Source organism: Ruegeria sp. YTSA064 (assembly GCF_059610325.1).
In genome coordinates this window covers 110,241-225,583 of sequence record NZ_JBXWNK010000002.1, presented here as the reverse complement: position 1 = coordinate 225,583, position 115,343 = coordinate 110,241, and the positions used below count along the sequence as shown (strand labels likewise).

The following is a 115,343-nucleotide window of genomic DNA, read 5'->3' as shown; positions in this document are numbered from 1 at the left end:
CCCTATAAGGTCATCACAATCATGTCCGGTTGGACCGGGATGCCGCTGGGGACTTTCATTGCCACTTCGATTCTGGCACGCGCATTGCGGTTCTTCCTTGTTGCCGGACTGCTGTGGAAATTTGGTGAGCCAATCCGCGATTTCATCGAAAAGCGGTTGGGTCTGATGTTCACCTTGTTCATCGTGCTGCTGTTTGGTGGCTTCCTTATTGTGAAATACCTATGACCAAGAAAACGCTCATACTTATTGCAACCACAGGTTCGGCCGTCCTATTGCTAGGTGCTTGGGGATTTCAATACATCGGCGGGTTTGCACCGTGCAAAATGTGCATCTGGCAACGTTATCCGCACGGCATGGCGATCGTTCTTGGTGTGCTCGCATTCACATTTCCGGGCATTCGACCATTGCCCCTGTTGGGAGCCCTTGCGGCAGCCACAACCGCAGGGGTCGGATTCTATCATGCGGGTGTCGAACAAGGCTGGTGGGAAGGCCCATCAACATGCACTTCTGGTGATATTGGAGGCCTCAGCGCCGAAGAACTGATGAACCAGATCATGTCCGCCCCATTAGCGCGCTGTGATGAAATTCCATGGGAAATGTTCGGGATATCAATGGCCGGTTGGAATGGATTGTTCTCGGCGGGTCTGGTCCTGGTCTGGATCGCAGCTTGGCGCGTGCGTTAGGTGTTATTGCTGATCCAATTCGGCATCCCAGTATAGGAAATCAATCCAGCTATCATGCAGATGGTTAGGTGGAAACTTACGGCCAATATTTCTAAGGGCTTCAGCGTCCGGCTGACGCGGCGGTTTGCTCAGAGACATTCTGGCCTGCCGAAGCGACTTTGACCCCTTACGCAGATTGCATGGGCTGCAGGCTGCCACGACGTTCTGCCAACTGGTCACACCTCCGGCAGCGCGCGGGACGACGTGATCAAAGGTCAGTTCTCCGCGGCTTCCGCAGTACTGGCATTTGAATTCGTCCCTCAAAAATAAATTAAAGCGCGTGAAGGCCACGCGCTTTCTGGGTTTTACATAATCTTTCAGGACAACGACCGAAGGTATTCGAATTTCGGTGCTCGGGCTTCGGACGACCTCGTCGTACTCGGCCACAATATCCACCCTGTCCAACCAGGCCGCCTTGATCGCCTCTTGCCAGGGCCACAGGGATAACGGGTAATACGACAGCGGGCGATAATCGGCGTTCAGAACCAATGCCGGATGATGCCTTAGCGCACCGGGTTCCCTGACAAATTCGGTCCTGAAGTCTCCGTCCATAACAGAATCGCTCCTCGCTCTGTACTGCCCGTTTGTGACATCAGAGCGGGGAACACCCGCCCCGGCCTTAACTTAACTATATATCGTGTTAAAACTCTGACAAGTCCCGATTTTACACAACATCTCGAGTAATGCTTAGGCCGATTCCGTAACAGTTAGGTAACATTTATCCACAGGTTGCGCTGCCGTGGTCTGGGCGGTATGGCGGGGGCATGTCTTGGTTTATCCGCTTTAACAAACCTTATGATGTGTTGCCGCAGTTCACAGACCGCGCCAATGCGGATTCACCTCGCAACACGCTGTCGGATTTCATCGATCTGCCCGGCGTCTATCCTGCCGGGCGTTTGGATCGGGACAGCGAGGGTTTGATGCTGCTGACCGACAATGGGAAGTTGCAGGCACAGATATCCGATCCCAAGCACAAGATGGCCAAAACCTACTGGGTTCAAGTCGAGGGTATCCCGGATGGGGCCGTGCTGAAGGCACTGCGCGATGGGGTTGAGCTAAAGGACGGGCTGACACGCCCTGCCAAGGCCCGTCTGATTGACGAGCCCGAAGGCTTATGGCCGCGAAACCCGCCAATACGCGCCCGCCAGACCGTACCGGACAGTTGGGTCGAACTGACCATACGCGAGGGCCGCAATCGTCAGGTTCGCCGGATGACCGCAGCAGTCGGGCATCCAACCCTGCGCCTGATCCGTGCACGGATCGGCGACTGGTTTTTGGACGGCCTTGACCCCGGTCAGTGGGATAGCCTGCCGATGCCTTCAATAAGTGCAGCGCCAGCACGCAAACGCGACCGACGTCCGCGTCGATGACAAAAACTGCGTGATGTGATATACTTACGGCATGAAAGTCACACCAGACATTCCTGCCCCGTCGGCGATCCTTGAAGCCGCACTTTATGTCGACGATCTAGACGCGGCCGAGGATTTCTACGGTCAAATACTGGGCCTCGAAAAGATTCAGCGCGCAAACAACCGCCATGTCTTCTATCGGATCGGCGGGTCAGTCCTGTTGTTGTTCATTGCCGACGAGACCGAGAAACCACCGAGCAACCCGGAACTTCCGGTCCCACCACATGGCGCTCGCGGCTCCGGTCACGTATGTCTTGTCCTCACCCGCGACGAGATCGCAGTGATGCGCAAGCACCTGTTGGACTGGAACATCCCTATCGACGCCGAATTTGACTGGCCCAATGGGGCCATGTCGCTGTATGTACGAGACCCGGCGGGCAATTCGGTCGAGTTCTCAGAAGGTTGGTTGTGGGACTGACCGGCTAGCGCAGCGGCTGCTTTTCGCCCTCGATCACGCGGTAGATCTCGCTTGAGGTCACGCCGACCTCACCCAATTCAGCCTGAAACGCGGCCATATGCGGGGTCGCAAAGTGGGCTTCCAGCGCAGTCTGATCCTGCCATTCTTCGTAAACCCGAAACCGGGTCGCATGGCCCAGTACCTGGCTGAACTCATAGATCATGCATCCTGGCTCTTTCAGGGTTTCCGCGACCATTTTCTGCGCAGCAATCGAGGCTTTTTCAACGCCTTCTTCGGCAACTTCCACAATACCCGTCACGATCAGCATCAAATGCTCCTATGGTAGACGCCCAGAGATCAGAGGCTGAGCTTATCCCGCATGAATGCCAGTGCAACACTCAAGCCATCCGGAGCGATCCCGTGGCCGGTGCCTTTCATCACATGGGCGTAGACCTCTTTGAAACCAGCGGCCTGCAACGCCTCAGCCGCCTCAGGCAGCGATTGCGGCGGCACCACATCATCGGCATCGCCATGCACCAGCAGCACTGGCATCCGACTGACGGTTTCGTCCGGCAACAAGTCAGGTTCCAACAACCGACCCGAGAACGCGACAATTCCGGCCACAGGATCTTCACGGCGCGGGGCGACATACAGGCTCATCATCGTACCCTGGCTGAAACCGAACAGCACAACCTGTTCGGGCAGGACATCCTCGTCAACCATCAGCGCGTCGAGGAACGCGTTGAAATCCTCGACGGCCATTTCCATACCACGGCGGGCCTCTTCTTCGGACGAGCCATCAATCCACGGAATCGGAAACCATTGAAACCCATTGGGCATACCTGGGATCTGTTCCGGCGCGTCGGGTGACACGAACAGAGTATCCGGCAGATGTTCCCCCAGCGGATCGGCCAGCCCCAAAAGGTCAGCCCCATTGGCGCCATAACCATGAACGAACACAACGACCGAGCGTGTATCCCCCGAAACCGGCTCTTTTCGGAGCGCATTCAAAACTCGTGTCATCTGATCCCTTCTCTGTCTTTTGCGACCCGGTAATAGGCCCACAGCACCCGCGCCGCAACCGATCGCCAGGGCGACCATGCTTCAGCCATCTGACGTAACTCTTTGTCTTTTGGTCGTTCTGGCAGGTCGTAAAGAATTCGAGCCGCCTCCTGCAGTGCCAGATCACCCGGCGCAATCACATCGGCGCGACCCAGCGAAAACATCGCATAAATCTCGGCGGTCCAGACACCGATTCCCGGTACCTCGGTCAGAATTGCGACCACCTCGTCATCCGGGGCATCACGAAGTGCTTTGTAGTCGATCCGCGCTTCGGCCAAGGCTCGGGCATAACGGATTTTCTGACGACTGAGACCCACGGCCCGCAGATCTTCATCCGTGGCCCACATGATCTTGCGCGGGCCGGTCAGTTTTGCGTCCTGCAACCGCTTCCATATCGCATTTGCTGAGGCCACACTGACCTGTTGGCTGACAATGGCGCTGAGCAGTTGGGCAAACCCGTCAGGCTTGCGCCTGAGCGGCAGAGGGCCGGTTTGCTCCATCGCATAGGCCATACGGGGGCATGCCCCTGCCAGCCATTCGGCCCCTTCACTCACGCAGTCCGGGGTTTCGATGATGCGTCCGACGGACATGCGCTCTCCGATAAGTGATCCTCGTCCGCACGTTAGGCGGATGTGCCGCATATGCAAGCCGCTTGTGCCTAGTCTCAATCGTAGATAACCATTCGCCCATGACAATGATCGCTGCCACCCCCGACGACAGTCAGGCCAAACGAAACGTCGCCGTTCTGGTGGCGGCCCAGGCGATCTTGGGTGCGCAGATGCCGATCATGTTCATTGTCGGCGGATTGGCCGGGCAATCGCTGGCCAGCAACGCCTGCCTCGCGACGCTGCCGATTTCACTGATCGTTCTGGGTTCGATGCTGGCGGCCACGCCGATCTCGGCCATCATGCAACGCTGGGGACGCCGTGCAGGGTTCCTTGTAGGCTCCACAGCGGGTGCTGCCGGTGGCATTATCGGGGCTTACGGCCTCTATCTCGGCTCATTCCCTGTGTTCCTTGTCGGCAGCTTCCTGACCGGCATCTATATGAGCGCACATGGCTTCTATCGCTTTGCGGCAGCCGACACCGCTTCTGATGCGTTCCGCCCCAAGGCAATTTCTTACGTCATGGCCGGGGGGCTCGCGGCGGCCATCATTGGACCACAGATCGTAAAGCTGACCTCGCAAGCCTATGTGATCCCGTTTCTGGGCACTTATTTGGCTGTGATTGCAATCAACGTACTGGGTTCTGCCCTTTTCTTCTTTCTTGATATTCCCACTCCACCCAAGCCTACCGAGGATGAACCCAAGGGCCGCAAGCGGCTGGAGCTGCTAAAAACCCCGCGTATCGCAGTGGCGATCATCTGCGCGATGGTTTCTTACGCGCTTATGAACCTTGTGATGACATCTACACCTTTGGCCGTTGTCGGATGCGGATATACTGAAGGCGATGCGGCAGATATCGTAACCAGCCACGTACTGGCGATGTATATCCCCAGCTTTTTCACCGGCCACCTAATTACAAGATTTGGCGTTGAAAAGATCGTGGCCCTTGGTCTGGCCATCCTCGGCGGCGCGGGCCTTGTTGCTCTGCAGGGTGTAGATCTGGGTAACTTTTTCGTCGCCCTCATCCTACTGGGCATCGGCTGGAACTTTGGATTCATCGGCGCCACCAGCATGCTCGCCGACTCGCACGAAGTGCACGAGCGTGGGCGGATGCAGGGCCTAAATGACCTGATGGTCTTTGGCGGCGTCACCTTTGCGTCGTTGGCGTCGGGTGGGCTGATGAATTGCTCGGGCGGCTCAGCGGTCGAGGGCTGGACAGCCGTGAATTTAGCAATGATCCCGCTGCTGACACTGGCAGGAGGCGCGCTGTTGTGGCTGGTGCTAAGGCCGTCAGACCCTCAAACTGCCTGACTTACCAGCGCCCTGTCGCGGCTGTCTTCATCAAAGAGAACCGACGGCGAATTTCGCCTTGTGCCAAGGCACCCGCAGCCACACGTTCTGGCCGTGCCAAGGCCGCCTGCAGCACCCATTCTGTCTGCCACCCTGCAAAGAGTGCAGGCCGTGCTGCCGCCGATATTTCGCCACGTGCAGATCGCGCACGCGCCAACCGGTCCAACGCTTTCTGCGCCAAAGCCCGAACACCATCCTGTGTGCCGTCTAACAATGGGATACGACCTCGCGACTCGAGCTCAGGAATAGCACGCATCCAATTCGCAATCCCGGCCGCATAACCAAAATTTCGAAGAACAGTCTCATCCGACGCACCCAAAGCCTGCGCCGACACCACCATCAACGATCCTGCGCTGTGGTCGATATAGGAGTCAAAATGCTCCTCATCATCAAACGGATCGCGGTATATATCCCAACGCCTTACGGCGACATATTCATCCAATTGCGCCGCCAGATGCGGTGAGAGTATCCGCGACAACGGCGTGACAACTTCGTGCCGACGAACGGATGGACCTTCGGCAATTTCCTGCAAGGCATCGCGCCACCATTGCAGCCGCATCTCAGCGATCATGCTCTCCTGAGTCACCCACGGGGCGCGGGCCACTTCGACGTTCAGCGCATAGATCGGGAACAGGACAGCCCGTGCCTCGACCGGTGCGGCCATGGCCGCCATAAAGCGATCAGGATCGGCCCGATGCACCAGTTCTGCACAAGCCTTGATGTCGTCGTCGAACTCCACCTTATTCGGCTGCCGCGGACTGCGGGGCGCAATCGTTCACCAGTTTCCACTGGATCGCGTCCAATAGCGCCTCGAACGAGGCATCGATTATGTTCGCGCTGACACCGACAGTGGACCAGCGCCGTCCCTGCCCGTCTTCGCTATCGATGATCACGCGAGTCACCGCCTCGGTCCCACCTTGAGTGATGCGCACCTTGAAGTCGACCAGACGCATATCCGACAGTATCTGCGAATACTGTCCCAAATCCTTGGCCAAGGCCTTCGCCAACGCGTTCACCGGGCCGCGATCACTGCCGCTTTCATCCAGCGACTCACTGACCGACAGCTTCTTCTCGCCATCCACTTTCACAACAACAACCGCCTCTGACAGGCTAACCATCTTGTTGTATTTGTTCTTCCGGCGCTCAACGGTGACCTTATAGCGCTTGACCTCAAAGAACTCGGGCAATTGCCCCAACTCATCCCGCGCCAACAGCTCGAAACTGGCCTGCGCGGTGTCATAGGAATAGCCCTCGGCCTCGCGCAGTTTGATCCGCTCAAGGATGCGTCCCAATGCCGGATCACCCGCCTCAACGGCCAATCCCGCATCGGTCAGACGTTTGCGCAGGTTCGATTGACCAGCCTGATTCGACATCGGAATGATGCGCGCATTCCCGACGCTTGCAGGATCGATATGCTCATAGGTCGTTGGATCCTTGAGGATCGCGCTGGCATGCAGCCCGGCCTTATGGGCGAACGCCGACGCGCCGACATAGGCGCTCTGCTTGCTGGGCACGCGGTTCAGGATGTCATCCAACATCCGGCTGATCCGGGTCAGCCCAGCCAAAGCCTCGGGCTTCACGTTAACCTCATAGCGTGAAGCATAGGGTTCTTTCATCATCAGTGTCGGAATCAAAGCGGTCAGGTTGGCGTTACCGCAACGCTCTCCCAACCCGTTCAGAGTGCCCTGAATCTGCCGCGCACCCGCGTCGACGGCAGCCAGAGAACAGGCCACTGCGTTTTCGGTATCATTGTGGGTGTGAATGCCCAATCGGTCCCCCGGCAGACCGGCCGCAATCACCTCAGACACGATCCGCCCGACCTCGGCGGGCAACGCGCCGCCATTGGTATCGCACAAGACGACCCACCGTGCACCGGCGTCAAGCGCTGCACGACAGACCTCAACCGCATATTCCGGGTTGTCCTTATAGCCATCAAAGAAATGTTCGGCATCGAACAAGGCCTCACGCCCCTGCGCCACGATATGCGCGACCGAAGCCCTTACGTTCTCAGTGTTTTCCTCCAACGAGATGCCAAGCGCATGAGTCACATGGTAATCATGTGACTTTCCCACCAGACAAACGGCTGGCGTTCCGGCATTCATGACGGCCGCCAAAACGTCATCATTCTCTGCCGACCGACCAGAGCGTTTGGTCATCCCAAACGCGGTCATACAGGCCGAGGTCTTGGGAGCGCTCTCAAAAAACGCACTGTCGGTCGGGTTCGCCCCGGGCCAACCGCCTTCGATATAATCGAGACCCAATGCATCCAACGCCTGCGCGATCTGCACTTTCTCAGCGGTCGAGAACTGCACGCCCTGCGTCTGCTGCCCGTCGCGCAAGGTGGTGTCGTAGAGGTAGAGGCGGGTTTTGGTCATGTGTTTGGCTCTTTGGCTTTTTTCCGGCAATTGCGCAATTGATCAGAGAAGAAGACGCTTATCAGATGACTCACTCAAGCTTCAGCAATCAACTCGTCGTAGTGCTTTTGTAGCCCTTCGCGATGCTTTGCCATGCGCAGTAGTGTTTGCGCCCAATGATTCTCTCTGGCCTTCTCAGAATCCGATTCCGAAACTTTGCCGGTACTAGATCGGACAACATTTACTCGAGATAGGATGGGTAGAAGCTCCCACTCGTAACCATCGTTTGTATCTTTTACACTGAAACCAAAATTGGCGAGATCCTTGTCCCTCATCTGGTCTGCCCAACTGAAAAATAGACCACCCTTTTCTTTCTCGCCGCTCTTCATCCAAATCCTTGCCTGTGCTTTGAATTCAGAACGCAGCAGCATCCAATTTTTAATTTCTTCGGCAAAATAGGATTTGTCCACAGCACCTGCATCTGCCCAACTACCCATGTCATTGGACAAAAGTCCAACAACTTGCGCACTTGCGAGCAGCCTCGCAGCGTCTCCGTCCGCAGCCAGCCGGTGGAGTTCCGTAATAGCACCTGCCGTATTCAAATCATCCGCAAGCGCATCGATTACCGCAGGTGCCGCGGTGGCGGCGGGCTCGATGCCCGCTGTCAGCGCCCGCCACTTGCGCAACGTTACCTCGGCCTCACGCGCCTTCTTCTCGGTCCAGTCCATCGGCTTGCGATAATGGGTCTGAAGGAAGACAAACCGGATCACTTCACCAGGCACACCTTGCTCCAACAGATCATGCACAGTGAAGAAATTGCCCAGAGATTTGGACATTTTCTTGCCCTCGACCTGCAGCATCTCATTGTGCATCCAGACGCGCGCGAATTCTCCATGCGGATGTGCGCATTTGCTCTGAGCAATCTCATTTTCATGATGCGGGAACATCAGATCGTTGCCGCCGCCATGAATATCAAAGCTCTCGCCCAACAGCTCATAGCTCATAGCCGAGCATTCAATATGCCAACCCGGACGCCCCCGACCCCACGGGCTGTCCCAACCGGGCAACTCATCGGTCGACGGCTTCCATAGAACAAAGTCCATCGGGTTTTTCTTGTATGGAGCGACTTCAACCCGTGCACCGGCAATCATGTCATCGACCGAACGGCCAGACAGCCTGCCATAGTCTTCTTTCCAACTGTCGACCGCAAACAGGACATGACCCTCGGCAGCATAAGCATGCCCCTTGGAAATCAGGTTCTCGATCATCGTAATCATCTGCGCGATATACTGTGTCGCGCGCGGCATTTCCGTGGGCTCCATCGCCCCAAGCGCGCCCATATCATGCAGATACCAACCTATGGTCTCGTCCGAGCGTTCCTGAACCAATTGCTCCAGAGAGCCTTCGGCACCGGCCTGTTTTCGCGCCAAAGCGGTAGCGTTGATCTTGTCGTCCACATCGGTGAAATTGCGCACATAGGTCACGTGATCCGCACCATAAACGTGCCGCAGCAGACGATAGAGCACGTCGAACACCACCACGGGCCGCGCATTCCCAAGATGGGCGCGGTCATAAACCGTCGGACCACAGACATACATCCGCACATTGCCTGGATCGATCGGCACGAAATCCTCTTTCGTCCGTGTCCTCGTGTTGTGCAGTTTGATCGTCGTCATCGGGTCGTGCTCCTGAAACAGCATGTTCGTCACGCGTTGGCGCGGGCTTAGCAACTTGTCTCAGGGATGAAAACGAAAGAAACCGGCCCGCTTGATAAATCAGCAGGTAATGCAGCAAATAATGATGCAGGTTTTCTGGTTCATGCGCCGTGGGTAGCACGAGTACTGCGCTGAGCCAAGCCTTGAGTTTTGCCTGCGGTATCGGCACTCTGCCTCTCATGAGCCGTGAATACGTCAATTCCATTTGCGCTGAACTGCCAGGGGCCGAGCTTTCCGATCCCTGGGGAGGAGGTCACGACGCCTGGAAAGTGGGCGGCAAGATGTTCGCCTGCGTCGGCTCAGTCGGGGATGGCGTGTCAGTCAAGACACCTGACATTGAGACAGCCCAAATGCTGATCGATGCCGGAGTTGGGATCAAGGCACCATACTTCCATCGCAGTTGGGTTTGTCTGCCCTGGTCCACAGATTTTGAAGAAATGAGCCATCGCCTTGTATCATCCTACGACATCATACGCGCGTCGCTCCCCAAGAAAGTTCAAGCAACTTTAACCGATCGTTTCTGATTGGTGGTTTTGAAGAGCGCGAAGTGGTTTATTCAACCTACCTAAAGCGTTTGTTAAAAGCGGAATGTAGTGCGCAGGTTGAAGACGTTTGCGTCAAGATTCCCACCTGACTGAGGAACATTCTCAAAATCCTGTCTTAGCGCCTCGCCGCTGATCACGAAGCGATCACCCAGAGGATAAGCTACACCGATGCCGTATACTGCTGCCGTGTCGCTATCACCCGATGTGCTAGCCCGCGCTGCGCCGACGACGACGTATCCCAGTGCAGAGCCGAAATCGTAGCCACCGCGTAATTTCAAACGCGACATGCTGTCTAAACTGCCCTCCGACTGGCCAAGATCAAGGTTGAGCCAGTTGTATTCCAGTTCACCACCCAACACGAAATTTCCAAAATCGTAGTCGTATCCGATCACAGGGCCAAAACCGACATCGCTTCCGCCAGCATTGCCCGATCCGTCAACATCCGCATAGCCGAAACTGAAACCTGCATATGCTCCGGTCCAGTCTTCTGCCAATACCGGCCCGACACCTGCGAACAGCGCGATGACGAGTGCGGCAATCGTTGACTTCATCAAGCCCTCCAATAAACCAGAAGCGGTCCATAAAATAATGCGGAGATATCCGACAGAAGGACAATCCGCACCGACTTCCAATTCAAACCAACAGTTGTCTCAAAATTAACTAGGGATAGGTTAACAGATTTTTAGTGTAACGGAAAAAAAACATTTCTGTATATCAATTTAACCTGTTCCCATCGCCGGTGAAATTTTTGCGCGGAAATTCATTTGCAGGTCGCAAACAGAACAGATTGTGACGCTGAGCGTTGAAAATATGAACTCAGTTAGATTGGAACACAATGCACAACGAAGTTTGGAAAATACGTCTGGTCAGCCGCACCATCGGAGCGGATCGTGGACGTGCGGCACGAGGGCGACCAGCAGCGGTCTGAGTTCACTCAACCCAATACGCATTTCTTCGACCGGATTCCAAAATGAACGAACAAACCCGAAACTCATCCCGTAGCGGTGGCCGCGCTGCACGCCGTGCAGCCCGCGCCTCGGCCCTGCCAGAGCATTTGCGCCCTATTCGACCCGGCATGGAGGGTGGAACGCTGAAGGTTCTGACTCTGCACCAGATTGAGCGTATCCATGAGGCCGCATTGACTGCGCTGGAAACTATTGGACTTGCCGATGCGCCACAAAGCGGGATCGATTATCTGGTGGCCGCCGGTTGTTCCCTGGGCGACGATGGCCGCATCCGCTTCCCGCGTGCATTGGTCGAAGACACTATCGCCAAAGCAAATCGTTCGGTCACGCTGTACAGCCGGGATGGAAAGTCCGATCTGGAGCTGTCGGGAAACCGGGTTCACTATGGAACGGCCGGGGCGGCGGTCAGCATGGTCGATGTGCACGGGCAGGAATATCGCGATTCGACCCTTCAGGATCTCCACGATGCATCCCGCATCTGTGAACAGCTTGAAAACATTCACTTTGTTCAACGTCCTATGGTGTGCCGCGATATTGCGGACAACCTCGAGATGGACCTGAACACGGTCTACGCCACCACTTCCGGTACGTTCAAACACATCGGCACATCTTTCACTGAACCCAGCCATGTCGCACCCGCGATTGAAATGCTGCACATGATTGCAGGCGGAGAGGACAAGTGGCGCGAACGGCCTTTCATGTCCAACTCCAACTGTTTTGTTGTTCCACCGATGAAATTCGCCACCGAAAGCTGCGAGGTGATGGAGGAGTGCATCAAGGCTGGCATGCCGGTTCTGCTGCTGTCCGCCGGCATGGCCGGAGCCACAGCACCCTCGACAGTTGCCGGGGCGATAGCGCAAGCCACGGCTGAATGTCTGGCCGGTTTGGTTTATGTAAACGCCGTAAAGCCCGGTGCGCCTGCGATTTTTGGCACCTGGCCATTTGGGTTGGATCTGCGCACCGGTGCAATGTCTATTGGCTCTGGGGAACAAGCCCTGCTGACCGCTGGTTGCGCCCAGATGCACCATTTCTATGACCTGCCTGGCGGAGCCGCCGCCGGTGCCTCAGACGCGAAACTGCCTGATATGCAGGCCGGTTGGGAACAGATGTGCTCGAACGTCATGGCCGGACTTTCGGGCCTGAATATGGTTTATGAGGCCGCAGGCATGCACGCCTCATTGCTGGGCTTCTGCCATGAGAGCTTAATCCTAAGCGACGATCTGATCGGACAAGCGCAGCGCTGCGTACGTGGAATCGAAGTGTCGGATGAAACTCTGGCGCTGGATCAAATGGCCGAGGTTTGCATGGGCGGCCCGGGTCACTATCTAGGGACAGATGCGACCTTGGGCCGTATGCAGGCGGACTACGTCTATCCAACCTTTGGCGACCGTTCGTCTCCAAAAGAATGGGTTGAACTTGGAAAACCTGATCTGATCGAGAAAGCGGTGAAGCGGAAAGATGAGATTCTGGCGGTGCCATCCCCGGCCAGATTTGATCCTCTGCTGGATGCCGAACTCCGCGACAAGTTTAACATTCACTTGCCTGCGTAACCTACTGAAATATAGGCGGCCCGAATAAATCGGGCCGCCATTTTTCTAAGTGGATCAACCGTTGGAGGGCGGCAACAGTCCTGCCTGTTGGGCGATTGTGATCTCATCCTGATCAAGCGCGCCGTCGCCGTTTGCGTCCATCTGCGCGAAACCCTCGGCGTCAACCTCTGGCACAACGGCCTGAACCTCGTCGATTGTCAGCACGCCATCGCCGTTGGTGTCAGCTGCGTTCTGGGCCAACACCAATGTCGGCAGTCCAAGTGCCAGCGCCGATATTACGGCCAATTTCTGCGGTTTCATATTTGCCTCCTGAGTGTGTCTTCTTAAGTGTTTGTGTCCGGACAAGCGCCAAAAGAAAGCCACCCAAAGGGCAAGTCACCCGCTCCGATTGATTTTGCTCCATTCGGGCCAATCTCTGCGTGTTTGCCCGAGTCGCATCTGCGGAGGTTTGCCGGGCAAAATGGCCCACACAGGTTTCGGCAACTCTTGCCCGACCCGGGCGAGATAATCTGGCAATCCTCTGCTCAAAAACCGACTCGCACTTGAAAAAAGAAAGGGGGCCGAAGCCCCCTGTCAGTTTCGCCTTCCAGGCTCATTTCGTTGACCGCCCGGTGTTTTTTTGCCTGCGGCCTGGACTGCGCATGGGACGAGCGCACCCGCCCCGTGAGAGAGTGGGAGGGAGCAAATATTCCGCCCCACCCTGTTCCCGGCCAACACGGGCATGTCGGCCGAGTGGACCAAGGCATCGATGGTAAGTCTCAGCGCCTTGCTCCGTATTCGTCGGGGTCGGTACCTGTGGCATCTATCCGACCCCTGCACCCCGGGTTGCCGGGGCGCTAAACTCAGCTACACCCGCTTGTCGCGCCGCAAGTGTTGCATTTCATGCAGGTGCCGTTGCGCACCAGCGTGTAGTTTCCACATTCCCCGCAGGGATCACCCTCGTATCCTTGCATCTTTGCTTTGGTGCGGGCGTCCATTCCTGTCGCAACCGCCGTTTCAGCAGGAGCTTCGAATGTCGCTGCGGTCTCCGCCATACCGGTCACGTCGGCTTGACCACCGTTGAAGACCATCAGATCCTGTGGCAGACGCTTACGCAGATAGCCGGTCGAGCTGATTTGTTTCAACACTTCCAATGACTTGGTCGCCGCAGTTTCACTGATTTCTGAAACATTCGAAAGACCGTCTTCTTCGCCCCTACCCAAATCATCGAAGGTTGCGCCTTCTGGCTTCACATGGGCCAGATCGGTGCGGTCCAGATAGGACACGGCCAACTCGCGGAATATGTAATCCAGGATCGACGTTGCGTTCTTGATCGAGTCGTTGCCCTGAACCATCCCCGCCGGTTCGAACTTGGTGAAGGTGAAGGCGTCGACAAACTCCTCCAGCGGCACGCCGTATTGCAGACCGACTGACACGGCGATGGCAAAGTTGTTCATCATCGCTCGGAAGCCAGCACCTTCCTTGTGCATGTCGATGAAAATCTCACCCAGCTTGCCGTCTTCGAACTCACCGGTGCGCAGATAGACCTTGTGGCCGCCAACGATCGCCTTTTGGGTATAACCTTTGCGGCGATGCGGCAGTTTTTCGCGATGGCTGCGGATCATTTCCTTGACCACAACCTTCTCGATTACCTTCTCGGCCAGAACGACGGCTTTTTCCTGTGTCGAACCGCTTTCCAGCACTTCCGCCGCCTCATCGTCATCCTCGACCAGTGCCGCGGCTAGAGGTTGGGACAGTTTCGAGCCATCACGATAAAGCGCGTTGGCCTTCACACCCAGCGACCACGAAAGCTCATAAGCCTTTTGGCAATCCTCGATGGTCGCGTCATTCGGCATATTGATCGTCTTGCTGATTGCGCCCGAGATGAAACTTTGCGCTGCAGCCATCATTGTAATGTGGCTATCAACGCCAAGGAAACGCTTGCCTTTTTTGCCGCACGGGTTGGCGCAGTCGAAGATCGAATAGTGCTCTTCCTTCAGATGCGGTGCGCCTTCCAGCGTCATGGTTCCGCACACATGGTCGTTGGCCGCGTCGATATCTGCCTTGGTAAAGCCCAGATGACGCAGCAGGTCGAAGGTCGGGTCATTCAGCTTGGTCGCCGGGATGCCCAGAACGCCGGTGCAGAAATCCTCGCCCAGTGTCCACTGGTTGAAGACGAACCGGATATCAAAAGCACTTTCCAGCGCGGCGTCCACCTTGGCCAGTTCGTTGGGGCCAAAGCCGTGGCCGGTCAGCGAGGTGTGGTTGATCCCCGGCGCGTTGCCGATGGTGCCGTGACCAACCGCGTAACCCACGATTTCTTCGATCTGAGCCGAGGAATAACCCAGCTTTTCCAGCGCCGAAGGCACCGAGCGGTTGATGATCTTGAAGTAGCCACCACCGGCCAGCTTTTTGAACTTGACCAGCGCAAAATCGGGCTCGATTCCAGTCGTGTCGCAATCCATCACCAGACCGATTGTGCCGGTGGGAGCGATCACGGTGGCCTGCGCGTTGCGGTAGCCGTTCTTCTCACCAAGGCTCAACGCCTCATCCCAGGCCGACATGGCCAGATCGACCAGACGCTTGTCCGGGCAGTTGCCATGGTCCAGAGGCACTGGCTTCACCGCCAGCTTCTCATACCCCTCGGTCACGCCCTGCGACGCGCGGCGGTGATTGCGAATGACGCGCAGCATGTGGTCTGCGTTACGCTCATACCCTTTGAACGGTCCCAGCTCACCAGCGATCTCGGCCGAGGTCGCATAAGCCACACCGGTCATGATCGCAGTCAGCACGCCACAGATCGCCCGACCCTCATCCGAGTCATAGCTGTAGCCCATGTTCATCAGCAGGCCGCCGATATTGGCATAACCCAGACCCAGAGTGCGGAAGTCATAGGACAGCTGCGCGATTTCCTTCGACGGGAATTGCGCCATCGTCACCGAGATTTCCAGCGTCAGGGTCCACAGACGCGAGGCGTGCATATAGTCGGCTGCCTGGAATTCACCGTCCTTGAGGAAAGTCAGCAGGTTCATCGACGCCAGGTTGCAAGCCGTGTCATCGAGGAACATGTACTCCGAACACGGGTTCGAGCCGCGAATTTCACCATCTTCGGGGCAAGTGTGCCATTCGTTGACGGTATCGTGGAACTGGATGCCCGGATCGGCGCAGGCCCAAGCGGCGTGGCCGACCTTCTCCCACAGATCGCGCGCTTTGACGGTGCGGGCAACCTTGCCGTCGGTACGGTTTATCAGTTCCCAATCGGCGTCTTTCTCAACGGCAGTCAGAAACGCGTTGGTCACTCGGATCGAGTTGTTCGAGTTCTGGCCAGAAACCGAGCTGTAGGCTTCCGAATCCCAGTCCGTGTCATAGGTCGGGAATTCGATGCTGTCGTGGCCCTGCTTGGCGTAATCCAGCACGCGCTTGATATAAGTCTCGGGGATTGCAACCTTTTTCGCCTCGCGAACCGCTTTCTTCAGTCTGTCATTCCTATTGGGATCATACGCATCATCCTGCGCGCCGTCCCAGCTGCGGATGGCCTCGAAAATGCCATTCAGCATCTTCTCGTGCATCTTTGATCCGGCAACGATCGAGGCCACCTTCTGCTCTTCGATCACCTTCCATTCGATGAATTGCTCGATGTCCGGGTGATCTGCATCGACGATCACCATCTTTGCTGCCCGACGGGTTGTCCCGCCTGATTTGATCGCGCCAGCGGCGCGGTCGCCGATCTTGAGAAAGCCCATCAGGCCCGAGGATTTACCGCCACCCGACAACGCCTCGCCTTCTGCGCGCAGATGGCTGAAGTTGGTCCCGGTACCAGAGCCGTATTTGAACAGGCGCGCCTCACGCACCCACAGATCCATAATGCCACCCTCGTTCACCAGATCATCGTCCACTGACTGGATAAAGCACGCGTGCGGTTGCGGATGCTCATAGGCGGATTTCGATTTAGTCAGCTTGCCGGTTTTGTAATCAACATAATGGTGCCCCTGCGCCGGACCATCGATACCATAGGCCCAGTGCAGACCCGTGTTGAACCATTGCGGCGAGTTCGGTGCAGCACGCTGGGTCGCCAGCATATAGCGCATCTCGTCGAAATAGGCGCGCGCGTCTTCCTCGGTCGAAAAATAGCCGCCCTTCCAACCCCAATAGGCCCAAGCACCTGCAAGGCGATCGAACACCTGTTTTGAAGACGTCTCACCATCAAATTCAGCGCCGTCTGCGGGGACCGAACGCCACAGGAATTCAGGAACGTCCTTTTCCTTAACCTTCTTCAGCTTGGACGGAACACCTGCTTTGCGGAAGTACTTTTGCGCGATAACGTCGCTGGCGACCTGGCTCCACTTTGCGGGAACCTCGATTTCGTCCAGACGAAAAACGATAGTACCGTCGGGATTGCGAATCTCGGATGTTGCAGACACAAAATCCAGATCGGCATATGCATCCTGTCCAGGTTTGGTGAATTTTCTTTCAATTTTCATGTCCGCTGCCCCAGCTACGATCTGTCCAAATTTTAGTACCCGGCACAAAATCTTGATGTCGCGGTGTGCCGCCCGCCCTGCCGTAATATTGAGACGCAAGGGACCAAGCGCTGCCGATAACAGCGCAGAACCGTAAATACGGTTTCACGTCAAACTGGTTTGCATTCCGTCCCTCGTCCGATGCCTTTTCTGGTTATTGCTACCAGATTTAGTGGCTCGTCTTTCGGCCCATACAATCTGACGTATATTCCCATAGATGGTCAACGGGCTTTTTCAGTCATTTTTGGAATCTTTTAGCTTGACCTGATCTGACGAACCGGCGGTTTCTTGCCGGATCGCGATTCCTCCACAGGCCTGTCCCCGGATACCAATCAATCTGCGCTCGATGCGTCAGAGTGATTTCTCTTTTTTTCCGCCACAGTTAGAGGAAATTGATCAACCTGTCCGACATTAAGGACATATTCAGAGAATCATCGTCACCGCAACGTGGCGCGTGCCATAGTTTGTAAATCACGACATTTCTGGATGGGAAATCTATTCAACATGCGTTTGACTTCGTTGTTAACTATTATGGGCTTAATCGTGTCCTGCACAGCACAGGACGTTCCGCCTGCGTCTCGTAGCGCTCAATTCGATGGGTACCCGCAGAACCTGTTCAATTCCTTCAAGACAGACTGCGCTGGCCCTGGCGATAAATTCGTCAAATCCGGGACAAGCAGTTTTGAATGTCGCGAAATACTCTCGCCCGAGGCGACAGCCTATCTGATTCTCAATTTTGATGGATATTCTCAAAATCTGCCAAAGATCGTGACGCGGCTAAGTTCAGCAAAGAATCAAGCAGGCTACCGTGTGGATGCCGAATTGTTTTTTATCATTCCCCAAAAAAGCGGAAGCACACTTAAGATTCCAATCGAAAGCGATGAATTGGACAGGGATTTTTCCAGACTCTACACCGACTATGGCGGAACGCCGGTGTAAGAGTGGAAATGGTCGGGGCGGCAGGATTCGAACCTACGACCCCCTGTACCCAAAACAGGTGCGCTACCAGACTGCGCCACGCCCCGGACCGTGCGCCTTCCTAAACGCGCCGATCTGATTTGAAAAGCCCTAACAGGGCCAAATTGCAGGACCTTGCGAAAAAACTTGGTGGCGCATCTGTGTTCCTGGTCGAATACCATAGCGCGCGGCAAGTCCCGCATTGATTTCAAGCACGGCATAAACCGAATCGCCGCCTTCGATCGGGGTCAGATCGCCAGGGATCGCGCCCTCATGCACGCGGGTGACGGTTCCTGCTTTGTCGGTAAAGATCATGTCCAAAGGGATCAGCGTGTTCTTCATCCAAAACGCCACCCGCTGCGGTGGATCAAAGATGAACAGCATGCCAGAGCGGTTGGGCATACTCTCACGAAACATCAGCCCGCGTGATCGTTCCTGAGGGGTAACGGCCAACTCGATATCAAATCGAACCTGCGCAAGTTCATTTCGCAACTCGACACGGTCAGAACGGCATTCGGCTTGCGCGCCACCACTGATCAGAAATGTCAGGGCCGCTACGAATAATGCTGTTCTCATTCTTTAAGACCTAGGCGTTCAGCGCCGCTTCCCAGGCAAGAACCTGTGCCGCCATCCGTCCGCGCTTTCCGTCAATCACACGCATGGCCAAGGCTTCTCCCGGTTGCAGATCCGCAAGACCTGAACGGCGAAGAACCTCAATGTGCAAGAACACATCTTCGCTGCTTCCGAAGACATTGGCGAAGCCGAATCCCTTGCCTTTGTCGAACCATTTGACACGCGCTGCCTCTAATGGAGCATTGCCGATCACGGTCGGATCAAGCTCCGCAAAGTCGGCCAGCATCATTGTTTCTGCCCGCACGGGTGGATCAACGCTGATCACTTCGACCGCCTGAACACCGCGATCAGTTTTGTGCGTCATAATCTCGATACCAGCACCGTCGGCGACCGAGCTCTGACCAAAATTGCGCAACACATTGACATGCAACAGTATGTCCGGACCGCCATCGTCGGACACAACAAATCCGTATCCCTTTGCGGGATCGAACCATTTAACGTGTCCATGGACGCGATACATGCTGTTCAAATCTTCTGGCACTGTTTTCCCGTTACGATAATAGGCAAGCCGTTAAGGGTTTGTTGTTTATGATATTCACTCGCAAATTCAAGCTGAAAAAAACTATTAATAGCAATCAGTTGCATTTCACGGTACGCGAACATCACGGATTCAACCTCTGCACTTGCCAATCGGAATCGGCGTTACGCCTCTTCCATTGAAACCTGTCATGCAACCTGAAGGCTCCATCAGCCCAGAATTCCACTTCGACAGGTGAAACCCGATACCCTCCCCAGAATTCCGGGCGCGGCGGATTGGGTCCCAACTTTGCCGTCACCTTTGCCACCTCGGCCATCAAAGATGCCCGGCTCTCCAGAGGTTGCGACTGGCGAGAGGCCCAGGCACCCAGACGGCTCTTAAGCGAGCGCGAGGCATAATACGCGTCTGCCCCAGGCCCGTCTTCTTTGCTGACTATACCACGAACTCGAATTTGACGCCGCAAAGATTTCCAGTGCATCACAAATGCCGCTTTATGGGCACTGTCCAGTTCCTGTGCCTTGGCGCTGTTATAGTTCGTATAGAAGACAAATGCGTCTTTTTCGATTTCTTTCAGCAGAACCATTCTTGCATTAGGCAAACCTTCCGAATCCACGGTTGCCAATGCAATCGCGTTCGGATCGTTTGGTTCGGTCTTTTCCGCCTCAGCCAGCCACCGACCCGCGATTTCAAACGGATCAGTCCCGGCAAAGATGCCATTGTGCTCGTTCATTTCCATCCCCTGGAAATAATTAACCCGACCCTAAGGCGAGAACCCGCTGCGGGCAAGAGCGCATGGCCTTGCCGCAGGACAATCAATGGCATAAACCAACTCAACACAATGCGACGACAGGCGGAGAACCGAAGATGTCAAATCAGTTGATGGCCGGAAAACGCGGCCTCATCATGGGACTGGCCAATGACAAATCAATCGCATGGGGGATAGCCCGCGCCTTGTCCGACGCCGGGGCCGAACTGGCCTTTTCCTATCAGGGAGACGCGCTGAAAAAACGTGTCGACCCGCTGGCTGCGCAATTGGGCAGCGAAATCGTTCTGCCCTGCGATGTCAGCGACGAGGAATCGATTGATAACCTTTTCAACTCGCTTGAAGAGAAATGGGGAAGGCTTGACTTTGTTGTTCACGCCATTGGCTTTTCTGACAAGAACGAGCTTCGTGGGCGCTACGTCGACACATCGCGCGCTAACTTCAATCTGACGATGGACGTATCGGTCTACTCTTTTACAGCCGTTATGCAGCGCGCAGAGAAGATGATGGGCGAAGGCGGTAGCGCAGTCACCCTCACCTATTACGGCGCTGAACAGGTCATGCCCCATTATAATGTTATGGGTGTCGCCAAGGCTGCGCTTGAGGCATCGGTCAAGTATCTGGCTGAGGATCTGGGAAAAGACGGTATTCGCGTCAACTCGATCTCGGCGGGTCCAATCAAGACACTCGCAGCCAGCGGCATCGGCGATTTCCGCTATATCATGAAGTGGAACGAGTATAATTCTCCGCTGCGTCGCAACGTGACCATCGATGATGTCGGCAAATCAGCGCTGTACCTGCTGTCAGACCTCAGCAGCGGTGTGACCGGAGAGAATCTGCACGTGGATTCGGGATATCACATCGTCGGAATGAAGGCCGTCGACGCGCCGGATGTTGAAAAAGGATAAAAGACCATGAGCGCCAAGGACCGCCTGCCCCACGAAAAAGGCTTCCACATCAGCTGGGATCAGATTCATCGCGACTCGCGCGCCCTGGCTTGGCGTCTGGATGGGCAAGGCCCAGATGATGGCGCTTGGCGTGCCGTCGTAGCGATCACTCGAGGCGGAATGGCTCCTGCGATGATCGTCAGCCGTGAACTGGATATCCGCACGGTCGATACCGTCAGCGTGCGGTCGTATCACCACCAGTCACAGGGTGAGGCTGAGATTCTAAAAGCCCCCAATGCTGATTTGATGGGCGATGGGACGGGTATCCTGATCATAGATGATCTGGTCGACAGTGGAAAAACGCTTGAACTCGTGCGCGAAATGTATCCCAAGGCGCATTTCGCGACCGTATATGCCAAACCCAAGGGCCGACCCATGGTTGATACCTTTATTACCGAGGTCAGCCAAGACACCTGGATCTTCTTCCCATGGGATATGGCCTTGCAATATGTCGAGCCTTACCGGGGTACCGATTGATCAAGCGTTTTGCTTGAACACCAAAAACACGGACTTTCCATGAATATGACCCGTACCGCCGCCACCTTTGCCCCTCCGGTGATGGAGGCGCGGCGTTGGCTGGACGGGGTCGAGTTTCCTGAAGACCGTCCGCTGATCAATGTCAGTCAAGCGGCTCCGGTCGATCCACCGCCACTGGCCTTGCGGCAAGCTATGGCCGAATTCACAGTCGAACAGGACAGCGCACATCTCTATGGCCCAGTTCTGGGCAATGATGAATTACGGACCGAGCTGGCTGCACAGATCAGCGAACACTACGAAGCAAGAATTAAGGCTAATCAGGTCGCGATTACCTCGGGCTGCAATCAGGCTTTCTCGGCCGTGATCTCGGCGATTACGGATCAGGGTGATGAGGTCATTCTGCCAACCCCGTGGTATTTCAATCACAAAATGTGGCTGGATATGGCCGGTGTCAAAGCCATCGACTTGCCCACCAGTAACGATCTGTTGCCCGACCCCGAGATGGCGCGCGCACTGATCACCAAGAAAACGCGGGCCATTGCATTGGTCACGCCGAACAATCCCGGTGGTGTCGAATACCCATCAGACCTGGTACGCCGCTTCTATGAACTCGCGCAGGAAACAGGGATTCGTCTGTTGGTTGATGAAACCTATCGCGATTTCGACAGCCGATCTGGTGCGCCACATGAATTGTTCCAGCAGCCAGATTGGGACGATACCTTTGTGCATCTCTACTCGTTCTCGAAAGCCTATCGCCTGACTGGGCACCGAGTCGGCGCAATCGCTGCCGGTACACCGCTTTTGTCGGAGATTGAGAAGTTTTTAGACACCGTTGCGATCTGCCCCGGCCAGATCGGTCAATTCGCTGCGCTTTGGGGAATGCAGAACCTGTCTCATTGGGTTGCCGCTGAGCGTGATGAGATTCTAGACCGAAGGGCTGCAATTGCCGAAGGAATGCCTCGGCTAGAGGCAAAAGGCTGGCGTCTTCTGGGGCTGGGTGCTTACTTCGCCTATCTCGAACACCCCTATCAAATCGCATCGGACGATTTGGCCCGGCAGTTGGTGCCTGAGGCGGGCATTCTGCTGTTGCCCGGAACCATGTTCATGCCCGCGCATGACCCGACTGGGAAACAACAGGTCCGCATCGCGTTTGCCAATCTCGATCGCGCCGGAATCGCGCAATTGTTCGACCGTTTGCCGGCCCTGTCCTTCTAAGCTTGCCCCTCGACTGCACGCATCGTATTCAGGGCCGCAACTAGCAGGGCAGACACTCGCCGACCAAACCAAGAGGGCACCATGGCCGCAGGCATGAAAAACCTATCCAAAACCTTTGTCTGGATTCTCATGGGTCTTTTGATGCTGGGCCTTGCTGGCTTTGGCGCCACCAGCCTGACCGGAACCGTGCGTACTGTTGCGCAGGTCGGTGATGAGAGTGTTTCGGTCGACGAATACTTCCGCGAACTTCAGCGCGAAATCAGGGCGGTCGAGGCGCAAACCGGACAGCCAATGCAGATTTCGCAAGCGCACGATCTTGGATTGGACCAATTGGCCTTGGCGCGTCTGATTGCACTGGCCGCGCTGGACAATGAAGTCGGGCAGCTTGGCATTTCGATCGGCGACGAGAACCTGCAGAACGAGATCGTCCAGATACCCGCATTCCAGGGGGTGAACGGTACATTCGACCGCGAAGCCTATCGCTTTCAGCTCGAACAGGTCGGGATGACTGATTCCGAGTTCGAATCGGATTTGCGCAAGGAATCTGCCCGCACAATCGTGCAGGGTGCAGTCATGGGCGGGGTTGAGATGCCGCGTGCTCTGACCGAAGCAATGGCGAACTATGTACTGGCCCGCCGCAGCTTTACCGTGGCGACGCTGTCCGCAGACGCGTTGGAGACGCCCGTGGCAGAACCGACAGAAGATCAGATTCAGACATTCTATGACGAGAACACTGATCTGTTTACACTGCCCCGCACCAAGCAACTGACGTATGCCATTTTGTCACCAGAGATGCTGCTTGATACGATTGAGATCGACGAAGACTCGTTGCGCCGCCTCTACGACCAGCGCGCAGAACAGTATTTCCAGCCCGAGCGCCGTTTGGTCGAACGCCTGACCTATCCCAGCGAAGAAGCCGCAACCGAGGCCCTGGCTCAGCTGGAGGTTGGTGGAGCAGATTTTGAACAACTGGTCCGCGATCGGCAACTTGAGCTGGGCGATGTAGATCTGGGTGACGTCACCCGCGAGGACCTTGGCGATGCCGCTGATGCTGTATTCGCTGCCGAGATCGACGATGTCGTCGGCCCGCTCCCATCTGTTTTTGGTCCAGCCTTGTTCCGGATCAACGGATCACTGGCAGAAAACAATGTAAGCTTTGAAGATGCTGAGCCCGAGTTGCGTGATGAACTTGCCTCAGATCGCGCGCGCCGTCAGATCGAGGCGCAGGCCGAGGACATCAACGACTTGCTTGCTGGCGGCGCAACGCTGGAAGAATTGGTCGATGAGACTGAATTGGAACTGGGCCAGATCGACTGGACCCAGCAAAGCGATGATGGCGTTGCCGCCTATGACGGCTTCCGCGCCGCCGCTGAGGCCGTGCAAGAGGGTGATTTTCCCGAAGTCGCGTTCCTCGAAGACGGTTCAATCTTTGCTTTGCGCCTGAATGAAGTGCTTGAGCCCCGCCCCGAACCGCTTGAAAATGCCCGAGGGCGGGTTGCTGAGGCCTGGACACAAGCAGAGACCGCGAAGGCGCTACAAAATCAGGCAAACTCGGTGCTGACCCAATTGGCGACGGATGGAGATTTCACGGCGACTGGCCTGCCCTTCCGGGTCGAAAACGCCCTGACGCGCACTGCGTTCCTTGAGGATACTCCGGTAGATTTCATGACACAGGTCTTCGAGCTGGAACCGGGTGAATTACGCGTCATTCCCGGAAACGGCACTGCCCTGATCGTGCGCTTGGATGAAGAGCTGCCACCAGCCGAGACCGACGAACAGCGTCAGATGCAGGATGCTCTTGCAGCACAGTTTGACCAGGCACTGGCGCAGAACATCTTTGATATCTATGTGCGCAACGCCCAGACCCGCGCGCGCCCAGTACTGGATCAGCAAGCGCTGAACGCGGTACGGTCAAGCTATTAAAGAGACAGCACATGGCCCTGACCCCAGAATTCGAAACTTTCGCGCGCGCCTATGACGCGGGTGAAAATCAGGTCGTCTATACCCGGCTTGCCGCCGATCTGGATACGCCTGTGTCCTTAATGCTCAAGCTGACGGGCGCACAAAAAGACGCCTTCATGCTCGAATCGGTGACCGGTGGCGAGGTGCGCGGTCGTTACTCGATCATTGGCATGAAACCCGATCTCGTCTGGCGGTGTCATGGCGAAACATCGGCCCTGAACCGGTCGGCCCGGTTTGATGCCGACGCGTTTCAGCCACAGGATGGCAATCCGATGGATAACCTGCGCGATTTGCTGGCCGAAAGCCGCATCGCGCTGCCTGACGATCTACCACAGGCAGCTGCCGGGCTGTTTGGCTATCTGGGCTATGACATGGTGCGGCTTGTGGAATACTTGCCGGATGTGAACCCCGACCCGCTGGGCCTGCCGGATGCGATCATGCTGCGGCCTTCGGTGATCGCCGTATTGGACGGTGTTAAAGGTGAGGTCACTGTGGTGTCTCCGGCCTGGGTCAGCGACGGACAATCCGCTAAAGCCGCATATGCACAAGCTGCAGAGCGTGTCATGGACGCTGTGCGTGATCTGGAGCGCGCAATGCCCGCCGAGACACGCGATCTGGGCGACGCGATTGAAGTTGGTCCTCCAGTATCCAACTTCACCAAATCGGGCTACATGGAGGCCGTTGAAAAGGCCAAGGAATATATCCGCGCAGGCGATATCTTCCAGGTTGTCCCAGCCCAACGCTGGACGCAGGACTTTCCGCAACCTCCGTTTGCCCTCTACCGGTCTTTGCGGCGTACGAATCCGTCGCCCTTCATGTTCTATTTCAACTTCGGTGGCTTTCAGGTCGTAGGCGCGAGCCCTGAAATCCTGGTCCGCGTCTTTGGGGATGAAGTCACGATCCGCCCAATCGCAGGCACTCGACCGCGAGGCGCAACGCCCGAGGAAGACAAGGCCAACGAAATCGATCTGCTTGCCGACAAAAAGGAACTGGCCGAGCACCTCATGCTGTTGGACCTTGGACGCAACGATACGGGCCGTGTGTCCAAGATCGGAACCGTCCGCCCCACCGAAGAGTTCATTATCGAACGCTACAGCCACGTGATGCACATCGTGTCGAACGTGGTCGGAGAACTTGCCGAAGACAAAGACGCGCTGGATGCCTTCTTTGCCGGGATGCCTGCGGGTACAGTCTCGGGCGCGCCAAAAGTGCGCGCGATGGAGATTATCGACGAGTTGGAGCCCGAAAAACGCGGCATCTACGGTGGCGGTGTTGGGTATTTCAGCGCTGGTGGCGACATGGACATGTGCATCGCTTTGCGTACGGCCATCGTGAAAGACCACAAGCTGTATATCCAAGCTGGCGGCGGCGTTGTCTATGATAGCGACCCCGAGGCGGAATATATGGAGACCGTGCACAAATCGAACGCGATCCGACGCGCGGCGGCAGATGCGGCGCGTTTTACCGGCGGCGGAAACAGCTGAGCAAGCGGCAACAAGGTGCCGCTATTACCCGTCCGTCAAGGCTTCGGAAGCACCTTGTTCGACCTCTTTCATCATCACGGCTGAGATCGGTGCCATCGCCACCCGGCTGCCGCGATCCTCAAGCCCCCACAGCAACAAGGCCGAGATCGTTTCGGGGCGCAATCGGCCAAGCATTACGACCGCACCCTCCTGCCCGGCGCGGAATGCGGCTTGATCTAGAAAGCGCCGCATTATCTTGGGATCCTGCTTGGCCCCATCGAAATCGCGGAACACGACGCTAGACGGTACGCCATTGCGGGCGGCGAGTTTCTGCGCGGTGTTCAGACCATTGTCCTGCGTAACCAGCCCCCGGCCGGTATCACCTACAATCGCTGCGACCTGGTCTGCCAGTTTTCGGTTGCCCTGAATACCGCTTTCGACGCCCTCTAAAATGCCTACTGTGTGGGGTAACTCATCCAACCACACCGACAAGGATACTTCTGCATCCTGAGCGCTGGCAGCTTCGTGCATGTCAATCATCGCCAGCACCTCAAAACCCGCTTCGCGATGGCGCGCCATTTTTTCGGCTGCATCCGGGTCTGACGGGCTGATGGCAAAGCTTAGCGGGTATGGAAAATCCTGAAGCGCCTCGACTCCAAATGCTCCTTCATCGTCGATCAAAATGATAGACATCAGTGGCTTGGCTTCGGGGTTCTCAAAGATCGCGGCATGCGCTTCGATAGGTTTTGCCGCCACCTCAGGCACTACCTCGGATTGCTCAACGGGTGCGTCATCCCTTTCGGTCAGGGGTACGACACGTTTGCCGATCAGTGAATTAGAGCTCGCGGTCCCTTCCCCGCCAATTTGAGGCAGCGTCAGCACGCGCGGCTTGCTGACCGGGCGTGTATCTTCTTCGCCCTCAACGGCAATCGGGTTATCGTTAGGCATGCCCTCGGTTACCGGAACCTCAAAAGTTACGTCCGGCAATTCTTCGGTCTCGGGTTCCAATGCCGCCACTTGAGGTGCTTGTTCTTCAGGCGTTTCGTCCACGATCCGGGGTTCAGATACCGCTTCAGGCTCTGGCGCCGGAGGCGCGTCTGCAACCCTGGCCGGTTCAGCCTCTGGTCTGGGCGTCTCCGGTTCAGCAAGCGGTGGCGGCGGTGCTGTCGGCGCATCTGTCTGAACGGTCACCGCGGGTGTCGAAATTCCAGCAGGTGCTGCGGTGGCAACAGGCGATTCACTTGACTGCGGAGGCGGCCCGGGCTCAAGCTCGACGTCTGCCAACCCATCCAGAGTATCTGACGAGAGTTCCGGGCTTTCGGGACCCGATGGTGGCAACTCAACCAAATCTGCATCGACACCAGTGCTATCGACATTCGCTGTTTCAGGCGCATCAGGCGCATCAGCCACTTCGGGTGCGGTTGCCGCGACTTCTGGCTTGCGCGACAAGGGGGTGGACAGCGACAGGACCGCGCCCAATGCCAGTACAGAGACCGCACCAGCGATCAATCCACCATAAAATCCGCTCATCGAAATCTCGCCTCTCGCGTTGTTTCGTGCCTCAACCACCCATACGCCATCTTCTGCGGCGCTCACTTGCACTGCGCCAAGTTGGGTATGTCCTCTTGACGCTGCCGCACAAGCCTGAGCATGTATGTCCCGACATTATACCGCGCTCAAGGGCTGCATCGCCAGTCTGAAATGCCGATAGGAAGATAAGTGCCCAAATGCTGCTGCTGATCGACAACTATGACTCGTTTACCTACAACCTCGTTCACTATCTGGGCGAACTTGGGGCCGAGATGGTCGTGCGCCGGAATGATGCGCTGGACGTACAGGAAGCGATGGCGATGAACCCGGCTGGCATCCTGCTGAGCCCCGGCCCTTGTGATCCCGATCAGGCAGGTATCTGCCTTGCGCTGACCGAAGCGGCAGCCGAAACGCAGACACCGCTGATGGGAGTCTGCCTCGGCCATCAAACCATTGGTCAGGTCTTTGGCGGAAAGGTCGTGCGATGCCATGAGATCGTGCATGGCAAGATGGGCACGATGAATCACACTGGTAAAGGCGTATTCGCTGGTTTGCCGTCACCATTCGAGGCGACCCGCTACCACTCATTGGTCGTTGAACGCGAAAGCTTGCCCGAGTGCCTTGAGATCACCGCCGAACTTGAGGATGGCACCATCATGGGCTTGCAGCACAAAGAGCTTCCCATTCACGGCGTCCAGTTCCATCCGGAATCCATCGCATCCGAGCACGGTCATGCCCTGCTCAAGAATTTCCTGAATGAAATGAAAGTCCCCGCATGAGCGATGCTCTGAAACCGCTGATTGGTGCTGCGGCCGATCGACCTTTGACCCGTGCCGAGGCTGAACAGGCCTTTGGAATCCTGTTTGACGGTGCCGCGACTCCGAGCCAGATCGGCGGATTGCTAATGGCGATGCGCACACGCGGTGAAACGGTGGATGAATACGCCGCTGCCGCTGCTGTAATGCGCGCTAAATGCAACGCTGTGAAGGCCCCGGCGGGAGCAATGGATATCGTGGGCACCGGTGGTGACGGCAAGGGAACGCTCAACATCTCGACGGCCACGGCCTTTGTAACGGCGGGTGCCGGTGTCACCGTTGCAAAACATGGCAACCGGAACCTAAGTTCTAAATCCGGTGCGGCGGATGCGCTTGGTCAGCTTGGAATTAATGTGATGGTTGGTCCGGAAGTGGTTGAAAAGGCGTTACAAGAGGTCGGTATCGGATTCATGATGGCGCCGATGCATCACCCTGCGATTGCCCATGTCATGCCTTCGAGGCAAGAACTTGGTACGCGCACGATATTCAACATTCTGGGTCCTCTCACCAACCCGGCTGGTGTGAAACGCCAACTGACCGGAGCGTTTAGCCGTGATCTGATCCGCCCAATGGCCGAAACTCTGGGCCTGCTGGGCGCCGAGCATGCCTGGTTGGTGCATGGTTCGGACGGGACCGACGAGTTGACGATTACAGGCGTCAGCTGGATCGCCTCCGTTGAGGACGGCGTTGTCAAAGAGGTCGAGCTTCACCCTGAAGACGCAGGTCTGCCAGTCCACCCATTCGAGGATATTGTCGGCGGGACACCGGAAGAAAACGCCATCGCATTCCGTGCCTTGCTGGACGGCCAGCCATCGGCCTACCGTGACGCTGTACTGCTGAATTCTGCCGCCGCACTTGTTGTCGCAGATGCCGCCAGTGATCTGCGTGAAGGGGTGGCTATGGCCGCTGAAAGCATCGACAGCGGCAAAGCCCGTGAAAAGATCAACGCTCTGGCACGCATTACACAGGAAACCGCATGACCGAGACCGTTCTGGACATGATCAAAGCCTACAAGCTTGAAGAAGTCGCCTCAGACAAGGCAGCCAAATCGCTGGAAACACTAGAATCAGAGGCGCGCAACGCACCAGAGGTCCGGGGGTTTGCAGAAGCTCTGCACAAAGCCACGCGATCTGGCTATGGGCTGATCGCCGAGGTTAAAAAAGCCAGCCCTTCCAAGGGATTGATCCGCGAAGACTTTAACCCACCCGCGCTGGCCGAAGCATATGAAGCGGGAGGAGCTGCGTGCTTGTCGGTGCTGACCGATACACCTAGCTTTCAAGGGGCAAAGGAATTCCTGACTGAAGCCCGTGCAGCATGTTCTCTGCCCGCTTTGCGTAAAGATTTCATGTATGACCCCTATCAGGTGGTCGAAGCCCGTGCGCTGGGTGCGGACTGTATTCTGATCATCATGGCCTCGGTTGAAGATGCGCAAGCTGCAGAGCTTGAGCAGACAGCGTTCGACTGGGGTATGGATGTTCTGATCGAAGTACACGACGCCGAGGAGCTAGAGCGGGCGACACAGCTAAAAAGCCCTCTGATCGGGATAAACAACCGCAATCTCAAAACCTTCGAAACCACACTTGATACGACACGCCACCTGTCGAAGTTGGTTCCAGCAGATCGCACGATCGTGTGCGAAAGCGGTCTGAGCACGCCTGCTGACCTTGCTGATATCGCCCGCTATGGCGCGCGCTGTTTCCTGATTGGCGAAAGCCTGATGCGGCAAGACGATGTGGCCAGCGCAACCCGTTCGCTACTGGCCAATCCACTCATCCCCGGAGTGATGTGATGCCACTGACGCATTTCGATGCCAAGGGCGAGGCACACATGGTGGATGTGTCCGATAAGGCCGTCACGGACCGGGTTGCAGTCGCCGCAGGTCACATCAGGATGGCACGGGAAACCTATGATGTTATTTCAGAAGGTCGCGCCAAGAAAGGCGACGTTCTTGGTATTGCGCGTCTCGCTGGCATCATGGGCGCAAAGAAAACTCCGGACTTAATTCCGCTGTGCCACCCTCTGCCCGTTACCAAAGTTGCGGTTGAGCTGACCCTGGATCCGGATCTTCCCGGCGTGCAGATCGAAGCCACCGTCAAAACTGCGGGACAAACTGGTGTCGAGATGGAGGCGCTGACGGCGGTCTCAACCGCCGCTTTGACTGTCTATGACATGACTAAGGCAGTGGATAAGGCAATGGAGATTGGCGGCATCCGAGTTCTTTTGAAAGACGGCGGTAAATCAGGTCGTTACGAGGCGTCATGATCTCCGTCGAAGACGCCCGAGCCCTATTGTTCGATCTTGTCACGCCTCTGTCTGCTGAAACGGTTCATCTTGCAGCGGCAGGTGGTCGCATCTTGGCGCAGAACGTCGCCGCAACACGTGATCAACCCCCTTTTGAAGCGTCTTCGATGGACGGATACGCGGTGAAAGCGACCGAAGTTGAATTGCACGCGATGTTCAAAGTGATCGGCGAATCCGCAGCCGGAAAGCGCTTTGAAGGCAAGGTCGGGCCCGGTCAAGCAGTGCGAATATTTACGGGTGCGCCGATGCCTGACGGCGCGGATTTCGTCGTTATTCAAGAAGATGTCGAGCGCCGAGACAGCCTGATCACCATCACTCACCCTCCCGGAGAAAAGACCAATGTCCGCCCTGCTGGCATTGATTTCGCCGTCGGCACCAAAATCAAGGCCCCACGCCAGCTCCGGCCCGAGGATATTGCGCTTTTAGCTGCGATGAATATCGCCTCCGTCCCTGTGACCTGTAAACCTGTGGTGGCATTGATATCGACGGGCAATGAACTGGTGATGCCCGGCGAGACGCCAGGACCCGATCAAATCATCGCGTCAAACACGTTTGGCCTGAAAGCGCTCCTTGAAAACAACGGTGCGCATGTGCGCGTGCTACCGATCGCACAAGACACGGTTGGCTCTCTGGAAACAGCTTTTGGTCTGGCGCAAGGCGCGGACCTCGTGGTGACAATCGGCGGAGCATCGGTCGGAGAATACGATCTGGTTGCAGATGTCTCGGAAGGCCTTGGGCTGGAGCAGTCGTTCTACAAAATCCGCATGCGTCCGGGTAAACCACTAATGGCTGGACGCCTCGGCGACGCAGCAATGGTTGGCCTGCCCGGCAATCCGGTTAGCGCAATGGTCTGTGGGTATCTGTTTTTGGTTCCGATGGTGCGGCGCATGCTGGGAATAGAAGATGTACTTCCACCTCTGCAGCAGGCCCAGCTGAAGGCACCACTCACTGAAAACGGTGGGCGCGAACACTATATGCGCGCGATTGTGGACAGCGATGGCATTCGGGCGTGTGACGATCAGGACAGCTCACTTCTCAGTGTTTTAGCACATGCAAACGCATTGCTGGTACGACAGCCCAATGATCCCGCGCGCCCTCCCGGTGATAAGGTCACCTACCTGCCTATCTAGCAAATCCGTTGACACAAAACGTGAACATGCGTAGAACAAAAGAAAACGCATGAGCGATGAGGTGCGAGCGATGCTGACCAAGAAGCAATTGGATTTGCTGGAATTCATCCACAAACGCGTGCAAGCGGACGGTGTTCCGCCCAGTTTTGATGAAATGAAGGCTGCGTTGGACCTGCGTTCCAAATCCGGGATCCATCGATTGATCACGGCGCTGGAAGAACGTGGCTTTATCCGCCGCCTTGCTCACCGGGCACGCGCCATTGAAATCGTCAAGCTGCCCGAAAGCCTTGGTGGAGAGCCGACGGCAGGCTTCAAACCCCGCGTGATTGAAGGTGACCGGCCCGAAGGGACCCGCCCAGCGAATTTCGAACCCGTCACCGTTGATGCGATGGAACTGCCCGTCATGGGGCGGATCGCGGCGGGTGTCCCGATCGAAGCGATAAGCCATGTTTCACACCGCGTGGCAGTGCCGGGCTCGATGATTTCAGGCAGCGGTGAACATTACGCGCTTGAAGTGCGGGGCGACTCGATGATCGACGCCGGTATCAATGATGGCGATGTTGTCGTGATCCGTGAAACCACGGCAGCAGATAACGGGGATATCGTAGTGGCGCTGGTTGAAGATCAAGAAGCCACGTTAAAGCGTTTTTTCCGTCGCGGTCAGGCCATTGCACTTGAAGCAGCAAACCCGGCTTATGAGACGCGTGTGTTGCCCGAGGATAAGGTGAAAGTACAGGGTCGGTTGGTTGGTTTGATCCGTAGCTACTGACGGGGCTGAGGTGACCACAGGCGGCGCCCTGAAGCCTCTGAACTGGTGAGCAAACTCCCTTTGGAAATGGCGAGACTGCCTGTGCTTCGCAGTGCATCCGGGTCATAGATCTGACATGCACCTGTCAGAGACAACGAAACTGACGCGATAATAATTTGATCTGGCCGGCACTCTCCAAAGGCCAGCGCAGCGCGTTTGCCTGTTAGGTGCACTAGCTCTTTGTTACCCAGCAGATAACGTTGGACACCGCCTGAGGACTCGGGCCAGCGCTTCGCCGCCTTTGGCTGATCCGCGTCGTCTCCGTCATTCTCCAACCAAACCGATGCGACAAAACCGCTGCCTTTTGGTTTACTCAGCGCACGGCCTTGATCGGTCATCACGCCGACGAGCCCACCGGTATCTGCGATCAGAACATCAGGACGGCTCCCCTGCCCCCACGCCGCAATAGCAACTACCGCCGGGACCAATCCAATCCATCGCGTGCGCCCTTGCCACAGAATCAACCAGAGGAAAGACACTGCCGTAATGGGCAGTACAAATGGGCCTGGGCTAACAACAAATCCCCGCGCACCTTCAAGTCCCGAAACCCAGGACGCAACCGCTAGGATCCAATTCAGCCCCAAACCCATCACGTGCAGTGCGATTGCCTCAAGCCTGAATGGCGCAAGAAGTGCTGCGACAACGGCGCTCGGGACGACCAGAGTGCCCATCACCGGGACCGAGACGAGGTTTGCGATTAATCCATAGTGGGACACGGTGTTGAAATGAGCCGCTCCGATGGGGGCAGTTGCGATCCCCGCGATCGCCGATGAAATCAACAAGGCCAACACCCGCCGCATCCAGAGTGGACCGGGCATTGGACCATAGTCTCGCAAGGCTCCGAAACCCGCGACCAGAGCGGTCGTCGCAGCAAATGACATCTGGAACCCGGGGCTCAGCAGTGATTCAGGGCGCAGTACCAATACGATCAATGCGGCAACGGCCACCGCCCGTAGCGAGATCGCGCGGCGGTCCAGCATCACGGCTCCTAGCATGACGCAGACCATGACAAATGCGCGCTCGGTCGCGACGTTTCCGCCAGAGAGAAATAGATAGATGGTGGCAGCGGCTAAGGCGCAGATCGCCGCCATTTTTCGTACAGGCAAACGCAGGGCCAGCATAGGCACCATGGACAATCCGATGCGGCATGCCACGAATACAAAACCAGTCAGCAAGCCCATATGTAATCCAGAGATCGCCAGAAGATGCGCCAGATTTGAGGCACGCAAGGACTCAAGCGAGGCCTTGCTCATACCGCTGCGATCCCCTGTGGTAACGGCGGCAGCAAATCCACCGATCTCGCCAGGCAAAATTGCACGAACTCTGTCCGAGATCGCCATACGCCACGCCGTAATACGAACACCGCTTTGACCATCGCGAGCCGGGGCCGAAGACAAAACTGGAACACGGGTATATCCAACTGCGCCAAGCCTTTGGAACCAGGCGTGGCGGCGAAAATCAAATCCACCCGGTTCGACCGGACCTTGCGGCGGAGAAAGGTGTGCGGTGGTCATGATCCGCTGACCCGGGGACAACGCAACAGTATCGCCATGTATCGAAAGTCGGATGCGCCCGGGCCTTTGATCAGGGGGAATATCGACAATCCGCACCTGATCCAGCATAACCCGCAGCGCATCCGACGCAGAGCGGTCCAGCGCTATGACCCTCCCCTCGACCGGGCCATAATAGCGCCATTGCAAGACCGGCTCTGCAACCATATGGGCCCGCGTTCCGGCCAGCAGAAAACCCAACGCAATCAGCGACATCCCGATGGGCAGCGGGCGCCAGGCCTCTCTCAACCAAAGACTGGAACCAATCGCCAACAACACAAACGCAATGACCATTGCGTACACGCCTGCGCCGGGTTCAAACCTCAGGCTAAAGTACCAGCCGATCCCGACCGCTAGACAGACCGGAGACCACGGGAACAGATATCCCCGCTGGATCAGCAATGCGGTCTCGACCCGTGTCAGAACACGCATGGTTGCCCCCGTCCTTCGGGCTGGGTAGATAGTCGCCAAACTATGCCCGCTAAGGTTACCAAAAGGTTAATCCACACAATGTCCGATCAGGTCGTCACTCGCTTTGCTCCTTCTCCCACCGGATTTCTGCATATCGGGGGCGCGCGCACCGCTCTGTTCAACTGGCTTTATGCGCGGGGCCGCGGGGGCAAGTTTCTGTTACGGATCGAAGATACAGATCGGGAACGTTCGACTCCGGAAGCCACGGCTGCGATCCTACAGGGTATGAAGTGGCTAGGGCTGGATCACGACGGGGACGTTATCAGCCAATTCGAAGGTGCCGCCCGTCATGCCGAGGTAGCGCGTCAGTTGCTTGCTGAGGGCAAGGCCTACAAGTGCTATTCGACCCAAGAGGAAATCGCTGCGTTCCGCGAACAGGCGCGCGCCGAAGGTAAGTCGACGCTGTTTCGCAGCCCATGGAGGGATGCCGACCCAGCCACGCATCCAGATGCTCCCTATGCGATCCGCATCAAAGCGCCGCAGGAAGGTTCCACCGTGATCCGTGATCAGGTGCAGGGCGACGTGACCATTCGCAACGATCAGCTTGATGATATGATCCTGCTGCGCTCGGATGGTACGCCGGTTTATATGCTGGCGGTTGTGGTCGACGATCACGACATGGGCGTGACTCATGTGATCCGGGGTGACGACCACCTCAACAACGCTGCCCGTCAGATGATGATCTATGAGGCGATGGGGTGGGACATCCCGGTCTGGGCTCATATCCCACTAATACACGGCCCGGATGGAAAAAAACTCAGCAAACGCCACGGCGCATTGGGTGCGCAGGAATATCAAACCATGGGCTATCCTGCCGCGGGGATGCGCAATTATTTGGCACGCCTTGGTTGGAGCCATGGAGACGATGAATTCTTTACTGATGCTCAAGCCAAAGAGTGGTTTGATCTGGAAGGGATCGGCAAAAGTCCCGCACGGTTTGATTTGAAGAAACTGGAAAACCTATGCGGACAACATATTGCCATCGGAGAGGATGCTGCGCTGCAGCAGGAAATCCAGGATTATCTGTCTGCAGCAAACAAATCACAGCTGACCGAAACACAATCGAGTGATCTAGCGCGTGCGATGTATTGCCTCAAGGATCGAGCGCGCACTTTCCCGGAACTCCTTGATAAAGCCCATTTTGTTCTGACGTCCAGACCTATCCAACCGGACGAGAAGGCGGCTAAGGCCCTGACGTCAGTATCCGACGGTATACTGAATGAATTGACGCCGCAGCTGCAAAATGCTAGCTGGTCTCGGAACGAACTGGAGGAGACCCTGAATTCGTTCGCAGAGGCGAACGGGGTTAAGTTCGGCAAATTGGCCGGCCCGCTGCGGGCCGCGCTGGCAGGCCGGGCAGTTACACCTTCGGTATTTGACATGATGCTTGTGCTTGGGCGGAATGAAACCCTGGCGCGGCTTGATGATGCAGCTAACCCTGACTGATTTCACATTCGGGTAATGCTGCTCCACTAAGAACGAACTGCGCGACACCACGCAGTCGTTGCCTGCTTTGACGGACAGCGATCCGGCAACTGTACGAATGAGGAAGGGATAAACATGACCGAGAGCCAACAAACAGCCAAACTGACTGTCCACGGCGAAAGCTACGATCTGCCGGTATTTTCTCCGACTGCGGGGCCCGACGTGATCGACATTCGTAAGCTCTATGGTCAAGCTGGTGTATTCACTTATGATCCGGGTTTCACGTCGACGGCGAGCTGTGACAGCACCATCACCTTCATTGATGGTGACAAGGGCGAACTCCTGCACCGCGGTTACCCGATTGAGCAGATCGCATCGAAATCTCACTTCCTCGAACTTAGCTACCTGCTGCTTTATGGCGAACTGCCATCGGCAAAAGATTTGGAGAAATTCGAGACTACCATCACGCGCCACACGATGCTGCACGAGCAAATGCAGTATTTCTACCGCGGTTTCCGTCGCGATGCGCATCCGATGGCCATCATGGTCGGCGTGGTCGGCGCCATGTCTGCCTTCTATCACGATTCGACCGACATTTCGGATCCGCGTCAGCGCGAGATCGCGTCTCATCGCCTGATTGCAAAGATGCCGACGATCGCGGCTTGGGCTTATAAGTACCATATTGGCCAGCCCTTCGTGTATCCGCGCAACGATCTGGACTATGCGTCGAACTTCCTGCAAATGTGTTTCGCAGTTCCTGCGGAAGACTACGAGGTGAACCCGATTTTGGCACGCGCCATGGATCGTATCTTCATGCTGCAGGCGGATCACGAACAGAACGCGTCGACATCGACGGTACGTCTGGCGTCTTCGTCTGGTGCGAACCCGTTCGCCTGTATCGCGGCGGGCATCGCCTGCCTCTGGGGTCCGGCCCATGGCGGCGCAAACCAGGCCTGCCTTGAAATGCTGGAAGAGATCGGCAGCGTAGACCGCATCCCCGAGTTCATTGAACGCGCCAAGGACAAAGACGATCCGTTCCGCCTGATGGGCTTTGGCCACCGCGTTTACAAAAACTTCGATCCGCGCGCGACTGTGATGAAACAGTCTGCAGATGAAGTTCTTGATCTGTTGGGTATCGAAGATAACCCTAAACTTCAGGTCGCCAAGGCGCTTGAAAAGCAGGCCCTGGAAGATCCATATTTCATCGAAAAGAAACTCTTCCCGAATGTCGACTTCTATTCGGGCATTGTGATGGAAGCTATGGGTTTCCCAACCTCGATGTTTACTCCGATCTTTGCATTGTCGCGTACGGTTGGCTGGGTCAGCCAGTGGAAGGAAATGATTGCCGATCCACAAAACAAAATCGGTCGTCCGCGTCAGTTGTATCTGGGCGCGACAAGCCGCGACTACGTAGATATCGAAAACCGCTGATCGGTGACAGAAGTTGAAATGAAGGCCCCGCCTAGCCGGGGTCTTTTTTGTTCCTACCGTTACCCAAAAGAAACCGTTCTGAGGCAATCTTGGACTTGCGCCTTGTTCGTTCTTTTCGCGGCACGCCACCCAACCTAGTGTTGCTGCGTCCAGCAATAAGATTCCGGTTATCATGCGTTCCGCCCTTGTGTTCCTTTTGCTGCTGTTTGCACAGACCGCCGCCGCACAAAGCCTGCTTGAAAGAGCTTTTGAACAGCAGCAGCAGGAAAATGCTGCTGGCTCGCTTGCGATTTTGGGGCTGGCAGGCATCCCGGACGATTCTGCGAGTGCAATTTCGTTGCAATCGAACACGGATAATCGCGACTACGATTTCAAATCCGCACAGCTGGGTGGCGGATTTCGTCTTGCCGAAGGCGTACCGATCTATCTCGAAGGCTACATCGGATACGCGCGCTATGATCCTGTTCTGACCTTCAGCGGCACCGGAGAAACTAATCGTGTACCTCTGAAATGGACCAGCCTCGCCCTCACTGGTGGAGTCGGCTATCAGTTTGACATTGGGGAGTTTTGGAAACTGACTCCGATGGCCCATATTTCGGTCGGGCGCACGCAATCCGATGCATCGATAGGGGCGCAAGCCATTGCCAACCGCCTTGGCCTTGACCGGGATTACCTTGATAGCGGTGGTATCTGGGCAGGTGGCGCGGGTGGCTCGATGACAGTTGCGTACGAGAAATCGCTATCTAATGATCGGGAGTTCGAAGCAAGCCTGCGCTATACGCATATCGAGTATTGGCCTATCGGCGACAACGAAGACCTTTTGGTTGAATCGACTGCCGCGAATGCCGTCCTTTGGTCACGATATCGTTTTCCAACGGGTAAACGTATGTTCGGGCGCCCGGTTCGATGGGTTGGTGATCTGTCGGTATCCTATCTGATCGGGGATCAGGCACTGGTGCTGGGCACGGATTGGCTTGCCCGCGTCGGTGGCGGGATTGAGGTTGATCTATCCGATACCTGGGTGCCCTGGGTATCAACGACCCGTTTCATGGTCCGCTATTATGGAAGCGATACGGTAAACGGTTTCTCGGCCGGAATCGGTATCAGCTTCTGACTCATGAATTCAGAACAAACTTAACTGATCACCAGACTGGGGCGGTGGCGCGAAATCCGCACAATTCAGCGGTGGTAGGTCTACGGCGAGTCCCAGCCGTTTCACGGCGGCGCTGAACCGTTGCGCAATCATTTCGGCATAAGTCCCCTCGCCCCGCATTCGATGACCCCAACGCGGATCATACTCTTTTCCTCCATGCATCTCCCTTAGCCGCGCCATAACCTTCTCGGCCCTGCCCGGCTGATGCTCGGTCAGCCATTCCCGCCACAGTTCGGACACTTCGCGCGGCAGCCGCAACATGATCCAGCTTGCGGCGTCCGCGCCCGCCTGCTTGCCGGCCTCCAACAGCTTCTCAAGCTCATGGTCGGTTAAACCCGGCACGACAGGAGAGGTCATAACGCGCACCGGTATCCCTGCTTCGGTCAGGACGCGAATCGTGCGCAACCTGCGCAGTGGAGAAGGTGCACGTGGCTCCATCTGGCGGGAAAGATTAGCGTCCAGAGTGGTCAGCGAAATCCCGACCCGCACAAGACCGTAGCGGGCCATGGGCGCCAGGATATCAAGATCACGTTCGATCAATGTGCCTTTTGTCACGATGCCGATTGGATGCTGAAAATCACTCAACACCTGAAGACAGCCTCTTGTTATCTCGCGGCTTTTCTCAATCGGTTGATATGGATCGGTGTTAGTGCCCAACGCAATCGTAGCCACCTTATAGCGTCGCGCAGAAAGCTCCCGTCGCAATATCTCTGCGGCATTGGGGCGTGCGATCAGACGTGTTTCAAAATCCAGCCCTGGCGACAGGCCCAGATATGCATGGGTTGGCCGGGCAAAACAATAAACGCAACCATGCTCGCAACCCCGATATGGATTGATCGAACGATCAAAAGGTAAATCCGGTGATTTGTTGTAGGTGATCAGACTGCGGGCCACTTCGTCCTGAACCTCGGTCCGCAGCGGAGGTAGATCTTCGAACAAATCCCACCCATCCTCGGTCAGCTCGGTCAAATACTTCTCGAATCGACCCGCTGAATTTGATGCCGCTCCCCGGCCCGGATGGTTCATTCTTACGGCCATTTGTTCACCATATGTTCCGAGTGTCAGTATTAATTAAAGCTGGGCCCAATGGCAAGGATTACACCTGTTTCATATCCGATCACCTTGAGGCGTTTTTGAAATCGGTCTGCGCGAAGGAAATCAGAACAAATGAAACAAATGCAGGATGATCTTGCAGAATTCGAGGTCGCCCGACGCCAAAATTCGGCCTATAGGTCGGTCTCGGAACGACCTAGGTCGCAATCGTCACAGTAGTCCTGCGACGAAATGGCCAAAACGGAAAAAATGCCACCCGGGCCGCAAGCCCACTCAGCTCAGGGAATTACCCATGTCCGATGAAGAAGACATCGTCCTGTCCGAACTGAATGACGACGAACTCGTCGAACAGATGTTCGATGACCTTTATGACGGCCTGAAGGAAGAAATCGAAGAAGGTGTGAACATCCTGCTCGAGCGCGGATGGATGCCATACGATATTCTGACCAAAGCACTGGTTGGTGGCATGACAATTGTTGGCCACGACTTCCGCGACGGTATCCTTTTCGTGCCTGAAGTTTTGTTGGCCGCCAACGCAATGAAAGGCGGCATGGCAATCCTGAAGCCATTGCTAGCTGAAACCGGTGCTCCGCGTGTCGGTAAGATGGTTATTGGCACGGTCAAAGGCGACATCCATGACATCGGAAAGAACCTTGTTGCAATGATGATGGAAGGCGCCGGGTTCGAGGTTGTCGATATCGGAATCAACAACCCGGTCGAAAACTATCTGGAAGCGCTAGAAAACGAACAGCCCGACATTTTGGGTATGTCCGCCCTACTGACAACGACTATGCCTTACATGAAGGTGGTAATCGACACACTGGTCGAACAGGGGCTGCGTGATGAATACACCGTTCTGGTTGGCGGCGCACCGCTGAACGAAGAGTTTGGCAAGGCGATCGGTGCTGACGGCTATTGCCGTGACGCAGCCGTGGCGGTGGAAATGGCCAAGGACTTCATGTCGCGCAAGCACAACCAACTGGCCGGCTAAGGCACGCGACCATACCGTGAGACAGGCCGTCCTTTCTGGGGCGGCCTTTTTTGTCCAAAGCCTGACATATATAGTTGCCAACCAGAGAGATCACATGACCGACGCGCCGATACCAGATGATGAAAGCCTGACCCGTCAGGGTTACGCCACTCCGCGCGCTGCCGAGTCGATTCTGCTGATCGCATGTGGGGCGCTTGCCCGTGAAATTCTGGATCTCAAGGAACGGAATGGCTGGGATCATATGGCTCTGACCTGCCTACCCGCAATTCTGCATGTACACCCCGAGAAAATCACGCAAGCGGTCGAGGATGCGATTGCCAAGCACCGCGATTCATACGACCGAATCTATGTTGTATATGCCGATTGCGGAACCGGAGGCCTGCTGCAGACTGCATGTGAACGTCTGGGCGTCGAGATGATTCAAGGGCCCCACTGCTATTCCTTTTTCGAAGGAAATCTGGCATTTGCCGCACATGGCGCCGATGAAACCACTGCGTTTTACCTAACCGATTTCCTCGCCCGGCAGTTTGACGCATTTGTCTGGAAACCGCTTGGTCTGGATAGACACCCGGAACTGCGCGAGATGTATTTCGGAAATTACACCAAACTCGTTTATCAAGCACAGACCGACAACCCGAATCTCACACGTCGCGCACAAGAATGTGCCGAACGGATGGGACTGGAATTCGAGCGTCGGCAGACCGGATACGGTGACTTGGAAACGACGCTTACGGATTGGGCAACACGCAACGCTACATGAAGATCAAGCGCTGGCCAACGCGACCTCGCGAATGCGTTCAATCATAGCACGTAGCCCATTCGAACGTTGCGCAGACAAGTGCTCCTGCAACCCCAGTCTGGCAAGTTCTCCTCCGGCGTCGACCTTTGGCACATCGGCTACCGGCAAGCCGTTGTAAAGCGTGCGTAATACCGCAATCAGGCCCCGCACGATCAGCGCATCGCTGTCCCCGTCAAATTTGAATTGTCCATTCTCGATGCTGGGATGCAGCCAGACTTGGCTGGCACAGCCGTTCACTTTGGTCGCGGGAACCTTGAACGCATCATCCAGCGGTTCCATCGCCTTACCCTGCTCGATGACATGACGATAGCGGTCTTCCCAGTCTTCCAGAAACTCGAAATCTTCGACTATCTCTTCAAAGGCTGGCGTTGCCATGGCTGGTCTGTCCTTGCGTTACGCGATCACATTTGTGAACTATGCTCAGCTTCCCCTTCTGTCCAGCCCCCAGTGTGGCTTTTCAAGATGCTGAAATTGCGGTAACCCAGTGCGGGTAAAGTTGCGCAAAGTGTTGGGTCCATGCACAAATCTCTGACTGTTCTTCTGCTCTCCGCCACGGTTCTTTCCGCCTGTAACAGTTGGAGCAACTCTCGGGCGAACCCATCGAACTGGTTTGGCAGCAGCACACCTGCCCCATCAGAGGTTTCAGCCAGCGACGCAGATGCGTTGGTTCCACGTCAAAACAACGGTAAAGGCCTGTTGGCGCGGCCTGAAATTGAAGACAATAGCGTTCCAATAGCGGTCATCAACGAATTGCGTGTCGACCCCACACCTTCAGGCGCGATCATATATGCAGCTGGTACCGCCATTCGACAGGGCGCATATAATGCGCAGCTTGCCCGAGTAAGGTCCGAAGAACTTACCAAGAATGGCATTTTGGAATATACCTTCCGCGTGGATTATCCGGACTATGCAACCGTTCAGGGAAACGAACGCTCTAGAATGGTTTCTGAAGCTGTCAATGTCAGCGCTCAAGAACTGGAAGGCATCCGCATGGTCCGTGTCAAAGGCCAGCAGAACGCGCTAGAATCACGTCGCCGTTAAAGCGCAACCACATCCACAGCTTGCCCCTTGGCTGCTAGTGCAATCTTGCCCTCGCAAAGCTTAAGTGCATCCTCGCCAAAGACCTCAAAACGCCAGCCGGACATGGCTGGAACATCGCGCTCACCAGCGGCGATCTGGTCCAGATCAGCGCTGGACGCGATCAGTTTTGCGGCGACGCCTGCGCTTTCGGTCTTTGATTTCAGCAGAACGCGCAGAAGATCGGCGAGGGCTGGATTCACTTTCAGCTTGTCACGGCTGTTGTCTACCTTTGGCAATTGATCTTGTGGGCAGTTCACACCCCTTTTTACTGCCGCCAGGATACCGTCAGCGATCGCCCCCTTGCGGGCCTCTCGCAACAGCAAACGTGATCCACCAAGATCAGAGGGCGTTTTAGGCTTTGTCGACGCCATTTCGATTAGTGCATCGTCCTTGAAAACACGGCTACGAGGCACATTGTTCTCTTGCGCATGGGCTTCGCGGAACTGAGCCAACTCTTTCACTACAGCCAGAAATTTAGCGGAATTTGTGCGTGTTTTGACCCTGCGCCACGCTTCTTCAGGACGAATGTCATAGGTCTCGGGCCGTGTTAGAATACGAAGCTCTTCAACGACCCAGTGATCCCGCTTGCTATTTTTCAACTCCGTAGACAGATGTTCATAGATTTTCCGAAGATGGGTTACGTCTGCCAGCGCATAGGTTTTTTGCGCGTCCGTCAATGGACGCCGCGACCAGTCGGTGAAACGCGATGTCTTATCAACGCCTTCTCTACATATTTTCCGGACAAGTGTCTCATAACCGACTTGCTCACCAAAGCCGCAAACCATCGCGGCAACCTGAGTGTCGAACAGCGGTGTCGGAAAGACGCCAGCGTCGACCCAGAAAATTTCCAGATCCTGCCGAGCCGCGTGGAATACTTTGACAACGCTTTCGTTCCGGAACAGGTCATACAAAGGTTCAAGCGACAAATCCTCAGCCAAGGGATCGACTAGAACAGCACTGCCCTCATCCTCGGACGGCACCGCGAGCTGAACCAGGCAGAGCTTGGAATAATAAGTCCGTTCGCGCAGAAATTCGGTATCAACAGTGACATAAGGATATTGTGCAGCAGCCGTGCAGAAGGCGGCCAGCTCTTGCGTCGTAGTCAGGGTTTTCATGCGCGGTGCTGTTCTTGCTTTTGATTCTTGTGACTGCCCGTGTCGTGCTTGTCCCGAGCGATATGCGACCATAAGACGATTACCCTACGCGTGTAAATCGCCGCGCAAATTCAAGGCAACAGAACTGGGTCTTTGTTGCCCATACAATACCGGCGCAGGACCTCAGGATAGAGTTTGTGTTCCTGCACCAACACGCGGGCGGCAAGTTCCTCTGGCGTATCCCCTGCCTTTACCTCCACGCGCGCCTGTCCCAGAACCGGGCCGTCATCCAGCGCGGCTGTGACTTCGTGAACGGTGCAACCATGTTCTGAATCGCCAGCCTCGATGGCGCGGGCATGTGTGTTCAGGCCTTTGTACTTGGGCAACAGCGAAGGGTGGATGTTCAGCATTCGTCCTTGGAAGCGAGAAACAAAATCGCCGGTCAGAACGCGCATGAAACCGGCCAAACACACTAAATCTGGCTGCGAAGCCAGCAGCGGCTTGAGCAGTTCCGCTTCGAACGCGGCGCGATCTTTACCGAAAGGTCGGTGATCGACGGAGGCAGTCTTTACTCCACGCTCTGCGGCCTTTGTCAGCCCTCCGGCTTCAGGGTCGTTCGACAGCACCAAGCAAGGCCGGCCAGCATGGTCCCCGATCATGCTATCGACCAGCGACAGCATGTTTGATCCGCCACCAGAAATCAGAATCGCGACGCGCTTGTGACTCACAGCAGCTTGCCTGAGTACGCGACGCCGGGTGTTTCGGTGACAGATCCGATCCGGGCAACGGTTTCACCAGCTTCGGATAGCAGTGCTTCCAGTTTGTCTGCATCCTCAGCCGTGCAGACCACGATCATCCCGATACCGCAATTGAAGGTTTTCAGCATCTCGGATTCGGCGATGCCGCCAGTTTCGGCCATCCATTTGAACACAGGCGGCAAGTCCCAAGCGCTCAGATCGATCTCGGCCCCCAGCCCGTCGGGCAATACGCGCGGCAGGTTTTCGGTGAGGCCGCCGCCAGTAATATGAGCAAGCGCATGGATGCCCCCTGCCCGGATCGCCTGCAGCGCCGGTTTCACATACAGCCGCGTGGGGGTCAGCAGAGCCTCACCCAATGTTCCGCCACCGAAAGGCGACTCTGCATCCCAGCCCAGCCCCGACATCTCGACCAGTTTGCGCACCAGAGAATAGCCGTTGGAATGCACACCGTTTGAGGCCAGCCCAAGCAGCACATCCCCGTCTTGCACACCCTCGGGCAGGGTCGCGCCGCGCTCCATTGCACCGACCGAGAACCCGGCCAGATCGAAATCGCCATCGGGATACATACCCGGCATCTCGGCGGTTTCGCCTCCGATCAGGGCACAACCGGACTGCACGCAGCCTTCGGCGATGCCCTCGATAATCCGCGCGGCGGTATCGGTATCCAGCTTGCCGGTGGCGAAATAGTCGAGGAAGAACAATGGCTCAGCGCCCTGACAGATCAGATCGTTGACACACATCGCCACCAGATCAATGCCGACGCCATCAACAACACCTGTATCAATCGCGATCCGCAACTTGGTGCCCACGCCATCGGTGGCGCCCACCAGAATCGGGTCTTCATACCCAGCCGCCTTTAGATCAAACAGAGCGCCAAACCCGCCTAGCCCACTCACCACGCCCGAGCGGTTGGTGCGCTTGGCCGCAGGCTTGATCCGATCGACCAGAGCGTTGCCCGCATCGATATCCACACCTGCATCGGCGTAGGTGATTCCGTTCTTGCCCGCTGTCATGGCCAATCCCTCATGAGTGCTTTGCGCGCGGGTTATTCGATTGTGGGCGATGTTGCAACGGTCAGGCTTGACGCGGGCTGCCATCGTGATACGCAAGGCGCATCGGCGGGCCTGTAGCTCAATTGGTTAGAGCAGAGCGCTCATAACGCTTTGGTTGGGGGTTCGAGTCCCTCCGGGCCTACCACATCACCGCCCTATCACGATATCTGCGCATAAACCGCCTAATTTTTCGCTGCTGCCCAGACGAAGGATGCCGCCGTGTACACGGGCGATGTCGGCGACGATGGCAAGACCCAACCCAACACCGCTGCCCTGATTCTGGTTCCGAGCCGGGTCCAGGCGCGTGAAAGGTTTGACCGCCTCAGTACGCTGTTCAATGGGTATACCGGGGCCGTCATCCTCGACCCGGACGCGGATCGACTTCGGTGTCATCGACAGACTAACCTCAGCCCTTGAACCATAGCGGATAGCGTTTCCAATCAAATTTTCCACCGCGCGGCGCATTGCCGACGGGCGCAACATAACAGTCCCCTGCCCCTCGACCGATACCAGTTCAACCTGCTGGCCTGCGCGTTGCGCGTCATCGACAATCTGACTCAGCCAAATCTCGGGTTCGACCGCCTCAGGTGTGCTTTCTGCAGTCCCTCTTGAGAAGTCCAGAAATGCATCTAGAAGCGATTGCATTTCATCCACATCCTGCAACAGCGGGGCTGCCTCATCTTCGGGTAACAATGACAACCCCAGCTTCAGACGCGTCAAAGGCGTGCGCAGATCGTGGCTGACGCCAGACAACATCAAAGTGCGCTGCTCGATCTGCCTTTCGATTCGGGAGCGCATATCAACAAAAGCGTTGCCCGCCGCACGCACTTCGATTGCCCCGCTAGGAGAGTAAGGCACCACGCGGCCCCGACCGAACGCCTGCGCCGCATCCGCGAGCCGGGTAATCGGCCGCAGTTGGTTGCGCATGTATAAAAATGAGATCGTGGTGATCAATGCCGCAAAGAACACCATCGTAACGATAAGTTGGTGCGGTGCCGTGGGTGACAGGCGCCGTCGATCAAATTTCAATTCCAAAGTGCCAAGATGCGTGCTCAGATAAAGCCGCACCTCCTGTCCATTCGGCAGTGCGACGTCTTGCATTTGGGGCACCAGCGCCTGCATTTCAGCATCGACTTGTGGAGCGATGAAATCATACCAACGACGCTTTCCAACCACCGGTTCTTGGTACTGCGGCAGAAAACGAGAAGTCATATTCAATGCCGATAGATCAGGCCGTGCAGCAGCCAGCGCCTGCTGCTGCGTCTCTGCACCCTCCATCACGTTCAATATAAGCGTGACCTCACGGGCTGCCGTTCGCGTCATCTGTGCGGTCACTTCCTCGAGATGCTTTTGCAAAAAAGCGATCGCCACAACCAAGAGTACAACGATGACCGGTAGCACCAGGATAAGTGCGGCACGCGCGTACAGGCTGCGCGGTATATAGGGTTTGAGCCATTGGGTCGACATGCGCTAAACCTAGCGGGCTGCCTGGACAAGAGGAAGAGGTCAGAATGCAAGCCTCCGATGATTTCAACCCAGTGCCTGGACAAGCTGTGATACTTGCTCAAGGCCTAAGCCGGGTGCTTGCCCCAAACCCCTCACCGATGACATATCGCGGTACGAACACTTACCTTCTGGGTGAAACAGACATCGCCGTCATCGATCCGGGACCGCTGAGCGACGCACATTTGTCGGCGATTCTCGATGCATTACAGCCCAATCAGCGGATCAGCCATATCTTCGTCACTCACACCCATCTCGATCACTCACCCCTTGCTGCCCCTCTTGCGATCCATACAGGCGCACCGATTCTCGCTTTTGGAGGGCCTCAAGCAGGCCGCAGTGCGGTTATGACGGAATTGGCGCAGAATGGGTTTGCGGGCGGCGGTGAGGGAATTGATATGGATTTTCGCCCTGATATTGAGCTGGAAGACACTGCATGTATTTCTGCGGACGACTGGACGCTTGAAGTCATCCACACACCCGGCCATCTCGGCAACCATATTGCGCTCGCCTGGGGCGATGTTTGCTTTACAGCGGATCACGTCATGGGATGGGCCAGTTCGCTGGTCTCACCGCCCGACGGGGATCTGACCGACTTCATGGCCGCCTGCCATCGCCTTCGCGCGAGAGAATGGTCAGTCTTTCATCCCGGCCACGGCGCTCCTGTAACGGAACCAAACAATCGCCTGGAGTGGCTGATTCAGCACCGTCTTTCGCGCGAATCTCAGATTCTTGACGAACTGATCAAAGGCCCGGCCACTGCACGTCAGCTTGCACTGCGTATTTATATAGACACGCCTGGTGCATTGCTCCCAGCGGCGGAAAGAAATGTATTCGCGCATCTGGTCGATCTGACCGGAAAGGCCCAGGTCGCACCCGTTGAGACGCTTTCAGCACAGTCCGAATTTATCAGGCTCAGTTAGCGGCAAACTTTTTTCATCAGCAATGCGCTTCCCCTCTGGACGACGAAATTCCGTGTTGTTATACGCCCTTCAGTTCCGGCGTAGCTCAGCGGTAGAGCAGTTGACTGTTAATCAATTGGTCGTAGGTTCGATCCCTACCGCCGGAGCCAATATCCATATGCACTCTCATTGCGCTGCCAGATCGTACTAACCTTCCAGAAGTCTATTTTGGTGCAGTTCTGAAACGGCTGAGGCCTCTTGTTTTCTGATTGCCTTGTCGCGGTTCATATTGGTGATTAGGACTTAACCCTATAAACGATATTGGCGGATTGTTTAGCTGCAATCACGTGTACAGGAACAAGAACAAATATGCGCCACGAGTACGAAATAGGGATGCTGTGGGTCGAAGGCCCCCTCAGCTATGTAGAAGTTCTTTGCGCTCAATCTTTCTTAGATGCAGGTCATCATGTAAAACTCTACCATTATGGACACGTGCAAAATGTGCCGGAAGGTGTAGAGCTTGTTCACGGCGATACCGTACTCGGCAGTGATCGCTTTATCAAACACGGTAGAACAGGTAGCTTCGCGTTGTTCTCTGATGTATTCAGGTATCATCTTCTTCAACAAAATGACCGGATGATCTGGGCGGATCTTGATGCTTATTGCGTCAAGACTTTCGAGTCGGAGACTGGTCATTTCTACGCTTGGGAATCCGACTATCAAATTGCTGGTGGTGTTTTAGGCCTACCTTCAGACAGCGAAGCGCTTGGGCAACTTCTTGAGATGACTGAAGATGAATATGGAATTCCTGAATGGTATCCTGATGAAGAGAAGAAGCGCCTTGAAAACCTAAGAGAGGCTGGAACTCCGGTGCATGTTGGTGATTTACGTTGGGGCGTCTGGGGTCCGCATGCAGTGACTCATTATCTGCAAAAAACCGGAGAATCGAAATACGCTTTTCCAGAAAATTGGCTTTATCCAATAAGTTTTAAAAACCGCCGCTTTTTAATGCGGTCAAAATGGGCCCGTAAAGTGCGCCGTGCTGTAACTGAAGATACTTATTCAGTTCATTTCTATGGGCGTAGAGTCCGGCAGTTTTTGGCCACTATAGGAGGCGTTCCTGAACCGGGCAGTTACATGGAACAGTTGTTGACTAAGCACAACATTAACACCGCTGCGGCACCTATTTTTACGCGGCAAGAGCGTGAGGCACAAAAGGCAACTCAGGAAGCAACTCCACCTGTAAAATAAACCTGCAGGTAGCCTTTCGAAGCGACAATGCTTACATCGGTGCCAAGAGAAAACTCACAAGCAAAAACATAGAGTTTTCTGGGCCTTTACTAATTATCTTCAAAAAATAATCTAATCCTCTGGACGATGCCAAAGCTGATTGCTATACGGCGCGGACCGTTCCGGCGTAGCTCAGCGGTAGAGCAGTTGACTGTTAATCAATTGGTCGTAGGTTCGATCCCTACCGCCGGAGCCATTCTTCCCCCGTTTGGCATTCACCCCATCAGCACGTCGCTAAAATCCGCACGCAAGTTCCGTTTCAGGACTTTGCCGGTTGCGTTCAATGGCAGAGCGTCGACGAATACAACTTTGTCTGGCACCTGCCATTTGGCGATCTTACCGTCAAAGAATGAAAGTAAATCCTGCTCGGTTGGCTCTTGGCCTTCCGCCTTCACAGCAACCAAAAGCGGGCGTTCATCCCACTTCGGATGAGGCACACCCACAACCGCCGCTGTCGCCAGTTGAGGGTGCGCGACAGCGATATTTTCCAGCTCGACCGAGCTGATCCATTCGCCACCTGATTTGATAATATCCTTCGATCGGTCGCGGATGGTCATAAACCCATCTGGGTCCAATGTTGCCACGTCGCCGGTTGCGAACCAGCCATCCTGCAACAAGGCCTCATCTTGCATGTGGAAATAGCTGTCTAGCACCCAATGGCCGCGCACCATCAGATCACCCTGCGTTTCACCGTCATGGGGAAGGTCGCTGCCATCGTCATCGACTATTTTCAGTTCAACACCAAAGGGCGGGCGGCCTTGGCTCTCGCGTAGTTTGTGTTGTGCTTCAATGGGCATTTCCAGATGCTTGGCCATAGGATAGTTGGTAGTGCCCAGCGGGCTCATTTCACTCATACCCCAGGCATGGACGGTATCGACACCATAGGTCTCGCGAAAGGTTTCGATCATCGAAGGCGGGCACGCTGCACCGCCTATAACTGTACGATTCAGGCTTTCCAGTTTGGTTCCACATGTCGCCGCGTGCGCCAGAAGGCCCTGCCAGATGGTTGGCACACCCATCGCCAATGTCACGCCATAAGTGTCGATCAGATTGACCAATGCTTCCCCATGCAAACCCGGCCCCGGCAATACCATGCGTGAGCCGGACATGGCGCTGGCATAGGGTGAACCCCAAGCATTAACGTGAAACATTGGCACCACCGGCAATACCACATCCATCGCGGAATAGCCGATAACATCACGTGTGTTTGACGCGAAACTATGCAGCAAAGTCGAACGATGCGAATACAGAACACCTTTGGGGTTTCCTGTTGTGCCCGATGTGTAGCAAAGGCTAGAGGCGGTATTCTCATCAAAACTGGGCCACGCGTAATCCGCATCGCCGGTTTCAATCAACTCGTCATAGAAGATCAGACCAGGGACCTGAGACAACGCGGCCTCATCTCGTGCACCCATCAGCACGAAATGCTGCACCTCGGTCAGTTGCTCCTGAAGCGCGGCGACCAACGGCAGGAAAGTTGCATCAAAGAACAGAACCCGATCCTGCGCGTGGTTGATGATATAGGTCAGTTGCTCTGGGAAAAGACGCGGATTGATCGTGTGACAGACGAAGCCCGCGCCGGATACGGCATAGTAGATCTCAAGATGGCGGCGGTTATTCCAGGCCAGTGTGCCCACTCGATCCTGCGGCTGTAGCCCAAGCTTCATAAGCGCCGAAGCCATACGGCGGGCGTTCTGCGCGATCCCCGCCCAGTTGGTCTGGGTCACGGTTCCGTCCGTCTCGACCGAGATTATCTCGGTCTGTCCGTGATAGCGTTCGGCGTGATCAATCAGCGACGAAATCAGCAAAGGCTGCGTCATCATCTGTCCCAGCATGGACAATCCTCCCATCGTCAGCGCTTGGCCGCGCCCTTCTACATTGGCAGAAACCCTGCCAAGATTTTAATTGTCTGACAATAAGAGAGTTTGGCTGAGTCCCTTGTCAACCTCGATGGCGTAGCGCGTACTCGACCAGACCGGCTGTCGAACCATCCTTGCCTTCGGTGCCGACTTCGCCATCGACAATGGGCCCCAGAGACGTCGCCAATTCTTTGCCCAACTCAACGCCCCATTGATCGAATGAATTAATGCCGAGCAACACGCCTTCGACAAAAACCCGATGCTCGTACAGCGCAATAATCTGGCCCAGCACATATGGCGTAAGCTGCGGATATATCAGGGTTGTTGATGGACGATCCCCCGAGAACACACGGTGGCGTGCCTGACGCTCCAGCTCTTCGCCGGTCAAACCCTTATCCACCATCCGCACGCGGGCTTCATCCAATGATCGGCCTTGCATCAGAGCCTCGGACTGAGCCAGGCAATTGGCCAGAAGCAGACGATGATGATGGGCCAATTCAGGCTCATGCCCATTGGCTGCCACCATGAACTCGCACGGGATCACGTCAGTGCCCTGGTGAATCAGTTGATAGAATGCGTGCTGTCCATTGGTGCCAGGCTCACCCCAAACCACCGGACCTGATGGCATGGCCAACGTACTGCCATCCATTGCGACAGATTTGCCGTTCGATTCCATTTCAAGCTGCTGGAAATACGCTGGAAGCCGCAGAAGGCGCTGATCATAAGGCAAAACCGCACGGCTGGCGTAACCCAAAACCTGCCGGTGCCAGACACCGACAAGCGCCAACATAACCGGCATGTTTTCAACCCACTTCGCCGAGCGGAAATGCAGGTCCATCGCCTGCCCACCTCGCAGAAAAGCATCGAATGCATTTGAGCCTACAGCGATCATCACCGGCAATCCGACCGGGCCCCAGACCGAATAGCGTCCGCCCACCCAGTCGGCGAAACCGAACACGCGCTCTTCGGGGATGCCAAACGCAGCTGTCTTATCCACCGCGCTCGAAACGGCAGCGAATTGCTGCGACGGGTCTCCGCCTCCATCCACCATCCAAGCACGCGCCGTCCGCGCGTTGGTCATGGTTTCGATGGTGGTGAAGGTTTTCGAAGCCACAACAATCAGCGTGCGCGTCGGGTCTAGCATGCGCAAGGTGTCGGCGATATGCGCCCCGTCCACGTTCGAGACGTAATGCAACTTTGGACCATCGTGATACGGTGCCAGGGCATGTGTCGCCATGACCGGACCAAGATCCGAGCCGCCGATGCCGATATTCACAACATCCGTAAAGCTGCCCCCTGCCCCCTTGATCGCCCCGCCGCGCACCTCTTCGGCAAACACGCGCATCCGCTGCAATGTTTCCAGAACGTCTGGCATCACGTCCTGACCATCCACCTCGACCGGACCGCCATCGAGGTTGCGCAACGCCGTATGCAGTACCGCACGCCCTTCGGTCTCGTTGATCTTTTGGCCCGCAAACATCGCCGTCCGGCGATCCGCCAATTTGGCATGGTCACAGAGTTGAATAAGTGCAGAGCGAATGTCGTCGTTGATCTGAGTTTTAGAGTAGTCAAACAACAGGTCGCCGCTGGACGTGGAAAAACTCTCGGCACGGTTTGAATCTGCATCGAACAGATCAAGTATTCTGCGATCACCGATCGATTTAGCCAGAGATTTCAGTTGATCCAATTGCATGGTGACTACTCCGCCCAGTGGACAGTCATGCCGGTTAGCACGGCCGCGATAGGCGCCTCTTCTGGCGGCAGTGACATGGCGCGATCCAGCGCATCGCGCTTGGATTCTCCGAAGATAATGAGATGTTTTGACAACGCACCTTCGAGCACGGGTGCGGTCAGTGTTATTCTCGCCTCGGGCTGCACGTCTGTCCTTGCCACCGCAAGTGTAGGCGCGTGGCTGTCCAGCGCGGCAGTCAGGCCCTGCATCCCAGGAAAAAGAGAGGCCGTGTGCATATCCTCACCCATGCCAAGAACCAGGACCGACAGAGGCAAGACGGGATTGATCAGGCTTTCGATCTCAGGCAGAACCGCTTCGGGCTCATGACCTGCGACAAACAATGGCAGGTACTGCGCGACAGAGGCGCGATTGGTCAATAGACGCTCGCGGATCAGCCGCTCGTTCGAACGTTTATGGTCACCCGGTACGCACCGCTCATCTGTCGGCAACACGCGCACGCGATCCCACTCAAGATCAGCCGCACATAACCCATCAAACACCGGCCCCGGGGTGGTCCCTCCGGGAACGGCAAGCGAAACAACATCGTGGTGCAACAACGCGGACTCAATGTCTCCGGCCAGTGCATTCGCGACATCAATGGCCAGCATGTCACGGTCTGCATATTCTTTAATATTCATGGGTTTATTCCTTGCCAGCGGCGGTGATCTCTCTTCATCAGCAGTTCGGCGTCGCCTGGGCCAGTGCTGCCATTTTCATAAGGTTTGGGCACGTCTCCGCGTGCCTGCCAGCCCGCAATGATCGGGTCGGTCCAGGCCCACGCGGCCTCGACCTCATCACCGCGCATAAACAGGGTCTGGTTGCCGCGAATGACATCCATCACCAGCCGCTCATAGGCGTCTGGCGGGTCCTGATTTTCGGGTCCAAGCGCCTCGGCAAAGCTCATGTCCAGCGGAACGTCGACCAGCCGCATCCCACCCTGCCCCGGCTCTTTGATCGTCACTTTCAGAGTAATGCCTTCGTTCGGCTGCAACCGAATCGAAAGCGCATTTGCGTGACGCCCCGCCTCTTCGCCGAAAATCGAATGCGGCGCATCCTTGAACATCACATTGATGACCGACGACCGCGCTACCAATTCCTTACCAGTGCGCAGATAAAATGGGGTGCCTGCCCATCTCCAGTTGCTGATATGCGCGCGCAAAGCCACATAACTCTCGGTCGTGGACCGGTTGTTACCCACAACCTCGCGATACCCCCGACCCTGTTTTCCACCGGCAAACTGTCCCCGAACAATGTGGTGCGGTTCAACCGGGTCCAGCGCACGGATCACCTTGAGCTTTTCGTCGCGTACCGCATCCGGGTCAAACTTTGCGGGCGGTTCCATCGCGATCAGACACAAAAGCTGCATTAGGTGGTTCTGCATCATATCGCGCATGGCACCTGCACGCTCGTAATACTCTTCCCGCCCATCGATGCCGACTGTTTCCGCAACGGTGATCTGAATGTGATCCACGTACTGGCTGTTCCACAATGGCTCGAACAACATGTTGCCGAACCGGACCGCCATCAGGTTTTGTACCGTTTCTTTACCCAGATAGTGATCAATTCGATAGATTTGCCCCTCATCAAAATGCGACGCCAAAGTTGCATTCAAAGCGCGCGCACTTTCCAGATCGTGCCCAAACGGCTTTTCAACAACGATCCGGGTCTGAGGGGTGGCGAGATTATGCGCTCTGATCCGCTCGGCCAGCGGACCAAACAGTCTGGGACCCACCGAGAAATAGAACGCTCGGATTCGATCCGTGCTCAGCAATTCGGACAATGGAGCCCACCCGTCTTCGGACAAGGCATCCAGCGGAACATAATTTATGCGCTGCAGAAAACCATTTACCGCCTCCGGGTCTTTAGACCGTTTTGGCGCATACTGACGCAAAGATTCGGCAACTATATCCCGAAAGGATTCAACGGTCAGCGCACCCCGTGCCGCGCCTATGATCCGGGTGGCCTCGGGCCATTGTCCGGCGCAGTAACGCCGAAACAGAGCCGGAACGATCTTGCGCTGCGCCAGATCGCCGGTTCCGCCGAATATGACCAGATCAAATGGGTCAACGGGTATGACGCGAGAAACCATGGCTTTTCCTTACCTTGCCAGTCGTGGCATGTCCAATGTTAGCGCAATCAAAATGTCGAAATCTTCGAACATCAAAACTCTGTCAGCAGGGCGTCAACGTACTTAACTAAACCGGCACAAACGATTAAGTCGGTTTGGTAAATGCACAAAACCGGATGCCGGAATGAAAGACAACGCCACTCAGGCTGCAAATATCGGGAAGTTTCAAAACAGTTTGGTGACAGCGGACGGGCAAACACGCGCGTCTGTTGCGTTATCCAACCCGGAAACGTTGTGGTTCAATACCGGCACGCTGTGCAATATCGAATGCGTCAACTGTTATATCGCCAGCAGTCCCACCAATGACGCGCTGGTTTACATCGCAGCAGACGAGGTTCGCGCTTATCTGGATCAGATCGAAGAACGCCAGTGGCCAATCCGCGAGATTGGTTTTACCGGTGGTGAGCCCTTCATGAACCCTGAAATGATCGAAATGACCCGCGCAGCGCTTGAACGCGGCTACGAGGTTCTGATTCTGACTAACGCCATGCAGCCAATGATGCGACGCACGATGCGCGAAGGGTTGCTGGAGCTGCAACGTGACTATGGCGGCAAGCTGACACTGCGCATTTCGGTCGATCACTACCGCCCGGAATTACATGATGAAGAGCGTGGAAAAGGCAGCTTTGCCAAGACGCTGATCGGCATGGAATGGCTGCGGGATAACGGCTTTAAGATGGCGATCGCCGGGCGTACCGTGTGGGGAGATTCCGACGCCGACAGCCGTGCAGGCTATGGCGCATTCTATGCAGAACATGGCTTTGACATCGATCCTCAAGACCCGGGTCAAACCGTGCTGTTTCCCGAAATGGATGAATCCATAGAAGTGCCTGAAATCACCACCGCTTGCTGGGGAATTCTTGATAAATCTCCAGATGCCATGATGTGTGCCAGCTCGCGCATGGTGATTAAGCGCAAAGGCGCAGAACGTCCGGCGGTTTTGGCATGTACGTTGCTGCCATACTCACCTGAATTCGAAATGGGCGAAACCTTGGCCGAGGCCGAAGCCGACGTGCATCTAAACCACCCGCACTGCGCCAAGTTCTGCGTTCTTGGTGGGGCCAGTTGCTCCGGTTGATCAGTTAAGCTCGGGTGATTTCCAGAATTTTGTACCTGAGGCTCCCGCTGACACCCGCCACCCCTTCTTGCTCAGAACAAAGAAGGATCGGCCATCGGTAAAGCGCAGCGTGTCTCCGGAGCGATCCTCACCATACATTGCGCCCGTCTCCGCGGTCGCGTCGTAGCCGTGATCAATAAAATACTCTAGATCTGCAGGGGTTTCGAAGAGGATCACGAACTTGGTTTCAAAGCCCCCGATCCCAATCGCTCCGCCAACGCCCCCGGTCCCCATGTTCATATAGGTGTGTTGTCCTGTGTCTTTTGAAACCGCCACACCGCGCCCGTAACCTGCAGATACCGGAAAAACCGTCACCTTGCGCGAGTCAAAAACCGCGTATCCAGCGCAGACTTCGTATAGTTCTTGTGCCTGTGGATTCTCGGCTAGTAGTTGATCCAGAATTTCGCCCGCCATCAAATCCAACTTGGCACGTGTCTCTTCAGGCGTGGCTTCATTCCTTAGCAGTTCCGAAGTCGAATCAATGGTTTCGTCGACGACGTTCGCACCTTTCTCGATTGTGTTACCAACACCCTCTGCACCGCGACCTATCGCGTTTGCAGTATTCTCAGCGCCCTTTTTGATCTTATCCAGAACCCCTTCGGCGATGGCAGGACCGCTCAGGAAAACCGCAGCGGCGAGGATAAGATATCTAGGCATAGAGTGATTCCGTATAAGACCATCAGTTTGGTCATTACATTATCTCAATCGCGACATTTGAGAACCGGACTTTCGATTCCTGAAAGTATATCCGACGCCCGATTAGTTCACGCGAAACTCTCCAACCATATTCCGCCATTCGCCCGGAGCGATCATCTTTCGATGTGTGAACCGAACAGAATGCAGTGGTCCTTCAATTTCTTTTTGCCAGAATTCCACGAATTCAAAAAGTTTGGGGTGATCCGGGGCAAGATCATAATCCTGCCAGATAAACGTATTCAGAACGTGTATGTAATCGGGCATGTGATAGAAAAATTCTGCGGTTGTCAGCCCGTACCCTTTCAACATGAGTTCGGTTTCGTTTTGCGCCATCCAGACCTCCATTTTTATTGCAAGGTCTTCTCAGGGTAACACGAAAATCACCTAATACTTAGATAACAATATGTTACTCTACTGTTACCGGGCTAATTTGGCCACAAGACGGTTGCTTGCTTGCACCTTATATGCCGGGTCTGATAAGGTGCATCCACAAGATATAGATCAAAAACAAGACACGGGCAGCCTACGTGAGCGATACGCCAGAAATACCTGAAAACATGGATGAAACACCGCCCGAGCGCCCCGTTTATGACGGCCCGACGGTATCCATCGAATCCGAGATGCGCACGTCCTATCTGGACTATGCCATGTCGGTCATCGTGTCCCGCGCCATTCCCGATCTGCGCGATGGTTTGAAACCGGTGCACCGCCGCATCCTGTATGCAATGCACGAAACCGGGAACACGCACGAAAAGGCCTACCGCAAATCGGCCCGCCCGGTCGGCGACGTGATGGGTAAATACCACCCGCATGGTGATAGTGCGATCTATGACGCGCTGGTGCGGATGGCACAGGATTTCTCGATGTCCCTGCCGCTACTGGATGGTCAGGGCAACTTTGGCTCGATGGACGGCGATAACCCGGCTGCCATGCGTTATACCGAAGTTCGGATGGACAAGCCTGCCGCGTCCCTGCTGGCCGATATTGAAAAAGATACGGTCGATTTTCAGGACAACTATGACGGCAAAGACAAAGAGCCGACCGTCCTGCCCGCCCGTTTCCCAAATATGCTCGTCAACGGTGCCGGCGGTATCGCTGTGGGTATGGCAACGAACATCCCTCCGCACAATCTGGGTGAAGTGGTTGATGCAACTCTGGCGCTGATCGATGACCCGGACTTGACCTCGGAACAGTTGATCGAATACGTCCCCGGCCCAGATTTCCCGACCGGCGGCGTAATGCTGGGCCGGTCCGGCGCGCGCAAAGCTTATCTGGAGGGCCGTGGCAGCGTCATCATCCGTTCCAAGACCCGTGTCGAGGAGCTTCGTAAGGACCGCTACGCCATCGTCGTCGATGAGATTCCCTATCAGGTGAACAAAGCCGCTATGATCGAAAAGATTGCCGAGGCCGTGCGTGAGAAGCGGATCGAAGGTGTGTCCCATGTGCAGGACGAATCCGACCGCAATGGTGTGCGCGTCGTCGTCGAATTGAAGCGCGATGCAACGCCCGAAGTGGTGCTGAACCAGCTCTATCGTTTCTCACCTATGCAAACTTCGTTCGGCTGCAACATGCTGGCCCTGAATGGCGGTCGCCCCGAACAGCTGACCTTGCGCCGCTTCCTAACATCCTTCATCGATTTTCGCGAGGATGTGGTTGCCCGTCGTACTGCGTACGATCTGCGCAAAGCACGCGAACGCAGCCATATTCTCTGTGGTCTGGCGGTCGCTGTTTCCAATGTGGACGAAGTCGTCGCCACGATCCGCTCGTCTGCAGACGCAGCGCAAGCACGTGAAAAGCTGATGACCCGCCGTTGGCCGGCGGCTGATATCGAAGGCTATCTGCGTCTTATCGACGATCCTCTGTCCAAGATGAACGACGACGGCACCTATAACCTGACCGAAGTTCAGGCCCGCGCCATCCTCGAACTGCGTCTGCAACGTCTGACCCAACTGGGTGTCAAAGAGGTCACAGACGAGCTGGAAGAACTCGCCGCCAAGATCAAGGAATACTTGGATATACTATCTTCGCGCGAACGCATCATGTCGATCATCGGCGATGAGCTTCGCAGCGTACGAGACCAGTTTGCCGTTCCACGTCGCACCGAGATCGTCGACTGGTCCGGCGACATGGAAGACGAAGACCTGATCGAGCGTGAGGATATGGTCGTGACCGTCACCTCGGGCGGATACATCAAGCGCACTCCGCTGGCTGATTTCCGCGCCCAGAAGCGCGGCGGCAAAGGTCTGTCTGGTATGCAGACCAAAGAAGAAGACGTGGTCACCACGCTCTTCGTGGCAAATACCCACACGCAGCTATTGTTCTTCACAACGGATGGCATGGTCTACAAGCTTAAGACCTGGCGCCTGCCGCAATCGGGGCGGACTGGCAAAGGCAAAGCCATCGTCAACATCCTGCCGATTCCAACCGGGGTTTCTATTGCTGCAATTATGCCGGTGGATGTGCCGGATGAAGAATGGGAAAACCTGCAGATCATCTTCGCCACCAGTGCAGGCACCGTGCGGCGCAACCGTTTGTCAGATTTCACCAACGTCAAGCGCAACGGCAAGATCGCTATGAAGTTCGAAGAGGATCACGCCGACACCAAGTTGATCAACGCGCGTATCTGTTCCGAAGATGATGACGTCATGCTGGTCACTAAATCTGGCCGCGCAATCCGCTTCTCAACAACAGATGTACGGGTGTTCAACAGCCGGTCGTCTGTTGGTGTACGCGGTGTACGTCTGACCGGCGATGATGAGGTGGTTTCGATGTCGGTCATCCGCCACTTCAACGCCACCTCGGATGAACGGGCCGCTTACCTTAAAATGCGCCGCCTTATGGCCGGTGTCACCGATGAATCCGAGACGGAAGAAGATGAAGGTAACGCCGACAGTGTGCTGCCACAGGAACGTTATGCCGAGATGTCGGCTGCCGAGAACCTGATCCTGACCATTACGGCAGGGGGCGCGGGCAAGCTGAGCTCAAGCCACGATTACCCGGTTCGCGGACGCGGCGGTATGGGCGTGGCAGCGATGGACAAGGCCATGCGCGGCGGTAAATTGGTGGCATCCTTCCCCGTTGATATTGACGACCAGATCATGCTGGCCACCTCAAAGGGTCAGTCGATCCGGGTGCCGGTTGATGGGATCTCTTTCCGCTCCCGCAGCGCGGGCGGTGTGAAAGTCTTCAATACGGGCAAGGGCGAAGAAGTCGTCAGTGTTGCCTGGATTGCAGACCAGGGTGATGAAGAAGCCGAAGAATGAAGGATCGAGAACGAAATCGGGTGAGTTAAGCTCGGTTTCTTTGGTCTAAACCTTCCAATTACAGCTCTGCGAACTTTTCAGTCATTCAGTCGAAACGTGTGAAGGCAGAAGAATGGATCAAGTCGTAAGATGGGCAATTTGCTCGCAGTCACAATGGGTGTTGCAAGAGCGATCCGGGCTGAACCTGTTCGGGTACACGTAACCATCGAACTGAAGTTTGTCACACGAACCGCAAATAGTGGCCTCAGCAAAGCGCAGAGTTTTAGCGCCACTTTCAATCCAAATATTACTCGACCGGTGACCAATTCGTGTCTGGATCATAAGCAGAAATTTCAGATGCAATACTGAGTGTCTCCGGGCCAAAATCTGCCTCGTAGACTATGCCGTTTTCGCCTACCAGAAAGGAATGAATACCAGTTTCTCCGTAGTCTGCCGGTATTGCCAGCAAGGCATGTCCTGCAACAAAGTGATCCCCGACGAAATAGGGGTAGGCACCCCCTGGAGCGTTAGGGCCCTGCTCTTGCAGGATTGTGTAATAATAGCCAAGAAACGGTTCGGCCTCATAGTCAACCTGACCGTCACTCCACCCCGAAGCTGCGGCGCGGGCAAGCGCTGCACCGACAAAGCTGTCTTTTCCAGGCCAGAAGAGACCGTTCTGCTCTTCCGGATCGGAAATGATCGTCTGAGCGAATTCCATAACGCCATTCCCGTTATGGTCCACAAGCCGGAAAGCTGCCTGCAGGTCAACATAGGCCTCAAGCAATTCGATCACTTCCAACTCATTCAAGCCTATTTCACGAGCTGAAAGTTCCTCGATCCCAGCCTCCAGGTCAAAGCGCCAACCGTCATCTCTACGCAGAATTGGGATAGGAAAAGGCCAACCGTCTTCACCTAGAAGAAGTACAACGCCATCGTCCTCAGGCCGGAAACGATACCCCTCGGCATACATGCCAAGCACTTCCTGCCTTCTTTCTTGATCTTCCGTCGGATCACCCGTTCCAACCAGATCCTCGGCTTCAGGCCCGAAAATTTCGATCAGCTTGCTCTGATCATTAGCCTTCAACGCATCAACAAAAGCATCCAGTGCGGTTTGCGGCGTATCAAATCTGGCTCCTTCAGAGAGGGCCGGGCTTGTGGTCGCGGCAAGCAACAAAATTGAAAATACTGATCTACGCATTTTACCGTCTCCGCTTGCCTTTAGCGGCGTGTCCACGCTTGGACGCGCTTTGAGTTCTGCTGCCGGACGCCTTTTTCTTCATCGCTTGCCCTTTGGATGCCGCGGGCTTGCGCTGCGTCGATGCGGCTTTCTTCGCTTGCGGCTTCTTGGCGGTCTGCGGTCTTTGTGCGACTGGCTTTTTCGCTGAATCTGGACGTTTGGTGCGATCAATGGCTTGTTGCTTTGCGGCAGCCTTGTCCCGATCAGCGTTGTTCCGGTTCGCCAAGGCACCGCCTGCTACAGCCCCTGCACCCGCACCGACCGCGGCTGCAGCCGCCCCGCGGTCCCGGCTAATATCTGCAGCACCAGATTCTCGGCTCAACTTTGCACGCAGCTCATCCGTGCGACCGTCAGGACGGTTAACCGGCAAGTCGCTACGGCCACCTTCGGGTCTTTTGTGGTCCGCTATTTTGTTCCGGGCCTCCTGTTGCCGGTCAGGATCGGGGTTCCATCCGATATCCGTTCGGTCACCTAAATCTATATCATTGCCGATATTGACGTTGCCATCCACGTCTATGTCGATGTCTGGATTTCTATAAATCGGACCGCCGCCCCAGCCACCGCAATTTCGGCACCCCCAGTAGTCGTTCCAATCATCGTCGTCGTCGAAAATTTCGTCGATCAGGGCAACAGCGCCAAAAGTCAGTAGTGCTGCGCCCACAACATCCCCGGTTGACGGGCCAGTATAAATCGTCTCGGGATTGTATTGTGGGACGTATACCGTCTCGGGTTCTGTCGGCGTAATTACTATGGTGTCGTCCTCAGACACTTCGACAGTTTGCTCGGGCCCTGTAACAAGAGCGCCACTGTCAATTGCCTGATCCCGCATGACCTGCACCGCATCCATCACATCGTCGGACTGGGCCAACATGGCAGTGCCAACTGTCTCGGTCCAGTCGATATGGGTGGCCATCTGACCAACAACTTGGGGGAACGCCGTTGCCAACACACTGACAGAAGGATCCCATCCCATTGCATCGATTTCCGGTTCCAGTTCAACAGGGTCGCGGTCGGCGTTATCGAGCAAATACCGTTCAGCCTTAACAATTTCCAATGGCTGGGTTGCCGCGACAAATATCTGTATGAGTAACGTGTCGGGATAAAGAGCAACCGGGGCGACCAATGTCTGCAACTCAGCGTCAGTTAGCAGACTGGACGAGGTCGCCGAGGTATCATCTTTTGCCGCTACATCTTCAGACGACTCTTGCGTTAACGCTGAAGTAGATACGCAAATACCGAATGCAATTAATAGAAACCTAAACATATTGCGATCCTTCGATTTCTTGAAGGATCACCTAAGACTGCGATTCTGGCAACCGATCAGTCAATAAAACGGTTGTGGGATAATAATCGACACCCAATCAAGATTGAGCGAGTGTCCGCTTTGGGCTCGAAGCGGATGTTGCTATTAAGCAAAATCCTGAATTCGTTAACTTTCATACGCCTTATAGAGGTTAATATTCGGCCCTCGCTCAAAGCCCATACAATGCCCCAAACTTGTTCTCAAGATAGGTCAACAACGCCTTCGGCCCGGGCTCGACACCACTTGCCCTCTGGATGATTTCGCGTGGCGCATAAAGGCCGCCAAATTGCTGGACGTTCTCGCACAAAACTATGGCCTCTTGAGCGTCATAGCAGAAATATAGGATGGCTCAGGAACAGTATTGAAATGAGAACTCGCTGCCCGAACCATGAGAACCTAACCGTACGCAACGAGCACATTCAAAAATGCAACCGTCGATAAATCTTGCAAGATTAGGGCCGTACCTGATTTAGTGACCGAAAATTGGGCGGCTTTTGGGGGAGAAGCGTGTGCCGGGCATGCAAGAACAGGATTACGAAGGCGAACTACGCATTTACGAAGCACTGAATGTGGTGTCTACGACACCCGTTTTTGCGCTTTCGTTTTTGACGGCGTTTGCTGTTCAGATCGTGCAGATTGGGCCTTCCCATCTGACGATCCCTGCGATCGGATCGCTTGCGGTACTGGCGATTGTGAACCTGTTGGGCATGCAGAGTTACTATAAACTGCGTACTAAACCCAGGCCTAGATCGATATCCCATCGGCGGCTGAAAGTCATCCTGGTCACCTCGATGGTTCTGGGGGCTGGTTGGGGTAGTTTCAACTTGTTCATGATGCCATACTTGGTTCCCTACGAGCAGATGATGCTGTATTTGTTTGCATTTGTCGGCGCACTGGGCGGGTCGACGACATTTTCGATGAGAGTGTCCTTTGGTTTCTCAAGCCAAATTCTGTTTTTTACTTGGATTGCCATGCTGCTGTGGGGTCCATTAGCGTGGTATATCAACACCTTCATCGTTCTTGGCGTGTTTTTGGCAATCGTAAAGCTTACGTTTCTGACACGATCAACTGCTATCGATAGCATCAAGTTGAGCCTGGCCAACGCAAGGGCCTTGAACGATCAACTTAAAGCCGAAAACCAGATACGTGAACTGGCCCGCATTCCGGAAGAGAACCCGAACCCGGTGTTGCGTATCACCGATCAGGGCGAACTGACTTACGCCAATAAGGCAAGCGCTCCATTAATCGAAGCGCTGCAGCTAAAAGTTGGTGACCGAGTGGGAACGGGTTGGCGTAAACGTGTTGCCAAGGGTTTGCAGGATGGTCAACGGGCAGATTTCCAGTATAAGGCTGGTGGTCAGACCTATTCTCTTTTGCTGTGGCCGGTTCCGGAAGGAGGATACGCGAATATCTACGGTCGGGATATTACGCGGCAAAAACGTGTGGAGAGCGAGTTGCGGGTGGCCCGCGATATCGCTGAGACCGCCAATAAGACCAAAAGCACTTTCCTTGCCAATATGAGCCATGAACTGCGCACGCCGCTGAATGCGATCATTGGATATAGTGAACTGATGCTGGAAGAAGCCATCGACCAGAAGGATGACGCAAACCTGAGCGACTTGAAGAAGATCCAATCTGCCGGGAAACACCTGCTTGCGTTGATCAATGATGTATTGGACCTCTCCAAAATCGAAGCCGGAAAGATGGAGTTCGAACTGGAAACTTTCGACGTTTTCCAGATGATCAAAGATGTAAGCGCGACAGTGCAGCCGTTGGCTGAGCAGAACAACAACACGCTGGAAATTGAGTGCCCTGATGATATCGGCGAGATGGTCTGTGACTTGACCAAGGTGCGGCAGGCCCTGCTGAACTTGTTGTCCAATGCTTGTAAGTTCACAGAACAGGAAATGATCACGTTATCGGTTGTAAAATCGAACGACACAGATCAACTGGAATTTGCGGTCACCGATCACGGCATCGGCATGTCGCTAGAGCAGGTCGAGAGGATATTCGATGCGTTTACGCAGGCAGATTCCTCAACAACGCGTAACTACGGTGGTACCGGATTGGGGCTGTCTATCACAAAGGCCTTCTGCGAACAGTTGGGCGGCAACATTCACTGCGAAAGTGCGCTTGGCGAAGGTTCGACCTTCACAATTCGCCTACCGCGCATCTGTCGCGACCCGTCAACGGGCGTGATTAGTCTGGCTGATCAGTCGGGAAATGATTTGAACAATGACCCGAATGCGCCGCTGGTTCTGTTGGTGGATGACGATCCGACCGTGCATGATCTTCTTGGTCGACGACTACTTCGTGAGGGATATCGCGTCCTCGCATCGGCCAACGGCGATGAGGCATTAGAACTGGCTCGAACAACCCGTCCTGATGCTATCACGCTCGATGTCTTCATGCCCGAAATCGATGGCTGGGCTGTTTTGTCCAAGCTCAAGGACGATCCCGAACTTGCGGATATTCCTGTCATCATGTTGACTTTCGCAGAGGATCGCAAAAGAGGTTTGTCGCTGGGAGCCAGTGAATATTTGGGCAAGCCAATTGACACTACCGAGCTTCTGAGTGTCCTCAAAGAGCACTGCCCAACTCTGCCAACGCCACGCGTTCTGGTCGTCGAGGACGAGGCTGCAACGCGTGAGCTAATCTGTCGCGTTCTCGAAAAAGAAGGCTGGCAGATTGACGAGGCGATCAATGGACTGGATGCCCTTCAACGCCTCTCTCAGTTCGTGCCGGACGTGATTTTACTTGATCTCATGATGCCCGAGATGGACGGTTTTGAGTTCTTGGCGGGGATAAGAAAGAACCCGGAGTGGAAGAATATTCCCGTCATCATCGTGACCGCCAAATCCCTGTCCAGCGAGGACCGCGCGCAACTGAATGGCTCGTTCCAGACGCTGGTCCGCAAAGATGGGGATGAGATTGAAATCATTCTGAACCAGTTGAACGAAATCCTTTCGGCTTCTCGATCTGAAGACGTATAGGCTGTGAGTAGCGCCCCGAATACCCAACCCGAGCAGGCACAGGCAATGTGGCTGGCAAATTTACGCCAGAACCTGATTTCCCCGGTCAGTGCGGTAGTCGGGCTATGTGAGTTTCTCGAAAGTGAGGCTGAACGCCTTACTCTGAAGGAAGCCGCATCAGACCTGAACCGAATATCTCAGGCTGCAACCGAACTAAGCGTGTTTGTGGACCAGCTTCTGCATCCCCGAATGGCCTTGAAGCTTACGGTAAGCGGTGACGAAGGAGTGAAAAGGCTTCGTCACGATTTGCGAACGCCGATGAATGCGATCAAGGGCTACAGCGAAATGCTGCTTGAGGATCTGGAGGATCTAAACGCAGGACATCTGGAGTTGGACCTGCGCGGATTGCTGAAGCATACGGATTCTCTATTGCAAGAAATTGATGTGCTCGCATCGTTGTCCGACAACCAGTCCGGCGATGGCTTCAAAATACCCGAGGCATCGCAGGACGCAGCTGAAATGTTCGCGAATCTGGCTCAAAGCATGCGCTCGATTGATCCGGTTGCGGAGACTGCTTCGCTAACCGGAACCATCCTAGTCGTAGATGATGTCGAAGCTAACCGTACGCTGCTTGCCCGGCGGCTCGAACGGGATGGCCATCAAGTCTGGACCGCCGACGGAGGATATTCGGCTCTGGAAAAGCTATCTCAACACGCGTTCGATCTGGTCCTGCTTGATCTTATGATGCCGGATCTCAACGGTTATGATGTTTTGAAGCGATTGAAAGAAAACGATGACTGGCGCGACATCCCGGTCATCATGATTTCCGCGTTCGATGAGATCGAAAGCGTCGCGCGTTGCGTTGAGATCGGAGCAGAAGATTACCTCCCTAAACCGTTCAACCCAATCTTGTTGCAAGCTCGGATCAACGCCGCGCTTGAGAAAGGACAGTGGCGGGAGCGAGAGCGCCTCTATCTCTTTCAGATGGAGGCAGAGAAGCAAAAGTACAAAGACCTGTTGCATAGTATTCTGCCGCAAAAAATCGTGACACGGTTGAACGACGGAGAGGCCACGATTGCCGACCGTCATGACGATGTGACTGTCCTGTTTTCGGACATGGTTGGCTTTACGGAGATGTCGGCGAAATTGTCACCCGCGCAAGTGGTTGACTACCTTAATCGGGTTTTTTCGGGCTTCGACAAGGCGGCTTCGGAACTTGGTGTGGAAAAGATCAAGACAATCGGAGATGCCTACATGGCCGCGGCCGGAGTACCCGACCACCGGAATGACCACGCTGAAGTGATGGTTGAACTGGCTTGTCGGATGTTATCTCAGGTCGAAGCGCTGAACCACGAGCTGGACTACCCTATGCATCTTAGAATCGGCGTCCACAGTGGGCCCGTAGTCGCCGGAATAATCGGGTCACACCGTTTTCTCTACGATGTTTGGGGGGATACAGTGAATTTCGCCAGCCGTCTTGAAACAACGGGTGCGCCAGGCCGCATTCAAGTCTCAGAGGAGACTGCAAGGCGGGTTACGCATTGCTTTGACCTAACTGATCCGATGGATGTGAGAATTAAGGGCAAAGGCCAGGCAAAAACATATTTCATCACTGGACGGAAATCTTAGTAGTCGGATCTACCTCCAGAGGCTGACAGCAGTTTTTCCATTATCTCAAGCAAACGGTTAAGTTCGACAGGTTTGGTATCAAAGTCATCGCAACCTGCCTCCAGCGCCTTTTCCCGGTCGCTGGCCATTGCGTGTGCCGTCAGCGCAACCACCGGGATTGAGGCCGTCTCGGGTGCTGCCTTGATGCGCCGTGTCGCCTCCCATCCATCAATTTCAGGCAGGCTCATATCCATCAAAACAATGTCGGGATTTGCTTCACCAGCCATGGACACGCCTTCCAACCCGTCCTTCGCAACGATAACTTGGAAGCCTTTACGCGCCAACCGACGCGACAACATATCGCTGTTCATTTCGTTGTCTTCCACCAACAGAACTTTAGCCAAATTTCCCCCTTTACGCATGCGCGCCATTTGACTGCCCACGAGACAGAGTGTTTCCGGATCCATTTTCAAAATGTCGAACATACCACTAGATTGCGCAAGTCGTTTCGGTTGAAGCATTCTTTCATCAATTCAGCTTCACGCAATGAACAAATTAGTGTCTTCAGATAATGTCTTCTTTTAGTCCACCCAACCCGCTACGAATTTCGCTTTCCCACCCTTGCTGTTTTTTGCTGCGGTCGAGTTGCGACCAAAGCAGTCGTTCATTGTCAGATTGCCAATGGCGGTAGTGTCCGCGTCTCGTTAATTGCCTGGGGAATTCTCGCTGCGCCGGGCCCGAATGGTGGCTCCTTACGCCACATCGCCGTACTCAAGATAATGCACACCCAGCAAAATCTGCGCTGTGTGCGTTTGCAGCGAAAAAATCGAATTCACAGGATGGGCCTGAGGCGGGCGTTTCTTTTGAGCAAGATCCTGAACTCAAAAACTTGCGTACACCTTCAGGAAGTTAATAATCGGCCATCGCTCAAAGCCCATACAATGCCCCAAACTTGTTCTCAAGATAGGTCAACAACGCCTCCGGCCCGGGCTCGACACCACTTGCCCTCTGGATGTTTTCGCGCGGCGCATGAAGGCCGCCAAATTGCTGGACGTTCTCGCGCAGCCATCCGGTGGCGCCCGAGGAATCGCCCGCAGCCAATTGCGAATCCAAATCGGGTACGGCCTTGCGCAAAGCCTGATTCAGACATCCTGCGTAGACATTCCCCAACGAGTAGGTCGGGAAGTAGCCAAACAGCCCAACAGACCAGTGCACATCCTGCAGGCACCCATTCGAAGGCTTGTCGACCGCATATCCAAAATCTGCGGCGAAACGATCATTCCACGCGGCTTCAAGGTCGCTGACTTGCAGATCACCTGCCATCAGCGCACGCTCTAGATCGAACCGCAGCATGATATGCAGGTTGTACTGCACTTCGTCCGCTTCGGTCCGGATGTATCCACTGTGTACTCGGTTAACGGTGCCATAGAAGGCATCGGCGTCGGCGATGCCAAAATCGCCAAAGGCTTCTTTCATTTGATCGAAAAGCCAGCCGGTGAAGGCGCGGGACCGGCCCAGTTGGTTTTCATAAATCCGGCTTTGGCTTTCATGAACTCCCATGGATACACCGCGCCCTAAAGGCGTCAGCAAATAATCCGGGTCGATCCCCTGTTCATAAGCCGCATGTCCCACTTCGTGGATCGTGGAATAGAAGCAATTGAACGGGTCCGTTTCGCTGGTTCTGGTGGTGATGCGTACATCCAGCCCGCTGCCAGAACTGAACGGGTGTACAGCTTTGTCCACGCGGCCATTATTTAGGTCATAGCCAAAGGCGACGGCCAGCTTTTGCGACAGGCGCATTTGGATCAACTCGTCAAATCTACCGGTCAGAGCCGCAGGCTCGGGCCGATCTAGGACAGCTGCGCGCAAAGTAACCAGACGTGGGCGCATCTGGTCGAATATCTCGGCAATCTGCGCACCCGTCGTGTAGGGCTCGTAATCTTCGACCATTGCGTCGTAGATATCACCGCCTTGAGCGAGCGCGGCACCTTCCTCGCGCTTAAGTGCAACAACCTCTTCCAGAACGGGTAGAAAAGCAGCGACATCCTCATTCGCGCGGGCCTGCGCCCATTTTCCCTGCGCCTCGGACGTCACGCGTGCAATTGCAGTAGCCAGATCCGATGGAACCTTCACCGCCCGATCATATTCGCGTCGAATTTCCCGCAGCTGAGCCTTGTCCGCTTCGCTAGTTGCATATGCGCTCTCCAGCCATTCTGCCACACGTGGGTCTGAGCGGCGCGCGTGAAGCACGGCTTCGATCGCAGCCATCTCTTCGGCCCGTTGCGGAGCTGCGCCGCGCGGCATTACCGTTTCCTGATCCCATCCCAGACGTCCGGCGATCTGGCCAAGGGCCGAAGTTTGGCGCTGATAGGCCATCAGGTCGTTGAAAGCTGTCATCTGAGTTATGCTCCGCGCAGAGAAGTTGCAATAGGATAGGCCGTGAGAAAACGTGCACGCAGGATCAGCGTCCAAACCACGACGGCCATGAATTGGTGGAATATCGCGATTTGCCAGGGTGCCGCGTAGATCACTGTCATGATACCGACCACCACCTGTAGCGAAAGCGCAGCGAATGCGGCGTTGAAAGCGAACCGCGTCTGCGGATGCGCACTTGCCGCGCCGCGCCGCCAAACAACGACACCAAAAGCGAACAGCAGATAACCAGCGCAGCGGTGGATGAATTGCACAAGGCCCGGGCTTTCGAAGAAATTTCGCCACATCGGTTCAAGCATCGTGGCGTCCGGTGGCAGAAGCTGACCTCCGATCAAAGGCCAATCCGTATAGGAACGACCCGCGTCGATACCCGCGACCAGCGCCCCAATGAGTATTTGCAAAAAGGCGAAATGCATCAGACCTGTGCAAAGCGAGAACAACCGGGTTTCCTTTGCGCGGCGTGCTTGCATCAGATCGCGCTCCTCGCGCGCCAACATGAAGATGTACCAAGCCAGAAATCCGAGGATGACAAACGCAAGCCCCAGATGCACCGCTAGTCGATAGCTTGCAACTGCGGTCATCCCCTCGCCTTGCGTCACACCCGACGCAACCATCCACCAACCAACAGCACCTTGAACGCCACCGAGCGCTCCGGGGATCAGCAATCGACCGGTCCAACCAGCCGGTATCTTGCGGGCAACAAGAAAACCGGAAAAGCCGAGAGCCCAGACCAGTCCGATCACGCGGCCCAGTTGGCGGTGGCCCCATTCCCACCAGTAAATTGACTTGAAATCATCCAGCTCCATCCACTGGTTCTGGATGCGCCATTGATCGATTTGCTTGTATTTGTCGAACTCGGCCTGCCAGTCAGCCTCGGAGGTCGGCGGGATGGCCCCGGTGATCGGACGCCATTCGGTGATCGACAGGCCGCTATCTGTCAGTCGGGTCAGTCCGCCGACCGCGATCATGATGACCACAAGCGCAAACAGGATCATAAGCCAGACGCGAATGGCCTGGCGTGCACCACCGCGCCCGCGATCGATCACACCCGGCTGAACCGCTTGTGGTTTTTCAGTGTCTGAGACGTCTTCGAAGATGCTGCGCTTACCGCTCATGCTGTCCTCTTGTGCCTTGGATTTCGTCGCAAGCTAGGTTGACTTGGGGGCGAGGTCCAGCCTCAGCCCCGATCCTTCCAGCGGACCATCTGACGCATCACCCCGTGCAGCATTTGAACGTCCGCCCGCGTCATCCGCATCCTGGACCATAGATTGCGCAGGTTGGTCTTCATCCCTTCGGCCTTTTCGGGCGGGTAGAAAAATCCCGCCTCTTCCAACCGATCCTCGTAATGCTCGACCAGCTTCTCGACCTCGATCCCCGTAGCCCAGTCGCCTTTGCCCAGATCAGTGGCTTCATGCATCACATCCCCAGTTTGGCGCATCCACTCGTAAGCCGTCAGCAAAACGCATTGCCCAAGGTTCAGCGACGCGTATTCGGGATTCACTGGTACCGAGATAATCGCGTTTGCCTTGGCGATATCCTCGTTTTCAAGCCCGGCGCGTTCTGGACCGAACAGCACAGCCACCTTTTCACCAGCGGCCACCTTTTCCGCGGCGATTTGCATTGCCCGCTCGGGGCTGAACACTGGCTTGGTCAAGCCCCGTTGCCGTGCCGTGGTCGCAAAGACATATGTGCGATCCCCCAATGCTCCAGCCAGATCGTCGAACAATTGTGCCTCATCCAGCAATCGCCCTGCGCCGCTGGACATCGCAACGGCCTTGGGGTTCGGCCATCCATCGCGCGGTGCAACAATCCGCATCCGGTCCAGTCCGAAATTCCACATCGCCCGTGCTGCAGCACCGATATTTTCGCCCATCTGAGGGCGCACAAGCACGAAAGAAGGCTGGGATGTATCGCTGGGCATGGCTGTCTCCGAAAAGGTCTGCCTGCTCTAATCGCGTCTCCCCCGCAGGGCAAGGCACCCGGCGCGTCTAATCCAGCACGAGACGGCATAAAAGTTTGCTTCCCGCCCGCAATCCGCTAAACCGCGCGAAAGACTGAAAGCGAAGGACGCGCCAATGGACACCCCCGAGCAGCCGCAGATTTATCTGATCACCCCACCAGCGATCACACTGAGCACTTTCCCCGACCAGTTGTCCCGCGTTCTGGACGGGGCCGAGATCGCCTGTATCCGCCTGGCTCTGGCAGGAAGTGACGAAGATACCATCGCTCGCGCCGCTGATGCCTGCCGTGAGGTTGCTCATGCGCATGACGTGGCGCTGGTGATTTCGAACCATGTACTGCTGGCGCAACGGCTGGGTCTGGACGGGGTGCATCTGGACGATGCGGCACGCTCGGTCAGGGCTGCGCGTAAGGAACTGGGGCCAGATGCCATCGTCGGCAGCTTTTGCGGAGCCTCCAGCCATGATGGCATGACCGCTGGAGAAGGTGGTGCAGACTATGTTGCCTTTGGCCCGGTCGGCAACGTCGCGCTGGGCGATGGAACCCGCGCTGAGCAAGACCTGTTCCAATGGTGGTCTGAGATGATCGAGGTTCCGGTGGTGGCCGAAGGCGGGCTTACCGAAGACCTGATCCGAGACCTGACCCCCTGCACAGATTTCTTTGGCATCGGTGATGAGATCTGGTCACATGACAACCCGCTGGATGCATTGAACACTCTGATCGCCGCAATGCGCTGACGACTGTGAGCGTTAACCCTTGCACCCGCGTCGGGGCTGCGGCATGACACGAAGCATGACTCAGAACAGCGAAATCCTGTGTATCGGATCGGTCCTGTGGGACGTGATCGGGCGATCTGCCAGCGTCATGCGGCAGGGATCGGACGTACCAGGGCGGATTACCCGCTTGCCCGGCGGTGTCGCCATGAACATCGCTATGACGTTGGTGCGCTTTGGGATGACCCCTACGCTGCTCACTGCAATCGGCCGCGATCCCGAAGGCGATGAACTGGTCCACTCCTGCGCACGGCTGGGCATGGTGACCGACCACATCTACCGTTCGCAAGACTTGCCGACCGACCGCTATATGGCCGTCGAAGGTGCCAATGGATTAATCGCAGCCATTGCAGACGCCCATTCACTTGAGGCGGCGGGAGCAAAAATCTTACGTCCCTTGATGCATGGACCTTTGGGCTATGAAAATACACCTTTTGAAGGCCCCATCGCGCTGGACGGCAACCTAACCCTGAACCTGCTGGAAGAGATCGCGCAAAGCCCCGCCTTTGCCAGCGCCGATCTTCGCGTGGCCCCCGCGTCCCCCGGCAAGGCCGAGCGTTTGTTACCTTTTCTGAAACACGCGCGCGCAACGCTCTATGTAAACCTCGAAGAAGCTGGGCTTTTGTGCCAACGCGAATTCACCGATTCCGAAAGTGCTGCTCAGGGCTTGCTTGACCGTGGCGCATTGCGTGTTCTGGTGACCGATGGCGGCAACTCGGCCACTGTCGGCAGCGCTGAGAGTGTTCTGACTCAAAAACCACCTTCCGTTCTGGTCACCCGCGTGACCGGCGCAGGTGATACTTTCATGGCAGCCCATATCGCTGCCGAAGCAAGTGGCGCTGACAACGACGCCGCGCTCAAACGTGCCTTGCATTCCGCTGCAACATATGTTTCCGGAGAAACTCCACTGTGATCGACATCCAATATTCCGCCGAGGTTCGCGCCGCAAAAGACGCAGGCCAACCCATTGTTGCGCTGGAAAGCACTATCATCACCCACGGGATGCCCTACCCCCAGAACATCGAGGTTGCCGCACAGGTCGAACAGGACATTCGCGATGCGGGCGCAGTTCCCGCAACTATCGCCGTGATCGATGGCGTGCTTAACATTGGGCTTGAGTCCGATCAGCTTCAGGCCCTTGGTCAGGCGCAAGGCGTTGCCAAGCTGTCGCGCGCTGACATGGCTGCTTGTCTTGCAACTGGCGGTACAGGGGCCACCACCGTCGCAGCTACCATGATCGCAGCGCATTATGCAGGTATCGAAGTATTTGCCACAGGCGGCATCGGCGGCGTTCATCAGGGAGCTGAAACCTCTTTTGATATCTCTGCTGACCTGCATGAGCTTGCGCAAACACCAGTGACGGTTGTTGCGGCCGGAGCCAAAGCTATTCTCGACCTGGCCAAAACGCTTGAGGTTCTGGAAACGCTCGGTGTGCCGGTCATCGCACACGGACAGGACGAATTTCCGGCGTTCTGGTCAGCCAAGTCTCCGCTGGCTGCTCCATTGAGGATGGACAGCGCAGAGGACATCGCCAAAGCCCATGCCGCGCGGCGGGCGCTGGGATTACCCGGTGGGCAACTCGTAGCCAATCCGATCCCGCAGACCGATCAGATCGCTGCCGAGGAACTTGCCCCGATCATTGCTTCCGCACAGGCCGATGCCGAAACGCACAGGATCACCGGCAAAGGCGTTACGCCTTACCTACTGCAACGCATCTACGAACAGACCAATGGTCGCTCGTTGATCGCCAATATCGCTCTGGTACGCAACAATGCACGGCTGGCGGCGGGCATAGCAATAGCGCTGGTAAAGACGGCTGTGTGACATAAGCCTATTGTACCAAGACCTCGGACTGCTTAACTAATTCCGCAAACCACTCAGGACCGCAATGAACACGCCGTTTGACGAAGAACCACATCGCCGCTCGGGCCTTCTGTCCGGACTGCGCGCGTCATTTTTGACGGGCATTGTCGTCATTGCTCCGGTTTGGTTGACGATCTGGCTGATCTGGTCGGTCGTGGGCTGGATCGACAGCGCCGTGCTGCCATTGATCCCTCAGCAATTCCAACCAGCCGAGTATGTTGGGATCAACCTGCGCGGCGTCGGCGTCATCATCTTCCTGATCTTCACGGTCATCGTCGGCTGGATTGCCAAAGGTATTTTGGGCCGTTCACTGATCCACTTCGCCGAAAGCCTCGTTGATCGGATGCCCGTCGTCCGGTCCGTCTATTCCGGCATCAAGCAAATTTCGGAAACAGTCTTTGCGCAGACAGAACGCTCTTTCGAAAAAGCCTGTCTGATCCAGTATCCGCGCCGCGGAATTTGGGCGATTGGATTTGTTTCGACCACAGCGCGGGGCGAAGTCAGCCAACGTGCCGAAACGGGTGGTGAGTTGCTCAGCGTCTTTGTCCCGACGACCCCAAACCCCACATCCGGTTTCCTGCTGTTTTTCCCAGCCGAAGACGTGATCCTGCTGGATATGTCGATCGAGGACGCAGCCAAATTGGTGATTTCAGCGGGGCTGGTATACCCAAACGAAAAAGACCCGACCCAGCCGCCGGAGTAGTCAGCCAAACATGGCAGGCAGGTCGACAGTACTGCGTTCGCCCAGATCATCCTTGTGGGCGCGCAAGAATTGATCTGCCGCACCGCGCCCGGCCTGCTTCAACCTGTTCAAAACAACCGGATTTGGAACAGTTTTTGTCGCAGCCGACAGATCGTTCATCAGAGCATCATCCGCGATCATATGAACCAGCACCCGGCTCATCTCGCCTGCTTTCAATTTTCCCTCGGCCAGTAGCCGCTGCACAAAGCTAATCGCGCGCAATTCACGAAATAGCGATGAGTTAAAGCTGATCTCATTAATTCGGTTCTGAATCTGCTGCGGCGTCTTCGGCACCTCGTCCCTTTCTAAGGGGTTGATATTTACAATCACCACATCGTCGGGAAGATCACCACCAAACAAGGGGTACAACGCCGGGTTGCCAGTATATCCCCCATCCCAATACGCTTCGGTACGACCAGATTTTGGATCATAGATCTCTATTGCCTGAAATAGGTTGGGCAGACAGGCCGACGCCAAAATTGCGTCGGTCGATATCTCATCTTCAGCAAAGACCCGAATTTTGCCGCTGCGCACACATGTCGCACAGACAAAAAGCTCTGGTCCTTCATCTGCACAAATCTCATCAAAATTGAACCGATCCACTACCGGCTCAAGCGGATTGCGATAGAACGGCCCGTAAGCATAGGGAGACACCAGCCGCGACCATGTTTCGGCCATCGAATACGGCAGTGAATACTCAAGCGCCTGCGATATATGCGCAGGCTCTATTCCGCGCATCCAATGAACGATCCGCATATCACCAACAGCGCCCATGCGCGTCCATAAATCGTCGAGACAGGCCCGAGCGCCTTCGCGCCCCGCATGGACCATTCCGGATTTGAACGCGGCTCCGTTCAGGGCGCCAGCCGAGGTTCCAGTGATCGCCGCAACCTCGACATCCTCCTCATCCAGTAGACGGTCCAGCACACCCCAGGTAAACGCACCATGGGCACCACCGCCCTGCAAAGCCAGATTGATCCGCTTCATACTTCCGCCTCTTCATCTGGCCAAAAATATCCCGGGGGGTTGGGGGCAGAGCCCCCATGCATCCTCAAAGCGCGGTCCACCCCCCATCGACCGAAATCGTCGTCCCGGTGATCTGCGCAGCCGCATCCGAACACAAGAAGATGGTCGTGCCACCAAGCTGTTCAACCGTCGCGAACTCTTTTGAAGGTTGCCGTTCCAGCAGGACGTTCTTCACAACATCCTCGCGGCTCATGTTATATTCCTTCATCGTATTGGGGATTTGCGCCTCAACCAGTGGGGTCAGCACATAACCCGGGCAGATAGCGTTGCACGTGATCGGTTCCTGAGCCGTCTCAAGCGCAACGGTTTTGGTCATCCCAACCACACCATGTTTTGCCGCTACATAAGCTGCCTTAAAAGGAGAGGCCGTTAACCCATGTGCCGAAGCGATATTCACGATACGGCCCCAACCTGCCGCGCGCATCATCGGCAAGGCTGCAGCCGTTGTGTGAAAGGCTGAATTCATGTTGATCGCGATGATCGCATCCCATTTATCAGTCGGAAATTGATCGATCGGTGAAACATGTTGGATGCCCGCATTATTCACCAATATGTCGCAGGCACCTGCCTGTTCGATAAGTGCGCGACATTCATCGCCTTTCGACATGTCCGCCTTGATGTAGCGCGCGTTGGTCCCGGTCTCTTTCCCAATCTCGGCAGCCAGCGTATGATCTTCATCCCGGTCGGTAAACGAGTTCAGAACCACATCCGCACCCGCCTTGGCCAGCTCACGCGCAACGCCCAGTCCAATCCCTGAATTCGACCCTGTTATGATGGCTGTTTTTCCCGCCAAGCTCATGCCTGCTCTCCGTCCTGATTTCAATTCAGCCACACAGTGCCATGCTGCACCTGCAAAGGAAACGGGGAATGATACAGCGGGTGCATCCCGGCAGATTTTGCCAAAAAAAACGCCCGCACGAAGCGGGCGTTAAGTTATTGAGGCAGGTTTCATACAGGCAAGAAACCTATCGAGCAGTGCACCCTTTATAAGCAATTCTTTGCATCCGTCCAAGCTAAAAGTTTGATAATAAGAAAAATCATGGCTACGGTGAATCCCAAACAAAATAAGGCCAGAGCAGGATTGTTTCCAAAATGAGCCCCGATTATCTCCACCCCCTCCGACCAGCAATTGCGGGAATCGCCTGCATTTTTGCGGCTTCATTCGCTTCGGCAGAATCAGCCCATGGCATAGCTATGTATGGCGACCCGGCACTACCACCGGATTTTGTGTCGCTACCCTACGCAAATCCCGACGCGCCCAAGGGCGGAAAGGTCGTATTTGGAAATACCGGCGGCTATAACAGTTTGAACCCGTTTGTGCAAAAAGGCACGTCACCCTGGCAGCTGCGATTTTGGACCCATGAAAGCCTGATGGGGCGGTCCTGGGACGAACCTTTCACTCTTTACGGGTTGTTAGCCGAATCAGTTGAGACAGATTCGGACCGCACTTGGGTCGAATTCACTTTGCGTGAAAACGCACGATTCTCGGATGGCGCACCAGTCACTGTCGAAGATGTTATCTGGTCCTATGAGACGCTGGGTACCGAAGGCCACCTGCGGTATCGCGGGCTGTGGGGCAAGATCGATAGCATTGAACAGACCGGCCCACGCAGTGTCCGGATCAGCTTTAATGAACCCGATCGCGAGCTGGCCCTGATCGCCGGCATGCGCCCTATCCTGCAAAAGGCGCAATGGGAGGGGAAATCGTTCGCAGACGCTCAGTTGCAAGATATACCCATCGGATCAGGACCCTACGTGATCGATGATTACGAAGCTGGCCGCTATGTAAACCTACGCCGCAATCCTGACTACTGGGGTGCCGATATCCCCTACCGCAAGGGCACAATGAATCTGGATGACATGCGGATCGAATTCTATGGTGACGGCACCGTTGCATTCGAAGCATTCAAGGCAGGTGAACTTTCAGCCGTGCGCGAGTTTAACGCGGACAAATGGAACACTCAGTATAATTTCCCGGCGGCGCAACGCGGTGATGTTGTAAAGACCGAAATTCCGCATCAAAAACCTTCGGGCATGACCGGTTTTGTCATGAACACGCGTAAGGCCCCCTTTGACGACTGGCGCGTTCGCGAAGCGCTGACTCTGGCGTTTAACTTTGAATTCATCAACGACACCATCACAGGCGGCGCGCAACCCAGAATTACGTCCTATTTCTCAGGCTCCGAGTTGGGCATGCAACCCGGTGCGGCCACCGGTCGCGTCGCAGACCTTCTGCAACCTTACGCCGCCGAACTGGCGCCGGGTACCATTGAGGGGTATGAATTGCCCGCGGGTGATGGAACCGAACGCAATCGGAGCAATATCCGCAAGGCGCTAAAACTGCTGGAAGAGGCAGGCTGGACAATTCAGGACGGTCAGCTTCGCAATGCCGATGGCAAACCGTTTGAAATCGACCTTGTCATCAGCCAGGGCAGCCTGAATGTGGTGCAGGATGTCGGTGTGATCGCGGAAATCTATGCACGCGCGTTGGAGCGCCTGGGCATTCAACTGACCGTCGAAAAAGTTGACGACGCGCAGTACACCTCGCGTATCGACGCGCAAGACTTCGACATGACGCCCTTCCGCCGTGCCCTTTCGCTGTCGCCAGGCAACGAACAACGCCTGTATTGGGGCAGCGAAAACGCCGACACTCCGGGGACTAGGAATGTCATGGGGCTGACCTCTCCTGCCGTTGACGGATTGATCGATGCAATGCTGGCCTCGGAAAGCCACGAGGATTTTGTGGCCGCTACCCGCGCGTTGGACCGCGTACTAACCACTGGCCGTTACGTCATTCCGATCTGGAGCTTCGATGTCGGCCGCATCGCCCACGTGAAGGAGTTGAAGCAGCCTGCCTCGCTTCCGATTTATGGAGATGGCCCCGAATACATGCCGCAGGTCTGGTGGTACGAGGACTGACAAGACCGCGCGGCTTTTAGTTCAGCGCATATCCGGGCCTAAAATTGGTTGATCCGGCAATGGCACGGCGACAGGGCAGATTGTCAGCCATAAGCGATTTTCGGCTGAACCCGTCACAAACTGTGACCAATACCAGAGCTTGTGGGTCGCGGAACCATTCGCACCTACTGGTACACAAATTGCACAAGTATTGCTTATCCGGTCAAAATCATCGCAAGGGGCTTTACGGACTCGTGGCACGGACTATACGTTGTACATATCCCGATGAATATCTTAGTGCAGATAATTGCAGCATTTTTCGGGTACGTGATACTGTACTGGCTGTTTAAGTCAGAAGAACAACGGACCGGCCGCCACTCACTAAAACAGCAGGTCCGTCGGCCCGTTGCGGTTTAGCCGCAGCGGGTTTTTGCCTTTGGTTGCCGTCACGGCAACCTGCGACATTTTGTCATGTCCGCATTATCCCCCCACACTCCGTACGCTAATACCGGGGAGAGCAATCCTGGAACCGAATAAAGGGAAGGCTCGTAGATGTTGAACTGGGCTGATCTGACGCAAGACTGGGGCGCGTCGTATGCGCGTGCAAAACGCAGATTTCCAAACCTGCGGGACAGGGACATGGCGCGCGTTGGTGAAGATCGTAAGCAGTTCGAAGCATATCTGGCCGAACGTCACCATCTGACTGTTAATGAAGCCCGGGAAGAGCTTGAGGATTTCCTGTATACCGAAGCGTTGAACCGCGAAGTTGCGCAAACCTTAAGTAAGTGACGTCACCCAAAGGATCGTGGCGTCCTCGTCACTAACCGAAATTACATTGTGCCCCATGCTACCGTCATAATAGGCGCTATCGCCCCGGCGCATCTCGACTGGTTCATAAAATTCGGTGAACAGGCGCACCACGCCGGTCAGGACATACAAGAACTCCTCACCATCGTGACGTACCCATCCATCAAACTCTTCCATAGATCGTGCGCGCACTCGGGCACGATAGGGTAGCATCTGCTTTTTGGTAAGCGTTTCTGCCAGCAGTTCATGCTCATAGGTTGTGGTCGCGTGCGCAGCCCCCGCGCCCATTTTGGTCACCGCCATTCGGCCTATGACCTGATCACGCTGGGGCGGAGTGAACAGCTGAGGCACCGAAATTTCCAGCCCTATCGCCAGCTTCTTCAACGCATCATAAGTCGGCGACATCTGACCGTTTTCGATCTTGCTAAGTGTCGACCTTGCCAACCCGGCCTGGTTGGCCGCCTGTTCCAGCGTCCAGTTTCGGGCTTTTCGCAGCTCACGCACACGCGCGCCCAGATCGACGGGCTCAAGCTCGGTATTAATACCATTGTCGCGGGCAATTCTGACGATGGACTTATGATCATTCTTGCTCATGCGTCTTTCTATAGGGGCAGCATGCTCTGCTTGCAACGCGCCGTGCGCAGCTGTAGCCAGTTCCCATGTTGTCGATCTTTGATCAGGGACCACCGCCGCCCTGCCCGCGCCCATTCAATCTTGCCGCGCATGTCCTGCGTCATGCCCAAAGCTATTCGGAAAAAACCGCCCTATCTGTGCTTGGGCAGAACAGCGCAGTCGACTGGACCTTCAGCGAGCTGAAAGCGGCGATCCTGGGTACAGGAACCGGCTTGCTTCAGAGCGGCCTCAAGCCCGGCGACATCATTTTGATGCGACTTGGCAATACAGTCGATTTCCCAATCGCATATCTTGGAGCAATCGCCGTGGGGCTGGTTCCAGTCCCAACCTCATCACAACTGACAGATGCGGAAACCGTCAAGATCATCGACGATCTGAATCCTGCCGCCGTTTTGCGCGATCCGCAGGTCACCTGCGCCGAGCACCCCAACCAAATGCGGCTGGATGAGCTTGTCGGAATGCGAACGCTGCCGCCGGCGGAGTTTGCGATGGGTGACCCCGAGCGACTGGCCTATGTTGTCTATACCTCGGGAACGTCAGGCAAGCCGCGCGCGGTCGCCCACGCGCATCGCGCCATCTGGGCGCGGCAAATGATGGTCGATGGCTGGTACGGTCTGCAATCTTCGGATCGATTGTGCCACGCCGGAGCATTCAACTGGACCTATACTCTGGGTACCGGGTTGATGGACCCGTGGACCATCGGCGCAACGGCACTGATTCCAGAGCCGGGAACGAACATCCGAGATCTGCCCACCCTGCTGACCCAACAACGCGCCACGATTTTTGCAGCTGCCCCCGGGATCTTTCGGAAGATCATGCAAGGCAATCAGCGACTAGACTTACCTGATCTGCGCCATGGCCTGTGCGCCGGAGAAAAGCTCTCACGTCACCTGCACGACAAGTGGGTGCGGTCCACCGGAACAGAACTATACGAAGCGTATGGCATGTCGGAATGTTCGACCTTTATCTCATCCAGCCCCAGCCACCCGGCGCGCGGTGAGGCGTTGGGTCAGCCGCAACCCGGGCGCCGTGTCGCCATTGTTGGTCCCGATGGCCCGGTCCCGCAGGGACAAGAAGGCACGATTGCAATTCACCGTGACGATCCGGGCCTTATGTTGACTTACCTGAACGCACCCGAAGAGGCCGACGCACGTATCGCTGGGAACTGGTTCCTGACAGGTGATCAGGGTGCGATGGCCGCAGACGGGCAGATAACTTATATGGGCCGCGATGATGACATGATGAACGCAGGCGGGTACCGGGTTTCCCCGGTCGAAGTTGAGGCTGCCTTGTCGAACCACCCAGGTATCACGCAGGTTGGCGCTGCGTCGGTTGAGGTTAAACAAGACAGCTCGATCATTGTTGCATTCTACACCGGACCCCACGAACTGGACGCGGGGGCTTTGCGCGCCTATGTGTCTGACAAGCTGGCGCGCTACAAACAACCGCGGGCCTTTGTCCATCTGTCCGAACTGCCCACTGGGGGCAACGGCAAACTCCTGCGCCGCGCCCTGCCGGCCTATTTCAAGGCAACGTCCGAATGACACAGACCGTTAAGCTCGATATCATGTCCGACCCGATCTGCCCCTGGTGCTATATCGGCAAGACCCATCTGGACAAGGCGCTGGCCGAAATCCCGAACCATCCGTTTGTGATCGAATGGCATCCGTTTCAGTTGAACCCGGATATGCCCGATGCAGGGATGGACCGGCGTGAGTATCTGGAGCGTAAGTTTGGCGGAAAAGACGGCGCAGTTCGCGCCTATGCACCGGTGGTCGAGCACGCCGAGAACGCTGGTCTGAAGATCGATTTCGAGGGCATGAAACGTACACCAAATACGCTGGACGCACACCGCCTGATCCATTGGGCTGGCATAGAGGGCAAGCAGAACGCCGTGGTCGATGCCCTGTTCAACGCATATTTCGTCGAAGCACGCGACATCGGAGATCGAGAAGTTCTGGCCGATATCGCAGACAGCGTTGGCATGGACGCGGCAGTCGTGATGAAATTGCTGCAATCGGAATCCGATCGCGAAGACATAAGAACCCGCGACAGCCATTCTCGCGAGATGGGCGTGAATTCGGTTCCCACTTTCATCGTAGCGAACCAACACGCGGTTCCCGGTGCGCAACCCCCTGAATTATGGGGCAAAGTAATATCCGAGATTATGTCTCAGTTTGAGGCTTCCTCTGCAGAATAGCACAGACCCCTGTGCATTTCTGATCTAGTCCGTTCTTCGGCACCGTGATAGCGCTGCTGGGAAGGAGCTCCCCATGACCAATCGCATGTCCCGGGGCGAATTCATTGCGCTGGTCGCGATGATGTTCGCCACGATTGCCTTTTCGATCGACTCAATGCTGCCTGCTCTGCCCGAAATCGGTAAAGAGCTTAGCCCCAATGACATGAACAAAGCGCAACTGATTTTGACATCTTTTGTGCTGGGCATGGGCATCGGGACGTTTTTCACGGGCCCGATTTCGGATGCCGTTGGACGCAAACCGGTTATCTATGGAGGCGTCGCCCTCTATATCCTGGCGTCGGCAGTTGCTTGGGCCAGTTCTTCGCTCGAGCTGGTATTGGCTGCGCGGGTTGTCCAAGGCCTCGGCGCTGCTGGCCCGCGTGTTGTGGCGATGGCGATCATTCGGGACCTCTATGCGGGACGCGAGATGGCGCGCATCATCTCGATTGCCATGATGATCTTCACGCTGGTTCCGGCCGCAGCACCGCTGCTTGGTGCAGGTGTTATCGCCTTGGTTGGATGGCGCGGGATCTTCGTATCCTTCATGCTTTTTGCTTCAATCATCGTAGTTTGGATGGCAACGCGGTTGCCCGAGTCGCTGGCTCCTGAAAATCGCCGCCCCTTTCGACTGCCATTAATGATCGCAGCTGTGAAGGAGATGATGACCCATCCCACCGTGCGACTTTCAATCCTTGTGCAGACGTTGTGTATGGGATTGCTGTTTACCATGCTGACAATGGTGCAACCGGTTTTTGACGTCATACATGACCGAGCTGAGAGCTTTCCGTTCTGGTTCGGTTTTGTGGCGCTGATCTCGGGCTCGGCCAGTCTGTTGAATGCCGCGCTCGTTGTTCGCCTCGGCATGCGCCGGATCGTGACCTGGGCCCTTGGTGCGCAGATCATTATCACCGCATGCGTAATTGTCCTGAACGCGATGCCATTGTCCGAGGACGCCTCATTCGCGCTGTTCGTGACGTGGCAAACTACCGTATTCTTCATGGCGGGCGTTACCATGGGCAACCTGAACGCCATCGCGATGGAACCGATGGGTCATATCGCGGGAATGGCCGCCTCTGTCATTGGGTCGATCGCAACGGTTCTGGCTGCGGCAATCGCCGCACCCGTGGGCTTGCTGTTTGATGGATCGATTACGCCTTTGACGACAGGGGTGTTGATCATGTGCATTCTGGGCTTCGGCCTGATGCTGCATATGGGTCGGATCGAAAATCGACTGCCTGCCTGATCTGTGCAGACCTTCTGAAACGCGTTAAGCTCCTGCCAATAGTTTGGGAGGGGTCTTATGCGCGACTATTATGATCTTGGCACCTATTCCTGTGCCGTCACCACTGCGTCGGCTGAGGCGCAGCTGTGGTTCGATCGCGGACTGGTCTGGACATATGGCTATAACCATGACGAGGCGGTTGCCTGTTTTCAGAAGGCCGCAGACGCAGACCCCGACTGCGCCATGGCCCATTGGGGCGTCGCCTATGCGGCGGGGCCGAACTACAACCTGCCATGGGATCTGCGTGACGATCAGGGACAGACCAAATCACTGGCGATTGCCTATGACGCTACACAAAAAGCTATGGCCCTTCTGGAGATGTGCACACCGGTTGAACAGGCCCTGATCCGTGCGCTGCCAGCCCGTTACCCACAGCGTGATCCGATTGAGGATATGCACACCTGGGACTACGACTATGCCGACGCAATGCGCGCTGCATTTTCCGAACAGCCCGGCAATCTGGATCTGCGCACCATCTATGTCGGGGCATTGATGAACCTTACGCCCTGGCAGATGTGGAACCTGAAAACCGGACAACCTGCCGAGGGCGCGGCCACGCTTGAGTCGCAAGAGGCATTGGAAACAGCGATGGCCGATGACCCTGATGCGATGTCTCATCCCGGCCTGTTGCATCTCTATGTCCATCTGATGGAGATGTCGCCGACCCCGGAAAAGGCTCTGCAAGCGGGGGATATTCTGCGCACGCTGGTTCCGGATGCGGGGCATCTGGTACATATGCCGACGCATATCGACGTGCAGTGCGGCCATTATCACAACGTCGTCTATTGGAATGAACAGGCCTCGGTCGCTGATTTGAAGTATTATGAGCGCGAAGGCGCGTTCAATATCTACACCGGCTATCGTCAACACAATTACCATTTTGCAATCTACGGTGCATTATTTCTGGGTCAGATGGAGCCCGCCCTGCGCGCCAATAAAGGCCTGTGGGACACCACACCCGAGGAGATGCTGCGGATCGAAAGCCCGCCCATGGCGGATTATTTCGAAAGTTATATGTCCATGGGTCCGCATATCCTGATCCGCTTTGGGCGTTGGGAAGAGGCGAAGGCGCTGGACCTACCCGACGATCCGGATCTCTATCGTACGCTCACGGCAACAACGCACTATGCCCGCGCCATCGCCCATGCGGCCACGGATGAGGTCGCGCAGGCCGAAGCTGAAGAGCAACTGTTCCTTGCCGCTAAAACCTGCGTGCCCGAAACACGCAGGCTGCACAATAACCGCGTCATCGATCTTCTTGAAATTGCAGCCGAAATGCTGCGCGGAGAAATCGAATATCGTAAGGGCAACTACGATATCGCATATGCCCATCTGCGTCGGTCGGTCGAGTTGGACGACACATTGCCTTATGACGAACCATGGGGCTGGATGCAGCCCACACGCCACGCGCTTGGGGCTTTGTTATTTGAACAGGGCCACGTCGCCGAGGCCGAGGCCGTCTATCGAGAGGATCTGGGCCTGGCAGGAGCGCTCGGCCGTGCCTCGATCCACCCTGACAATGTCTGGAGCCTTAGAGGGTTACGCGATTGCCTGAAAGAGCGTGGAGAGGCCATAGAAATCAAACAGATTCAACAACGTCTTGATCTTGCGCTCGCGCGTGCGGACAGGGCTGTTGGTGCATCCTGTTTTTGTGCGCAAGCTGCGATGCGAGCCGCCGAATGAATGCACTGTCATTGGCTCTGGCTTTGGTATTGTGTGGTCCCGCATTCGCACAACGGCAGACATTTCCTCCAGTGGATCAAGCAGAACAAGACCCCACCCTGCTAAAGTTCAGGTCCGATCTGCTTGCAAAAATCGAGGCGCGCGATACCGAGGCCGTGGTGGCTGCCTCATGTCCCGATATTTATCTAAGCCATGGCAGCAATGGCGGACCGGACGAATTCCGAATAAACCTAACTGTGCCGCCCGATCAGCTGAGCGAAGAGTTCAGAGACGAAGCTGACGAACTGCGCGAATCCTATTGGACAGATTTATACGAAACGCTGTCGCAGCCAGGTTACTTTGACGAACAGGGTGAGTTCTGGATGCCAACACATTGGCAAATCGCCCTGCCCGCTTCCCTGGATCCGTTCACAGCATATTTCGTGGCCGCTGAACAGGTAACGCTGCGCCAATCCCCCTCGCGCGGTGGCCCGATAGTTGGTTTGATCAGCCACGAGGTGGTTATTGTTCCTGACTATCAAACCGATGAAACCTATCAAAAAATTCGACTGACGGATGGAACCACAGGCTACATGCACGGCGACTTTCTGACATCAATGGTTGGGTATCGCGCTGCTTTGGTGAAATCCGAAGCGGGCGATTGGCAGCTTTGCACCTTTGTGACCGGGGACTAGGCTTTTGCCTTTTTCTTCTCAGCCATCACCTTTTCGGCCAGATCGCGCGCGATCGCAAACGCGCCCTTGATCTTGTCGCTGTCCTTTTTCCAATCGCGCCGGACAACGATCTTGTTGTCCTTGACCTTGGCCAATCCACGCTGGTTCTGGATGAACTCGACCAACCCCTGAGGGGAAGCGAACTTGTCATTATGGAACTGGATCGTCGCGCCTTTAGGTCCACCGTCCAGCTTGGCAATCCCTGCCCGTTTACACATCGCCTTGATACGTACGACCAGCATCAGTGTATTCACCTCTTTCGGCAAAGTGCCAAAACGGTCGATCAATTCAGCAGCGAAGCCTTCCAGCTCGACCTTCGTCGACAATGACGACAGGCGGCGATAGAGACCAAGGCGCACATCAAGATCGGGCACGTAATCCTCGGGGATCAGAACCGGGACACCTAGGTTAATCTGCGGGGCCCATTGGTCGTCGGCATCCGACAGCCCTTCCATCTCACCGGCTTTAATCTTGGCAATCGCCTCTTCCAGCATCGACTGATAGAGTTCATAGCCTACGTCGCGCATCTGGCCAGACTGCTCTTCACCCAGAAGATTACCGGCCCCACGAATATCCAAATCCTGTGACGCCAGCGTAAATCCAGCCCCCAGCGTATCCAATGAGCCCAAAACCCGCAGTCGTTTCTCGGCCGTTGCCGTCAGGCGTGCGCGCGGTTTGGTGGTCAGATAGGCATAAGCGCGGGTTTTCGAACGCCCCACCCGACCCCGGATCTGATAGAGTTGTGCGAGGCCGAACATGTCCGCCCGATGCACCACCATCGTGTTGGCGGTCGGAATATCCAACCCGCTTTCGACAATCGTGGTCGCCAGTAACACGTCGTACCTGCCGTCGTAGAAGGCGTTCATCCTGTCATCCAGCTCACCCGCTGCCATCTGCCCATGGGCGACCACATAGGTCAGCTCCGGCAGTTGTTCTTTGAGGAATTCCTCGATCTCGGGCAGGTCCGAAATACGCGGGACCACATAGAAGCTCTGCCCACCTCGATAATGTTCACGCAGCAGCGCCTCGCGAATGGTGACGGCATCGAACTCGCTGACATAGGTACGGATGGCTAGGCGATCGATGGGTGGGGTACCAATGATCGACAGATCGCGCACTCCGGTCAGAGACAGCTGCAGCGTCCGCGGGATCGGCGTTGCGGTCAGGGTCAGGACGTGTACGTCCGAGCGCAACTGTTTCAACCGTTCTTTGTGACCCACGCCGAAATGCTGTTCCTCGTCGATGATCAACAGACCCAGATTGTTGAACCGTATCCCTTTGGCCAACAGCGCATGTGTTCCGATCACGATATCCACAGTGCCCCGTGCCAGCCCGTCGCGGGTTTGTTGCGCCTCCTTTGCCAACACAAAGCGCGATAATTGCCGAACCTCCAGCGGGAAGCCCCGGAAGCGTTCCTTAAAGGAAGCTGCGTGTTGGCGTGCGAGCAACGTGGTCGGCGCGACTATGGCGACCTGCACGCCTGACATGGCTGCGACAAAGGCTGTGCGCATGGCGACTTCGGTCTTGCCGAAACCAACATCGCCGCAAATCAGGCGATCCATCGGCGCGCCGGAGTGCATGTCCTCCATCACCTCGGAAATGGCACGCAACTGATCGTCGGTCTCTTGATACGGGAAACGCGCGCTGAACTCCTCCCACGCGTGGGGTGGCGGGTCCATCACCGGGGCCTTGCGCAAAGCACGCTCGGCCGCGATGCGGATCAGCTTGTCCGCCATCTCGCGAATGCGCTCTTTCAGCTTGGCCTTCTTGGCTTGCCACGCGCCACCGCCCAAACGATCTAGCAGCCCCTCGTCATGGCCGTATTTCGACAGCAACTCAATGTTTTCAACCGGCAGATAGAGCTTTGACTGTTCCGCATACTCCAGCAGCAGGCATTCATGCGCAGCACCGGCGGCGGTGACGACCTCCATCCCCATGTAGCGACCAATGCCGTGGTCTACATGCACCACCAGATCGCCGGGGCTGAGGGATTGGGCCTCGGTCAGAAAGTTCTCGGCCTTGCGGCGTTTCTTGGGTTGGCGGATCAGACGGTCACCCAGCACGTCCTGCTCAGCGATCACCGTCAAATCAGGCGTTTCAAACCCATGCTCCAATGCCCAAACGGCCAGATGCAACCCGCGCTTCCCAACTCGCGTGCCATCGGTCACTGGGATCGCCTCGGCGAGACCTTCGTCCTCGATCAAACCGGTTAGACGCTCACACGCGCCTTCTGAATAAGAGGCAATGAGGACAGGACCTTTGTCCATCTTATCGGTGATGTGGCTGGCGAGAGCACCAAATAGGCTGATGCTTTCCTGCTGGCGTTCCGGGGCAAAGTTTCGCCCGATCCGACCACCTGCATCAATCACACCCGGTCCGCTGGCCTGCGGCAGCGGGCTGAACTGCAACACTCGCCGGTCGCCAACCGCCTTTTCCCATGCAGCATCGTCCAGATAAAGTAGCCCAGGAGGCGTCGGCTTATACACAGTATCCATGCGCGAGCGGTTTTCCAGCGCCAGCTTTCGCGTCTCATACTGATCAGCAATCGAATCCCACCGCGCCAACCGCGCTGGTGTGACCTGATCATCAAGTGAGACTGTCGCGCCCGGCAGGTAATCGAACAGCGTCTCGAGCTTTTCATGAAAGAACGGCAACCAGTGTTCGATACCCTGATGTTTACGGCCAGCGCTGACGGCCTCATACAGCGGGTCATCCGTGCCCGCTGCGCCAAATTCGATGCGGTAGTTCTGGCGAAATCGGGTGATGGCGGCTTCGTCCAGAATAACTTCGGACACTGGGGCAAGCTCGACCACATCAAGCTTTTCTGTCGTGCGCTGCGAGACAGGATCGAACCGGCGCGCGCCATCCAGAACATCTCCGAACAGGTCCAGCCGAACCGGGCCACTTTCGCCCGGTGGAAAGATATCAATGATACCCCCGCGGATCGCATAATCTCCGGGCTCCATAACAGTCGGACTTTGGGTGAAGCCCATGCGCACCAGAAAGTTCCTCAGCGCTTCTTCATCTATGCGCTGATCTACGCGGGCGGTAAACGCGGCCTCGCGTAGAATAGCGCGGGCCGGAACCCGCTGTGTTGCTGCATTAAGCGTGGTCAACAGCACAAACTGCTCTGGCATCTGATGTACTAGTGCGGCCAATGTCGCCACGCGCGCAGCTGAGATATCCGCATTGGGCGACACACGATCATAAGGCAGGCAATCCCAGCCCGGGAAAACGAACACCGGCATGTGAGGGGCAAAAAAGGCCAGCGCCGCCCGCATCGCCTCCATCCGTTTGTCATCGCGCGCGACATGACAGACCGGACCACCCGAGCGGACGATCTCATTCAGCACCAGCTGTGCGTCAAACCCCTCAGGAGCACCGCCGACTGTAACGTGGTTCGGAGCCTTCATCATGCTGCCTCTTTGATATCACCAGCCCAGAACGCCAGCCGTAAAGTTCTGATACATGCCCCAAAACGAAGTGACCAATATAGAGATCATTCCGATGATCTGAGTATAGACCCGGCACCGGCCCAGATTCTTGGCAACGTTTTCCAACGTCAGCTCTTGTTGTCTCATTTTTTTTGCGGTCGATATATTGATGAGCATGACAAAGCACATCGGGCACATCAGCAAGAACACAGCTTGCGCGAATTCAAGCCCGTAAAAGAAACCCATTGTTGCCAACCCGGTCAGCACGAAACAACAGATCGCAAATATCGCAAGACCAGAAGTCTCGACAATATACAACACGCGATTCGTGTTGATCCTGGCAATGTCCAACAAATCCTGTTCTGACTGGCCACCGGAACGGCGCGCTCGTGCCACCAGATCGTGGGGCACGCCAATCGACCAATGGCTGGCCGAAGACCAAAGAACAGCCAATCCGATCCAATACCACAGATTCGAAAAGCTTCGCATATCGATGATTTCAAATATCGAAGTGTAAATGTCCAAGCGTCTGCCCTTTATTCAACGTCCGCAGGGACCGTCATCGAATGGATGCGTCCATTGTTACCCTTGAGACCACCGGGAATTCATGCCACCCAATGCGCGATTGTTCAAGGAGAGTGCGCCATGAAACCGACCATCGCCCCCTATCCACTGACGCGGTTCCGCCGGGCCCGTCAATCCGAGGCGATCCGGGGGTTGGTGCGCGAGAACACCCTGACCGTCGATGACTTTATCTGGCCGATTTTTGTGCGCGATGGTGAAGGTATCGAAGAGCCCGTGCCCTCCATGCCCGGGGTCATGCGGCGTTCGGTTGATTTGATCGCAAAAGCAGCTATCGAGGCACAGGCGCTTGGAATACCGGCTATCTGTATCTTCCCATACACCGATCAGGCGCTGAAATCCGAAGATTGTGCCGAAGCGTGGAACCCCGACAACTTGTCCAATCGCGCTATTCGGGCGGTCAAAGAAGCGGCACCAGATATCGCTGTAATGTCCGATGTAGCGCTGGATCCCTACAACATCAACGGCCATGACGGCTATGTTGTGGATGGCGAAATTGTGAATGATCAGACGGTCGAAGCGCTGGTTAAAATGACTCTGGCGCAAGCCGAAGCCGGTGCTGATATTATCGGCCCTTCAGACATGATGGATGGACGAATTGGCGCAATGCGTAGTGCGCTTGAGGCGGCAGGGTATCACAACGTCATGATCCTCAGCTACGCCGCCAAATATGCCAGCGCGTTTTACGGCCCGTTCCGTGACGCTGTTGGGGCCTCGGGCGCACTGACCGGGGACAAGAAGACCTATCAGATGGATCCCGCAAACTCGAACGAGGCGCTGCGTCTGATCGAACGCGACCTGACCGAGGGCGCAGATATGGTCATGATCAAGCCAGGGATGCCCTACTTGGATATTTGCCGCCGGGCAAAAGACAGCTTTGGCGCGCCGACCTACGCGTATCAGGTCTCGGGTGAATACGCGATGATACAGGCGGCAGCCCAAAACGGCTGGATCGACGGCGAAAAGGTGATGCTTGAAAGCCTGCTGGCTTTCAAACGCGCGGGATGTGATGGCATTCTGACGTATTTTGCGCCAGAGGCCGCGCGCATTTTGAACGGCTAACGCCTCAGATTGTCGCGACTTTTCGCCGATCTGCCGCGCATGCAGCACAGCTTTCCCGTGACAGGCGGGCGCAATCGGCGTATTCTTGCAAACAAGATCGGGAAGACCCGACAAATCAGGCACATACACAGAGACAGAGAAACATGAGCAGCTCAAACTCCCTCCGACTAAGCCGTCGCGGCTTTGCATTTGGCATGGCCGGACTGACGCTAACAGCCGCCTGCGGCAATGGCGTCGGGAATTCCAATGCGGTGGCGCTTGATGCCCGTGTTGATGCGACGCTAAACGAAATGTACAGCAAGTACCCTAATACCGTTGATATCGCCAACAAGGCTAACGGGATGCTGGTCATGCCATTGATCACCGACGCCGGGTTAATCTTCTTCGGTGGTGCCTATGGTCAGGGTGCGCTGCGCATTCAGGGTGCTACGGTTGATTACTATTCGGCCATTTCCGGCACGGCGGGCCTACAGATCGGCGCACAACAATATGCACATGTTCTATTCTTCATGACCGAGGACGCGCTGAATGACTTCCGCCGATCCAGCGGTTGGACCGCAGGCGCCGATATCGGATATGTCGTTGACGCAACCGGTGAGTCGCTTTCGACAGATACCAATCAATTGGGCAAACCAGTGCTAGCAGCGGTCTTTGGGCAGGCGGGTCTGAAATTCGGTGCAACCATAGAGGGCACCAAATACACACGCATCATTCCCTGATTTACGAGCCCCCCTTCCCCCTCAGAGAAGCCCTGCTACATCTTGTGGCAGGGCTTTTAGATTTTATGGATTTCACACATATTCCTGTGGCATTCCTCTTTCGGTCCTGATGGGCTTCCAGTAACCTCTGCGCAAACGAATATACAGATTTCTTGGGGGACAGATGGGTCTGGTCTTTCGCTGGCTGGTGAGAATTACGACGGGCCTGATCCTGCTTTTGGTCGCAGCAATCGGGCTGATCTATTTTCTGGCCAGCCAGTCCCTGCCCGAATATGATCAAACTCTTGAAGTTGAAGGGATTACCGCCCCAGTCGAGATCGTCCGCGACACCGCGAACGTACCACATGTCATGGGCCAATCCGACCCGGATGTATTCTTTGGCATTGGATATGCCCATGCGCAGGACCGGCTTTGGCAAATGACCGTTCTGCGCCGGACCGTACAGGGCCGATTGTCCGAAATATTCGGCCAGCGAACAGTCCATATCGACAAACTCTTGCGACGACTGGACCTTTATGGACTTGCCCATCGATCTGTCGACGTACAAGACGATTACACGCTTGCCGCATTGCGCGCCTATTCTGCTGGAATTAACGCCCGGCTGACCGAAATAAACGAACAGGCGCTAGGTCGTGGCGCGCCCGAGATGTTCTTGTTCAACGCGCCGGTCCCGCCATGGCAGCCCGGCGACAGTCTGGCCATCATGAAACTGATGAGTTTGCAGTTGTCCGGCCACCTTGCGGATGAGGTTCTGCGTGCCCGAACTTCTCTGATCTTGGACGACCCAGCACGTTTGGCTGACATTCTGCCCGATGTCCCTGGCCCCGGGATCGCGGCGCTACCTGAATATGCCGCTCTGTTTCCGAACCTCCCGCGGTATGCGCAGGGAGCTTCGATGCCTGACACGCCGCTGTCACCTTTCCCCCAGCGCGGATTGGCAGGTGCGTCAAATGCCTGGACCGCCGCGCCGTCTCGTTCGGCCAGCGGTGGCACCTTATTGGCCAACGACCCCCATCTGGGCTTCACCGCACCCGGCATCTGGTATCTAGCCCGGCTCGAGCTTGCCAAAGGCGGAGTGATTGGCGCGACGATCCCCGGTATTCCTGCGATTTCAGCCGGGCGGAGCGAGCGCTTGGGATGGGGTCTGACCTCATCTTATCTGGACGATCAGGACGTCCATATCGAACAGTTGAACCCCGAGAACCCAGAAGAATACCTGACCCCAGACGGATATAAGCGCTTCCAAACCCGGCCTTCGATCATCGAGATCAAGGACGCGGCCCCGATCACTTTGACCCTGCGTTGGACCGAGAACGGCCCCGTTTTACCGGGCACGCATTACCATCTGGAGACCATTACGCCTCCGGGGCATGTGGCCTCCCTGTCATGGAGTGCGCTCAGTCCCCTCGACACCTCGATGAGTGCGTCTTTGGCGCTGATGAATGCAGATACCGTTCGGCAGGCCATCAATATAGCCGAAGATTACATCGCGCCGTCACAGAACCTGTCACTGGTCGATCGAAACACGATCGGTTTGAAACTGATCGGTGCCATGCCCCGGCGAGACCTTAACAACCAAAGTCGTGGCCGTATTCCAACCCCCGGGTGGCTGGAACGAAACCGCTGGCAGGGCCGGTTGCCTTATGCGGACAACCCGGAATTTGTTACCCCAGCGGGCGGTGTACTGGGCAATACAAATAACAAGATCATTGATCGCCCGTTCCCAGATCATGTCTCATATGAGTGGGGTGACACCCAGCGCGTTCACCGTTGGGAACGCCTGATGCAATCGCGCGAAGTGCACACCCGCGACAGCTTTATCGAGGCACAGCTGGATACGGTCAGCTTTACGGCTCGATCCTTGTTGCCGCTGATCGGTGCTGATCTCTGGTTCACCGGAGAGTCCGCGCCTGATGGCACACCGGAACGTCAGCGGCAAATCGCGCTGGATTTGCTGGCCAATTGGAACGGTGAGATGAATGAGCATCTGCCCGAGCCATTGATTTACGCTGCCTGGCTGCGGGCACTGCAAATCCGTCTGATATCGGATGAGCTTGGCCCCTTGGCGGCGGAATACAAACATGTCGAACCATTGTTCATCGAGCGTGTTTACCGTGATATCGATGGTGCTTCGGTCTGGTGCGACGTGCGTCAGAGCGCCCCTGCCGAGACATGCACAGACATGGCTCGGCTGGCGCTGGATGACGCAATCATCTGGATTTCGGAACGATATGGCTCAGCGCTGGAATCTTTGCGTTGGGGTGATGCCCATCAGGCGACCCACGACCACCCCGTGCTGGGCGAAGTACCGGTACTGCGTTTCTTCGTAAACATCCGCCAGTCGACCAGCGGCGGCGACAATACCTTGTTGCGCGGCCGCACTTCGGGCGAAGGTCCAGATCCATTCCAGAATGTGCACGGCGCAGGATATCGTGGCGTATATGATTTCGCCGATCCGGACAGTTCAGTATTCATCACGGCCACTGGTCAGTCTGGCCATTTTTTGTCGCGCTACTACGATGATCAGGCCCAGTTGTGGCGCCGGGGCGAATACATTCCCATGTCGTTGGATATCGGTCTTGCCCGCGCCGCGGCAGTTGGTGTGACCGTGCTCAACCCACGCTGACAGTATCGGCAATTCCCCGCCCCTTTTTGCGCGCCGCGTGGACGTGGTTGATTGAATTCGCCTAAAATCAACGAGCCGTCGCATCGCACCAAAGGGGGAAATGCATGGGCAGCCTTCGCGATATTTTGAATAATCTGGCGCGAGACTATGCCGTTGCGTGGAGTTCAGGCGACCCAGACGCGGTTGCCAGCTTCTTTTCGCCGGATGGTCAAATCAGCATCAATCGTGGCGAACCTCTGCAAGGACATGCCGCAATCGCAGAAATGGCGCGTCGTCTTTATGCGGATTTTCCCGATCTGGAAGTACGTTGCGACATGATGCGGTGGGCTGGATCACATGCCCTGTTCGTCAGAACGCTCGAAGGGCATCATCACGCCACTGGTAACCGCGTTGTCACGCGTGGATGGGAGCAGTGGGAACTGACATCGGACAACAAGATCAAAACTTCGCTGGAATGGTTCGATGCACAAGAGCGGCAAAGCCAGATTGATGGTGTCTGAAACGCGTCCGCACGCCTTACTCTGAAGTCACAATGTATTCACGGGGAATGCCTTGCGTGATCCGATACCAGTCCGAGTTTTTCGTCCTGTTCTGGTGCGCCTCAAAGGCCGCCCTGTTTGCAAACACCTCGGACACTTCAAACCGACCGGGCTGGTTGGCATCTTCGCAGACTTCGAATGAGATACACCCCGCCTCTGCACGGGTCAGTGAAATATGAGCAGGCAGCGCTTGTCGCACTTGTTCCAACCGGTCGTGAGGCACCGTAATATGACCACGCAAATGAACCTTCTTTTCAGCCTTTGTCATCGACAACCCCTTTTATTGAGTGGGTCCAAAGTTCAAAGCGCGGCGAAGCGGGCCGCTTGTTTGTCAGTCCAAAGCACAGTGATTTCGAAACCATCCTCAGTCTGCTCTTCGGATCTCACGACTTCCTGACGGAACAACCATGCCCGCTTTTGACCTTCAGCGAACGTCAAAGAGAGTGTTGATTCATGCCGGGCGCCCTGCAGGATCGTGGCAATTTCAGACAAAAGAGGCGCAATCCCCTCGCCTGTTACCGCCGAAATCGCAAATATTGCCGGATCACGCTCGGCTCGAGCCAGCGTGGCCTGGCGATCCTCGGAACTGAGAAGATCAATTTTGTTCCAGACTTCCAGCCGGGGCCGGTCATCCTCGACCCCAAGAGAGGTCAAAATCGTCTCGACATCCTGCGCCTGCGCTTCGGTTTCTTCATGACTAATGTCTCGAAGATGAACCACAAGATCGGCACCCAAAACCTCTTCCAACGTGGCGCGGAATGCGGCGACCAGTTCTGTCGGCAGGTTCGAGATGAAACCCACGGTGTCCGAAAGGATCACTTCGGGACCATCTGGCAGTTCGACCCGCCGCATTGTGGGATCAAGCGTAGCAAAGAGCATATCTCTTGCCATTACCTTGGCGCCAGTCAGGCCATTGAATAGCGTGGATTTTCCAGCGTTGGTGTAGCCGACCAATGCAACGATTGGGTACGGAACCTTGGCCCGTGCGGCGCGGTGCAACGTGCGGGTCTTGACCACTTTCTGCAGCTGCCGCCGTAGACGCACCAATTGTTCATCGATCGCACGCCGGTCCGCTTCGATCTGGGTTTCACCCGGCCCGCCGACAAATCCCAATCCGCCACGCTGCCGTTCAAGGTGGGTCCAGGCCCGCACCAATCGCGTTCGTTGATAGCTGAGTGCCGCCATCTCGACTTGTAGCACCCCTTCGCGGGTACGCGCACGATCACTGAAAATCTCCAGGATTAGCCCGGTTCGATCGAGGATTTTGACCTTCCAGGCCTTTTCAAGATTTCGTTGCTGAACAGGCGTGACTGGCCCGTCGATCAGAACCAGTTCCACTTCGTTCTCGTGGAAACGCTCACCCAACTCTTCGATCTTGCCGCTGCCGAACAGCAATCCCGCCTGAGCCCGCTGTAAACGTACAACTTCGGACCCGACCACATCCAGATCGGGCAAAGCGGCAGCCAATGCCACCGCCTCTTCCAGCGCCGGTTCTGGAACGCGGCGCTGTTCATCTGATTTGATTTCCGGATGCAGCACCCAAGCGCGGGTGCGCGTCCTATCATGTTCCATCAAGAGGCGTCTTCGCCCTCATACAGGCTGATCGGCTGTGATGGCATGATGGTCGAAATCGCGTGTTTGTAGACCAGCTGCGACTGTCCGTCGCGGCGCAACAACACACAAAAATTATCGAACCAGGTGATTACACCCTGCAATTTCACGCCATTGATCAGGAATATCGTGACCGGGACTTTTGCTTTCCGTACATTATTCAGGAACGCGTCCTGCAGATTCTGTCTGTCCGAAGCCATATTGTTTTAATCTCGCCATTGTTCTTGCTACGCGCTGCGGACCAACGCGCTCCCTCCGGCGGAGTATGGAGTGGTGCGCGCAGATATTCCAGATGAAAAATCATGCAGTAACAGCAGACGCCTGCCGTAGGGTCAATCGCGCCACAGGGTTGGTGTAATCAGTGCGACGATCGCCAGGGTTTCCAAACGGCCAATAACCATTGCGGCGCAAACTGTCAGTTTGGCTGCACCTGACAGATCTATAAGTCGAATGGGGACATCAGTTGCCAATTCAATCAGCGGCCCAGTTGTGCTCAGCGCCGCAACGCTCAGCACCATCGCCTGCTCAAACCCGACCCCCATGGCGGCCAGCAGCAAATCGAACAGAGCCAACGTCAAAGCAAACATCATCAGGAAGATCCAGGCGATGAAGGCCCCGTCGCTTTGGATACGTCGGTTGCCTCCGCCTTCGCCGCTGACAGAAGACGGATAGATCAGTCGGTCAATTTCGCGCTTACCATTCAGATAAAGTGCAAAAACGCGCAGCAGTTTGACCCCTCCTGCGGTTGTTGCAACACCGCCGCCAATCAACGCCAAACCCATCAGGATCAAACCAGGTGTCCCGAGGCCCGATAGTTGCTGCGCATCGTTCCAATTCGCGCTTTCAAATCCGGCTGTTGTCAGGAAAGACATTCCAGTGAACACCATTCCCCAGGCCACGTGCAACGCCTGCACAATCTCGATCTGAATACCAAGCTCGGCCGTTCCCGCCAGAACTCGGATAAACAACAATACCGCAACCGCCAGCACGATAAAGATACCGATCCGAAACTCAGGGTCTTTGTCCAGCCGCGAATAGCCCGAGGTCGCTGTATCGGTCGAAAAGGTCAGCCGCGACAACGCGAAGAAAAGGAACAGGAACATGATAGCTTCGCCGGTTATACCTGCTGTTGATCCTTCCAGCCCGCCCACAGGCGAAATACCCGAGGTCGCCATCACCGACATTGCGTGACACACTGCGGTTAAGCCTTGTTCGCCTGCGATCAGCAAAAGAACCCAGATCACCGCTGTCAATCCGGCATAAATCGGAGCCAAAGCGCGCGACACGCGGATCAGATGGCCTCTTGGATCGGTCTTTTCGCTTTGGGCAACGCCCGAGACCGGTCGACCAGGTTGCCCTTTTGCGGTTACCTCAAATCCACCCAACGACAAAGGCGCGAGGATGGCCGCTGCAGAAATCCACATCAACAGCCCCCCCATCCATCCAACCAAAGCGCGCCACAAATGCAGCGGTGCAGACAGACGCTGGGGATCCGGGAACAGGTCAGCGCCGGTTGTTGTCAGCGCACTGACCATATCAAAATAAGCATTTAGAAAACTGGTTGTTCCCAGTGCATCATGAAACGGTATGGCCAGAAAGATCGGCAACAAGGTGAACGCGGCAAGTAGAACCGCCAATTGGCCAAGCGTCCCGCGCCGGGGTTTTCGGTTCGACATCGCAAGCGCAATGATCAAGACAGCGAACACACCTAACAGCCCGGAATAAAAGAAAGATCGTGAGGTATCGTGATCATCCAGTGCCAGCGCGTAGGCAGCGGGAATCCACATCGACAGCGCGACAATTCCCCAGATCATCAGCAACAGCGGTAGTCGCCGCAATACTCCGATCCGTTGCTGTCCACGTGCCTGCAACATCAGAAGAAATCGATCGAGACCTGCATCAGACGTTCAACCTCGGGCACGTCTTTGGCCATAGCAAAGATTGCTACGACATCCTTCTCGTCAATGCGGAGGCTTCCAGTTGGGCGCAGCACCTCGTCGCCTTTGCGGACGGCACCGACCAATACGCCCTCGGGGAAATCAATATCACGCAGCTTTTGCCCCGCCATCGGAGAAGTCGACAGGACTTCGGCCTCAATAACTTCGGCTTCGGCGTCGCCAATAGAATAAACCTGACGCACCCGACCGTGACGGATGTGGCGCAGGATCGAACTTACTGTTGTCGCACGCGGATTGATATAAGCGTCGATTCCCAGCGGCCCCATCAGGGCGACCATACTGGGGTCATTGATCAAAGCGATGGCCAGCGGGCAGCCCTCGCCCTTGGCACGCACCGCAGCCAACATGTTGGTGCGATCGTCGTCTGTGACTGCCAGCATCGCATCGGCGCGTTCAATACCTGCCTCGCTCAGCAAAGACGAATCCAGACCGTCGCCATTCAATACAATGGTGCGCTCCAGCCCCTCGGCAGCGATTTCAGCGCATCGACGGTCGCGCTCGATGATCTTGGCGCGGACGCGGCTTTCACGTTCTTCCAGCGTGCGCGCAACTTCCAACCCGACATTTCCGCCACCCACGATGACGACTCGATCTTGCTGACGTTGGGCTTTGCCGAACACCTCCATCGTGCGGTCCACATCCTTGACGCTGGTAAAGACATAGCATTCGTCGCCAACAAACAGCTGATCCTCGGATTCAGGCGCGAACAACGTCCCTTCACGACGAACACCAACAACGATTGAACTGAGCGTCGAGAACAAATCAGTCAGCTGGCGCAGAGGCGTGTTGACGATTGGACAGTCTTCTTCAACCCGAATACCCAACAGCTGCGCCTTACCGTCCATGAAAATCTCGGTATCGAAAGCCGACGGAGCCGACAGACGGCGCATTGCAGCGGCAGCGACCTCGCGTTCAGGGCTGATTACCACGTCGATGGGAAGATGATCGCGGCGATAAAGATCGGAGTGGATCGCTTCGAGATAGGATTTAGACCTCAGACGCGCGATCTTGCGCTGGATCGAAAAAACCGAGTGCGCCATCTGGCAGGTGACCATGTTCACCTCGTCCGAATGGGTCGCAGCAATGATCATATCAGCGTCGCGGGCCCCTGCCCGGTCCAGTACATCCGGATAACTGGCGAATCCAGCGATCCCCTGCACGTCCAGCGTCTCAGTCGCGCGACGCACCAGATCAGGGTTGTTGTCGACCACCGTTACATCGTTCAGTTCGCCCGAAAGGTGACGCGCAATCTGCCAGCCCACTTGGCCGGCACCGCATATGATGACCTTCATACTCTTGGCCTTTCTGCCTGAAATCTTTGAATGACAGATGCCCCCAAAGCGGTCAATTGAATTGTCATGGATGACAAGCTGAGCCAAAGTAACTGTATGAAAACAATTCTGCCCGTTCTGATTTGCTTGCTGACACTATCTGCCTGTGGTCCGCTTTCGCTGTATTACCGAGAGGGCGAAAGCGTTGCCCGCATGCAGACCGAAACCACGAACTGTCAGGTGAAAGCTCTTAAAGACGCCCCTGTCGCCAATCAGGTCCGTCAGAGCCCACCGGTATACTGGCCCGGGCGCACCTATTGCGATGGCCGTGGACGTTGCTATCGCAACCCTGGATGGTGGGAACCCGGACGGATCTATACCGTTGACGTGAATCAGGGGCTAAGAAACAAGGTCGAGGCACAGTGTATGGCACAGAAAGGGTACCGCCCGGTCAGCCTGCCGCCCTGCAAACAAGGTGTCAAATCGCGGGTTGCACCCGCACGTACCACAACTCTTCCACCGCTGAGCACTGAGTCGTGTTTCGTAAAGTTTGAAGACGGGTCATTTCAAATCATCACCCCGGGACAGGCCGGCTGATTTGCGACGCTTGGCCAGCGCGAGATGAACAAATATGGCGATGCCATAGAATGCAGCCACGGCCATAAACATACCGACCTCATTTGCGCCCAAAAGAATGGCCAGTAAAACTGGCGTCCCTAGCAGATTTCCAGCATTCCCCATCTGCGCCATTGCGCCGTAGCTTAACGCCTGGGTCTCGGCAGTTTCGTTCAACTCGGGCACCGCGGCGAAACTACCGCCCTGAACAAGCCCAAGAACTGCAAACAATGCGATGCATCCGAAGGCAAGCGGAGCCCCCAAAAACAGCGAAATGATCGTCAGAATCCCCATGGCGAATCCCAGATTCACGACACTGACGCAGGACAGCACGGTCAAAAGCAGCGGTACCAGCAACCATGACAACACGATCCCGGCCAACGGCATCAATGCTGCGATCGATGCACCCTGCCCTTCGGGTAAGCGCCCCGGCAGAATTGCCAGAAGTGAGACGAAAGTGAGCGTGTAGAAGAACCATCCGATCGCCGGAGCCGAGATGAATGGCGAGCGATAGGTCCTTAGGTGCACACCAAGCAAAGAAGATAAACTCCACCTCGTGCCGGCTGGCTGATCTATGTCGATCTTCAATTTGCTGAACGCTATCAGCGCGGCAATCACCAACATCAATCCGCCATGCAGGGCAAAATACACCGGCAATCCATAGCGGTCGACAATTGGCAACCCGAACCAGGCATTCAACGCAAAGGCTACGCCAAAAAACGTACTCCATAGCACCATAGAGTTGTACCTAGCGCGACCGGTTGTGATCTGTGCAATCAAGGTCGGTGCCGCGACAACAATCGCAAGATGGGATAGCCCTTCGACCACCCGGCTGAGCAACATCAATTGGAATCCCGGCAGACTTGCTTGCAATATTGACAATGCACCCCCAACAACCAAACCCGACAAAAGCAGACGGTTTGGCCCGATACGCGCCGCAATCGCACCCGACATCGCACCCAGCGCTGCTCCCATCAGGCTGATAATCGATAGCTGCCAGCCGATCACCGCCGCATGATCGGGATAAAGCAATCCAATGTCAGCAAACGGAACGGCGATCTTGGCAAACTGGGTCGCAGCCCCGAGGCCTGCGAACCAAATCAGCAAAACTTGCAGAAATGTTCGGAAAGAGTCGCTCATGAACTCGGTCTATCGCGACCTACACACCAGCGGAACGCATAAATTATGCGGCACCCTCTCGCCGACCGCTGACCAGACGAACCGGGGTGCCATCCGAAAGATACAATCGCTCCCAAACGATCCGTCCAGCGCTGATTCTGATTTGGTCATGCACGGCTTCCGAGGTCAGAAACGCCTTGGGCGCAGGCGAGTGCAAATCCCACCAACCATCGAGTTGCAGTTCCGCCTCGGCCTGTCGGATCTCATCCGTCGCAAATTGCCAGAGTGATACACCCAGCAACGCGTGCTGAGAGGTTTTCCAATCTCGTGCACGACTGGCCGAATAGGCAAGGCAAGTGTGTGTGGCTTCTTCAACAAGGTGTAGGCACTCGGACGAGTTTACCACCAGACGTTTAAGCGCGGAATCTTGTGCCTTTGCCGGACCAAGCGCCGCAAAAACAACCTGTTGAACATGAGCCGAAGGGGTTTGGCCACCATTTTCCCACCGAGAAATCGTGGCCTGATCAACCTCGATCAGATCAGCGAGGGTAGATTGCTTCAGGCCAACCACGCGGCGCAGCCGTTTCAGCCGCTTTCCAAAGGCTGGAAAACCAATGGAAACGGCTGTGGTCTTCGAGCAATCTGCGGTCATTGAAGCAAATCACTCTGCGGGTTCGGGCTCATCAATCTGCGCCACCCGCGCACCTGACTTGTTCGAAGTCACGACCCCCAAGGACTTGAGCTTGCGGTGCAAGGCGCTGCGCTCCATGCCGACGAAGCTGGCAGTGCGGCTGATGTTACCACCAAACCGATTGATCTGAGTCAGCAGATACTCACGCTCGAATGCTTCGCGGGCCTCGCGAAGCGGCAGCGTTGCCAGTGCACCGGACAGGACCACCCGTCCGGTTTCATCTGCCTTCTCTTCTTCATTGGGCAGTTCGCGTGCCTCAATCGGGCCGGTACTATCCCCAAGGATCAGTACCCGTTCGATCAGGTTCTTGAGCTGACGCACATTGCCGGGCCAGGTCATCGTTTGAAGCAGCGCGACGGCCTCATCGGAAAGTTCACGCACTGGCAGGCCCTGCGTGTCGTTGCACATCTCGATAAAATGCTGCGCCAAAACCGGTATGTCTTCGCGGCGCTCTTCCAGAGATGGAACTGAGATCGGTACAACGTTCAGACGATGATACAGTTCTTCGCGGAACCGCTCTGCTGCAATTTCCTGTTCCAGATCGCGGTTGGTCGAAGAAATGACGCGCAGATCAACCCTCACTTTGTCTGACCCGCCGACGCGCTGGAACTGCTGATCGACCAGCACGCGCAAGATTTTGGACTGCGTCCCCAGCGGCATATCAGCGACTTCGTCGAAATAGACGACCCCGCCATGGGCCTCTTCCAGCAGGCCTGACTCGACACCACGCTCCGAGGATTCACGGCCGAACAGAACCTCTTCGACCCTCTCAGGCTCGATCCCGGCGCAGTTTACCGTGACGAATGGTGCATTGGCGCGATTGGAATGGGCGTGGATATAACGTGCTGCGATCTCTTTGCCCGAGCCCGCAGGTCCGCTGAGCATGACCCGACCATTGGACTTGGTCACCTTATCCAACTGCCCCTGCATCGCCCGGAACGAAGCCGATCTGCCGATCATATCGGAGCAGCTGACTTCCTGCCGTTTCAACGAAGCATTCTCGCGGCGCAGGCGCGAAGTTTCCATCGCGCGGCGGATAACCACCATCAACTGATCAATATTAAAAGGCTTTTCGATAAAATCGTATGCCCCCTGCTTGATCGCCGCGACCGCAATCTCGATATTGCCATGCCCGGAAATGATCACCACCGGCACATCCGGGTTGTCGCGTTTCACCGCCTTCAGGATGTCGATCCCATCCATACGACTGTCTTTCAGCCAGATATCCAAGATCAACAGCCCCGGAGGTTCAGCGTTGATCGACGACATACACTCGTCCGAGTTTGCCGCCAGCCGTGTGGAATAGCCTTCGTCCTCTAGAATATCGGACACCAATTCGCGAATATCGCGTTCGTCATCTACGATCAGAATGTCGCTCATCTTTGGCCTGCTTTCAGTTTGTTTGTTTTAATCGCCTGTTTTTCCGGCGCATCTGTCGGGCCGCCTGAGGCCCCGGGAAGACGAATGACAGCCATCGCGCCGTAATGGTCCTGTCCGTCAAATGTGGGCGCATCTTCTAATGTCAGCGCTCCGCCATGTTCTTCGATTATCTTTTTGACGATAGGCAGGCCCAAGCCCGTGCCTTCGTCACGCGTGGTTACATAAGGTTCAAACAGCCGCGCCCGATCTTCTGGCAGGCCGATGCCGTTATCGGCAATGGTGATCTGCGTTCCCGCATCGTCATTGCTGACCGCCACCTTAATCTGAGGTTCAAGATTGTCCGGGGCGCCTTTTTCTTTCAGCGTTTCAATAGCCTCGCCCGCGTTCTTGATCAGGTTCGTCAAGGCCTGGCTCAACATGGTCGAATCCACATCCGCCAGAATAGGCTGTTCGGGCAGATCCGCGTCGATCTGAACATCGGGTTGGCCCGCCTGCTGCAACAACACCGCCTCACGCACCAGCGTCACAATGTTTTCTTCGCGCCGCTCCGGTTCGGGCATCCGCGCGAACTTCGAGAACTCATCGACGATCCGTCGCAGATCATTGGTCTGACGCACGATCACATCTGTCATCGATTCAAGGCTGCTGCAGTCCTCTTCATCCAGCTTGCGCGAAAACTTGCGTTTGATCCGCTCGGCGCTCAGCTGGATCGGGGTCAGAGGATTCTTGATCTCATGCGCAATGCGACGGGCCACATCGCCCCAAGCCGCCATACGCTGTGCACTGACCAAATCGGTCACATCGTCAAAGGCCACAACGTAGCCTTCCAAGCCGCCATCTTCACCACGACGCGTCGCCATGCGTACCAGCAAGTTCTCTAACTGACCCTTTCGAGTCACTTTCACTTCGCCCTGAACAGCCTCTTGCCCGCTGTCCTTGAGCGTCTCGAACAATGGCAGGAATTCGGGCACGGCTATGCCTATCGCAAGATGATGCTCACCGCCCGACCAACCCAACAGGCGCTCTGCGGACCGGTTCACAAAGGTTACGCACCCTTCGGAATCAACGCCCACTACCCCCGACGTCACCGAACTGAGCACCGAGTCGAACAACCTTCGGCGGCGTTCGATCTGGCGTGTATTCTCCAGCAAGGTATCGCGCTGCCCCTTCAACTGGCGAGTCATCTGATTGAAGTATCGGCCCAGCATCGCGATTTCATCATCGCTGGCCTCCTCGATGACCTGAACGCTTAGATCACCTGCACCGACCCGTTGCGCAGCCGTTGTCAATCGCCCTACGGGACGTGAAAGGCGCTCGGCAAACCACATGCCGAGTGACATAGCCGCCAAAATCAGGATCACCGCGAAGCCCAGATACAGAAGACCGAACTCGAACAGTACCCGACCACGCTCACTTTCGAGCTGACTGTAAAACTGTGCAGTCTCTTTGGTCTCATCCAGTAGCGTCAAAAGCTGTCCGTCAACCTCGCGGCTGACATATAAATATCGGTCCAGATAGGCCTGCAATGGTACAAGCGCGCGGAACTCGCTGTTCTCCCAATCTGCAATAATCGCCACACCCTGATCATTGGCCTCAATCATCTCTTCGGGCGTCGGTGCCTCGTAGTCGAACAGGTAGGATCGATCACCACGCGACCGAATTTCAGCACTGCCATCAATCACATAGGCCTCACGCAAACCGCGTTGAATCTGGGACTGCCCCTGCGCCAGAACCTCACGCAATTCGGCATCTGAGATGTAGTAATCTAGTGATCGCGCGTTATCGAGAAATCGCGCCAGAACGATCGCGTCCTGCGTCAGCCCTTCGCGGTGCTCTTGTTCGTAGGCTTCGGCGGCCGTAAGAGATGACCCAACAACCTGCCGAACCCGATCCGAGAACCAGCCTTCAAGGCCGATATTCACCGTGAGCCCTGCAAAAATTGCAACCGTAACTGTCGGCACCAGAGCCAGCAGCGTAAACGCGCCGATCAAGCGCAGGTGAAGCCGTGAACCCGCTGATTTCGCACGTCGGGCAGCGATCAAACTGAACAACTGCCCCAGCACCAACGCTGCGACGACCAGCACATAAACCAGATCGGCCAGCAGAATCAGCCTAAGCGTCGGCGCAGCCGCACCTAGATCAAAGGGACCAATGACCAGATAAGTTGCCAGCGTCAGAATGGGGCCCAACACGACCAGACCCAAGGTACTGAAATTGCGCATCCTCCGGGACTTGCGCCACCGGTTGATCGATAGGATCGGCCCGTTCTGTGCCCGGGTTGCCACCGTCTGCCCTCATTCTGATGTGCCGCTTGCACGGCTTACCGCCATATGTCGTGGTCGTTCCCGGGGTCGAACCCGAATGCCACGGTTTGTGTGGCGATATTACATCAGTTTGCGGCGGCGTGTCACCTGAATATCGAGGTCGGTAATCTTTTTCCGCAACGTATTTCGGTTAATCCCCAGAAGATCAGCACATTTTGCTTGATTTCCACCGGTCGCATCCAGCGCAATTTCGATCAGAGGCGCTTCGACTTCACGCAAAATACGCTGATAGAGCCCGGGCGGTGGTAGGATATTCCCGTGCAAATCGAAGTAACGCCGCAGGTGACGCCCCACCGAAGCAGACAGTTTTTCACGCTCGCCATCCCCCAGAACCGGCTCAGCCTCAGGCTGACTGCCCAAAACCATCTCAACTTCGGTGCGCGAGATTTCTTCTGCACGGCTTGTCAGGCTGAGACGACGGATGGCATTTTCCAGCTGCCGGACATTCCCAGGCCAGGAATATCGGCGCACAAGTTCCACAGCTTCAGGGCTGAGGCGGCGTTTCGTCCCGCTTTCGCGCTCTTCCCTCGCAAGGAAATGGTCGGTGAGCAACGTGATATCATCAACGCGTTCTCGCAGAGCAGGAACATGTACCGTCGCACCGCAGAGACGATAATAAAGGTCCTGCCGCACGCGGCCACTCTCCATGGCGTCAGTCAGGTCAGATTGGCTGGTGGCCATGAAACGCGGCACATGATCGCCCGGAGTGTCCATCATGCGCACGATCCGGGCCTGTATCTCGTCATCGATATCGGCGATCTCATCGATCAACAGCGTGCCGCCCCGCACGCGCGCCATGACTCGTGCCGGACCTTCCAGATCACTTAGATCAGCGGCAGTCGCGGTGACAAACGGCAGAGTTCGACGGTCTGAAAAATCGTGAATAGCGCGCGCAATCAATGATTTACCTGTACCACTTTCACCCGATATCATCACTGACAGATCGGTGTTCATCACCCGCGCCACGAGACGATAGAGCGCTTGCATAACTGGGGTGCGCCCAACAAGCGGCAACTCGTCTGGACGATCTTCGCTGGCTTCGACAGGCTCAGCCTGAGCATGCTGTTTCTGATCAAGCGCCCGTGCGGTCCGCTTCATCAGATCAGGCAAATCGAAGGGCTTGGGCAGATAGTCATAGGCATCCGCCTCGGCAGCCTGAATGGCCGTCATGATGGTGTTCTGGGCCGAGATCACGATGACCGGCAATCCAGGACGATCCTGTGCGATCTTTGGCAACATCTCGAGCCCGTTTCCATCCGGCATCACTACATCCGATATCACCACGTCGCCCTTGCCTTCGGCCACCCAGCGCATGAGCGTGGTCAGCGAAGATGTGGCATGCACCTTGCACCCCGCCCGCGTGAGGGCCTGTGTTAGAACCGTGCGAATCGTACGGTCGTCATCGGCAACCAGAACTGTGCCATCCATCAGATGCTCTCCTTGTCGTTTGTGCCCTGCGGTGCGCGCCGCAGAGACAGACGGAATACCGTGCGCCCGGGCGCCGATTCCGCTGATATCCATCCGTCGTGGTCGGATATGATCTTGCTAACCAGCGCCAGCCCCAGGCCGGTTCCGTTTTCTTTACCCGAAACAAACGGATCGAAAATCTCGCCCTGAATTTTCTCCGGCAATCCGGGACCGTCATCGATGATCTCGATTTGCAAAGGCAGCGAGTGACCGGAACCATCACTGCGACGCAGCCGGAACGAATGTTCGAAATAGGTGCGAAGCCGGATTATGCCACTGCCATCAGCAGCCTCAGAGGCGTTCTTGAGCAGATTCAAAATCACCTGCAAAAACTGGTCCGGATCTCCGTATGCCAGTGGCAAAGATGGATCGTAATCCTCAACAATGGTCATATGAGCGCCAAACCCCAGCAGCGCCGATCTGCGCGCGCGGTCCAAAACGTCGTGTATGTTGACTGGCTTGAAATCAGGCTGAGACAAGTTTCCGAACTGTTCCACCTGCTCCAGTAGCTTCACAATACGACGACTTTCCTCGACAATAAGATCTGTCAATTCAAGGTCTTGCTGTGAGATATTCATGCTGAGCAACTGTGCCGCACCGGTGATCCCGGCCAGAGGGTTCTTGATTTCATGCGCCAGCATCTCGGCCATGCCAATGGCCGATTGCGCCGCCGACTTCACGGTATTGCCTCGGGTCATCCGCCCAGACAATTCACGTGGTGAGATGATCATAATCATGGATCCGGGATGCCCCATTAATGGCGCGATCTGCAGGGCACATTGCAGCGGCGCGCGATTACCCGAGCCCACATCCACATCGTTCACGAACAGGGGCGTGCTCTGCTGACGGGCGCGTATGAAAGCCTCTTCCAAGGGCGCATCGACTGCGATCTGATCCCAGACTGGATGCCCGATTACAGCTTTGCGCGAAGCGTTCAGGAACCCCTCACCCGAAGAATTGACATCCGATATGCGGTCGTCAGGATCGATGATAAAGGCCGGAACCGGCAGCGAGGTCCAGATGCTCTGATCCGAGGTCATGCCGCCACCTCTGCCGAGCTGTTCAAAGCATCGCCCAGTAGCTGCAGAACTTCATCCGGATCGCGTGATGTCAGTACTGCGCGCCGTAAGGTGGCAGGCGTCCGGGCCTCATCCATGTACCATCCCAAATGCTTGCGTGCGACGCGCAAGCCCAGCTCAGTACCGTAGAATGAGAGCATCGCCTGATAGTGGGCGCGCACCATCTCGATCAGGTCGGCTCCCACCGGAATGTCCGGAGCTGCAGCTCCATATAGATCGTGACAGATCTGCGCCAGCAGCCATGGCTTACCCTGCGCGCCCCGGCCCACCATCACGCCATCCGCACCAGACTGCACCAGCGCGGTTTGCGCGGCCTCCGTATCAATAATATCCCCATTTGCGACGACCGGGATCGAGACCGCCTCTTTCACCGCCCGGATCGCCTGCCAATCTGCCCGACCTTTGTAGAACTGACAGCGCGTACGCCCATGGATGGTGACCATCCGGATGCCAGCATCCTGCGCCCGTCGCGCCACATCCGGCGCGTTCAGCAATTTGTCATCCCACCCCAGGCGCGTCTTCAACGTGACCGGTACGTCCACGGCATCCACCACGGCCTCTATCAGCGTCAACGCGTGATCCGGCGTCTTCAGCAGGGCTGAACCGGAATAGCCGTTGGTCACCTTCTTTGCTGGACATCCCATGTTGATGTCGATCACTCGGGCGCCCCGGTCGACGACCTGCCGGGCAGCCTCGGCCATCCAGTGCGCCTCGCGACCGGCCAATTGCACCGCCGTGTTCTCAACATCCGCCGACAGTTCTGCCCGTTCACGGACGCCTGGTTTGGCCTGCACCATCTCTTGGCTGGCAACCATTTCGCTGACCACCATGCCTGCACCGAAGCGCATCACAAGATCCCGAAAAGGCCGGTCGGTGATTCCGGCCATAGGAGCCAGCAGCACCGGCGGGGTCAGGTCCTTCTCAGCAAGACGCAGGGTCAATGTGCTTAATCCTTGAGCAGTTGCGCTTTTAATATCGAAATTGCAGCATATGAACAACAAATCGACGGCATTCAAGCCCGCTAAATCATCAGTTGCTTAATTTTTAGGCAGATTGACGTGGGTGATTGCCTCTGCATTCACCGCCCCCTAAACAATGCCCAATCAGGAGAACCCGCAGATGACCACAGCCGCCATCATCGTCGCCGCCGGGCGCGGCCAGCGCGCCGGAGGCGGAGTGCCTAAACAGTGGCGCGCTTTGGGTGGGCAGCGCGTGGCAGATTGGACCATTGATCGCTTCAAAGGGCTCGTCGATCATATCGTTCTTGTTCTGGCGGAAGACGATACATCTGCCTGGGAAGAATTCTCTGCAACAGACCTGATTCTTGCACCAGGTGGCAGCGACCGGGCCGGATCTGTGCATAGCGGCTTGCAGGCGTTGGAAGCACACAGCGTCGAAAAGGTCTTGATCCACGATGTCGCTCGTCCCTGTGTCAGCGCGAGGGTAATCCGGGATGTGCTGGCTGCGCTCGATGCACATCCTGCAGCGGCTCCGGGTTTGGCCGTCACTGACGCACTCTGGACCGCAGATGGATCGGTGGTGACAGGAACACAGGATCGGTCTGCTCTTTACGCCGCGCAGACGCCGCAGGGGTTTCACTATGGCGCGATCACAGCCGCCCACGCCTACCATCCCGGAGGCGCGGCAGATGACGTCGAAGTTGCACGTGCTGCCGGGATTGATGTGACGATCATTCCAGGCGACGCGGATAACCTGAAAATAACCCGGCCCGAAGATTTCGAACGGGCGGAACGCATAATGGGTATGAACATGGATGTAAGGCTGGGCAACGGCTACGACGTGCACCGATTTGGAGGCGGAGATCACGTGATCCTGTGCGGTGTGAAAGTGCCGCACACACGCGGACTTCAAGGTCACTCGGACGCCGATGTGGGAATGCATGCGGTGACCGACGCGATCTATGGTGCACTGGCGAAAGGCGATATCGGGCAACACTTCCCACCCTCCGACCCGCAGTGGAAGGGTGCGGCCAGTGAGATTTTCCTGCGCCACGCCGTCGAGCTTGCCGGGCAGATGGGTTATGCGATCTCGAATGTCGATTGCACGCTGGTCTGCGAATATCCCAAGATCGGCCCTCATGCCGACGCGATGCGTGCCGAGATGGCGCAGATCATGGGCCTGCGGACCGACCAGGTCTCGATCAAGGCCACCACATCCGAGCGGCTGGGCTTTACCGGTCGCAGCGAGGGGATTGCGTCGCTTGCGACTGCCTGTCTGGTGAAGTCATGATCGCGGCGCGCTTGATCGGAACCGTCGGCGGCGTCGGCTATCTGCGCCCTGCCCCCGGAACCTGGGGATCACTGGCCGCATTGCCACTGGCATGGGTTCTGCACACACTGGGCGGCTTTCCCCTACTGGTCATCGCGACGTTGGCAGCATTCTTCGGCGGCCTCTGGGCTACGCGTGTGATGACGGCAGGACAGGATGATCACGACCCGTCCGAGATCGTCATTGATGAAGTCGCAGGTCAGTTCATCGCAATCTGGGCGATCTCCTACCCGTCATGGGCCCATGGGATCGATATCACGGCGCTCTGGCCTGGCTGGGTCGCAGGCTTCCTGCTGTTCCGACTGTTCGACATCACCAAACCCGGCCCCATCGGTTGGGCCGACCGGCGCGGTGATCCGATGGGTGTCATGCTGGACGACGTGATCGCGGGCATCTTTGCAGCCGTCGGCGTCGTGATCCTTGCTGGCATCGCGCATGGGGTGATGGGCCTATGACCGTGATCGACCTGTTGAACCGCGCCAAGGCGCAGGGTGTGATGATCGCAACGGCCGAAAGCTGCACCGGCGGCATGGTCGCCGCCGCACTGACTGACATCCCAGGCAGCTCAGACGTGGTCGAGCGCGGCTTTGTCACCTACACCAACACCGCCAAACAAGAAATGCTTGGCGTACACGTCGACACGCTTGAAGCCCATGGTGCCGTCTCGGAAGAGGTTGCACAGGAAATGGCCGAAGGTGCGCTGCACAACTCACAGGCGCAACTGGCAGTCTCGATCACCGGCATTGCGGGCCCCGGCGGGTCCGAGCACAAACCCGAAGGCCGTGTTTGCTTTGGTTTGGCAGCAGATGGCCAACCGACCCGCACCGAGACTGTTGAATTCGGTGCTCTGGGGCGTGAAAACGTGCGCAAAGCCGCTCGCGATCATGCATTACTTATGCTGCTGAGCAGCGTTTCGTAGTCTGCCCAAATTTAGGGCAAATACGCCCGATAGGCGCAAAATTGATCACCAGTTGAAAAAAAGCCGCCTAAACGGGCGGCTTTTTGTATTGCTGCCTCTTTTTTCCCCACCTCAGCTCGGCTTCAACCCGCTCCACACCACTCACGCGGTGTCGGAGGTAGATGTGGTTTGTCTATCCGACGCCCCAATAGGGAAAGGAGAGCGGCCCATGAACGGAGCCGATACAGCGTGGATCATTGTGGCAACAGCACTGGTCCTGTTCATGACATTGCCGGGTCTTGCCCTGTTCTATGGTGGGCTTGTACGTGCCCGAAATGTACTCAGCGTTTTCATGCACTGCTTCTCGATTGCTTGTTTGATGAGCATTCTTTGGCTAGTCGCAGGGTATTCGATCGCCTTTGGACCGGGTGAAAGCGGCCTCTGGGGCGGTCTTGGCAAAGCCTTCCTGAACGGAGTGGACGCCGATAGCCTTGCGGGAACCTTACCCGAGATCCTGTTCTTTGCCTTCCAGATGACCTTTGCCATCATCACCCCTGCCCTGATCATCGGCGCATATGTGGAGCGTGTTGGCTTTGGCTTTGTTCTCACCTTTTCGGCGCTGTGGATGTTGCTGTGCTATGCGCCCGTTGTCCATTGGATCTGGGGCGGCGGCATGCTGGCGGATGGAGGAATTCTTGGCGAGATCGGCGTGCGCGACTTTGCGGGTGGCATTGTCGTCCACGAAACTGCCGGCCTGGCCGCGCTGATCATCGCAGTTATCCTCGGACCGCGACGCAATCGCACGACACCTCCACATAACCCCGGCTATGTCATGGTGGGTGCTGCAATGCTGTGGGTCGGTTGGTTCGGTTTCAATGGCGGCTCACAACTGGCTGCCGACGGCGGCGCGGCGATGGCCATGACTGTCACCCATCTGTCTGCCGCAACAGCGTCGCTGACATGGGCGTTGTGGGAACGCATCCGTTTTGGCAAAGCCTCGATGGTCGGCCTTGTAACTGGCACCATTGCTGGTCTGGCGTCGATCACCCCGGCCTCGGGTTTTGTGGGTCCGGTTCAGGCTCTGATCATAGGAGCAGTCGCAGGTATCCTGTGTCAGGAGGCCGTCAATGTGATCCGTAACAAGCTGAACATCGACGACACGCTGGACGTTTTCGCCGTTCACGGTGTCGGGGGTATCTTTGGTACTCTGATGATTGCGCTTTTCGGTCTGGGAACTTGGACTGCGCAACTGGGCGGCTTGGTCATCGTAGGTGCCTTTACGGCAGTTGTCACGATTGTGTTGGTCAAGGTGGTTGCACTCATCACCCCGCTTCGCGTAGACGCCGAGACTGAAACAAACGGGCTCGACCTCTCGGTACATGGGGAACGCGCCTACGATATGAGCAGCTAAGCCCACCTTGGCGCTCTGCCGCCCGTAAGGGCAAAGCGGACCTCTTGGGGGTCCGCTTTTCTTTTGGTCAGCCCCCTCGACTCTGGGCCAGAGGTCGGGCTATCAGCCAGCGACACCCTTCCAGCCCAGAGGTTTGCGCCATGATCCCCAGTTCTTTCCCCGACAGCACCGAAATCGCCCGCCTGACTGCGCGGATGCTGCTGGAGATCAAGGCGGTTCATTTCAACTCGCGCGAGCCCTTCACGCTGGCATCCGGCCTGCCCAGCCCGACCTATATCGACTGCCGCAAGCTAATCTCCTACCCGCGCATCCGCTCAACCCTGATGGACTTCCTGACTGTCACAGTGATGCGCGACGCAGGGTTCGAGGCATTCGACAACATTGCAGGCGGTGAAACTGCGGGTATCCCGTTTGCCGCCATGGTTGCGGAACGCATGGCGCTACCGATGACCTATGTGCGCAAGAAACCCAAAGGCTATGGCCGCAATGCCCGTATCGAGGGCGCGATGACCGAGGGCGAACGTGTGCTGCTGGTTGAGGATTTGACCACCGATGGCGGCTCGAAACTGTCCTTTGTCGATGCGATCCGTGAGACGGGTGCGACCTGCGGCCATACAGCAGTAATCTTCTACTATGGCATTTTCCCTGAAACCGAGAAGACACTGGGCGATCATGGCGTAAAGCTGCACAGCCTTTGCACCTGGTGGGATGTGCTGGCAGAGGCTAAGGTGCAGAAAGCGTTCGACAATGAGACGCTGGACGGGGTCGAGGCCTTCCTCAACGACCCACGTGTATGGCAGGAAACCCACAAAAGCTAACGCAACGGCATCTGTGTGCGCCTTGGAAACAATGATCGCACAATGCGATCCAATCGCACAATATGTTGACGAACAACCTCATCATCCTTCAATATGATGGGGTCTGGAGATATGCACAGCCTATCCCCAAAAACATACAATTTGCCCCGACTCACGGGGCTCGGCTATGGAACATGCCCAAGGGGCATAGAGAGCAGCAATGAACGAGATCAGCAGTATCGAGCAGGCAGCCGCACAGATTCAGAATCCGGAAACAATGCCGCACTCCATCGAGGCCGAGCAGCAGCTTCTGGGTGCGATTCTGACGAACAACGATCTGTATGATCGCGTCGCATCGATTATTGGGGCTGAGCATTTCTTTGATCCGGTTCATGCGCGCATTTATGAGGTCGCCTCGACACGCATCGCCAAGAACGCGTTAGCCTCACCCGTGACGCTAAAATCTTTCATGGCGGAAGATGAGGGTCTGAAAGAACTGGGTGGTCCGGCCTATCTGGTGAAACTGGCTGGCGCTTCAATCAGTGCCTTTGCGGTGCATGACTACGCCCAGATGATCTATGACCTTGCCATCCGACGCGAATTAATCCGCCTGGGCCGGGACATTTCGGACAAGGCAGCGCGGGTCGATGTGGCCAGTGAACCCAAGGAACAAATCGTCGAGGCCGAACAACAGCTCTATCAGTTATCCGAGCAGGGCCAGACCGAACAAGGATTTCAATCCTTCCTTAAGGCGGTCACAGAAGCCGTCAACGTCACCAACGAGGCGTACCAGCGCGGTGGCGGTATGGCGGGGATTTCCACCGGTCTGGCCGATCTCGACAAGCAATTGGGCGGGTTGCACCCATCCGACCTGATTATTTTGGCCGGGCGTCCGTCGATGGGTAAAACCTCATTGGCGACCAACGTCGCGTTCAACGTGGCCAAGGCTTACAAGCGCGGGCAGAAACCCGATGGCAGCGAAGGCGCAGTTGACGGCGGTGTCGTCGGGTTCTTCTCGTTGGAGATGAGCGCCGAGCAACTCGCGGGACGTGTACTGGCCGAAGCCTCAGAGATTTCTTCGCACAAGATCCGCCAAGGCGACATGACAGAATCCGAGTTCCGTCGCTTTGTGGATGCGGCCAAGGAACTAGAAGCCTGCCCGCTGTTCATTGACGACACCCCCGCCCTCCCGATCTCTCAGCTTGCAGCACGTGCGCGGAGGTTAAAGCGTACGCATGGGCTGGATTTGCTGGTCATCGACTATTTGCAGCTTTGCCGAGGCATGTCTGATAACCGGGTCAACGAGATTGCCGAGATTTCGAT

Annotated in this window: 103 protein-coding genes and 4 tRNA genes (2 of these 107 cut by a window edge); 56 read left to right on the top strand and 51 right to left on the bottom strand. The window is 56.1% G+C overall.

Annotation, left to right across the window (positions count from 1 at the left end; genetic code table 11):
• Both AC2FI7_RS03620 and AC2FI7_RS03615 read left to right on the top strand, forming a co-directional pair.
• Positions 1 to 225 carry the 3' portion of a YqaA family protein gene (locus tag AC2FI7_RS03620; protein WP_029621823.1) on the top strand. Its footprint begins 354 nt before the window's first position, so only the last 225 of its 579 coding nucleotides appear in the window; its start codon lies off the left edge, out of view; its stop codon occupies positions 223 to 225.
• Positions 222 to 683, top strand: coding sequence for a disulfide bond formation protein B (locus AC2FI7_RS03615; protein ID WP_010440253.1), 462 nt, complete (start codon positions 222 to 224; stop codon positions 681 to 683). The genes AC2FI7_RS03620 and AC2FI7_RS03615 overlap by 4 nt, the downstream gene beginning before the upstream one ends.
• 3 nt (positions 684 to 686) lie before the next feature.
• On the opposite strand, the gene AC2FI7_RS03610 is transcribed toward AC2FI7_RS03615, so the two are convergent.
• Positions 687 to 1,274 (bottom strand): HNH endonuclease, encoded by a 588-nt coding sequence (locus AC2FI7_RS03610; protein WP_010440254.1) that lies wholly within the window; start codon positions 1,272 to 1,274, stop codon positions 687 to 689.
• A gap of 212 nt (positions 1,275 to 1,486) precedes the next feature.
• Here AC2FI7_RS03610 and AC2FI7_RS03605 point away from each other — a divergent pair, with 212 nt between their 5' ends.
• Positions 1,487 to 2,092 carry an rRNA large subunit pseudouridine synthase E gene (locus AC2FI7_RS03605; protein WP_010440255.1) on the top strand — a complete coding sequence of 202 codons (606 nt, stop codon included), beginning with the start codon at positions 1,487 to 1,489 and terminating at the stop codon, positions 2,090 to 2,092.
• A gap of 31 nt (positions 2,093 to 2,123) precedes the next feature.
• Positions 2,124 to 2,549: a VOC family protein gene (locus tag AC2FI7_RS03600; protein ID WP_010440256.1), complete on the top strand. Its 426-nt coding sequence runs from the start codon at positions 2,124 to 2,126 to the stop codon at positions 2,547 to 2,549.
• 4 nt (positions 2,550 to 2,553) lie between these two features.
• On the opposite strand, the gene AC2FI7_RS03595 is transcribed toward AC2FI7_RS03600, so the two are convergent.
• The 3 genes from AC2FI7_RS03595 to AC2FI7_RS03585 are packed head-to-tail and all read right to left on the bottom strand — an operon-like array spanning position 2,554 to position 4,180.
• Positions 2,554 to 2,856, bottom strand: coding sequence for a putative quinol monooxygenase (locus tag AC2FI7_RS03595; protein WP_010440257.1), 303 nt, complete (start codon positions 2,854 to 2,856; stop codon positions 2,554 to 2,556).
• 29 nt (positions 2,857 to 2,885) lie between these two features.
• Positions 2,886 to 3,551 carry an alpha/beta hydrolase gene (locus AC2FI7_RS03590; RefSeq protein WP_010440258.1) on the bottom strand — a complete coding sequence of 222 codons (666 nt, stop codon included), beginning with the start codon at positions 3,549 to 3,551 and terminating at the stop codon, positions 2,886 to 2,888.
• On the bottom strand, positions 3,548 to 4,180 hold the full coding sequence (locus AC2FI7_RS03585) for a DNA-3-methyladenine glycosylase family protein (RefSeq protein ID WP_010440259.1): 633 nt from the start codon (positions 4,178 to 4,180) through the stop codon (positions 3,548 to 3,550). The genes AC2FI7_RS03590 and AC2FI7_RS03585 overlap by 4 nt, the downstream gene beginning before the upstream one ends.
• Before the next feature lie 98 nt (positions 4,181 to 4,278).
• Here AC2FI7_RS03585 and AC2FI7_RS03580 point away from each other — a divergent pair, with 98 nt between their 5' ends.
• Complete coding sequence (locus tag AC2FI7_RS03580; protein ID WP_010440260.1) at positions 4,279 to 5,505, top strand: MFS transporter; 1,227 nt, start codon at positions 4,279 to 4,281, stop codon at positions 5,503 to 5,505.
• Position 5,506: 1 nt separating this feature from the next.
• Here the strand turns inward: AC2FI7_RS03580 and AC2FI7_RS03575 are convergent, their stop codons facing one another.
• The 3 genes from AC2FI7_RS03575 to cysS all read right to left on the bottom strand — a co-directional run bounded on the left by AC2FI7_RS03575 (position 5,507) and on the right by cysS (position 9,574).
• Positions 5,507 to 6,283: a squalene/phytoene synthase family protein gene (locus tag AC2FI7_RS03575; protein ID WP_010440261.1), complete on the bottom strand. Its 777-nt coding sequence runs from the start codon at positions 6,281 to 6,283 to the stop codon at positions 5,507 to 5,509.
• A 1-nt stretch (position 6,284) separates the two neighbouring features.
• Positions 6,285 to 7,919, bottom strand: coding sequence for a citramalate synthase (gene cimA, locus AC2FI7_RS03570; RefSeq protein WP_010440262.1), 1,635 nt, complete (start codon positions 7,917 to 7,919; stop codon positions 6,285 to 6,287).
• A 74-nt stretch (positions 7,920 to 7,993) separates the two neighbouring features.
• Positions 7,994 to 9,574, bottom strand: coding sequence for a cysteine--tRNA ligase (gene cysS, locus AC2FI7_RS03565; RefSeq protein WP_010440263.1), 1,581 nt, complete (start codon positions 9,572 to 9,574; stop codon positions 7,994 to 7,996).
• 218 nt (positions 9,575 to 9,792) lie between these two features.
• Between cysS and AC2FI7_RS03560 the strand changes: the two genes are divergently transcribed.
• Positions 9,793 to 10,137, top strand: coding sequence for an MmcQ/YjbR family DNA-binding protein (locus tag AC2FI7_RS03560; protein ID WP_029621825.1), 345 nt, complete (start codon positions 9,793 to 9,795; stop codon positions 10,135 to 10,137).
• 53 nt (positions 10,138 to 10,190) lie between these two features.
• On the opposite strand, the gene AC2FI7_RS03555 is transcribed toward AC2FI7_RS03560, so the two are convergent.
• Entirely contained in the window at positions 10,191 to 10,709 is a 519-nt protein-coding gene (locus AC2FI7_RS03555; RefSeq protein ID WP_010440265.1) for an outer membrane protein, read from the bottom strand.
• Positions 10,710 to 11,128: 419 nt separating this feature from the next.
• On the opposite strand from AC2FI7_RS03555, the gene AC2FI7_RS03550 reads away from it, so the two are divergent.
• Positions 11,129 to 12,673 (top strand): trimethylamine methyltransferase family protein, encoded by a 1,545-nt coding sequence (locus AC2FI7_RS03550; protein ID WP_496815260.1) that lies wholly within the window; start codon positions 11,129 to 11,131, stop codon positions 12,671 to 12,673.
• A gap of 54 nt (positions 12,674 to 12,727) precedes the next feature.
• Here AC2FI7_RS03550 and AC2FI7_RS03545 read toward each other — a convergent pair whose 3' ends face one another.
• Positions 12,728 to 12,973: an EF-hand domain-containing protein gene (locus AC2FI7_RS03545; RefSeq protein ID WP_010440267.1), complete on the bottom strand. Its 246-nt coding sequence runs from the start codon at positions 12,971 to 12,973 to the stop codon at positions 12,728 to 12,730.
• 542 nt (positions 12,974 to 13,515) lie between these two features.
• Complete coding sequence (locus AC2FI7_RS03540) at positions 13,516 to 17,133, bottom strand: vitamin B12-dependent ribonucleotide reductase (protein ID WP_496815258.1); 3,618 nt, start codon at positions 17,131 to 17,133, stop codon at positions 13,516 to 13,518.
• A gap of 525 nt (positions 17,134 to 17,658) precedes the next feature.
• On the opposite strand from AC2FI7_RS03540, the gene AC2FI7_RS03535 reads away from it, so the two are divergent.
• The gene (locus AC2FI7_RS03535) at positions 17,659 to 18,111 is read left to right on the top strand and encodes a hypothetical protein (RefSeq protein ID WP_496833246.1); all 453 of its coding nucleotides are present in this window, start codon (positions 17,659 to 17,661) and stop codon (positions 18,109 to 18,111) included.
• A gap of 9 nt (positions 18,112 to 18,120) precedes the next feature.
• Here AC2FI7_RS03535 and AC2FI7_RS03530 read toward each other — a convergent pair.
• The 4 genes from AC2FI7_RS03530 to pdxH form a co-directional block, all read right to left on the bottom strand.
• Positions 18,121 to 18,197 (bottom strand) — tRNA-Pro (locus AC2FI7_RS03530).
• A 43-nt stretch (positions 18,198 to 18,240) separates the two neighbouring features.
• Entirely contained in the window at positions 18,241 to 18,705 is a 465-nt protein-coding gene (locus AC2FI7_RS03525; RefSeq protein ID WP_010440270.1) for a DUF192 domain-containing protein, read from the bottom strand.
• 10 nt (positions 18,706 to 18,715) lie between these two features.
• On the bottom strand, positions 18,716 to 19,243 hold the full coding sequence (locus AC2FI7_RS03520) for a cold-shock protein (RefSeq protein WP_029621826.1): 528 nt from the start codon (positions 19,241 to 19,243) through the stop codon (positions 18,716 to 18,718).
• A 121-nt stretch (positions 19,244 to 19,364) separates the two neighbouring features.
• The gene (pdxH, locus tag AC2FI7_RS03515; RefSeq protein WP_010440273.1) at positions 19,365 to 19,970 is read right to left on the bottom strand and encodes a pyridoxamine 5'-phosphate oxidase; all 606 of its coding nucleotides are present in this window, start codon (positions 19,968 to 19,970) and stop codon (positions 19,365 to 19,367) included.
• A gap of 134 nt (positions 19,971 to 20,104) precedes the next feature.
• Between pdxH and fabI the strand changes: the two genes are divergently transcribed.
• The 5 genes from fabI to trpE all read left to right on the top strand — a co-directional run bounded on the left by fabI (position 20,105) and on the right by trpE (position 26,088).
• Positions 20,105 to 20,911, top strand: a complete 807-nt coding sequence (gene fabI / locus AC2FI7_RS03510) for an enoyl-ACP reductase FabI (protein ID WP_010440274.1) — start codon at positions 20,105 to 20,107, stop codon at positions 20,909 to 20,911.
• Between the two features lie 6 nt (positions 20,912 to 20,917).
• A complete protein-coding gene (gene gpt / locus AC2FI7_RS03505; protein WP_010440275.1) occupies positions 20,918 to 21,427 on the top strand; it encodes a xanthine phosphoribosyltransferase in 510 nt (169 codons plus the stop codon).
• A 39-nt stretch (positions 21,428 to 21,466) separates the two neighbouring features.
• On the top strand, positions 21,467 to 22,642 hold the full coding sequence (locus tag AC2FI7_RS03500; protein ID WP_010440276.1) for an aminotransferase: 1,176 nt from the start codon (positions 21,467 to 21,469) through the stop codon (positions 22,640 to 22,642).
• Positions 22,643 to 22,723: 81 nt separating this feature from the next.
• Entirely contained in the window at positions 22,724 to 24,565 is a 1,842-nt protein-coding gene (locus AC2FI7_RS03495) for a peptidylprolyl isomerase (protein WP_496815251.1), read from the top strand.
• Between the two features lie 11 nt (positions 24,566 to 24,576).
• Positions 24,577 to 26,088 (top strand): anthranilate synthase component I, encoded by a 1,512-nt coding sequence (gene trpE / locus AC2FI7_RS03490; RefSeq protein ID WP_496815249.1) that lies wholly within the window; start codon positions 24,577 to 24,579, stop codon positions 26,086 to 26,088.
• A gap of 24 nt (positions 26,089 to 26,112) precedes the next feature.
• On the opposite strand, the gene AC2FI7_RS03485 is transcribed toward trpE, so the two are convergent.
• Positions 26,113 to 27,597, bottom strand: a complete 1,485-nt coding sequence (locus AC2FI7_RS03485; protein ID WP_037321030.1) for a divergent polysaccharide deacetylase family protein — start codon at positions 27,595 to 27,597, stop codon at positions 26,113 to 26,115.
• Between the two features lie 197 nt (positions 27,598 to 27,794).
• Between AC2FI7_RS03485 and AC2FI7_RS03480 the strand changes: the two genes are divergently transcribed.
• The 6 genes from AC2FI7_RS03480 (at position 27,795) to lexA (ending at position 32,612) form a co-directional block, all read left to right on the top strand.
• A complete protein-coding gene (locus tag AC2FI7_RS03480) occupies positions 27,795 to 28,376 on the top strand; it encodes an anthranilate synthase component II (RefSeq protein WP_170470574.1) in 582 nt (193 codons plus the stop codon).
• A complete protein-coding gene (gene trpD, locus AC2FI7_RS03475) occupies positions 28,373 to 29,392 on the top strand; it encodes an anthranilate phosphoribosyltransferase (RefSeq protein WP_010440281.1) in 1,020 nt (339 codons plus the stop codon). The genes AC2FI7_RS03480 and trpD overlap by 4 nt, the downstream gene beginning before the upstream one ends.
• On the top strand, positions 29,389 to 30,201 hold the full coding sequence (gene trpC / locus AC2FI7_RS03470) for an indole-3-glycerol phosphate synthase TrpC (RefSeq protein ID WP_010440282.1): 813 nt from the start codon (positions 29,389 to 29,391) through the stop codon (positions 30,199 to 30,201). Before trpD ends, trpC begins: the two co-directional genes overlap by 4 nt.
• Entirely contained in the window at positions 30,201 to 30,674 is a 474-nt protein-coding gene (gene moaC / locus AC2FI7_RS03465; protein WP_496815245.1) for a cyclic pyranopterin monophosphate synthase MoaC, read from the top strand. The genes trpC and moaC overlap by 1 nt, the downstream gene beginning before the upstream one ends.
• On the top strand, positions 30,671 to 31,843 hold the full coding sequence (locus AC2FI7_RS03460) for a molybdopterin molybdotransferase MoeA (RefSeq protein WP_496815243.1): 1,173 nt from the start codon (positions 30,671 to 30,673) through the stop codon (positions 31,841 to 31,843). The genes moaC and AC2FI7_RS03460 overlap by 4 nt, the downstream gene beginning before the upstream one ends.
• 70 nt (positions 31,844 to 31,913) lie before the next feature.
• A complete protein-coding gene (lexA, locus tag AC2FI7_RS03455; RefSeq protein ID WP_010440285.1) occupies positions 31,914 to 32,612 on the top strand; it encodes a transcriptional repressor LexA in 699 nt (232 codons plus the stop codon).
• Here the strand turns inward: lexA and AC2FI7_RS03450 are convergent.
• Positions 32,606 to 34,633 carry a ComEC/Rec2 family competence protein gene (locus AC2FI7_RS03450; protein WP_010440286.1) on the bottom strand — a complete coding sequence of 676 codons (2,028 nt, stop codon included), beginning with the start codon at positions 34,631 to 34,633 and terminating at the stop codon, positions 32,606 to 32,608. The two genes, lexA and AC2FI7_RS03450, sit on opposite strands and share 7 nt — an antisense overlap.
• A 78-nt stretch (positions 34,634 to 34,711) precedes the next feature.
• Here AC2FI7_RS03450 and gltX point away from each other — a divergent pair, with 78 nt between their 5' ends.
• The 3 genes from gltX to AC2FI7_RS03435 all read left to right on the top strand — a co-directional run bounded on the left by gltX (position 34,712) and on the right by AC2FI7_RS03435 (position 38,642).
• Positions 34,712 to 36,118, top strand: coding sequence for a glutamate--tRNA ligase (gltX, locus tag AC2FI7_RS03445; protein WP_496815241.1), 1,407 nt, complete (start codon positions 34,712 to 34,714; stop codon positions 36,116 to 36,118).
• 114 nt (positions 36,119 to 36,232) lie between these two features.
• On the top strand, positions 36,233 to 37,528 hold the full coding sequence (gene gltA, locus AC2FI7_RS03440) for a citrate synthase (RefSeq protein WP_010440288.1): 1,296 nt from the start codon (positions 36,233 to 36,235) through the stop codon (positions 37,526 to 37,528).
• Positions 37,529 to 37,700: 172 nt separating this feature from the next.
• Positions 37,701 to 38,642, top strand: a complete 942-nt coding sequence (locus AC2FI7_RS03435; RefSeq protein ID WP_010440289.1) for an autotransporter outer membrane beta-barrel domain-containing protein — start codon at positions 37,701 to 37,703, stop codon at positions 38,640 to 38,642.
• Between the two features lie 9 nt (positions 38,643 to 38,651).
• Here the strand turns inward: AC2FI7_RS03435 and AC2FI7_RS03430 are convergent, their stop codons facing one another.
• On the bottom strand, positions 38,652 to 39,707 hold the full coding sequence (locus AC2FI7_RS03430; protein WP_238528771.1) for a PA0069 family radical SAM protein: 1,056 nt from the start codon (positions 39,705 to 39,707) through the stop codon (positions 38,652 to 38,654).
• Positions 39,708 to 40,026: 319 nt separating this feature from the next.
• Here AC2FI7_RS03430 and AC2FI7_RS03425 point away from each other — a divergent pair, with 319 nt between their 5' ends.
• A complete protein-coding gene (locus AC2FI7_RS03425; protein ID WP_010440291.1) occupies positions 40,027 to 40,725 on the top strand; it encodes a corrinoid protein in 699 nt (232 codons plus the stop codon).
• Between the two features lie 94 nt (positions 40,726 to 40,819).
• Positions 40,820 to 41,485, top strand: coding sequence for a DUF1638 domain-containing protein (locus AC2FI7_RS03420; RefSeq protein WP_010440292.1), 666 nt, complete (start codon positions 40,820 to 40,822; stop codon positions 41,483 to 41,485).
• A gap of 3 nt (positions 41,486 to 41,488) precedes the next feature.
• Here the strand turns inward: AC2FI7_RS03420 and AC2FI7_RS03415 are convergent, their stop codons facing one another.
• Positions 41,489 to 41,899 carry a SufE family protein gene (locus tag AC2FI7_RS03415; RefSeq protein ID WP_010440293.1) on the bottom strand — a complete coding sequence of 137 codons (411 nt, stop codon included), beginning with the start codon at positions 41,897 to 41,899 and terminating at the stop codon, positions 41,489 to 41,491.
• A 141-nt stretch (positions 41,900 to 42,040) separates the two neighbouring features.
• On the opposite strand from AC2FI7_RS03415, the gene AC2FI7_RS03410 reads away from it, so the two are divergent.
• Positions 42,041 to 42,565: a hypothetical protein gene (locus tag AC2FI7_RS03410; RefSeq protein ID WP_010440294.1), complete on the top strand. Its 525-nt coding sequence runs from the start codon at positions 42,041 to 42,043 to the stop codon at positions 42,563 to 42,565.
• Here the strand turns inward: AC2FI7_RS03410 and rnd are convergent.
• The 3 genes from rnd to purM form a co-directional block, all read right to left on the bottom strand.
• The gene (rnd, locus tag AC2FI7_RS03405; protein ID WP_010440295.1) at positions 42,562 to 43,719 is read right to left on the bottom strand and encodes a ribonuclease D; all 1,158 of its coding nucleotides are present in this window, start codon (positions 43,717 to 43,719) and stop codon (positions 42,562 to 42,564) included. The two genes, AC2FI7_RS03410 and rnd, sit on opposite strands and share 4 nt — an antisense overlap.
• Positions 43,720 to 43,829: 110 nt before the next feature.
• Complete coding sequence (gene purN, locus AC2FI7_RS03400; protein ID WP_010440296.1) at positions 43,830 to 44,426, bottom strand: phosphoribosylglycinamide formyltransferase; 597 nt, start codon at positions 44,424 to 44,426, stop codon at positions 43,830 to 43,832.
• Positions 44,423 to 45,469 carry a phosphoribosylformylglycinamidine cyclo-ligase gene (purM, locus tag AC2FI7_RS03395; protein ID WP_010440297.1) on the bottom strand — a complete coding sequence of 349 codons (1,047 nt, stop codon included), beginning with the start codon at positions 45,467 to 45,469 and terminating at the stop codon, positions 44,423 to 44,425. The genes purN and purM overlap by 4 nt, the downstream gene beginning before the upstream one ends.
• A 107-nt stretch (positions 45,470 to 45,576) precedes the next feature.
• Between purM and AC2FI7_RS03390 the strand changes: the two genes are divergently transcribed.
• Positions 45,577 to 45,653, top strand: a tRNA-Ile gene (locus AC2FI7_RS03390).
• A 2-nt stretch (positions 45,654 to 45,655) separates the two neighbouring features.
• Here the strand turns inward: AC2FI7_RS03390 and AC2FI7_RS03385 are convergent.
• Positions 45,656 to 46,975 carry an ATP-binding protein gene (locus AC2FI7_RS03385; RefSeq protein WP_010440298.1) on the bottom strand — a complete coding sequence of 440 codons (1,320 nt, stop codon included), beginning with the start codon at positions 46,973 to 46,975 and terminating at the stop codon, positions 45,656 to 45,658.
• A gap of 44 nt (positions 46,976 to 47,019) precedes the next feature.
• Here AC2FI7_RS03385 and AC2FI7_RS03380 point away from each other — a divergent pair, with 44 nt between their 5' ends.
• From AC2FI7_RS03380 to AC2FI7_RS03365, 4 genes are all read left to right on the top strand, one after another.
• Complete coding sequence (locus tag AC2FI7_RS03380) at positions 47,020 to 47,934, top strand: MBL fold metallo-hydrolase (protein ID WP_010440299.1); 915 nt, start codon at positions 47,020 to 47,022, stop codon at positions 47,932 to 47,934.
• A gap of 74 nt (positions 47,935 to 48,008) precedes the next feature.
• A tRNA-Asn gene (locus tag AC2FI7_RS03375) sits at positions 48,009 to 48,083 on the top strand.
• Between the two features lie 199 nt (positions 48,084 to 48,282).
• A complete protein-coding gene (locus tag AC2FI7_RS03370) occupies positions 48,283 to 49,164 on the top strand; it encodes a hypothetical protein (protein WP_496815236.1) in 882 nt (293 codons plus the stop codon).
• 160 nt (positions 49,165 to 49,324) lie between these two features.
• Positions 49,325 to 49,399: transfer RNA gene (locus AC2FI7_RS03365), tRNA-Asn, on the top strand.
• Between the two features lie 19 nt (positions 49,400 to 49,418).
• Here AC2FI7_RS03365 and AC2FI7_RS03360 read toward each other — a convergent pair.
• The 4 genes from AC2FI7_RS03360 to zwf all read right to left on the bottom strand — a co-directional run bounded on the left by AC2FI7_RS03360 (position 49,419) and on the right by zwf (position 54,883).
• On the bottom strand, positions 49,419 to 51,038 hold the full coding sequence (locus AC2FI7_RS03360; protein WP_496815234.1) for a long-chain-fatty-acid--CoA ligase: 1,620 nt from the start codon (positions 51,036 to 51,038) through the stop codon (positions 49,419 to 49,421).
• 106 nt (positions 51,039 to 51,144) lie between these two features.
• The gene (gene pgi, locus AC2FI7_RS03355; RefSeq protein ID WP_010440302.1) at positions 51,145 to 52,755 is read right to left on the bottom strand and encodes a glucose-6-phosphate isomerase; all 1,611 of its coding nucleotides are present in this window, start codon (positions 52,753 to 52,755) and stop codon (positions 51,145 to 51,147) included.
• Between the two features lie 5 nt (positions 52,756 to 52,760).
• A complete protein-coding gene (gene pgl / locus AC2FI7_RS03350) occupies positions 52,761 to 53,432 on the bottom strand; it encodes a 6-phosphogluconolactonase (RefSeq protein WP_480605903.1) in 672 nt (223 codons plus the stop codon).
• Positions 53,429 to 54,883, bottom strand: a complete 1,455-nt coding sequence (gene zwf / locus AC2FI7_RS03345) for a glucose-6-phosphate dehydrogenase (RefSeq protein ID WP_010440304.1) — start codon at positions 54,881 to 54,883, stop codon at positions 53,429 to 53,431. Before zwf ends, pgl begins: the two co-directional genes overlap by 4 nt.
• A gap of 163 nt (positions 54,884 to 55,046) precedes the next feature.
• Here zwf and AC2FI7_RS03340 point away from each other — a divergent pair, with 163 nt between their 5' ends.
• Positions 55,047 to 56,000: a radical SAM protein gene (locus AC2FI7_RS03340; RefSeq protein WP_010440305.1), complete on the top strand. Its 954-nt coding sequence runs from the start codon at positions 55,047 to 55,049 to the stop codon at positions 55,998 to 56,000.
• On the opposite strand, the gene AC2FI7_RS03335 is transcribed toward AC2FI7_RS03340, so the two are convergent.
• Together AC2FI7_RS03335 and AC2FI7_RS03330 are read right to left on the bottom strand one after the other, a co-directional pair.
• The gene (locus tag AC2FI7_RS03335) at positions 56,001 to 56,696 is read right to left on the bottom strand and encodes a lipid-binding SYLF domain-containing protein (protein ID WP_496815230.1); all 696 of its coding nucleotides are present in this window, start codon (positions 56,694 to 56,696) and stop codon (positions 56,001 to 56,003) included.
• A gap of 102 nt (positions 56,697 to 56,798) precedes the next feature.
• Positions 56,799 to 57,068 carry an usg protein gene (locus AC2FI7_RS03330; RefSeq protein ID WP_170470617.1) on the bottom strand — a complete coding sequence of 90 codons (270 nt, stop codon included), beginning with the start codon at positions 57,066 to 57,068 and terminating at the stop codon, positions 56,799 to 56,801.
• A gap of 224 nt (positions 57,069 to 57,292) precedes the next feature.
• Here AC2FI7_RS03330 and gyrA point away from each other — a divergent pair, with 224 nt between their 5' ends.
• Positions 57,293 to 59,998, top strand: coding sequence for a DNA gyrase subunit A (gene gyrA, locus AC2FI7_RS03325; protein ID WP_496815408.1), 2,706 nt, complete (start codon positions 57,293 to 57,295; stop codon positions 59,996 to 59,998).
• Positions 59,999 to 60,284: 286 nt separating this feature from the next.
• On the opposite strand, the gene AC2FI7_RS03320 is transcribed toward gyrA, so the two are convergent.
• Together AC2FI7_RS03320 and AC2FI7_RS03315 are read right to left on the bottom strand one after the other, a co-directional pair.
• Entirely contained in the window at positions 60,285 to 61,175 is an 891-nt protein-coding gene (locus AC2FI7_RS03320; RefSeq protein WP_010440309.1) for a DUF2950 family protein, read from the bottom strand.
• 1 nt (position 61,176) lies between these two features.
• Positions 61,177 to 62,478, bottom strand: a complete 1,302-nt coding sequence (locus AC2FI7_RS03315) for a DUF3300 domain-containing protein (protein WP_496815227.1) — start codon at positions 62,476 to 62,478, stop codon at positions 61,177 to 61,179.
• A gap of 557 nt (positions 62,479 to 63,035) precedes the next feature.
• Between AC2FI7_RS03315 and AC2FI7_RS03310 the strand changes: the two genes are divergently transcribed.
• Both AC2FI7_RS03310 and AC2FI7_RS03305 read left to right on the top strand, forming a co-directional pair.
• A complete protein-coding gene (locus AC2FI7_RS03310) occupies positions 63,036 to 65,510 on the top strand; it encodes a response regulator (protein WP_010440312.1) in 2,475 nt (824 codons plus the stop codon).
• 3 nt (positions 65,511 to 65,513) lie between these two features.
• Positions 65,514 to 67,118, top strand: a complete 1,605-nt coding sequence (locus AC2FI7_RS03305; RefSeq protein WP_496815225.1) for an adenylate/guanylate cyclase domain-containing protein — start codon at positions 65,514 to 65,516, stop codon at positions 67,116 to 67,118.
• Here the strand turns inward: AC2FI7_RS03305 and AC2FI7_RS03300 are convergent.
• The 4 genes from AC2FI7_RS03300 to AC2FI7_RS03285 form a co-directional block, all read right to left on the bottom strand.
• Positions 67,115 to 67,501, bottom strand: coding sequence for a response regulator (locus tag AC2FI7_RS03300; protein WP_029621834.1), 387 nt, complete (start codon positions 67,499 to 67,501; stop codon positions 67,115 to 67,117). The two genes, AC2FI7_RS03305 and AC2FI7_RS03300, sit on opposite strands and share 4 nt — an antisense overlap.
• Positions 67,502 to 68,024: 523 nt before the next feature.
• Positions 68,025 to 69,494 carry a carboxypeptidase M32 gene (locus AC2FI7_RS03295; RefSeq protein ID WP_010440315.1) on the bottom strand — a complete coding sequence of 490 codons (1,470 nt, stop codon included), beginning with the start codon at positions 69,492 to 69,494 and terminating at the stop codon, positions 68,025 to 68,027.
• 5 nt (positions 69,495 to 69,499) lie between these two features.
• Positions 69,500 to 70,645, bottom strand: coding sequence for a heme A synthase (gene ctaA / locus AC2FI7_RS03290; protein WP_010440316.1), 1,146 nt, complete (start codon positions 70,643 to 70,645; stop codon positions 69,500 to 69,502).
• 62 nt (positions 70,646 to 70,707) lie between these two features.
• Positions 70,708 to 71,451, bottom strand: a complete 744-nt coding sequence (locus AC2FI7_RS03285) for an RNA methyltransferase (protein ID WP_010440317.1) — start codon at positions 71,449 to 71,451, stop codon at positions 70,708 to 70,710.
• 154 nt (positions 71,452 to 71,605) lie between these two features.
• On the opposite strand from AC2FI7_RS03285, the gene AC2FI7_RS03280 reads away from it, so the two are divergent.
• The 4 genes from AC2FI7_RS03280 to AC2FI7_RS03265 all read left to right on the top strand — a co-directional run bounded on the left by AC2FI7_RS03280 (position 71,606) and on the right by AC2FI7_RS03265 (position 74,828).
• Entirely contained in the window at positions 71,606 to 72,226 is a 621-nt protein-coding gene (locus AC2FI7_RS03280; RefSeq protein ID WP_010440318.1) for a thiamine phosphate synthase, read from the top strand.
• Positions 72,227 to 72,281: 55 nt separating this feature from the next.
• Positions 72,282 to 73,175: a PfkB family carbohydrate kinase gene (locus tag AC2FI7_RS03275; protein ID WP_010440319.1), complete on the top strand. Its 894-nt coding sequence runs from the start codon at positions 72,282 to 72,284 to the stop codon at positions 73,173 to 73,175.
• Positions 73,172 to 74,086 (top strand): pseudouridine-5'-phosphate glycosidase, encoded by a 915-nt coding sequence (locus AC2FI7_RS03270; RefSeq protein ID WP_010440320.1) that lies wholly within the window; start codon positions 73,172 to 73,174, stop codon positions 74,084 to 74,086. The genes AC2FI7_RS03275 and AC2FI7_RS03270 overlap by 4 nt, the downstream gene beginning before the upstream one ends.
• A 64-nt stretch (positions 74,087 to 74,150) precedes the next feature.
• On the top strand, positions 74,151 to 74,828 hold the full coding sequence (locus tag AC2FI7_RS03265) for a DUF502 domain-containing protein (protein ID WP_010440321.1): 678 nt from the start codon (positions 74,151 to 74,153) through the stop codon (positions 74,826 to 74,828).
• On the opposite strand, the gene AC2FI7_RS03260 is transcribed toward AC2FI7_RS03265, so the two are convergent.
• Positions 74,829 to 75,854, bottom strand: coding sequence for a patatin-like phospholipase family protein (locus tag AC2FI7_RS03260; RefSeq protein WP_010440322.1), 1,026 nt, complete (start codon positions 75,852 to 75,854; stop codon positions 74,829 to 74,831). It lies immediately after the preceding gene.
• 64 nt (positions 75,855 to 75,918) lie between these two features.
• Complete coding sequence (locus AC2FI7_RS03255; RefSeq protein WP_170781722.1) at positions 75,919 to 76,692, bottom strand: 3-hydroxybutyrate dehydrogenase; 774 nt, start codon at positions 76,690 to 76,692, stop codon at positions 75,919 to 75,921.
• A gap of 293 nt (positions 76,693 to 76,985) precedes the next feature.
• Between AC2FI7_RS03255 and AC2FI7_RS03250 the strand changes: the two genes are divergently transcribed.
• Together AC2FI7_RS03250 and AC2FI7_RS03245 are read left to right on the top strand one after the other, a co-directional pair.
• Positions 76,986 to 78,812, top strand: coding sequence for an extracellular solute-binding protein (locus AC2FI7_RS03250; protein WP_496815219.1), 1,827 nt, complete (start codon positions 76,986 to 76,988; stop codon positions 78,810 to 78,812).
• Positions 78,813 to 79,343: 531 nt separating this feature from the next.
• Positions 79,344 to 79,580, top strand: coding sequence for a hypothetical protein (locus AC2FI7_RS03245; protein ID WP_010440325.1), 237 nt, complete (start codon positions 79,344 to 79,346; stop codon positions 79,578 to 79,580).
• Here AC2FI7_RS03245 and AC2FI7_RS03240 read toward each other — a convergent pair.
• Entirely contained in the window at positions 79,569 to 80,192 is a 624-nt protein-coding gene (locus AC2FI7_RS03240; protein ID WP_010440326.1) for a helix-turn-helix domain-containing protein, read from the bottom strand. The genes AC2FI7_RS03245 and AC2FI7_RS03240 overlap by 12 nt on opposite strands.
• A 65-nt stretch (positions 80,193 to 80,257) precedes the next feature.
• Between AC2FI7_RS03240 and AC2FI7_RS03235 the strand changes: the two genes are divergently transcribed.
• The 5 genes from AC2FI7_RS03235 (at position 80,258) to AC2FI7_RS03215 (ending at position 86,109) form a co-directional block, all read left to right on the top strand.
• Positions 80,258 to 81,775: a class I adenylate-forming enzyme family protein gene (locus AC2FI7_RS03235; protein WP_010440327.1), complete on the top strand. Its 1,518-nt coding sequence runs from the start codon at positions 80,258 to 80,260 to the stop codon at positions 81,773 to 81,775.
• Positions 81,772 to 82,431 (top strand): DsbA family oxidoreductase, encoded by a 660-nt coding sequence (locus AC2FI7_RS03230; protein WP_010440328.1) that lies wholly within the window; start codon positions 81,772 to 81,774, stop codon positions 82,429 to 82,431. Before AC2FI7_RS03235 ends, AC2FI7_RS03230 begins: the two co-directional genes overlap by 4 nt.
• Before the next feature lie 73 nt (positions 82,432 to 82,504).
• The gene (locus AC2FI7_RS03225) at positions 82,505 to 83,713 is read left to right on the top strand and encodes a multidrug effflux MFS transporter (protein WP_010440329.1); all 1,209 of its coding nucleotides are present in this window, start codon (positions 82,505 to 82,507) and stop codon (positions 83,711 to 83,713) included.
• Between the two features lie 57 nt (positions 83,714 to 83,770).
• The gene (locus tag AC2FI7_RS03220) at positions 83,771 to 85,435 is read left to right on the top strand and encodes a tetratricopeptide repeat protein (protein WP_010440330.1); all 1,665 of its coding nucleotides are present in this window, start codon (positions 83,771 to 83,773) and stop codon (positions 85,433 to 85,435) included.
• Positions 85,432 to 86,109: an SH3 domain-containing protein gene (locus AC2FI7_RS03215; RefSeq protein WP_010440331.1), complete on the top strand. Its 678-nt coding sequence runs from the start codon at positions 85,432 to 85,434 to the stop codon at positions 86,107 to 86,109. Before AC2FI7_RS03220 ends, AC2FI7_RS03215 begins: the two co-directional genes overlap by 4 nt.
• Here AC2FI7_RS03215 and mfd read toward each other — a convergent pair.
• Together mfd and AC2FI7_RS03205 are read right to left on the bottom strand one after the other, a co-directional pair.
• Positions 86,106 to 89,561, bottom strand: coding sequence for a transcription-repair coupling factor (mfd, locus tag AC2FI7_RS03210; protein WP_496815406.1), 3,456 nt, complete (start codon positions 89,559 to 89,561; stop codon positions 86,106 to 86,108). The genes AC2FI7_RS03215 and mfd overlap by 4 nt on opposite strands.
• Positions 89,562 to 89,579: 18 nt before the next feature.
• Entirely contained in the window at positions 89,580 to 90,107 is a 528-nt protein-coding gene (locus tag AC2FI7_RS03205) for a hypothetical protein (RefSeq protein ID WP_010440333.1), read from the bottom strand.
• 120 nt (positions 90,108 to 90,227) lie between these two features.
• Between AC2FI7_RS03205 and hemB the strand changes: the two genes are divergently transcribed.
• From hemB to AC2FI7_RS03185, 4 genes are all read left to right on the top strand, one after another.
• Positions 90,228 to 91,226: a porphobilinogen synthase gene (hemB, locus tag AC2FI7_RS03200; RefSeq protein WP_010440334.1), complete on the top strand. Its 999-nt coding sequence runs from the start codon at positions 90,228 to 90,230 to the stop codon at positions 91,224 to 91,226.
• A 143-nt stretch (positions 91,227 to 91,369) separates the two neighbouring features.
• A complete protein-coding gene (locus tag AC2FI7_RS03195) occupies positions 91,370 to 91,945 on the top strand; it encodes a lipid-binding SYLF domain-containing protein (RefSeq protein WP_010440335.1) in 576 nt (191 codons plus the stop codon).
• A 163-nt stretch (positions 91,946 to 92,108) separates the two neighbouring features.
• Positions 92,109 to 94,571 (top strand): penicillin acylase family protein, encoded by a 2,463-nt coding sequence (locus tag AC2FI7_RS03190; protein ID WP_010440336.1) that lies wholly within the window; start codon positions 92,109 to 92,111, stop codon positions 94,569 to 94,571.
• Positions 94,572 to 94,675: 104 nt separating this feature from the next.
• On the top strand, positions 94,676 to 95,071 hold the full coding sequence (locus AC2FI7_RS03185; protein ID WP_010440337.1) for a nuclear transport factor 2 family protein: 396 nt from the start codon (positions 94,676 to 94,678) through the stop codon (positions 95,069 to 95,071).
• A gap of 16 nt (positions 95,072 to 95,087) precedes the next feature.
• On the opposite strand, the gene AC2FI7_RS03180 is transcribed toward AC2FI7_RS03185, so the two are convergent.
• From AC2FI7_RS03180 to trkA, 5 genes are all read right to left on the bottom strand, one after another.
• On the bottom strand, positions 95,088 to 95,378 hold the full coding sequence (locus tag AC2FI7_RS03180) for a putative quinol monooxygenase (protein WP_480872590.1): 291 nt from the start codon (positions 95,376 to 95,378) through the stop codon (positions 95,088 to 95,090).
• Between the two features lie 32 nt (positions 95,379 to 95,410).
• Positions 95,411 to 96,682 (bottom strand): GTPase HflX, encoded by a 1,272-nt coding sequence (gene hflX, locus AC2FI7_RS03175; protein ID WP_010440339.1) that lies wholly within the window; start codon positions 96,680 to 96,682, stop codon positions 95,411 to 95,413.
• Positions 96,682 to 96,921 carry an RNA chaperone Hfq gene (gene hfq / locus AC2FI7_RS03170; RefSeq protein ID WP_010440340.1) on the bottom strand — a complete coding sequence of 80 codons (240 nt, stop codon included), beginning with the start codon at positions 96,919 to 96,921 and terminating at the stop codon, positions 96,682 to 96,684. The genes hflX and hfq overlap by 1 nt, the downstream gene beginning before the upstream one ends.
• Positions 96,922 to 97,053: 132 nt before the next feature.
• Positions 97,054 to 98,595, bottom strand: a complete 1,542-nt coding sequence (locus AC2FI7_RS03165; protein WP_010440341.1) for a TrkH family potassium uptake protein — start codon at positions 98,593 to 98,595, stop codon at positions 97,054 to 97,056.
• Positions 98,595 to 99,971 (bottom strand): Trk system potassium transporter TrkA, encoded by a 1,377-nt coding sequence (gene trkA, locus AC2FI7_RS03160; RefSeq protein ID WP_010440342.1) that lies wholly within the window; start codon positions 99,969 to 99,971, stop codon positions 98,595 to 98,597. The genes AC2FI7_RS03165 and trkA overlap by 1 nt, the downstream gene beginning before the upstream one ends.
• A 96-nt stretch (positions 99,972 to 100,067) precedes the next feature.
• Between trkA and AC2FI7_RS03155 the strand changes: the two genes are divergently transcribed.
• Positions 100,068 to 100,547, top strand: a complete 480-nt coding sequence (locus tag AC2FI7_RS03155) for a hypothetical protein (RefSeq protein ID WP_010440343.1) — start codon at positions 100,068 to 100,070, stop codon at positions 100,545 to 100,547.
• Here AC2FI7_RS03155 and AC2FI7_RS03150 read toward each other — a convergent pair.
• The 7 genes from AC2FI7_RS03150 to dusB form a co-directional block, all read right to left on the bottom strand.
• The gene (locus AC2FI7_RS03150) at positions 100,512 to 101,705 is read right to left on the bottom strand and encodes an MFS transporter (RefSeq protein ID WP_496815212.1); all 1,194 of its coding nucleotides are present in this window, start codon (positions 101,703 to 101,705) and stop codon (positions 100,512 to 100,514) included. The two genes, AC2FI7_RS03155 and AC2FI7_RS03150, sit on opposite strands and share 36 nt — an antisense overlap.
• Before the next feature lie 43 nt (positions 101,706 to 101,748).
• Positions 101,749 to 102,336 (bottom strand): helix-turn-helix domain-containing protein, encoded by a 588-nt coding sequence (locus tag AC2FI7_RS03145; protein WP_496833242.1) that lies wholly within the window; start codon positions 102,334 to 102,336, stop codon positions 101,749 to 101,751.
• Positions 102,337 to 102,345: 9 nt separating this feature from the next.
• On the bottom strand, positions 102,346 to 103,755 hold the full coding sequence (gene ntrX / locus AC2FI7_RS03140; RefSeq protein WP_319544682.1) for a nitrogen assimilation response regulator NtrX: 1,410 nt from the start codon (positions 103,753 to 103,755) through the stop codon (positions 102,346 to 102,348).
• Entirely contained in the window at positions 103,752 to 105,977 is a 2,226-nt protein-coding gene (locus AC2FI7_RS03135; protein ID WP_010440347.1) for a sensor histidine kinase NtrY-like, read from the bottom strand. Before AC2FI7_RS03135 ends, ntrX begins: the two co-directional genes overlap by 4 nt.
• A gap of 162 nt (positions 105,978 to 106,139) precedes the next feature.
• Positions 106,140 to 107,507 carry a response regulator gene (locus AC2FI7_RS03130; RefSeq protein WP_010440348.1) on the bottom strand — a complete coding sequence of 456 codons (1,368 nt, stop codon included), beginning with the start codon at positions 107,505 to 107,507 and terminating at the stop codon, positions 106,140 to 106,142.
• Positions 107,507 to 108,586 carry a two-component system sensor histidine kinase NtrB gene (locus AC2FI7_RS03125; RefSeq protein ID WP_010440349.1) on the bottom strand — a complete coding sequence of 360 codons (1,080 nt, stop codon included), beginning with the start codon at positions 108,584 to 108,586 and terminating at the stop codon, positions 107,507 to 107,509. Before AC2FI7_RS03125 ends, AC2FI7_RS03130 begins: the two co-directional genes overlap by 1 nt.
• Positions 108,583 to 109,566: a tRNA dihydrouridine synthase DusB gene (gene dusB, locus AC2FI7_RS03120; RefSeq protein ID WP_037321038.1), complete on the bottom strand. Its 984-nt coding sequence runs from the start codon at positions 109,564 to 109,566 to the stop codon at positions 108,583 to 108,585. Before dusB ends, AC2FI7_RS03125 begins: the two co-directional genes overlap by 4 nt.
• A 178-nt stretch (positions 109,567 to 109,744) precedes the next feature.
• On the opposite strand from dusB, the gene AC2FI7_RS03115 reads away from it, so the two are divergent.
• From AC2FI7_RS03115 to AC2FI7_RS03090, 6 genes are all read left to right on the top strand, one after another.
• Positions 109,745 to 110,875 (top strand): bifunctional 2-C-methyl-D-erythritol 4-phosphate cytidylyltransferase/2-C-methyl-D-erythritol 2,4-cyclodiphosphate synthase, encoded by a 1,131-nt coding sequence (locus AC2FI7_RS03115; RefSeq protein ID WP_029621840.1) that lies wholly within the window; start codon positions 109,745 to 109,747, stop codon positions 110,873 to 110,875.
• The gene (locus AC2FI7_RS03110; RefSeq protein WP_010440352.1) at positions 110,872 to 111,369 is read left to right on the top strand and encodes a phosphatidylglycerophosphatase A family protein; all 498 of its coding nucleotides are present in this window, start codon (positions 110,872 to 110,874) and stop codon (positions 111,367 to 111,369) included. The genes AC2FI7_RS03115 and AC2FI7_RS03110 overlap by 4 nt, the downstream gene beginning before the upstream one ends.
• Positions 111,366 to 111,833: a CinA family protein gene (locus AC2FI7_RS03105; RefSeq protein ID WP_010440353.1), complete on the top strand. Its 468-nt coding sequence runs from the start codon at positions 111,366 to 111,368 to the stop codon at positions 111,831 to 111,833. Before AC2FI7_RS03110 ends, AC2FI7_RS03105 begins: the two co-directional genes overlap by 4 nt.
• 208 nt (positions 111,834 to 112,041) lie before the next feature.
• Positions 112,042 to 113,223, top strand: coding sequence for an ammonium transporter (locus tag AC2FI7_RS03100; RefSeq protein ID WP_010440354.1), 1,182 nt, complete (start codon positions 112,042 to 112,044; stop codon positions 113,221 to 113,223).
• Between the two features lie 140 nt (positions 113,224 to 113,363).
• The gene (locus AC2FI7_RS03095) at positions 113,364 to 114,041 is read left to right on the top strand and encodes an orotate phosphoribosyltransferase (RefSeq protein ID WP_010440355.1); all 678 of its coding nucleotides are present in this window, start codon (positions 113,364 to 113,366) and stop codon (positions 114,039 to 114,041) included.
• A 199-nt stretch (positions 114,042 to 114,240) separates the two neighbouring features.
• A protein-coding gene (locus tag AC2FI7_RS03090; RefSeq protein ID WP_010440356.1) for a replicative DNA helicase crosses the window boundary here: on the top strand, positions 114,241 to 115,343 show its 5' portion. The gene runs 388 nt beyond the window's last position; the window shows 1,103 of its 1,491 coding nt (coding positions 1-1,103); it begins with the start codon at positions 114,241 to 114,243; the stop codon falls past the right edge of the window.

Bases quoted from the DNA above. Each gene is read 5' to 3' on its own strand.
- AC2FI7_RS03615 (WP_010440253.1), top strand. From the start codon at position 222: ATGACCAAGAAAACGCTCATACTTATTGCAACCACAGGTTCGGCCGTC.
- AC2FI7_RS03610 (WP_010440254.1), bottom strand. From the start codon at position 1,274: ATGGACGGAGACTTCAGGACCGAATTTGTCAGGGAACCCGGTGCGCTA.
- AC2FI7_RS03605 (WP_010440255.1), top strand. From the start codon at position 1,487: ATGTCTTGGTTTATCCGCTTTAACAAACCTTATGATGTGTTGCCGCAG.
- AC2FI7_RS03600 (WP_010440256.1), top strand. From the start codon at position 2,124: ATGAAAGTCACACCAGACATTCCTGCCCCGTCGGCGATCCTTGAAGCC.
- AC2FI7_RS03595 (WP_010440257.1), bottom strand. From the start codon at position 2,856: ATGCTGATCGTGACGGGTATTGTGGAAGTTGCCGAAGAAGGCGTTGAA.
- AC2FI7_RS03590 (WP_010440258.1), bottom strand. From the start codon at position 3,551: ATGACACGAGTTTTGAATGCGCTCCGAAAAGAGCCGGTTTCGGGGGAT.
- AC2FI7_RS03585 (WP_010440259.1), bottom strand. From the start codon at position 4,180: ATGTCCGTCGGACGCATCATCGAAACCCCGGACTGCGTGAGTGAAGGG.
- AC2FI7_RS03580 (WP_010440260.1), top strand. From the start codon at position 4,279: ATGACAATGATCGCTGCCACCCCCGACGACAGTCAGGCCAAACGAAAC.
- cimA (WP_010440262.1), bottom strand. From the start codon at position 7,919: ATGACCAAAACCCGCCTCTACCTCTACGACACCACCTTGCGCGACGGG.
- cysS (WP_010440263.1), bottom strand. From the start codon at position 9,574: ATGACGACGATCAAACTGCACAACACGAGGACACGGACGAAAGAGGAT.
- AC2FI7_RS03560 (WP_029621825.1), top strand. From the start codon at position 9,793: ATGAGCCGTGAATACGTCAATTCCATTTGCGCTGAACTGCCAGGGGCC.
- AC2FI7_RS03555 (WP_010440265.1), bottom strand. From the start codon at position 10,709: ATGAAGTCAACGATTGCCGCACTCGTCATCGCGCTGTTCGCAGGTGTC.
- AC2FI7_RS03550 (WP_496815260.1), top strand. From the start codon at position 11,129: ATGAACGAACAAACCCGAAACTCATCCCGTAGCGGTGGCCGCGCTGCA.
- AC2FI7_RS03545 (WP_010440267.1), bottom strand. From the start codon at position 12,973: ATGAAACCGCAGAAATTGGCCGTAATATCGGCGCTGGCACTTGGACTG.
- AC2FI7_RS03540 (WP_496815258.1), bottom strand. From the start codon at position 17,133: ATGAAAATTGAAAGAAAATTCACCAAACCTGGACAGGATGCATATGCC.
- AC2FI7_RS03535 (WP_496833246.1), top strand. From the start codon at position 17,659: ATGGGAAATCTATTCAACATGCGTTTGACTTCGTTGTTAACTATTATG.
- AC2FI7_RS03525 (WP_010440270.1), bottom strand. From the start codon at position 18,705: ATGAGAACAGCATTATTCGTAGCGGCCCTGACATTTCTGATCAGTGGT.
- pdxH (WP_010440273.1), bottom strand. From the start codon at position 19,970: ATGAACGAGCACAATGGCATCTTTGCCGGGACTGATCCGTTTGAAATC.
- fabI (WP_010440274.1), top strand. From the start codon at position 20,105: ATGTCAAATCAGTTGATGGCCGGAAAACGCGGCCTCATCATGGGACTG.
- gpt (WP_010440275.1), top strand. From the start codon at position 20,918: ATGAGCGCCAAGGACCGCCTGCCCCACGAAAAAGGCTTCCACATCAGC.
- AC2FI7_RS03500 (WP_010440276.1), top strand. From the start codon at position 21,467: ATGAATATGACCCGTACCGCCGCCACCTTTGCCCCTCCGGTGATGGAG.
- AC2FI7_RS03495 (WP_496815251.1), top strand. From the start codon at position 22,724: ATGGCCGCAGGCATGAAAAACCTATCCAAAACCTTTGTCTGGATTCTC.
- trpE (WP_496815249.1), top strand. From the start codon at position 24,577: ATGGCCCTGACCCCAGAATTCGAAACTTTCGCGCGCGCCTATGACGCG.
- AC2FI7_RS03485 (WP_037321030.1), bottom strand. From the start codon at position 27,597: ATGAGCGGATTTTATGGTGGATTGATCGCTGGTGCGGTCTCTGTACTG.
- AC2FI7_RS03480 (WP_170470574.1), top strand. From the start codon at position 27,795: ATGCTGCTGCTGATCGACAACTATGACTCGTTTACCTACAACCTCGTT.
- trpD (WP_010440281.1), top strand. From the start codon at position 28,373: ATGAGCGATGCTCTGAAACCGCTGATTGGTGCTGCGGCCGATCGACCT.
- trpC (WP_010440282.1), top strand. From the start codon at position 29,389: ATGACCGAGACCGTTCTGGACATGATCAAAGCCTACAAGCTTGAAGAA.
- moaC (WP_496815245.1), top strand. From the start codon at position 30,201: ATGCCACTGACGCATTTCGATGCCAAGGGCGAGGCACACATGGTGGAT.
- AC2FI7_RS03460 (WP_496815243.1), top strand. From the start codon at position 30,671: ATGATCTCCGTCGAAGACGCCCGAGCCCTATTGTTCGATCTTGTCACG.
- lexA (WP_010440285.1), top strand. From the start codon at position 31,914: ATGCTGACCAAGAAGCAATTGGATTTGCTGGAATTCATCCACAAACGC.
- AC2FI7_RS03450 (WP_010440286.1), bottom strand. From the start codon at position 34,633: ATGCGTGTTCTGACACGGGTCGAGACCGCATTGCTGATCCAGCGGGGA.
- gltX (WP_496815241.1), top strand. From the start codon at position 34,712: ATGTCCGATCAGGTCGTCACTCGCTTTGCTCCTTCTCCCACCGGATTT.
- gltA (WP_010440288.1), top strand. From the start codon at position 36,233: ATGACCGAGAGCCAACAAACAGCCAAACTGACTGTCCACGGCGAAAGC.
- AC2FI7_RS03435 (WP_010440289.1), top strand. From the start codon at position 37,701: ATGCGTTCCGCCCTTGTGTTCCTTTTGCTGCTGTTTGCACAGACCGCC.
- AC2FI7_RS03430 (WP_238528771.1), bottom strand. From the start codon at position 39,707: ATGAACCATCCGGGCCGGGGAGCGGCATCAAATTCAGCGGGTCGATTC.
- AC2FI7_RS03425 (WP_010440291.1), top strand. From the start codon at position 40,027: ATGTCCGATGAAGAAGACATCGTCCTGTCCGAACTGAATGACGACGAA.
- AC2FI7_RS03420 (WP_010440292.1), top strand. From the start codon at position 40,820: ATGACCGACGCGCCGATACCAGATGATGAAAGCCTGACCCGTCAGGGT.
- AC2FI7_RS03415 (WP_010440293.1), bottom strand. From the start codon at position 41,899: ATGGCAACGCCAGCCTTTGAAGAGATAGTCGAAGATTTCGAGTTTCTG.
- AC2FI7_RS03410 (WP_010440294.1), top strand. From the start codon at position 42,041: ATGCACAAATCTCTGACTGTTCTTCTGCTCTCCGCCACGGTTCTTTCC.
- rnd (WP_010440295.1), bottom strand. From the start codon at position 43,719: ATGAAAACCCTGACTACGACGCAAGAGCTGGCCGCCTTCTGCACGGCT.
- purM (WP_010440297.1), bottom strand. From the start codon at position 45,469: ATGACAGCGGGCAAGAACGGAATCACCTACGCCGATGCAGGTGTGGAT.
- AC2FI7_RS03385 (WP_010440298.1), bottom strand. From the start codon at position 46,975: ATGTCGACCCAATGGCTCAAACCCTATATACCGCGCAGCCTGTACGCG.
- AC2FI7_RS03380 (WP_010440299.1), top strand. From the start codon at position 47,020: ATGCAAGCCTCCGATGATTTCAACCCAGTGCCTGGACAAGCTGTGATA.
- AC2FI7_RS03370 (WP_496815236.1), top strand. From the start codon at position 48,283: ATGCGCCACGAGTACGAAATAGGGATGCTGTGGGTCGAAGGCCCCCTC.
- AC2FI7_RS03360 (WP_496815234.1), bottom strand. From the start codon at position 51,038: ATGCTGGGACAGATGATGACGCAGCCTTTGCTGATTTCGTCGCTGATT.
- pgi (WP_010440302.1), bottom strand. From the start codon at position 52,755: ATGCAATTGGATCAACTGAAATCTCTGGCTAAATCGATCGGTGATCGC.
- pgl (WP_480605903.1), bottom strand. From the start codon at position 53,432: ATGAATATTAAAGAATATGCAGACCGTGACATGCTGGCCATTGATGTC.
- zwf (WP_010440304.1), bottom strand. From the start codon at position 54,883: ATGGTTTCTCGCGTCATACCCGTTGACCCATTTGATCTGGTCATATTC.
- AC2FI7_RS03340 (WP_010440305.1), top strand. From the start codon at position 55,047: ATGAAAGACAACGCCACTCAGGCTGCAAATATCGGGAAGTTTCAAAAC.
- AC2FI7_RS03335 (WP_496815230.1), bottom strand. From the start codon at position 56,696: ATGCCTAGATATCTTATCCTCGCCGCTGCGGTTTTCCTGAGCGGTCCT.
- AC2FI7_RS03330 (WP_170470617.1), bottom strand. From the start codon at position 57,068: ATGGCGCAAAACGAAACCGAACTCATGTTGAAAGGGTACGGGCTGACA.
- gyrA (WP_496815408.1), top strand. From the start codon at position 57,293: ATGGATGAAACACCGCCCGAGCGCCCCGTTTATGACGGCCCGACGGTA.
- AC2FI7_RS03320 (WP_010440309.1), bottom strand. From the start codon at position 61,175: ATGCGTAGATCAGTATTTTCAATTTTGTTGCTTGCCGCGACCACAAGC.
- AC2FI7_RS03315 (WP_496815227.1), bottom strand. From the start codon at position 62,478: ATGTTTAGGTTTCTATTAATTGCATTCGGTATTTGCGTATCTACTTCA.
- AC2FI7_RS03310 (WP_010440312.1), top strand. From the start codon at position 63,036: ATGCAAGAACAGGATTACGAAGGCGAACTACGCATTTACGAAGCACTG.
- AC2FI7_RS03295 (WP_010440315.1), bottom strand. From the start codon at position 69,494: ATGACAGCTTTCAACGACCTGATGGCCTATCAGCGCCAAACTTCGGCC.
- ctaA (WP_010440316.1), bottom strand. From the start codon at position 70,645: ATGAGCGGTAAGCGCAGCATCTTCGAAGACGTCTCAGACACTGAAAAA.
- AC2FI7_RS03285 (WP_010440317.1), bottom strand. From the start codon at position 71,451: ATGCCCAGCGATACATCCCAGCCTTCTTTCGTGCTTGTGCGCCCTCAG.
- AC2FI7_RS03280 (WP_010440318.1), top strand. From the start codon at position 71,606: ATGGACACCCCCGAGCAGCCGCAGATTTATCTGATCACCCCACCAGCG.
- AC2FI7_RS03275 (WP_010440319.1), top strand. From the start codon at position 72,282: ATGACTCAGAACAGCGAAATCCTGTGTATCGGATCGGTCCTGTGGGAC.
- AC2FI7_RS03265 (WP_010440321.1), top strand. From the start codon at position 74,151: ATGAACACGCCGTTTGACGAAGAACCACATCGCCGCTCGGGCCTTCTG.
- AC2FI7_RS03260 (WP_010440322.1), bottom strand. From the start codon at position 75,854: ATGAAGCGGATCAATCTGGCTTTGCAGGGCGGTGGTGCCCATGGTGCG.
- AC2FI7_RS03255 (WP_170781722.1), bottom strand. From the start codon at position 76,692: ATGAGCTTGGCGGGAAAAACAGCCATCATAACAGGGTCGAATTCAGGG.
- AC2FI7_RS03250 (WP_496815219.1), top strand. From the start codon at position 76,986: ATGAGCCCCGATTATCTCCACCCCCTCCGACCAGCAATTGCGGGAATC.
- AC2FI7_RS03245 (WP_010440325.1), top strand. From the start codon at position 79,344: ATGTTGAACTGGGCTGATCTGACGCAAGACTGGGGCGCGTCGTATGCG.
- AC2FI7_RS03240 (WP_010440326.1), bottom strand. From the start codon at position 80,192: ATGAGCAAGAATGATCATAAGTCCATCGTCAGAATTGCCCGCGACAAT.
- AC2FI7_RS03235 (WP_010440327.1), top strand. From the start codon at position 80,258: ATGTTGTCGATCTTTGATCAGGGACCACCGCCGCCCTGCCCGCGCCCA.
- AC2FI7_RS03230 (WP_010440328.1), top strand. From the start codon at position 81,772: ATGACACAGACCGTTAAGCTCGATATCATGTCCGACCCGATCTGCCCC.
- AC2FI7_RS03225 (WP_010440329.1), top strand. From the start codon at position 82,505: ATGACCAATCGCATGTCCCGGGGCGAATTCATTGCGCTGGTCGCGATG.
- AC2FI7_RS03220 (WP_010440330.1), top strand. From the start codon at position 83,771: ATGCGCGACTATTATGATCTTGGCACCTATTCCTGTGCCGTCACCACT.
- AC2FI7_RS03215 (WP_010440331.1), top strand. From the start codon at position 85,432: ATGAATGCACTGTCATTGGCTCTGGCTTTGGTATTGTGTGGTCCCGCA.
- mfd (WP_496815406.1), bottom strand. From the start codon at position 89,561: ATGAAGGCTCCGAACCACGTTACAGTCGGCGGTGCTCCTGAGGGGTTT.
- hemB (WP_010440334.1), top strand. From the start codon at position 90,228: ATGAAACCGACCATCGCCCCCTATCCACTGACGCGGTTCCGCCGGGCC.
- AC2FI7_RS03195 (WP_010440335.1), top strand. From the start codon at position 91,370: ATGAGCAGCTCAAACTCCCTCCGACTAAGCCGTCGCGGCTTTGCATTT.
- AC2FI7_RS03190 (WP_010440336.1), top strand. From the start codon at position 92,109: ATGGGTCTGGTCTTTCGCTGGCTGGTGAGAATTACGACGGGCCTGATC.
- AC2FI7_RS03185 (WP_010440337.1), top strand. From the start codon at position 94,676: ATGGGCAGCCTTCGCGATATTTTGAATAATCTGGCGCGAGACTATGCC.
- AC2FI7_RS03180 (WP_480872590.1), bottom strand. From the start codon at position 95,378: ATGACAAAGGCTGAAAAGAAGGTTCATTTGCGTGGTCATATTACGGTG.
- hflX (WP_010440339.1), bottom strand. From the start codon at position 96,682: ATGGAACATGATAGGACGCGCACCCGCGCTTGGGTGCTGCATCCGGAA.
- hfq (WP_010440340.1), bottom strand. From the start codon at position 96,921: ATGGCTTCGGACAGACAGAATCTGCAGGACGCGTTCCTGAATAATGTA.
- AC2FI7_RS03165 (WP_010440341.1), bottom strand. From the start codon at position 98,595: ATGTTGCAGGCACGTGGACAGCAACGGATCGGAGTATTGCGGCGACTA.
- trkA (WP_010440342.1), bottom strand. From the start codon at position 99,971: ATGAAGGTCATCATATGCGGTGCCGGCCAAGTGGGCTGGCAGATTGCG.
- AC2FI7_RS03155 (WP_010440343.1), top strand. From the start codon at position 100,068: ATGAAAACAATTCTGCCCGTTCTGATTTGCTTGCTGACACTATCTGCC.
- AC2FI7_RS03150 (WP_496815212.1), bottom strand. From the start codon at position 101,705: ATGAGCGACTCTTTCCGAACATTTCTGCAAGTTTTGCTGATTTGGTTC.
- AC2FI7_RS03145 (WP_496833242.1), bottom strand. From the start codon at position 102,336: ATGACCGCAGATTGCTCGAAGACCACAGCCGTTTCCATTGGTTTTCCA.
- ntrX (WP_319544682.1), bottom strand. From the start codon at position 103,755: ATGAGCGACATTCTGATCGTAGATGACGAACGCGATATTCGCGAATTG.
- AC2FI7_RS03135 (WP_010440347.1), bottom strand. From the start codon at position 105,977: ATGCGCAATTTCAGTACCTTGGGTCTGGTCGTGTTGGGCCCCATTCTG.
- AC2FI7_RS03130 (WP_010440348.1), bottom strand. From the start codon at position 107,507: ATGGATGGCACAGTTCTGGTTGCCGATGACGACCGTACGATTCGCACG.
- AC2FI7_RS03125 (WP_010440349.1), bottom strand. From the start codon at position 108,586: ATGACCTCGGATCAGAGCATCTGGACCTCGCTGCCGGTTCCGGCCTTT.
- AC2FI7_RS03115 (WP_029621840.1), top strand. From the start codon at position 109,745: ATGACCACAGCCGCCATCATCGTCGCCGCCGGGCGCGGCCAGCGCGCC.
- AC2FI7_RS03110 (WP_010440352.1), top strand. From the start codon at position 110,872: ATGATCGCGGCGCGCTTGATCGGAACCGTCGGCGGCGTCGGCTATCTG.
- AC2FI7_RS03105 (WP_010440353.1), top strand. From the start codon at position 111,366: ATGACCGTGATCGACCTGTTGAACCGCGCCAAGGCGCAGGGTGTGATG.
- AC2FI7_RS03100 (WP_010440354.1), top strand. From the start codon at position 112,042: ATGAACGGAGCCGATACAGCGTGGATCATTGTGGCAACAGCACTGGTC.
- AC2FI7_RS03095 (WP_010440355.1), top strand. From the start codon at position 113,364: ATGATCCCCAGTTCTTTCCCCGACAGCACCGAAATCGCCCGCCTGACT.